General features: G+C 73.9%; 90 protein-coding genes. 45 read left to right on the plus strand and 45 right to left on the minus strand.

Annotation, left to right across the window (positions count from 1 at the left end; genetic code table 11):
* Nucleotides 1-541: 541 nt before the first annotated feature.
* The 5 genes from D7044_RS29770 to D7044_RS29790 all read left to right on the plus strand — a co-directional run bounded on the left by D7044_RS29770 (nt 542) and on the right by D7044_RS29790 (nt 7,079).
* Nucleotides 542-3,481: a M36 family metallopeptidase gene (locus D7044_RS29770; RefSeq protein ID WP_120690868.1), complete on the plus strand. Its 2,940-nt coding sequence runs from the start codon at nt 542-544 to the stop codon at nt 3,479-3,481.
* A 160-nt stretch (nt 3,482-3,641) separates the two neighbouring features.
* On the plus strand, nt 3,642-4,310 hold the full coding sequence (locus D7044_RS29775; RefSeq protein WP_120676837.1) for a class I SAM-dependent methyltransferase: 669 nt from the start codon (nt 3,642-3,644) through the stop codon (nt 4,308-4,310).
* Nucleotides 4,311-4,412: 102 nt separating this feature from the next.
* Nucleotides 4,413-5,348 carry an ABC transporter ATP-binding protein gene (locus tag D7044_RS29780; protein WP_120690869.1) on the plus strand — a complete coding sequence of 312 codons (936 nt, stop codon included), beginning with the start codon at nt 4,413-4,415 and terminating at the stop codon, nt 5,346-5,348.
* Complete coding sequence (locus D7044_RS29785) at nt 5,345-6,148, plus strand: ABC transporter permease subunit (protein ID WP_120676841.1); 804 nt, start codon at nt 5,345-5,347, stop codon at nt 6,146-6,148. The genes D7044_RS29780 and D7044_RS29785 overlap by 4 nt, the downstream gene beginning before the upstream one ends.
* Nucleotides 6,149-6,215: 67 nt before the next feature.
* Nucleotides 6,216-7,079 (plus strand): polysaccharide deacetylase family protein, encoded by an 864-nt coding sequence (locus tag D7044_RS29790; RefSeq protein ID WP_120690870.1) that lies wholly within the window; start codon nt 6,216-6,218, stop codon nt 7,077-7,079.
* Nucleotides 7,080-7,113: 34 nt separating this feature from the next.
* Here D7044_RS29790 and D7044_RS29795 read toward each other — a convergent pair whose 3' ends face one another.
* Genes D7044_RS29795 through bioD form a run of 3 tightly spaced genes read right to left on the minus strand, consistent with a single transcriptional unit; the run spans nt 7,114 to nt 10,221 of the window.
* The gene (locus D7044_RS29795) at nt 7,114-7,791 is read right to left on the minus strand and encodes a response regulator (RefSeq protein ID WP_120690871.1); all 678 of its coding nucleotides are present in this window, start codon (nt 7,789-7,791) and stop codon (nt 7,114-7,116) included.
* A complete protein-coding gene (locus D7044_RS29800; protein WP_233565169.1) occupies nt 7,788-9,461 on the minus strand; it encodes a sensor histidine kinase in 1,674 nt (557 codons plus the stop codon). Before D7044_RS29800 ends, D7044_RS29795 begins: the two co-directional genes overlap by 4 nt.
* A 55-nt stretch (nt 9,462-9,516) precedes the next feature.
* Nucleotides 9,517-10,221 carry a dethiobiotin synthase gene (bioD, locus tag D7044_RS29805; protein ID WP_120690914.1) on the minus strand — a complete coding sequence of 235 codons (705 nt, stop codon included), beginning with the start codon at nt 10,219-10,221 and terminating at the stop codon, nt 9,517-9,519.
* A gap of 247 nt (nt 10,222-10,468) precedes the next feature.
* Between bioD and D7044_RS29810 the strand changes: the two genes are divergently transcribed.
* Both D7044_RS29810 and D7044_RS29815 read left to right on the plus strand, forming a co-directional pair.
* The gene (locus D7044_RS29810; RefSeq protein WP_120676847.1) at nt 10,469-10,981 is read left to right on the plus strand and encodes a GNAT family N-acetyltransferase; all 513 of its coding nucleotides are present in this window, start codon (nt 10,469-10,471) and stop codon (nt 10,979-10,981) included.
* A gap of 183 nt (nt 10,982-11,164) precedes the next feature.
* Nucleotides 11,165-12,730 carry an aldehyde dehydrogenase family protein gene (locus D7044_RS29815; protein ID WP_120676849.1) on the plus strand — a complete coding sequence of 522 codons (1,566 nt, stop codon included), beginning with the start codon at nt 11,165-11,167 and terminating at the stop codon, nt 12,728-12,730.
* Nucleotides 12,731-12,770: 40 nt separating this feature from the next.
* Here D7044_RS29815 and D7044_RS29820 read toward each other — a convergent pair whose 3' ends face one another.
* Both D7044_RS29820 and D7044_RS29825 read right to left on the minus strand, forming a co-directional pair.
* A complete protein-coding gene (locus D7044_RS29820) occupies nt 12,771-13,811 on the minus strand; it encodes a GNAT family N-acetyltransferase (protein ID WP_120690873.1) in 1,041 nt (346 codons plus the stop codon).
* 312 nt (nt 13,812-14,123) lie between these two features.
* The gene (locus D7044_RS29825; protein WP_120676853.1) at nt 14,124-14,819 is read right to left on the minus strand and encodes an ACT domain-containing protein; all 696 of its coding nucleotides are present in this window, start codon (nt 14,817-14,819) and stop codon (nt 14,124-14,126) included.
* Between the two features lie 149 nt (nt 14,820-14,968).
* Here D7044_RS29825 and D7044_RS29830 point away from each other — a divergent pair, with 149 nt between their 5' ends.
* Nucleotides 14,969-16,027 carry a phosphotransferase family protein gene (locus D7044_RS29830; RefSeq protein WP_120676855.1) on the plus strand — a complete coding sequence of 353 codons (1,059 nt, stop codon included), beginning with the start codon at nt 14,969-14,971 and terminating at the stop codon, nt 16,025-16,027.
* Nucleotides 16,027-17,250, plus strand: a complete 1,224-nt coding sequence (locus D7044_RS29835) for an acyl-CoA dehydrogenase family protein (protein ID WP_120676857.1) — start codon at nt 16,027-16,029, stop codon at nt 17,248-17,250. Before D7044_RS29830 ends, D7044_RS29835 begins: the two co-directional genes overlap by 1 nt.
* A 10-nt stretch (nt 17,251-17,260) precedes the next feature.
* On the opposite strand, the gene D7044_RS29840 is transcribed toward D7044_RS29835, so the two are convergent.
* From D7044_RS29840 to D7044_RS29850, 3 genes are all read right to left on the minus strand, one after another.
* Entirely contained in the window at nt 17,261-18,307 is a 1,047-nt protein-coding gene (locus tag D7044_RS29840; RefSeq protein ID WP_120690874.1) for a LacI family DNA-binding transcriptional regulator, read from the minus strand.
* Nucleotides 18,308-18,467: 160 nt separating this feature from the next.
* Nucleotides 18,468-19,757, minus strand: a complete 1,290-nt coding sequence (locus D7044_RS29845) for a sugar ABC transporter substrate-binding protein (protein WP_120676861.1) — start codon at nt 19,755-19,757, stop codon at nt 18,468-18,470.
* A gap of 271 nt (nt 19,758-20,028) precedes the next feature.
* A complete protein-coding gene (locus tag D7044_RS29850) occupies nt 20,029-20,574 on the minus strand; it encodes a plasmid pRiA4b ORF-3 family protein (protein WP_120690875.1) in 546 nt (181 codons plus the stop codon).
* A 149-nt stretch (nt 20,575-20,723) separates the two neighbouring features.
* Here D7044_RS29850 and D7044_RS29855 point away from each other — a divergent pair, with 149 nt between their 5' ends.
* The 10 genes from D7044_RS29855 to D7044_RS29900 all read left to right on the plus strand — a co-directional run bounded on the left by D7044_RS29855 (nt 20,724) and on the right by D7044_RS29900 (nt 32,786).
* Entirely contained in the window at nt 20,724-21,470 is a 747-nt protein-coding gene (locus D7044_RS29855) for a pyrimidine reductase family protein (RefSeq protein WP_120690876.1), read from the plus strand.
* Between the two features lie 278 nt (nt 21,471-21,748).
* Entirely contained in the window at nt 21,749-23,500 is a 1,752-nt protein-coding gene (locus D7044_RS29860) for an ATP-binding protein (RefSeq protein WP_120690877.1), read from the plus strand.
* A 30-nt stretch (nt 23,501-23,530) separates the two neighbouring features.
* The gene (locus D7044_RS29865; RefSeq protein ID WP_120690878.1) at nt 23,531-24,679 is read left to right on the plus strand and encodes an exonuclease SbcCD subunit D; all 1,149 of its coding nucleotides are present in this window, start codon (nt 23,531-23,533) and stop codon (nt 24,677-24,679) included.
* On the plus strand, nt 24,679-27,153 hold the full coding sequence (locus D7044_RS29870; RefSeq protein ID WP_120690879.1) for an AAA family ATPase: 2,475 nt from the start codon (nt 24,679-24,681) through the stop codon (nt 27,151-27,153). Before D7044_RS29865 ends, D7044_RS29870 begins: the two co-directional genes overlap by 1 nt.
* Nucleotides 27,150-28,124, plus strand: coding sequence for a hypothetical protein (locus tag D7044_RS29875; protein WP_120690880.1), 975 nt, complete (start codon nt 27,150-27,152; stop codon nt 28,122-28,124). Before D7044_RS29870 ends, D7044_RS29875 begins: the two co-directional genes overlap by 4 nt.
* 188 nt (nt 28,125-28,312) lie before the next feature.
* Nucleotides 28,313-29,170, plus strand: coding sequence for a spermidine synthase (locus tag D7044_RS29880; protein ID WP_120690881.1), 858 nt, complete (start codon nt 28,313-28,315; stop codon nt 29,168-29,170).
* A gap of 252 nt (nt 29,171-29,422) precedes the next feature.
* On the plus strand, nt 29,423-30,109 hold the full coding sequence (locus D7044_RS29885) for a sigma-70 family RNA polymerase sigma factor (RefSeq protein ID WP_120677781.1): 687 nt from the start codon (nt 29,423-29,425) through the stop codon (nt 30,107-30,109).
* Complete coding sequence (locus D7044_RS29890) at nt 30,106-30,891, plus strand: anti-sigma factor family protein (protein ID WP_120690882.1); 786 nt, start codon at nt 30,106-30,108, stop codon at nt 30,889-30,891. The genes D7044_RS29885 and D7044_RS29890 overlap by 4 nt, the downstream gene beginning before the upstream one ends.
* 204 nt (nt 30,892-31,095) lie before the next feature.
* Nucleotides 31,096-31,743, plus strand: a complete 648-nt coding sequence (locus D7044_RS29895) for a COG4315 family predicted lipoprotein (protein WP_120690883.1) — start codon at nt 31,096-31,098, stop codon at nt 31,741-31,743.
* 125 nt (nt 31,744-31,868) lie between these two features.
* Nucleotides 31,869-32,786, plus strand: coding sequence for a DNA-3-methyladenine glycosylase family protein (locus tag D7044_RS29900; RefSeq protein WP_120690884.1), 918 nt, complete (start codon nt 31,869-31,871; stop codon nt 32,784-32,786).
* Nucleotides 32,787-32,825: 39 nt separating this feature from the next.
* Here the strand turns inward: D7044_RS29900 and D7044_RS29905 are convergent, their stop codons facing one another.
* A complete protein-coding gene (locus tag D7044_RS29905; protein ID WP_120676876.1) occupies nt 32,826-33,038 on the minus strand; it encodes a hypothetical protein in 213 nt (70 codons plus the stop codon).
* 136 nt (nt 33,039-33,174) lie between these two features.
* Between D7044_RS29905 and D7044_RS29910 the strand changes: the two genes are divergently transcribed.
* Genes D7044_RS29910 through D7044_RS29920 form a run of 3 tightly spaced genes read left to right on the plus strand, consistent with a single transcriptional unit; the run spans nt 33,175 to nt 36,419 of the window.
* Nucleotides 33,175-34,287: an ATP-dependent DNA ligase gene (locus D7044_RS29910; protein WP_120690885.1), complete on the plus strand. Its 1,113-nt coding sequence runs from the start codon at nt 33,175-33,177 to the stop codon at nt 34,285-34,287.
* Nucleotides 34,288-34,320: 33 nt separating this feature from the next.
* Nucleotides 34,321-35,916, plus strand: coding sequence for an alpha/beta hydrolase (locus tag D7044_RS29915; RefSeq protein ID WP_120676878.1), 1,596 nt, complete (start codon nt 34,321-34,323; stop codon nt 35,914-35,916).
* A gap of 50 nt (nt 35,917-35,966) precedes the next feature.
* A complete protein-coding gene (locus tag D7044_RS29920) occupies nt 35,967-36,419 on the plus strand; it encodes a GNAT family N-acetyltransferase (protein ID WP_120690886.1) in 453 nt (150 codons plus the stop codon).
* Nucleotides 36,420-36,650: 231 nt separating this feature from the next.
* On the opposite strand, the gene D7044_RS29925 is transcribed toward D7044_RS29920, so the two are convergent.
* From D7044_RS29925 to ligD, 5 genes are all read right to left on the minus strand, one after another.
* Entirely contained in the window at nt 36,651-37,430 is a 780-nt protein-coding gene (locus D7044_RS29925) for an ABC transporter ATP-binding protein (protein ID WP_233563107.1), read from the minus strand.
* On the minus strand, nt 37,427-38,422 hold the full coding sequence (locus D7044_RS29930; protein WP_120676880.1) for an ABC transporter ATP-binding protein: 996 nt from the start codon (nt 38,420-38,422) through the stop codon (nt 37,427-37,429). The genes D7044_RS29925 and D7044_RS29930 overlap by 4 nt, the downstream gene beginning before the upstream one ends.
* Before the next feature lies 1 nt (nt 38,423).
* Nucleotides 38,424-41,114: an FtsX-like permease family protein gene (locus tag D7044_RS29935; protein WP_120690887.1), complete on the minus strand. Its 2,691-nt coding sequence runs from the start codon at nt 41,112-41,114 to the stop codon at nt 38,424-38,426.
* Nucleotides 41,111-44,311 (minus strand): FtsX-like permease family protein, encoded by a 3,201-nt coding sequence (locus D7044_RS29940; protein ID WP_120690888.1) that lies wholly within the window; start codon nt 44,309-44,311, stop codon nt 41,111-41,113. The genes D7044_RS29935 and D7044_RS29940 overlap by 4 nt, the downstream gene beginning before the upstream one ends.
* 101 nt (nt 44,312-44,412) lie before the next feature.
* Nucleotides 44,413-45,441, minus strand: coding sequence for a non-homologous end-joining DNA ligase (ligD, locus tag D7044_RS29945; protein WP_120690889.1), 1,029 nt, complete (start codon nt 45,439-45,441; stop codon nt 44,413-44,415).
* 47 nt (nt 45,442-45,488) lie between these two features.
* Between ligD and msrB the strand changes: the two genes are divergently transcribed.
* The gene (gene msrB / locus D7044_RS29950; RefSeq protein WP_120676884.1) at nt 45,489-45,893 is read left to right on the plus strand and encodes a peptide-methionine (R)-S-oxide reductase MsrB; all 405 of its coding nucleotides are present in this window, start codon (nt 45,489-45,491) and stop codon (nt 45,891-45,893) included.
* Nucleotides 45,894-45,954: 61 nt separating this feature from the next.
* On the opposite strand, the gene D7044_RS29955 is transcribed toward msrB, so the two are convergent.
* The 3 genes from D7044_RS29955 to D7044_RS29965 all read right to left on the minus strand — a co-directional run bounded on the left by D7044_RS29955 (nt 45,955) and on the right by D7044_RS29965 (nt 47,720).
* Nucleotides 45,955-46,536 carry a DUF305 domain-containing protein gene (locus D7044_RS29955; RefSeq protein ID WP_120690890.1) on the minus strand — a complete coding sequence of 194 codons (582 nt, stop codon included), beginning with the start codon at nt 46,534-46,536 and terminating at the stop codon, nt 45,955-45,957.
* Nucleotides 46,537-46,609: 73 nt separating this feature from the next.
* The gene (locus D7044_RS29960; RefSeq protein ID WP_120676887.1) at nt 46,610-47,344 is read right to left on the minus strand and encodes a lytic polysaccharide monooxygenase; all 735 of its coding nucleotides are present in this window, start codon (nt 47,342-47,344) and stop codon (nt 46,610-46,612) included.
* 100 nt (nt 47,345-47,444) lie between these two features.
* The gene (locus D7044_RS29965) at nt 47,445-47,720 is read right to left on the minus strand and encodes an isoamylase early set domain-containing protein (protein ID WP_120690891.1); all 276 of its coding nucleotides are present in this window, start codon (nt 47,718-47,720) and stop codon (nt 47,445-47,447) included.
* A 158-nt stretch (nt 47,721-47,878) separates the two neighbouring features.
* Between D7044_RS29965 and D7044_RS29970 the strand changes: the two genes are divergently transcribed.
* Both D7044_RS29970 and D7044_RS29975 read left to right on the plus strand, forming a co-directional pair.
* On the plus strand, nt 47,879-48,139 hold the full coding sequence (locus D7044_RS29970; protein WP_120690892.1) for a Prokaryotic metallothionein: 261 nt from the start codon (nt 47,879-47,881) through the stop codon (nt 48,137-48,139).
* A 31-nt stretch (nt 48,140-48,170) separates the two neighbouring features.
* Nucleotides 48,171-48,623 carry a GNAT family N-acetyltransferase gene (locus D7044_RS29975; protein ID WP_120676893.1) on the plus strand — a complete coding sequence of 151 codons (453 nt, stop codon included), beginning with the start codon at nt 48,171-48,173 and terminating at the stop codon, nt 48,621-48,623.
* A gap of 213 nt (nt 48,624-48,836) precedes the next feature.
* On the opposite strand, the gene hemQ is transcribed toward D7044_RS29975, so the two are convergent.
* The 3 genes from hemQ to hemE are packed head-to-tail and all read right to left on the minus strand — an operon-like array spanning nt 48,837 to nt 52,056.
* On the minus strand, nt 48,837-49,538 hold the full coding sequence (gene hemQ, locus D7044_RS29980; protein ID WP_120676896.1) for a hydrogen peroxide-dependent heme synthase: 702 nt from the start codon (nt 49,536-49,538) through the stop codon (nt 48,837-48,839).
* The gene (hemG, locus tag D7044_RS29985) at nt 49,535-50,944 is read right to left on the minus strand and encodes a protoporphyrinogen oxidase (protein WP_120690893.1); all 1,410 of its coding nucleotides are present in this window, start codon (nt 50,942-50,944) and stop codon (nt 49,535-49,537) included. Before hemG ends, hemQ begins: the two co-directional genes overlap by 4 nt.
* A 5-nt stretch (nt 50,945-50,949) precedes the next feature.
* Nucleotides 50,950-52,056, minus strand: coding sequence for a uroporphyrinogen decarboxylase (hemE, locus tag D7044_RS29990; RefSeq protein WP_120690894.1), 1,107 nt, complete (start codon nt 52,054-52,056; stop codon nt 50,950-50,952).
* A 207-nt stretch (nt 52,057-52,263) separates the two neighbouring features.
* Between hemE and D7044_RS29995 the strand changes: the two genes are divergently transcribed.
* Complete coding sequence (locus tag D7044_RS29995) at nt 52,264-52,836, plus strand: DUF3000 domain-containing protein (protein ID WP_120676901.1); 573 nt, start codon at nt 52,264-52,266, stop codon at nt 52,834-52,836.
* Between the two features lie 15 nt (nt 52,837-52,851).
* Here D7044_RS29995 and D7044_RS30000 read toward each other — a convergent pair whose 3' ends face one another.
* Both D7044_RS30000 and D7044_RS30005 read right to left on the minus strand, forming a co-directional pair.
* Complete coding sequence (locus tag D7044_RS30000; protein WP_199716822.1) at nt 52,852-53,856, minus strand: hypothetical protein; 1,005 nt, start codon at nt 53,854-53,856, stop codon at nt 52,852-52,854.
* Nucleotides 53,857-54,042: 186 nt separating this feature from the next.
* On the minus strand, nt 54,043-55,245 hold the full coding sequence (locus D7044_RS30005) for a S1C family serine protease (RefSeq protein ID WP_411711011.1): 1,203 nt from the start codon (nt 55,243-55,245) through the stop codon (nt 54,043-54,045).
* Between the two features lie 381 nt (nt 55,246-55,626).
* On the opposite strand from D7044_RS30005, the gene D7044_RS30010 reads away from it, so the two are divergent.
* The 4 genes from D7044_RS30010 to D7044_RS33340 all read left to right on the plus strand — a co-directional run bounded on the left by D7044_RS30010 (nt 55,627) and on the right by D7044_RS33340 (nt 61,974).
* Nucleotides 55,627-56,967 carry a ribonuclease D gene (locus D7044_RS30010; RefSeq protein WP_120690895.1) on the plus strand — a complete coding sequence of 447 codons (1,341 nt, stop codon included), beginning with the start codon at nt 55,627-55,629 and terminating at the stop codon, nt 56,965-56,967.
* Between the two features lie 232 nt (nt 56,968-57,199).
* Complete coding sequence (locus tag D7044_RS30015; RefSeq protein ID WP_120690896.1) at nt 57,200-58,420, plus strand: thiolase family protein; 1,221 nt, start codon at nt 57,200-57,202, stop codon at nt 58,418-58,420.
* The gene (locus tag D7044_RS30020) at nt 58,417-60,486 is read left to right on the plus strand and encodes a 3-hydroxyacyl-CoA dehydrogenase NAD-binding domain-containing protein (RefSeq protein ID WP_120690897.1); all 2,070 of its coding nucleotides are present in this window, start codon (nt 58,417-58,419) and stop codon (nt 60,484-60,486) included. The genes D7044_RS30015 and D7044_RS30020 overlap by 4 nt, the downstream gene beginning before the upstream one ends.
* A 183-nt stretch (nt 60,487-60,669) precedes the next feature.
* A complete protein-coding gene (locus D7044_RS33340) occupies nt 60,670-61,974 on the plus strand; it encodes a hypothetical protein (RefSeq protein ID WP_158610042.1) in 1,305 nt (434 codons plus the stop codon).
* Between the two features lie 155 nt (nt 61,975-62,129).
* Here D7044_RS33340 and D7044_RS30035 read toward each other — a convergent pair whose 3' ends face one another.
* From D7044_RS30035 to D7044_RS30045, 3 genes are all read right to left on the minus strand, one after another.
* Complete coding sequence (locus tag D7044_RS30035; RefSeq protein ID WP_120690899.1) at nt 62,130-62,546, minus strand: VOC family protein; 417 nt, start codon at nt 62,544-62,546, stop codon at nt 62,130-62,132.
* 177 nt (nt 62,547-62,723) lie between these two features.
* Nucleotides 62,724-63,971 carry a sensor histidine kinase gene (locus tag D7044_RS30040; protein WP_120676915.1) on the minus strand — a complete coding sequence of 416 codons (1,248 nt, stop codon included), beginning with the start codon at nt 63,969-63,971 and terminating at the stop codon, nt 62,724-62,726.
* Nucleotides 63,968-64,636, minus strand: a complete 669-nt coding sequence (locus D7044_RS30045; protein ID WP_120676917.1) for a response regulator transcription factor — start codon at nt 64,634-64,636, stop codon at nt 63,968-63,970. Before D7044_RS30045 ends, D7044_RS30040 begins: the two co-directional genes overlap by 4 nt.
* A 217-nt stretch (nt 64,637-64,853) precedes the next feature.
* Between D7044_RS30045 and D7044_RS30050 the strand changes: the two genes are divergently transcribed.
* On the plus strand, nt 64,854-66,098 hold the full coding sequence (locus D7044_RS30050) for a peptidase C39 family protein (RefSeq protein WP_120690900.1): 1,245 nt from the start codon (nt 64,854-64,856) through the stop codon (nt 66,096-66,098).
* A 28-nt stretch (nt 66,099-66,126) separates the two neighbouring features.
* On the opposite strand, the gene D7044_RS30055 is transcribed toward D7044_RS30050, so the two are convergent.
* On the minus strand, nt 66,127-67,437 hold the full coding sequence (locus D7044_RS30055; protein WP_147434744.1) for an outer membrane protein assembly factor BamB family protein: 1,311 nt from the start codon (nt 67,435-67,437) through the stop codon (nt 66,127-66,129).
* Nucleotides 67,434-68,741 carry an outer membrane protein assembly factor BamB family protein gene (locus D7044_RS30060; RefSeq protein WP_120690902.1) on the minus strand — a complete coding sequence of 436 codons (1,308 nt, stop codon included), beginning with the start codon at nt 68,739-68,741 and terminating at the stop codon, nt 67,434-67,436. Before D7044_RS30060 ends, D7044_RS30055 begins: the two co-directional genes overlap by 4 nt.
* Nucleotides 68,742-68,820: 79 nt before the next feature.
* Between D7044_RS30060 and D7044_RS30065 the strand changes: the two genes are divergently transcribed.
* Nucleotides 68,821-70,746: a hypothetical protein gene (locus D7044_RS30065; RefSeq protein ID WP_411711012.1), complete on the plus strand. Its 1,926-nt coding sequence runs from the start codon at nt 68,821-68,823 to the stop codon at nt 70,744-70,746.
* 21 nt (nt 70,747-70,767) lie between these two features.
* Here D7044_RS30065 and D7044_RS30070 read toward each other — a convergent pair whose 3' ends face one another.
* Both D7044_RS30070 and D7044_RS30075 read right to left on the minus strand, forming a co-directional pair.
* Nucleotides 70,768-72,567, minus strand: coding sequence for a hypothetical protein (locus tag D7044_RS30070; RefSeq protein ID WP_233565172.1), 1,800 nt, complete (start codon nt 72,565-72,567; stop codon nt 70,768-70,770).
* On the minus strand, nt 72,564-74,327 hold the full coding sequence (locus tag D7044_RS30075; RefSeq protein WP_120690917.1) for a glycosyltransferase family protein: 1,764 nt from the start codon (nt 74,325-74,327) through the stop codon (nt 72,564-72,566). Before D7044_RS30075 ends, D7044_RS30070 begins: the two co-directional genes overlap by 4 nt.
* Nucleotides 74,328-74,734: 407 nt before the next feature.
* Here D7044_RS30075 and D7044_RS30080 point away from each other — a divergent pair, with 407 nt between their 5' ends.
* Complete coding sequence (locus D7044_RS30080) at nt 74,735-75,928, plus strand: hypothetical protein (RefSeq protein ID WP_120677788.1); 1,194 nt, start codon at nt 74,735-74,737, stop codon at nt 75,926-75,928.
* Nucleotides 75,929-76,165: 237 nt separating this feature from the next.
* Here D7044_RS30080 and dxs read toward each other — a convergent pair whose 3' ends face one another.
* The 4 genes from dxs to D7044_RS30100 form a co-directional block, all read right to left on the minus strand.
* Entirely contained in the window at nt 76,166-78,118 is a 1,953-nt protein-coding gene (gene dxs, locus D7044_RS30085; protein ID WP_120676929.1) for a 1-deoxy-D-xylulose-5-phosphate synthase, read from the minus strand.
* Between the two features lie 93 nt (nt 78,119-78,211).
* Entirely contained in the window at nt 78,212-79,423 is a 1,212-nt protein-coding gene (locus D7044_RS30090) for an anhydro-N-acetylmuramic acid kinase (protein WP_120690905.1), read from the minus strand.
* Nucleotides 79,424-79,521: 98 nt separating this feature from the next.
* Entirely contained in the window at nt 79,522-80,760 is a 1,239-nt protein-coding gene (locus D7044_RS30095; RefSeq protein WP_120690918.1) for a class I SAM-dependent RNA methyltransferase, read from the minus strand.
* Nucleotides 80,761-80,818: 58 nt separating this feature from the next.
* Nucleotides 80,819-82,888 (minus strand): APC family permease, encoded by a 2,070-nt coding sequence (locus D7044_RS30100; RefSeq protein WP_120677792.1) that lies wholly within the window; start codon nt 82,886-82,888, stop codon nt 80,819-80,821.
* 158 nt (nt 82,889-83,046) lie between these two features.
* On the opposite strand from D7044_RS30100, the gene D7044_RS30105 reads away from it, so the two are divergent.
* Nucleotides 83,047-83,712: a potassium channel family protein gene (locus D7044_RS30105; RefSeq protein ID WP_120676933.1), complete on the plus strand. Its 666-nt coding sequence runs from the start codon at nt 83,047-83,049 to the stop codon at nt 83,710-83,712.
* 3 nt (nt 83,713-83,715) lie between these two features.
* Nucleotides 83,716-84,405 (plus strand): potassium channel family protein, encoded by a 690-nt coding sequence (locus D7044_RS30110; RefSeq protein ID WP_120676935.1) that lies wholly within the window; start codon nt 83,716-83,718, stop codon nt 84,403-84,405.
* 52 nt (nt 84,406-84,457) lie between these two features.
* On the opposite strand, the gene D7044_RS30115 is transcribed toward D7044_RS30110, so the two are convergent.
* The 4 genes from D7044_RS30115 to dut all read right to left on the minus strand — a co-directional run bounded on the left by D7044_RS30115 (nt 84,458) and on the right by dut (nt 86,924).
* Nucleotides 84,458-85,141 (minus strand): DUF3159 domain-containing protein, encoded by a 684-nt coding sequence (locus D7044_RS30115; RefSeq protein WP_120676937.1) that lies wholly within the window; start codon nt 85,139-85,141, stop codon nt 84,458-84,460.
* A gap of 23 nt (nt 85,142-85,164) precedes the next feature.
* On the minus strand, nt 85,165-85,545 hold the full coding sequence (locus D7044_RS30120) for an OB-fold nucleic acid binding domain-containing protein (protein WP_120676939.1): 381 nt from the start codon (nt 85,543-85,545) through the stop codon (nt 85,165-85,167).
* Nucleotides 85,546-85,669: 124 nt separating this feature from the next.
* The gene (locus D7044_RS30125) at nt 85,670-86,347 is read right to left on the minus strand and encodes a DUF3710 domain-containing protein (RefSeq protein WP_120690906.1); all 678 of its coding nucleotides are present in this window, start codon (nt 86,345-86,347) and stop codon (nt 85,670-85,672) included.
* 25 nt (nt 86,348-86,372) lie between these two features.
* Nucleotides 86,373-86,924, minus strand: coding sequence for a dUTP diphosphatase (gene dut, locus D7044_RS30130; protein ID WP_120690907.1), 552 nt, complete (start codon nt 86,922-86,924; stop codon nt 86,373-86,375).
* Between the two features lie 48 nt (nt 86,925-86,972).
* Between dut and D7044_RS30135 the strand changes: the two genes are divergently transcribed.
* Nucleotides 86,973-87,467, plus strand: coding sequence for a DUF3093 domain-containing protein (locus D7044_RS30135; protein WP_120677794.1), 495 nt, complete (start codon nt 86,973-86,975; stop codon nt 87,465-87,467).
* Nucleotides 87,468-87,525: 58 nt separating this feature from the next.
* On the opposite strand, the gene D7044_RS30140 is transcribed toward D7044_RS30135, so the two are convergent.
* Both D7044_RS30140 and D7044_RS30145 read right to left on the minus strand, forming a co-directional pair.
* The gene (locus tag D7044_RS30140) at nt 87,526-88,314 is read right to left on the minus strand and encodes a hypothetical protein (protein ID WP_120690908.1); all 789 of its coding nucleotides are present in this window, start codon (nt 88,312-88,314) and stop codon (nt 87,526-87,528) included.
* Between the two features lie 130 nt (nt 88,315-88,444).
* Complete coding sequence (locus D7044_RS30145; protein WP_013284790.1) at nt 88,445-88,741, minus strand: DUF4193 domain-containing protein; 297 nt, start codon at nt 88,739-88,741, stop codon at nt 88,445-88,447.
* A gap of 433 nt (nt 88,742-89,174) precedes the next feature.
* Here D7044_RS30145 and D7044_RS30150 point away from each other — a divergent pair, with 433 nt between their 5' ends.
* Complete coding sequence (locus D7044_RS30150; protein ID WP_187398975.1) at nt 89,175-89,690, plus strand: LytR C-terminal domain-containing protein; 516 nt, start codon at nt 89,175-89,177, stop codon at nt 89,688-89,690.
* A gap of 20 nt (nt 89,691-89,710) precedes the next feature.
* Here D7044_RS30150 and D7044_RS30155 read toward each other — a convergent pair whose 3' ends face one another.
* Entirely contained in the window at nt 89,711-90,529 is an 819-nt protein-coding gene (locus D7044_RS30155; protein ID WP_120690910.1) for an inositol monophosphatase family protein, read from the minus strand.
* A gap of 289 nt (nt 90,530-90,818) precedes the next feature.
* Between D7044_RS30155 and D7044_RS30160 the strand changes: the two genes are divergently transcribed.
* On the plus strand, nt 90,819-92,414 hold the full coding sequence (locus D7044_RS30160) for an RNA polymerase sigma factor (RefSeq protein WP_120676951.1): 1,596 nt from the start codon (nt 90,819-90,821) through the stop codon (nt 92,412-92,414).
* A 245-nt stretch (nt 92,415-92,659) separates the two neighbouring features.
* Nucleotides 92,660-92,893 carry a DUF7455 domain-containing protein gene (locus D7044_RS30165; RefSeq protein ID WP_120676953.1) on the plus strand — a complete coding sequence of 78 codons (234 nt, stop codon included), beginning with the start codon at nt 92,660-92,662 and terminating at the stop codon, nt 92,891-92,893.
* 188 nt (nt 92,894-93,081) lie between these two features.
* On the opposite strand, the gene D7044_RS30170 is transcribed toward D7044_RS30165, so the two are convergent.
* From D7044_RS30170 to D7044_RS30180, 3 genes are all read right to left on the minus strand, one after another.
* Complete coding sequence (locus D7044_RS30170; protein ID WP_120690911.1) at nt 93,082-94,815, minus strand: DEAD/DEAH box helicase; 1,734 nt, start codon at nt 94,813-94,815, stop codon at nt 93,082-93,084.
* A 155-nt stretch (nt 94,816-94,970) separates the two neighbouring features.
* Nucleotides 94,971-95,624, minus strand: coding sequence for a trimeric intracellular cation channel family protein (locus D7044_RS30175; protein ID WP_120676957.1), 654 nt, complete (start codon nt 95,622-95,624; stop codon nt 94,971-94,973).
* Nucleotides 95,625-95,664: 40 nt separating this feature from the next.
* Nucleotides 95,665-95,883 (minus strand): DUF3039 domain-containing protein, encoded by a 219-nt coding sequence (locus D7044_RS30180; RefSeq protein WP_120676959.1) that lies wholly within the window; start codon nt 95,881-95,883, stop codon nt 95,665-95,667.
* An 88-nt stretch (nt 95,884-95,971) separates the two neighbouring features.
* On the opposite strand from D7044_RS30180, the gene D7044_RS30185 reads away from it, so the two are divergent.
* Nucleotides 95,972-96,907: a pseudouridine-5'-phosphate glycosidase gene (locus D7044_RS30185; RefSeq protein WP_120690919.1), complete on the plus strand. Its 936-nt coding sequence runs from the start codon at nt 95,972-95,974 to the stop codon at nt 96,905-96,907.
* Nucleotides 96,904-97,803 carry a carbohydrate kinase family protein gene (locus D7044_RS30190; protein ID WP_120676961.1) on the plus strand — a complete coding sequence of 300 codons (900 nt, stop codon included), beginning with the start codon at nt 96,904-96,906 and terminating at the stop codon, nt 97,801-97,803. The genes D7044_RS30185 and D7044_RS30190 overlap by 4 nt, the downstream gene beginning before the upstream one ends.
* Nucleotides 97,804-97,883: 80 nt before the next feature.
* On the opposite strand, the gene D7044_RS30195 is transcribed toward D7044_RS30190, so the two are convergent.
* On the minus strand, nt 97,884-98,243 hold the full coding sequence (locus D7044_RS30195; protein WP_187398972.1) for a DUF3099 domain-containing protein: 360 nt from the start codon (nt 98,241-98,243) through the stop codon (nt 97,884-97,886).
* 141 nt (nt 98,244-98,384) lie between these two features.
* On the opposite strand from D7044_RS30195, the gene D7044_RS30200 reads away from it, so the two are divergent.
* Nucleotides 98,385-98,672, plus strand: coding sequence for a hypothetical protein (locus D7044_RS30200; RefSeq protein WP_233563109.1), 288 nt, complete (start codon nt 98,385-98,387; stop codon nt 98,670-98,672).
* Nucleotides 98,673-98,684: 12 nt separating this feature from the next.
* Nucleotides 98,685-98,996: a hypothetical protein gene (locus D7044_RS30205; protein ID WP_120676965.1), complete on the plus strand. Its 312-nt coding sequence runs from the start codon at nt 98,685-98,687 to the stop codon at nt 98,994-98,996.
* A 53-nt stretch (nt 98,997-99,049) separates the two neighbouring features.
* Here D7044_RS30205 and D7044_RS30210 read toward each other — a convergent pair whose 3' ends face one another.
* The gene (locus tag D7044_RS30210; protein WP_120690912.1) at nt 99,050-99,628 is read right to left on the minus strand and encodes an HhH-GPD-type base excision DNA repair protein; all 579 of its coding nucleotides are present in this window, start codon (nt 99,626-99,628) and stop codon (nt 99,050-99,052) included.
* 219 nt (nt 99,629-99,847) lie between these two features.
* On the opposite strand from D7044_RS30210, the gene D7044_RS30215 reads away from it, so the two are divergent.
* Together D7044_RS30215 and dtd are read left to right on the plus strand one after the other, a co-directional pair.
* Nucleotides 99,848-101,332, plus strand: a complete 1,485-nt coding sequence (locus D7044_RS30215) for a DUF7782 domain-containing protein (RefSeq protein WP_199716824.1) — start codon at nt 99,848-99,850, stop codon at nt 101,330-101,332.
* Between the two features lie 100 nt (nt 101,333-101,432).
* Entirely contained in the window at nt 101,433-101,855 is a 423-nt protein-coding gene (dtd, locus tag D7044_RS30220; RefSeq protein ID WP_120676971.1) for a D-aminoacyl-tRNA deacylase, read from the plus strand.
* Nucleotides 101,856-102,065 lie beyond the last annotated feature (210 nt).

The following is a 102,065-nucleotide window of genomic DNA, read 5'->3' on the forward strand; positions in this document are numbered from 1 at the left end:
CGGGCCACCGGGCCACCGGGCCACCGGGCCACCGGGCCACCGGGCCACCGGGCCACCGGGCCACCGGGCCACCGGGCCACCGGGCCACCGGGCCACCGGGCCACCGGGCCGATTATCAGCACGAGGTTGATACCTGAGAGGCATAAATATGCCTCTCAGGTATCAACCTCGTTGCGGCGTTCGCCTCCGGCCGCCTCACCGCCACCGACTCGCCGCCGACCGGAGCCGGACCAGCCGGGACCGCGCGCGTAGTGCTCACCAGAGGACGCAGGTCGCCCGGCAGCCAGCACCGCTCACGCGACGCCGCTCGCCGCCTCCGCCGGATGCCGACCGCCAAACCCACCCACCGGCAAGCTCCCGCGCCGACGCCCAGCTGCGCCGGCCGGGAGCGCTGCCACGGCGGGGCCGGATCGGCTGAAAGGACCGACGTGCCCTTTCGGACCTTGCCGCCCGGCTCACCTCCTGGTATTTACAAATGCGCATGCATTGTCATGCTGCGCGGCCGGCGGAACGTCGGCCACCGCTCCCACGAGGAGGTCCCGTGCCACACCCCCAGTGGTCACCCTGGATGAGCCGGCGACGCCGCCGGCTCATCCCCGTCCTGGCGGCGACCGCGGTGATCGCCGCGCTGCTGCCCACCGGCGTCAGCTCCGCGGCGCCGACCGGCGGCGCGGCCGCCCCCACGGAGCGCCGCTCCGGTCCCTTCGCCGAGGGGGGACACGAGCACGCTGACGTCGACAACCGGGCCGGCAGCGCCGCGCCCGACGCCCGCCAGCGCGGGCTCGCCAGCAAGGCCGACCCGGACGTGCGGTGGAACAAGCTGGGCACCCCGCACTCGCTGGGCCCCGGCGCGACCCCGCTCGCCACCGGCCTGCCCGCCGAGCCCGAGGCCGCCGCCCGCGCCTACCTCGCCGGCAACCACGACCTGTTCGGGCTGGACGCCGACGCGGTGGCCGCGATGGAGCGGGTGCTGGTCCGCCCGATCGGCAGCGGCGCGGTGGTCACCCTCCGGCAGCGCTTCGGCGACCTGCCCGCCGGGCACGACGGCCTGGTCACGCTCGCGATCAGCGGCGGAAAGGTGCTCTCGGTCAGCTCCTCGCTGTCCCGGGACGCCGCGACGCCCGCCCCGGCCACGCTCACCCAGGAGCAGGCGTACGCCGCCGCGCTCGCCGACGCCGGCCTGGACGCCTCCGGCGTGGCCGACCACACCGTGCGCCCGGTCGCGGTGCCCACCCCGTTGGAGGGGCCGCGCAGCGCGTACGAGGTGACGCTCATCGGCTCGGACAAGGATCACCCGGCCGCCTTCACCACCTACATCGACGGCATCACCGGAAAGGTGCTGGTCCGCGAGGACCTCGTCGACTTCGACTCGGACAACCCGAGCTGGGCGGTCTTCCCGGCCAGCCCGCCGCGCAACCTCGGCCCCGGGCAGGACCCGCGGGTCCGCTGGTGCGGTGAGCCGGGGCGGGGCTGCAAGGCGTCCTACCACGATCCGGCCACCGGCAACGCGTGGGACGTCGACGCCGCCACCGACACGCCGACCTTCACCTCGCGCGGGAACTCGGCCAACACCGTGGTCTCCTGGGGCGCCGGCAGCCCGATGCTGCCCGCCACGACCAGCCCGGAGCGGCGCTACGAGTACCCGTTCACCGACCAGTGGCACCAGGCGAAGTGCAACCCGGAGGTCTTCACCTCGGCGCAGCGCAACGACGCGGACGCCGCCATCGGCAACCTCTTCGCCATGCACAACCGGATGCACGACTGGGCGTACCACCTGGGCTTCACCGAGTCCGCGTGGAACCTGCAGGCGGTCAACCTGACCCCGGAGGGGCTGGGCGGCGACGCCGAGCAGGGCCGGGCCCAGCAGGGCGCGCTGAGCGGCAACCGGAACAACGCCAACCAGGGCACGCCGCGCGACGGCCTGCCGCCGACCACCAACATGTACCTGTGGCAGCCGCAGGCCGGCGGTCCGTACCCGCCCTGCGTCGACGGCGACTACGACATGACGGTGATCGGTCACGAGTACACCCACGCCATCAGCAACCGGATGATCGCCGGCCCGGACAGCGGGATCGGCGGCCACCAGGGCGGCTCGATGGGTGAGTCGTGGAGCGACCTGCTCGCGACCGAGTACCTCTTCCAGCACGGCCTCCGGGCGCCGGGCGAGACGCCGTTCATCGTCGGCGGCTACGTCACCGGCAACCTGGTCAGCGGCATCCGGAACTACGACCTCAGCCGCAGCCCGCTCAACTACTCCGACGTCGGCTACAACACCGGCGGCCCGGCCGTGCACGCCGACGGGGAGATCTGGGGCGCCACCAACCACCGGGTCCGTTCCGCCTTCGTGAAGCGGTACGGCCTCGGCACGCCGAAGCTCCAGCTGGCGTGCGCGGAGGGCAAGGTGCCGGCGGACAAGTGCCCGGGCAACCGGCGCTGGTCGCAGCTGGTCTTCGACTCGTTCCTGCTGCAGGCGGCGAGCCAGGTGAGCATGCTCGACATGCGCGACAACATGCTCACCGCCGACCTGCTGCGCTTCGGCGGAGCGAACCAGAACCTGATCTGGACCGAGTTCGCCCGCTCCGGCATGGGCCGGGACGCCGTCACCAACGGCGCCGGCGACACCGACCCCACGCCGAGCTTCGCCTCGCCGGCCGGTGGCAACGCGACGTTCACCCTGCACGCACGCGGGGAGAGCGCCGGGGCGCCGATCCGGCTCTACGTCGGGGCGTACGAGGCGCGGGCCACGCCGATCGCGGACACCGACCCGGCGACCCCGCTGGGGGACACCGTCGAGCTCGTGGCCGGCACGTACGACCTGATCGCGGTGGCGCCCGGCTTCGGGCACCAGCGGATGAAGGTCACCGCCAAGGCCGGCCACAAGACCCAGCACCTCGACCTGAAGCTCGAGCGCAACCTCGCGTCCACGACGTCCGGCGCCACGGTCGCCGGTGACGGGGTCAACCTCGACCGGATCGCCGACGACACCGAGGCCACGAACTGGGCCTCGCTCGACGGGGTGACCGGCAAGCAGGTCACCGTGGCGCTGCCCGGCGACCGGGCGCACGTGGTGAAGCGGGTCAACGTCAGCGCGATGCTGCGCCCGGCGATCAGCGGGGACGCCGACGCCAGCAGCCAGAACGCGCTGAGCGCGCTGCGCTCGTTCGCGGTGCTGGCCTGTAACGCGCAGAAGGCCGACTGCACCGACCCGACGAAGTTCAAGCGCATCTACACGAGCAGGAGCGACGCGTTCCCGGGCGGGGCGTACCGGGCGTACACCCGGGACATCAACCTCCGCGAGTTCCGGGTGCCGACCACCCTCGCCACCCACCTGCGACTGGAGGTCCTGGACAGCCAGTGCACGGGCGGCCCGGCGTACGCCGGTGAACAGGACGCCGACCCGGCGACCACGACCGACTGCGCGACCGCCAGCCCGGCGCGCGACCAGGTCCGGATCGCCGAGTTCCAGGTGTTCTCGAAGTGATCGCCGCCGGGGCCGGCGCTCGGCGCCGGCCCCGGCCGACCGCACCACCCGTCGGCCCCGCCCGCTTTGGGCGGGGCCGATCGTGCGCGGCCCGGACCCGCCACGGGCTTCCCGGGCCGTCCCCGGCGGGCACCGGTCGCCGGTACGGCAGAATCGGCGGGTGTCCGAGCTCAACAGCACCTTCGTCCGACTGCACGCGCGGCTCGCCCCGGTGGCGTTCGTTCCCGAGGTGCGGCTGCACCAGGCGGACGAGCCGATCGGGCTCTGGGAGCTGACCGAGGGTGAGTTCCGCAGCGACCAGCCGCCACCGTTCTGGGCCTTCGCCTGGGCCGGCGGGCAGGCGCTCGCCCGCTACGTGACCGACCATCCCGAGCTGGTGGCCGACCGCCGGGTGCTCGACCTCGCCTCCGGGTCCGGGCTGGTCGCCGTCGCCGCCGCCCGAGTCGGCGCGACCTCCGTCCGCGCCGTCGAGGTGGACGAGCTGGCGGTGGCGGCGGTCGCGCTCAACGCCGAGGCGAACGGGGTGCGCGTCGACGCCGAGCTCGGCGACATCCTCGACGGCGACGCCGGAGGGGCGCAGGTGGTGCTCGCCGGGGACGTCTTCTACAGCGAGGCGATGGCCCGGCGGATGCTGCGGTTCCTGCTCCGCGCCGCCCGGGCCGGGGCGCGGGTGCTCGTCGGCGACCCCGGGCGGGCGTTCCTGCCCCGGGATCGCTTCGACGAGCTGGCCACGTACGACGTGCCGGTGCCGCCGGCGCTGGAGAGCGCCACGGTGAAGCGCACCACGGTGTGGGAGCTTCGCCCCGGCCTGCCGAAGGCCGACGCCTAGGCCGAAGCCCTCCAGGCGCGCCGTCCCGCCTGACGAAAGTCAGGTACGGGTGGTGCCGTTCGGGCGCGGTGCGACGAGCACCCGAACGCCTAGCGTCGGCGCATGATCACACTACGTGGGTTGACGAAACGGTTCGGGAGTACGACCGCCGTCGACGCCCTGACCGTCGACATCGCACCCGGCCGGGTCACCGGGTTCCTCGGCCCGAACGGCGCCGGTAAGTCCACCACCATGCGGATGATCCTCGGTCTCGACCGGCCCACCGCCGGACAGGCGCTGATCGGCGGGCGGGCGTACCGGGAGCTACGGCACCCGCTGCACGAGGTGGGCGCGCTGCTCGACGCGAAGGCCATCCACCCGGCCCGCTCCGGGCGGGCCCACCTGCTGGCCATGGCGCGCAGCAACGGCATACCGGCACGCCGGGTCGACGAGGTGCTCGCCACCGTCGGGCTGGACGACCGGGCCGCCGCGAAGCCGGGCCGCACCCTCTCGCTCGGCATGGGTCAGCGGCTCGGCATCGCCGGCGCGCTGCTCGGCGACCCGCCGGTGCTGATGTTCGACGAACCGGTCAACGGGCTCGACCCGGACGGGGTGCGCTGGGTACGGCAGCTGATGCGGCTCCTCGCCGGCGAGGGCCGGACCGTCTTCGTCTCCAGTCACCTGATGACCGAGATGCAGCTCACCGCCGACCAGTTGGTGGTCATCGGGCGCGGGCGGCTGCTCGCCGACGCACCGATCGACGAGGTCGTCGCGGGCAGCGCGGTGGCGGTGCGGGTACGCAGCCCCCACCCGGACGGGCTGGCGAAGCTCGCCGAGCGCCTCACCGCGGCCGGGGCGACCGTCGAGGCGGCCGGACCCGACGAGCTGACCGTCACCGGCGCCACCGTCGACCGGGTCGGCGACCTGGCGTACGAGTCGGGTGTGCGGTTGCACGAGCTCAGCCAGCACGGCGCCTCCCTGGAGCGCGCGTTCATGGAACTGACCGCCGGCAGCGTCGAGTACGCCGGTGTCCCCGACCCGGTAGGAGAGACCCGATGAGCAGCACTCGCACCCGCACCCGTCCCGCCGGCCGGTCGACGGGGTTCGGCGGCACCGTCGCCGCCGAGTGGACCAAGCTCTGGTCGGTACGGAGCACCTGGTGGACGCTGCTCGCCGCCGTGCTGGTGACCGCCGCCGCAGCCGGACAGTTGGCGATCTACGCGGCGAACGCGAACACCAACGACGACCCGACCGACGACCGTGGGATCGTCACGGTGGGCAGCATCCTCATCGACTCGATGGAGCTCACCCAGTACGCCGTGCTCGCCCTCGGGCTGCTCGCCGTCACCAGCGAGTTCACCAGCGGCACCATCCGTACGACGTTGCAGTGCACCCCGTCGCGCGGCCGCGTACTGCTGGCGAAGGCGGTCGTGACCGCGGCGGTGACCTTCCCGCTCGGCCTGCTGCTCGGCGGAGTCGGCGCGCTGGTGGCCGGGCCGGTGCTCGGCGAGTGGGGCACCGCCCCGGTGGCCGGCACGCTGCGTGACCTGCTGGCGGTCGCCGCCTACCTGGCGCTGGTCGGGGTGCTGGCCCTGGGGTTGGGCGCGGCGCTGCGCAGCGCGGTGCTCACCCTGATCGTGCTCCTGGCCACCCTGATGATCGTGCCGCTGTCGCTCCAGGAGCCGGACATCACCGTCCTCAACCGGATCGCGGACGGCTTCCCCGCCGTGGCGGGTGGACACTTCATGGCCGGGGACGTGGAGCCCTACCCGGCGTCGGCGGGTCTGCTGCTGCTCGTGGGCTGGGCGGTCGTCGCGCTCGGGCTCGGCCGGGTCGCGCTGCGCCGCCGCGACGCGTGAGCGACGAGCCGCGGCGCGGTCCGCGCGCTGACAGAAACCTTATGGTTCGTGAGTACCCTTCACCGGCGTGTCGTCACACCGCGCCCGTCGCGTCCGTCGCGCCCTCGCCGTCTTCCCGGCACTGATCCTCCTCGCGCTCACCGCCTGCGCTCACGAGCCTCGGCACGCCCTCGGCAGCCCGTCCGCCGGGGGCGCGCCGAGCTCGTCGGCCGCATCCTCGCCCGGCGCCGGGACGACACCGACCTCCCCGCCGTCGCCCCCTCCGGCGCCCAAGACGCTGCCGTGGTACCTCGCCCAGGTGCCGGACTTCCCACCGGCCCCGCCACCGCAGGTGGTGCGGCCGACCCCGGGCCCCACGGTCCCGCTCTGGTTCCGGGTGCCGACCGACCAGAAGGTCGCCTTCATCACCATCGACGACGGCGGGTTGGCCCGCCCGCCCGCGGTGATCGATTTCATCCGGGAGGCGCACATCCCGGTCACCATGTTCCTGAACTCCCCCGCCGCGGCCGCGCACACCGACTACTTCAAGCAGATCGAGGCGGCGGGCGGGGTCGTCGAGAACCACACGATCACGCACACGTCGCTGCCGGGCCGCTCCTACGCCTACCAGAAGCACGAGATCTGCGGAGCCGCCGACAAGCTGGAGCAGCTCTTCGGCAAGCGGCCGACGCTGTTCCGCCCGCCGTTCGGCGAACGCGACACGAACACGCTGAAGGCCGCTCGCGACTGCGGGATGATCGCGGCGCTGCACTGGCGGGAGACCGTCGACAAGGGCAAGGTGCGCTACCAGACCCCGACGAAGCTCGTGAAGCCCGGCGAGATCCTGCTGATGCACTTCCGGCCGGCCCTCATGGACGACCTGCTCGCCGCGCTGCGCGCGATCCACAAGTCCGGGCTCACCCCGGCGCTGCTGGAGGACTACATCCGGTGACGGCACCGTCCGGGCGGCGCCACCGACCGGGCGGTCACTGCGCGACCAGCCCCGCCTCGTAGGCGATGATCGCGGCCTGCACCCGGTTACGCACCTCCAGCCGGGTGAAGATGCTCGTCAGGTACGTCTTCACCGTCCCCTCGACCAGGTGCAGCCGACGGGCGATCTCGGCGTTGGAGAGCCCCGCGCCGACCAGCGCCAGCACCTCCCGTTCCCGGTCGGTGAGCGCGGCCGTCCGGTCGCGGGCCACCGGCCGCCGGGCCAGCCGCCCGCCGCCCAGCTCGATCACCCGACGCGCCACCCGCGGCGACAGGTACGCCCCGCCGTCGGCGACGGCGTGCACGCCGGCGATCAGCTCGCGCGGATCACCGGACTTCAGCAGGAAGCCGCTCGCCCCGTGGCCGAGCGCGCGGGCGATGTGGTCGTCCTCGCCGAACGTGGTGAGCATGACCGCCGCCGTCTGCGGCACCAGGCGGCGGATCTCGGCGGCGGCGCTCAACCCGTCCAGCTTCGGCATCCGGATGTCCAGCAGGGCGACCCGGGGCCGGTGCGCCCGGACCAGCTCGACGGCCGCGCGGCCGTCACCCGCCTCGGCGACCACCTCGATCCTCGGGTCGGTGGCCAGGATCGCCCGGACGCCGGCCCGGATCATCGCCTCGTCGTCGGCGAGCACCACCCGCACGGGCGTCGCGTCGGCTACGTCGGTGGTCACTGGTCGATCTTCTCCTTGCTGACCAGCCGATCCGCGGCGAAGCAGAGCCGCCAGGTCGGCTGGGCGAGTGGAAAGTTGCCGTCCGTGTAGTACTCGCACCCGCTCCGGTCGACCCCGGCGGGACGGTCGAGCTGCCGCCGGGGCAGCCCCGTCAGCTCCGCGCGCGACGCACCCACCCGCAGCCCGTCGAAGGTCGCCCGGTCGAGCACCGTGCCGGCCGTGGCCACCGGGTAGTAGACGAGCGAGAGCACCAGCGCGAAGCCGGCCGGGGCGCCCAGCGCCGCCAGCAGGCTGCGCCGGACCCGCCGGCGGGCGTCCCGGAGCCGCCGCTCCGCATCCTCCGGCTCCTCCGCCGGTCGCGCATCCTCCGGCGCGAACCCCGCGCCCGCCACGGGCTGTCCCGGCGGGAATGCCGCAGCCGGCTCGTCGACGGGGCCGCCGGCCCGCTCCGGCCGCCGCCCGTCGCCGGCGCGCAGGGGCAGCCAGGCCCGCACGGCGAAGCCGCCGCCGTCGCGGGGACCGGCGTCGAGGGCGCCACCGGCGAGACGTACCCGCTCGGCGAGCGCCAGCAGGCCGCTGCCGTGCGACGGCGGGCCGGGCAGCGGGCCGGCCGGCGGCGCGGCGTTGACCACCGACACCTCCAGCCGGTCGCCGGCCTCCGCGAGGCGAACCGTCACCGGTGCGCCGGGCGCGTACCGGGCCGCGTTGGTCAGCGCCTCCCGGACCACCCGGTGCGCGGCGTGCCCGACCACCGTCGGCAGCTCGTCCGCGTCGAGCCCGACCTCCAGCCGCACCTCAATGCCCGCCTCGCGTGCGCCGTCGACCAGCTCGGCGACGCTCTCGTCGGCCGGTCGCAGGCCGGCCTCCTCCTCCCGGAGCAGCCCGATGATCTCGTGAAGCCGCTCGGTGGCGGCGCCGACGCTGGCCCGTAGCTCACCGGCCGCGCTCCGGTGCCGGTCGTCGAGGTCGGTCGCGACCTCCAGGGCGGCGGCACGCAGCGCGATCAGGCTGAGATCGTGCCCCAACGAGTCGTGCATCTCCTGCGCGATCCGCGCCCGCTCCCGCAGCCGGATCCGCTCGGCCGCGCCGCGCTGCTCCCGGGCCGTCGCCTCCGCGTGCCGCCGACCGGCCTCCACCAGCTCCTGCTGCTGCCGCCGGTAGCGACCGAGCAGCCAGGGGAAGACCCCGGCGAAGAGCAGCACCGAGGCGAGCAGGAACCAGGTCGCCGCCGCGGTGCCGAGCACCCACAGGTTCAGCACGGTGCCACCCGCCGCGATCAGCGCGAAGACCGCGACCGCCGGTGCGGCGCCGACGCTGCGCCGGCCGACGAGATAGCTGAGCACTGGAATGGCGAAGACGAAGTTGCCGTCGACCACCGAGCCGAGCACCACCAGCAGCAGGCCGACCAGCGGCCGGCGCCGGCTCGCCACCACCGCCGCCGCGAGCACCAGCAACTTCGCCGCCAGCAGCGGCAGCGCGTACCGGGACAGGGGTGGGGTGACACCCGCGTAGCCGATCGGCGCGGCGACCACGGCGAAGAGCAGCAGGTCCCGGCCGGCGGCGGCCCTGCCGGCCAGGGCACGGGCGGCCGTACGCACCCGTCGCCGGGAGCGGTGGCCCAGCGCGCCGCGTTCCTCGCCGCCCGCTCGAACCCGCTGCCCACTCGTCACGTTCGGCCACGCTACCCACCGCCGGTCCGGGCGGGCACCGACGAAAGTCAGGTGTTCAGCCGATCTCCTCGGCCCAGGCGCGCCAGTCGTCCAGCACCCCGTGCAGCGCCGGGGTGAGCCAGCCCGGCGCCGACCGCCGGAACACGCCCGGGTCCATCGCGCCCGCACCGGCCGGCAGCGCACCGAGCAGCTTCGGCACCAGGTCCCCAAGGTTCGTCCAGTGGACCAGTTCGGGGGCGACCGGCCAGGCGCCGACGACCACCCCGGCCGGCACCGCGCGGCGGTCCAGCGCCTCCAGGGTGAGCGCCGTGTGGTTGAGCGTTCCCAGCCCCGCCCGCGCCACCACCACGGCCGGCGCGCCCAGCGAGACGGCCAGGTCGGCCACCGTCCACGGCTCGCCCGAGGGGCGCAGCCCCATCGGTACGAGCAGCCCGCCCGCGCCCTCCACGAGCACTAGGTCGTGCTTCTCGGCCTCCTCGCGGACCGCGTCGACGGCCTCGTACAGCTCCAGCGGCTCCAACTCCGCCACCCGGGCCGCGGTCAGCGGGGCGAGCGGGTCCGGGTAACTGGCCAGCGTCCGCCCGGTGAGCGGGGCGGCGAGGCGCTGCACCGCGTCCACATCGCCGGGCTCCCCGGTCGCCGTACCCGTCTGGCCCGGTTTGACGACCGCCACCCGCAGACCCGCGGCCTGGGCCGCGGCGGTGATCGCCGCGGTCACCACCGTCTTGCCCACGCCGGTGTCGGTGCCGGTCACCACCACCGGCCCCTGCCACGGCTCGGTCTCTGTGCTCACGGCGCACTCTCCACGACGCCCCCGAACCACCTCGTCCGCGGTCGCTGCCGACCGCTCCGCCGGGCGAAGTTACCACCCGCCGGATCCCGCCCCACGGATCCACTCGGCCCGCCTGCGGTCAGGTCACGCCCCGAAGCAGGCGGTGCTTCGGGCGGAAGCCTTGTAGGGTACGGGCGACCCACGTCGAGCGCGACGAGATCGGGGGCGGAGTCCGATGCCGGAGCTGCGGGGACGGGTGGTGACGCTGCGACCGGCCACGGACGCGGACGTGTCGGCGCTCGCGAAGATCCGGGCCACTGCGGAGGTCCGACGCTGGTGGCGCGGCGGCGACGACGTGGCCACCGCCGTCCGCGCCGACCTCGCCGACGAGACGACGACCGTCTACACCGTCCAGTACGACGACCGGTTGGTCGGCGCCGTCCAGTGGTACGCCGAACAGGACCCGGACTACCGGCACGCGAGCCTCGACATCTTCCTCGACCCGGAGGTGCACGGGCTCGGCCTCGGCCCGGACGCGATCCGCACGCTGGTGCGCCACCTCGTCGAGGCGTACGGCCACCACCGGTTCACCATCGATCCGGCCGCCGCGAACACCCAGGCGATCCGCAGCTACGCCAAGGTCGGCTTCCGCCCGGTCGGTCTGCTGCGCCGCTACGAGCGCGGTGAGGACGGGCGTTGGCGCGACGGCCTGCTGATGGATCTGCTCGCCGACGAACTGGTCGGCTGAGAGCCGTCTCCGCTTCGGCTGGTGACGCGCGTTCCTCGCCCGCTGGTGACGTGCGGGGGACGGGACGGGCGTCCTGACATACGAGCGTACGGTTGCTGGCCCGACACGGAACGCGCGACAGTACGCGACACCAGCGGTGCCATCGACGCCGCCGCTCCCCTGGAGAATCCTGAGGAGGACGCGATGGCTCTACGACTCGCCGAGGGCACCGGGTGGCCGGATGCGCTGGCCCGTGCGGTGGCCGCCACCCCGGAGGCGTTCAGCGCCGAGGTCGACGCTGTGCCCGCTGTGCACAACCTCATCGAGGGTGACTGGCGTGCGGTCGGTGCGCCCAGCCCCGTCCGTACCCCGGTGGACAACACCGTCCTGGTCAACCTGCTCCGGTTGGACGCGGACGCCGCCCGGGCGGCCGTCGCCCACGCGGCCGCCGCGCACCGCGCCTGGGCGGAGACCCCGCTGGCCGAGCGGAAGGCCCGGGTCGGCGAGGCCGTGGAGGCCCTCACCGCGCACCGGGACCTGCTGGCCCTGCTGCTGGTCTGGGAGATCGGCAAGCCGTGGCGGCTCGCGTGCGCCGACGTCGACCGGGCGCTGGACGGCGTCCGCTGGTACGTCGGTGAGATCGACCGGATGCTGGCCGACGGCCGGGAGCCGCTGCCCGGCCCGGTCAGCAACATCGCCTCCTGGAACTACCCGATGAGCGTGCTCGTGCACGCCGAGCTCGTGCAGCTGCTGGCCGGCAACGCGGTCATCGCCAAGACGCCGTCGCAGGGCGGCGCCGTCTGCCTGACCGTGGCGCACGCGCTGATGCGGCGGGCCGGGCTGCCCGCGACGCTGCTCTCCGGCGGCGGCGAGGAGCTCTCCGAGGTGCTGGTCCGCGCGCCGGAGATCGGCGCGGTCGCCTTCGTGGGTGGGCGCTCCAACGGCGGGAAGGTGGCCGCCGCGCTGCTCGATTCCGACAAGCGCCACTTCATCGAGCAGGAGGGGCTGAACGCCTGGGGGATCTGGAACTTCTCCCAGTGGGATCTGCTCGCCGCGCACCTGCGCAAGGGCTTCGAGTACGGCAAGCAGCGCTGCACCGCGTACCCCCGCTTCGTGGTGCAGCGGGACCTGGTCGACGAGTTCCTCGACATGTACCTGCCGGTCGTCCGCTCGATCCGATTCGGGCATCCGCTCGCGGTCGAGCAGGAGTGGCGGGCCGGCGACCCGCTGCCCGAACTGGACTTCGGTCCGTTGATCAGCGCGGCCAAGGCTGACGAGCTGCGCCGCAAGGTGGACGAGGCGGTACGCGGCGGGGCGGTTCCGCTGCACCGGGGCAAGCTGGCCGGCGCGCCGTTCCTGGCCGGGCAGGACACCTCGGCGTACGTCGCGCCGGCGGTGCTGCTGGCCCCGCCCGGCCGGTCCCGGCTCATGCACGCCGAGCCGTTCGGGCCGGTCGACACGATCGTCGTGGTCGACACCACCGACGAGCTGCTGGCCCAGATGAACGCGTCGAACGGCGCGCTGGTCGCCTCGCTCGCCTGCGACGACGAGGATCTGGCCGGCAAGCTCGCGGTCGACCTCCAGGCGTTCAAGGTGGGCATCAACAAGCCGCGCTCGCGTGGCGACCGGGAGGAGCCGTTCGGCGGCCGGGGCGCGTCCTGGAAGGGGGCGTTCGTCGGCGGTGACCTGCTCGTGCAGGCGGTGACGCAGGGCGGCGACGAGCGGCTCTACGGCAACTTCCCGGACTACAGCCGGTACCCCACCACCTGACCGGCCGGTGGCAGGGGCCCGTCGGCCGCGGGCCCCTGCCTCACCGCACCGCCGCGGACGTGCTGAGCGCCACGGTGAAGGTGCGCATGCCGCCGTCGGTCTCGATCCGGGTGGACCGCCCCAGCCGTCGCACGGTGCGCAGCATCGGGCCGTTCTCGGCTGGTACGTGCAGCACCAGCGCGGCGTACCCGGCCCGGTCGGCGTGGTGCACCAGGCGGCGCAGCAGCGCCGAACCCAGCCCGCGGCGCTGCCAGTCGTCGCGTACCAGCAGGGTCGCCTCGGCCTCGTCCCCCTCGCCGAGCAGGTTCGCCATGGCGACCACCGGCTCCGCCGCCCCGTCGTTGGTCACCGCGACCAGGGTCATTCCCCGGGCCGGCGCCAGCAGCCGACGCATCCGCTCCGGCGCGGGCACCGACCCGCCGCCCGGGTAACGCCGGTGCCGGCTGCGCGGCGAGCAGGCGAGGTGCAGCTCGCGTACGCCGGGCAGGTCGTCGGCGACCGACGGTCGTACGGACACCTCGGCGCCGTCGGGCAGCACCAGGGTGACCTGTTCGGCGGCCCGGCGCGCGACGGTGGCCGCCAGCTCGACCAGCGCCTGGGCACGGGCGTACTCGGCGGGCGTGAACTCCGGCACCGCCCGGCCCAGCGTGTAGGAGCCGCCTCCCGGGTCGGCGATCAGCATCGTGCCGCCCGCGATGCCGGCGTCGGCGCCCGCCGGCTCCGGCCGCCACGTCACGGTGTCCGCGGTGAACAGCGCGCGCAGCGCCTCACCGGTCGCGTCCGGGTCACGGACCAGCCGGTTGGCCAGCGCGAGCACTCGGGTGGGCTGGTCGGCCAGGCCGCGCGCCTCGCTGCGCGCCACCCAGCAGTCCCGCCCCCGGCCACGCTCGACGGCCGCGATCAGATCGGCCTCGCCGAGCGCGTCCGGCGCGTCGACGAGGAAGTCGTCGACCGCGCCCCGCTCGGTGGTGTGCACCTGCACGGCGAGGATGTTGACCCCGCGCAGGGCGAGGCTCGCCGTGAGGACCGACAGGTAACCCGGCCGGTCGTCCACGGTGGCTCGGATCCGCCACAACGTCATGGTTGGCTCCCTTCCCCGGGTACCACCCTCACCGGCGCCTGTTGCCGGCCGATTGCTCCGCCATGACGTGTCGGCGACCTGGGGTGACGTGCGCCACGCGCCGGCTCGGCCACGGGTCGTCGGGGACCTAGCGCTGGTGCCCTTCAGAGCCGGCGGGGACCTACAACTGGTGCCCTTTGGAGCTGATGTCGCGAACGCATCAGGGTCTCGCGGCCTTCGCGCCGGCGCCTGATGTCGCTGACGATTCAGCTCCAAAGCCTCTGGAAGCCAACAGTCGCCCCGGGGCGACGAGCAAGCGCGGCCGGCGGCGGCTCAGGCGGTCACCGCGGGCGGGCCGACCAGGTCGAGCCGGTCGCCGAGGATCACGGCGCCGGCGCGTACCAGCTGCGCCAGCCGGTCGACCTCGGTGGCGTGGAACGCGGCGGCGGTGAACGGCGAGGCGTGCTGACGCGCCACCACCAGCACCAGACCGGCCCGACCGAACGGCGCGACGGCGTGGTGGGTGCCCTCGGGTGTGGAGACCGCGCGGGCCCGCAACGGGGTCACCTCCGGCAGGGCCGGTGGTGCGGGGGCCCGCCAACTCGCCTGCGCCACCGCGGCCGCGCCGCCTCCCGAGCGGGACGCCCAGTCCAGCGGCACCATCACGGCCACCGCCCAGTCGGCGGCGAGCAGACCGGGCGCCGCGTCGACCAGGGTGGCGAGACCGTCGGCCGGGTTCGCGGCGACCTGGGCCAGCAGCTCGGCGTCCTGGCCGGTCGTGGTGGGCGTACCGATCGCCCGCCACACCCCGTCCACCCGTACGCCGGGAATCGCGGCCAGCCCGGCCAGCAGCCGCTCGACGCGGGGCGCGCCCGGCCAGACGACGGTGAAGTCGTCGACGGCCCGCCCACCGAACCGTTCGAGCACCATCACCTGGACGATGTCCGCACCGGAGACGCCCAGGGTGCGGGCGACCTGGCCGAGGGTGCCGGGACGGTCCGGCAGGGTGACCCGTACTCGCAGCAACATGCGCGTCCCTCCGCTCGGCGGCCGGCGGGAAACGGCCGGCAGGCTGGTCCCCAGCCTGCGCGTTGCCCGTTTCGTCCCTGTTGCCGCGGCATGTCCCCGACGCAAAACCCGACCTTGACAACGTGAGTGGGCTGCCATCAACTAATCGGATGACCGATCCGACCGGCACCGGCCCCGCGCCCGCCGGGCTCGACCTCGATCGGCTCGCCGACCACCTGGCCCGGCACCGCCCCGACCTCGCCGTCGGGCCGCTGCGTGCCCGGCTGATCGCCGGCGGGAAGTCGAACCTCACCTACCTGCTGCACGTCGGCGACCACGAGCTGGTGCTGCGCCGCCCGCCGCTCGGGCACGTGCTGGCCACCGCACACGACATGACCCGGGAGTTCCGGGTGATCTCCGCGCTGGCGCCGACGGAGGTGCCGGTGCCGGGCGCGCTGCTGCTCTGCGCCGACCCGGAGGTGATCGGCGCGCCGTTCTACCTGATGGAGCGGGTCACCGGTGAGGTCCTCCGGACCCGGGCGCAGACCGACCCGCTCGGCACGCGGGTCCGCCACGACCTCGCCATGGCCATGATGGACACCCTCGCCGCGCTGCACCGGGTCGAGCCGGCGGCGGTCGGCCTGGCCGACTTCGGCCGGCCCGAGGGCTACCTGGAACGGCAGGTACGCCGCTGGGCCGGGCAGCTGGAGCGTTCCCGCAGCCGGCCGCTGCCCGGGATCGACGAGCTGCGCGACCGGCTGGCGGCGACGGTGCCCGCCGGCGCCAACGCCGGACGAATCGTGCACGGCGACTACCGGCTGGACAATCTCCTCGCCACCGTCGACCCGGTGGCGGTCCGCGCGGTGCTCGACTGGGAGATGGCCACCCTCGGCGACCCGCTCGCCGACCTGGGCCTGCTGCTGACGTACTGGGACGTGCTCGGTGGCAGTGAGACGGCCGAGGGCAACCCGGTCGCCGACGGGCTCGGGCCCCGGGCCGGTTTCCCCACCGGCGCCGAACTCATCGCCCGGTACGCGGACCGCAGCGGGGTCGACGTCGGTCCGCTGCACTGGCACGTCGCGCTGGGCTGCTTCAAGCTCGCGGTGATCTGCGAGGGGATCCACTACCGGCACACGCTCGGGCAGACGCTCGGCGAGGGATTCGACCGGATCGGCGAGATGGTGGCGCCGCTGATCGCGTACGGGTTGACCGCCGCCGGGGAGCGCTGATGGATTTCGCGTACGACAGCCGCACCGAAGAGCTGCGGGTCGAGCTGACCGCGTTTCTCGAGCAGCACGTGTACCCGGCCGAGGCGGTGCACGCCGCGCAGGTGGCCGAGGCGGGCGACCCGTGGGCACGTCCGCCGGTGATGGCCGAGCTGAAGGCCGAGGCGCGCAAGCGCGGGCTGTGGAACCTCTTCCTGCCCGACCGGCGTTACGGCGCCGGGCTGACCAACCTCCAGTACGCGCCGCTGGCCGAGCTGACCGGCCGCAGCCCGCAGCTGGCTCCCGAGGCGCTCAACTGCGCCGCCCCCGACACCGGCAACATGGAGCTGCTGGCCGAGTTCGGCTCCGAGCACCAGCAGGAGCGGTGGCTCGGTCCGCTGCTGGCGGGGGAGATCCGCTCGGCGTTCTGCATGACCGAGCCGGAGGTCGCCTCGTCCGACGCCACCAACATCGCCACCCGGATCGTCCGCGACGGGGACCACTACGTGGTCAACGGCCGCAAGTGGTGGTCGTCCGGGGCGATGGACCCGCGCTGCGAGATCTTCATCGTGATGGGCAAGACCGACCCGGGAGCCGACCGACACCGCCAGCAGAGCATGGTGCTGGTGCCGCGGGACACCCCGGGCGTCTCCGTCCGGCGGGGCATGACGGTCTTCGGCTACAGCGACGCGGCGCACGGCGGGCACGCCGAGATCGAGTTCACCGACGTACGGGTGCCGGTGGCGAACCTGGTCGGCGCGGAGGGCGGCGGCTTCGCCATCGCCCAGGCCCGGCTCGGCCCGGGGCGGATCCACCACTGCATGCGGCTGATCGGCATGGCGGAGCGGGCCCTCGAACTGCTCTGCCGGCGGGTCAGCGAGCGGGTCGCGTTCGGTCGGCCCCTCGCCGAGCAGGGCGTGGTGCGGGAGTGGATCGCCGAGTCCCGGGTCCGCATCGAGCAGGCCCGCCTGCTCGTGTTGAAGACCGCGTGGCTGATGGACACCGTCGGCAACAAGGGCGCGCACACCGAGATCCAGGCCATCAAGATCGCCACGCCGGCGATGGCCGAGTGGGTGATCGACAAGGCGATCCAGGCGTACGGGGGCGCCGGCGTCAGCCAGGACACCCCGCTGGCCGCGCTCTGGGCCGGCACCCGCACCCTGCGCCTCGCCGACGGCCCCGACGAGGTGCACCGCGCCTCGCTGGCCAGGCGCGAACTCCGCCGCTGGTCCGCCACCCCCGCCTGAGCCTCCGGGGTCAGGCGGAGGCGCGTTCCACCAGCTCGGTGTCGAGCAGGATGGCCGGGGTGCTGATCTCGTCGCCGCGGATGCGGGAGACCAGCAGCCGGGCCATCTGCCGCCCCATCTCCTCCACCGGCTGGAAGACCGTGGTCAACGGCGGGTCGGCCTGCCGGGCGATCGGGGCGTCGTCGAAGCCGACGACCGCCACGTCGTCCGGCACCCGACGGCCCGCCTCGCGCAGCGCGCGCAGCGCGCCGAACGCCATCAGGTCGGAGGCGACGAAGACCGCGTCGAGGTCCGGCCGGACCTCCAGCAGCCGGCGCATGCAGGCTGCCCCGCTCTCCTCGCTGAAGTCGCCGTACGCGACGAGGTCGGCGTCGACGCCGCCGAGGGCGGCGGTGACCGCCTCGGTGTAGCCGGTCAGGCGGGCCAGGCCGGCGCCCATGTCCTGCGGGCCGGCGATGGTGGCGATGCGCCGCCGGCCCCGGCCGGACAGGTACCGCACGGCCTGCCGCGCGCCGCCCACGTTGTCCACGTCGACGAACCAGGCCGGCCGCGCTCCCGGCCGCAGCATCTGGGCCGGCCGGCCGCCGAGCACGCTGGGCAGGCCCCGCTCCTCCAGCAGGCCGGGCAGCGGGTCCGCGTCGTGCAGGGAGAGCAGCAGTACGCCGTCGACGTGCTGGCTGGTGAGGTGGTGCTCGACCCGCTCCCGCTCGACCGGCGACTGCGCCATGGCCAGCCAGAGCTGCATCGGCGTCTGGAGCAGCGCGGAGCTGATGCCACGGACGATCGCCGCGAAGAACGGCTCGGTGAAGATGCGCTCGCCGGACTCGGAGACGATCAGCGCCACGGAGTCCGTACGCCGGGTGACCAGCGCCCGGGCGGCACGGTTCGGCACGTACCCCAGCTCGGCGATGGCCTGCTGCACAGCGGCCCGCGCCCCCGGACTGACCTGGGGCGAGCCGTTGACCACGCGGGAGACCGTCCCGCGGCCGACGCCGGCGCGAGCGGCGACCGCGTCCAGGGTCGGACGTCCGAGGGACCGGGTGCGCTGCGTTGTCATCCTCTGCTCCTCCGGCGTAGGGCGGAGCCGGTGCCCACCCGGGGTGGGGTGGACGCCGAACCGCCCGTTGGTGGCTGACCCTCGCCTATTGTGCGGCCAGATCGACGCGCCGGATGAACACGGTGTCGGCCCGGCCGCTGTCGGTAGCCGGCGGAGAGCGTCACCAACCCCGGAAGGAGCCCTCCATCCTGGCCTCGTTCACGAACTGCTTCCAGGCCGCCTGCTTGCCGAGCTCACCGCTCTCGTAGGCGCGCAACGCCGGTTCGAGGGCGTTCTCCTTGACGGCCTGGTGCTTCGGGCCGAGGTGCAGGGGCTTGATCCGCCGGACGCTCTCACCGAAGATCTTGCCGGTCGGCGCGTTGTTGAAGTACTTGTTGGTGTAGCCGGTGAACTCCGGCTTCTGCAGCGCGTCCAGGTTGGTGGGCAGGGGGCCCTTCAGTTTGAAGGCCGCGATCTGGCTCTGCGCGTTGGTCAGGTACTCGGCGAGCTTCGCGGCCTCGCTCGGGTACTTGCTCTGCGTCGGCACGCCCAGCCAGGAGCCGCCCCAGTTGCCGGCGCCGCCGGGCACCGGGGCCACGTCCCACTTGCCCGCGTTCTTCGGTCCGGAGTTCTCCGCCACCACGCCGAGCATCCAGGAGGGGCAGAGCGTCGCCGCGAAGGTGCCGGTCTTGAAGCCGGCGGACCACTCCGGGGACCAGGTGGCCGCCGCGGCGCTGATCCTCGCGTCCGCCATGGCGATCGCGGTGTTCCAGGCGGCCTTCACCGACGCGCTGGTGTCGGCGACGATGTTGTCGCCGTCGTCGTAGAAGAGGTCTCCGCCCTTCTGGAACATCACCGCGCTCGCCGCGGTGGTGATCGAGTCGAGCATCCCCTTACCGGTCGCCTCGCGGTACTTCTCGCCGGCCTCGATGAAGCCGTCCCAGTCGCGCCAGAGCGCCGCCACCTTGTCCCGCCTGGTCGGCAGCCCGGCCGCCGCGAAGAGGTCCCGGCGGTAGCAGACCGCGAGGCTGCCCACGTCGGTCGGCAGGCCCATCAGGCGGCCGTTCGGCGCCCGGCCCAGCTCGTACTTCCAGGCCAGGTAGTCGTTGGTGTGGTCGGCGACCAGCGGCCGGAGGTCGACGAAGTTGTCCGGGTTGACCTTGAACTCGCTGAGGATGCCCTCCTCCAGCGCGACGACGTCGCCCGCGCCCGTGCCGGTGGCGATCGCCTGTACGAGCTTCGGCCGGTAGTCGTTGAGCTGGGCGGCCTTGCGCAGCTCGACCTTGATGCCGGTGTCCTTCTCGTACTGCTTGACGATCTCGTCGTACCCGAACTCACCGAAGGTCTCCACGACCAGCTTGGCGGGCTTGCCGGCGGCGGCGTCCCCGCCGCACGCCACGAGGCCGCCGAGCGCGGTGATCGCGGCCAGGACGGCCGCCGTCAACCGGGCGCGGCGCGTGGTGAGGCTCATCGTGACCCCTCTTTCGGTGGTGGAGCTGGGTGCGCGGACTGCGGAACACCGTCCCCGGCGTCGCGCCGGTGTCACCACCGACGACGGTCACGAGAGGACCGGGCCACCCTAGTGGAGCGCTCCCAGCGAGCGTGCCGACACACCCCTCGCCTGTCAATGTTCGTTTGGGAGCGTTCCAACAAACGTTACCGCGCGCTCGCCTCGCCATCGCACGCCCACCGACGGGCGAGATCCGGCACACCGGCGCCAGGCCCCTCGGGCGAATCGGCGTTCAGCAGAAGCGACGCAGCAGGGTGCCGGCCCGGCCGGCGTCGAAGGCCAGCGGGTCGAACGCCTCCCCCGCCCACTCCCGCATCGACAGGTGCTCGGGGTGCGCCGGATCGGCGAGCGCCACGAGCAGCAGGTGGTAGCCGGCGACCCCGCCGACCCCCTCCGGTGGGCACGCCCGCTCCCCGTCGACGCAGGCCGGGTAGCGCTCCTCCGGGTCGGCCGTCAGCGCGTCCTCGACGACGAGATCGTGCTCCCACCAGTCGCCGAAGTCGTAGGTGTACTGGAACCGGCTGCCCTTGCCGAGCACCTCGTCCAGCCGCACGTCCAGCTCGTCGTTGAGCGCCAGCTCGCCGTCCGGGTCGGGCTCGCCGTACTGGAGGCCGTCGATCTCGAACGAGTGCAGCCGACAGTCACGCCAACCCATCGAGTGCTGCACCACCCGGTGCAGCCGGTCGAGGGTGTAGCCGGCCGGCACGAGCACCCGGCGCCAGACCGGCGGACGGACCCCGGCCAGAGAAATCCTCAGCTGGAAGATCTGCCGCGACATGCTGTCCCCTCCTCCTCGGCATAGGCTGCGAGCATGATCTGCCGAGCGTGCCGAGCGAGACGGCACGACGACTGTCCGGGGCGGAACTGGTGCGACTGCCAGCACCGTACCCCCCGACCGACCCCTCCGGTCAGCGGTCCGGCCAGCGAATGAGCGTCGGGATCCCGATCGGTCGAATCTGGCCGGTACCGCCGGCGCAGGCCCTCGACGACGCCACGCTGACCGCGCTCTACGGCCGCGCCGACCGGCCACACCTGCGGGTGAACTTCGTCTCGAGCCTCGACGGCGCGGTGAGCGTCGACGGCTACTCGGCCGGCCTCTCCGGCGAGCCGGACAAGCGGGTCTTCGGCCTGCTCCGGATGCTCTGCGACGGGCTGGTGGTGGCCGCCGGCACGCTGCGGCACGAGGGCTACCGGGCGCTGCGCCTGGCCGAGCATCGCCGCGCCTGGCGACGGGAGCACGGCCTGCCCGAGCACCCGAGGCTGGTGGTCGTCTCCGGCTCGCTCAAGCTCGACCCGGCGCAGGCCGCGTTCGCCGACGCGCCGGTACGACCGCTGGTGCTCACCCACGCCGAGGCCACGCCCCCACCGGGGCTGACCGAGGTGGCCGACCTGGTGCGCTGCGGCACCGACCGGGTGGACCTCGCCGCGGGCCTCGCCGAGCTGCGCCGGCGCGGACTCGACCAGCTGCTCTGCGAGGGCGGCCCGCACCTCTTCGGTGCACTCACCGCCGCCGACCTGGTCGACGAGCTCTGCCTCACCGTCTCGCCGCTGCTGGCCGGCGGGGGGCCGGGCCGGATCAGCGCCGGCCCGCCCAGCCCGCCCCGGCGGCTGCCGCTGCGCCACACCCTCGTCACCGAGGACGGCACCCTCCTGCTCCGCTACGCCCGCCCCTGACCCCCACCCCGCCGACCCCCGGTTGACGGTGATCATGAGGTTGACGGGGCTTCCGGGGCACGAAGCGGCCGGCAACCTCATGATCCTCGGGCGGTGCCGGGAGGAGGGCCCGGGCCGGGCCCGGGCGGCCACGGATGGTGGTTCCGGGGTGACGCTCCGAAAGGTGGGGCACGGACCGGCGTGGCGTCCGCCGCGTCGCGTGGCAACCTGTCGTACTCCTCGGGCAGGATGCACCACGTGTGCGCCGACCGCGATGACCGACCCACCGGAGTTGCCCGATGACCGATGACGGCTTCGACGCCCCGGTCGAGGGGGTCGGGCGGGTGCTCGGCACCGCCGACGCCACCCCGCTGCAGTTCTGGGCGGCCGTCTCCCCCGGCAGCTACCTCCAGCTCGACGACGTGGTGGTGACCCGGCGGGAGCTGCCCGACCGCGAGCCGGTGACCATCGCCGGCGTGGTCACCCAGGTGCGCGCCCGCCACGAGGGCGCCCAGTTCGACTCCGACGTCTTCGCCATCGCCGACGGCACCCTCCCCGCGCAGGTGCAGGAGGCCGCCGAGGTGACCACCACCCGGGTCGATCCGGAGTTCTACGTGCCACCGACCCCGGGCGCGGTGGTGCACCGGGCCGAGGGCGACGCCCGGGCCCGGGCGCTGCACTTCGACCGGATGGAGCGGCGCATCCCGATGGGGATGGGCCGCGACGGCGTGCCCGTCTACCTCAACGCCGACTTCCTCGACGGCACCCGCGGCGCGCACGTCTCCATCTCCGGCATCTCCGGCGTGGCCACCAAGACGAGCTTCGCCACCTTCCTGCTCTACTCGGTCTTCCGCTCCGGGGTGCTGGGCGGCGACGCGGTCAACGCCAAGGCGCTCATCTTCAACGTCAAGGGCGAGGACCTGCTCTTCCTCGACCACCCCAACGCCCGGCTGGACGACGCCACCCGGGCGGGCTACGCGAAGCTCGGCCTCGACGCCGGCGCCTTCCCCGACGTGCGCGTCTACGCCCCACCCCGGGTCGGCGACTCCTCCGGCACACCGGACGTGAGCAGCCGGCTCACCGGGGTCGACAGCTTCTACTGGACGCTGGCCGAGTTCTGCGCCGACCGGCTCCTGCCGTACGTCTTCGCCGACGCCGACGACGAACGCCAGCAGTACACGATGGTGGTCCACTCGGTCACCGCCCACCTGGCCCGCTACGCCCAGCCCGCCGACGGCGGGGTGAGCATCGACGGGGTCCGCCTCGGCGGCTACGCCGAGCTGGTCGACCACATCGTCGAGCAGCTCAACGACGACGAGACCCGGTCGGAGTGGGCCGGCAGCGCCGTCGGCCTGGGCACCGTGAACGCCTTCGCGCGCCGCCTGATCGGCAGCAAGAAGGACCTCGGCCGGCTGATCCGGGGCGACCTCGCCACCCGCCGCCCGCACAGCATCAACACCGCGGAGAGCGCCCAGGTCACCGTCGTCGACCTGCACAACCTGCCCGATCGGGCGCAACGCTTCGTCGTCGGCGTCACGCTCAGGAGCGAGTTCGAGCGCAAGGAGAAGGCCGGCACCGCCAAGCCGTTGCTCTTCGTGGTGCTCGACGAGCTGAACAAGTACGCCCCCCGGGAGGGCTCGTCACCGATCAAGGAGGTGCTGCTCGACATCGCCGAGCGGGGCCGATCGCTCGGCGTGGTCCTGGTCGGCGCGCAGCAGACGGCGAGCGAGGTGGAGCGGCGGATCGTCACCAACTCGGCGATCCGGGTGGTCGGCCGGCTGGACCCGGCCGAGGCCTCCCGCCCCGAGTACGGTTTCCTCCCCCCGGCGCAGCGGCAGCGCGCGCTGCTCGCCAAGCCCGGCACCATGTTCGTCAACCAGCCGGACATCCCGGTGCCGCTCTGCCTGGAGTTCCCCTTCCCGGCCTGGGCGACCCGGGTCAGCGAGGCGGGTCACCCGCCGTCGCAGACGCTGCGCTCGATCACCCAGACGGCGGACCCGTTCGCCGTGGTGGGTTCGGCCGGCGGCACCGACGACGACATCCCGTTCTAGGGGGCCGAACGTGAGCGCGAGGAGCGAGCGGTGAAGATCCTGCACACCTCGGACTGGCACGTCGGCAAGGTGCTCAAGGGGCGGTCGCGGTCCGACGAGCACAAGGCGGTGCTCGCGGGCGTCATCGACATCGCCCGCGCCGAGCAGCCCGACCTCGTCATCGTCGCCGGCGACCTCTACGACACCGCGGCGCCGACCCCGGAGGCCACCCGCCTGGTGACCCGGGCGTTGACCGCGCTGCGCCGCACCGGCGCGGACGTCGTCGCCGTCGGCGGCAACCACGACAACGGCGCCGCGCTCGACGCGCTGCGCCCGTGGGCCGAGGCCGCCGGCATCACACTGCGCGGCAGCGTCCGGGAGAACCCCGACGAGCACGTCATCGACGGCACCACCGCCGGCGGGGAGCGCTGGAGGCTGGCCGCACTGCCGTTCCTCTCGCAGCGCTACGCGGTCCGCGCCGTCGAGATGTACGAGCTCACCGCCGCCGAGGCGAACCAGACGTACGCCGACCACCTGCGGCGGGTGCTCGGCCGGCTCACCGAGAGCTTCACCGAGCCGGGCCGGGTGCACCTGGTCACCGCGCACCTGACGGTCACCGGCGCCGCCGCCGGGGGTGGCGAGCGCGACGCGCACACCGTGCTCGGCTACGCGGTCCCCGCGACGGTCTTCCCGGCGACCGCGCACTACGTCGCGCTGGGTCACCTGCACCGGGCCCAGCGGGTCGACGCGCCGTGCCCGGTGCGCTACTGCGGCAGCCCGCTGGCGGTGGACTTCGGCGAACAGGAGAACGTCCCCTCCGTGACGATCGTCGAGGTCACCGCCGACACGGCCGCCCGCGTACGCGAGGTGCCGGTCACGGCGGCGGCGGCGCTGCGCACCGTACGGGGCACCCTCGCCCAGCTCGCCGAGTTGGAGCAGCCGGACGCCTGGCTGCGGGTGTTCGTACGCGAGCAGCCCCGGGCCGGTCTGCGCGAGGAGGTGCAGGAGCTGCTGCCGCAGGCGCTGGAGATCCGGATCGACCCCGAGCTGGTGCCGGCGCCGGGCAGCGGCGCCCGGATCGCCCAACGGTCCGGGCGCTCCCCGCGCGAGCTCTTCGGCGACTACCTGACCAGCCGCGGGCACGCCGACGACGGCGTGCAGGAGCTCTTCGACGAGCTGATCGAGGAGGTCGACCACTGATGCGACCGATCCGGCTGGACATGGCGGGCTTCACCGTCTTCCGGGACGAGACCACCGTCGACTTCACCGACGCGGACTTCTTCGCGCTCGTCGGCCCGACCGGCTCCGGCAAGTCGACGGTGCTGGACGCGATCTGCTTCGCGCTCTACGGCACGGTGCCGCGCTGGGGTGGCACCCGTGGCCTCACCAACGCGCTCGCCCCGTCGGCGACCGAGGCCCGCGTCCGCTTGGTCTTCGAGTCCGCCGGGGCCCGTTACGTGGCCACCCGGGTGGTCCGGCGGGACAGCCGGGGCAATGTGAAGACGGCGAACGCCGGGCTGCAGCTGATGCCGTCCGGGTTCGACGTGACGAAGCTGGACACCGGGCTCGCCCCGGAGGATCTGGGCGAGGTCGTGGCCGGCACACCGGCCGAGATGGACGAGGCGGTGCTGGAGGCGGTCGGGCTGCCGTACGAGCAGTTCACCAGCTGCGTGGTGCTGCCGCAGGGGCAGTTCGCGGACTTCCTGCACGCCCGGCCGGCCACCCGCCAGCAGATCCTGGTGAACCTGCTCGACCTCGGCGTCTACGAGGAGGTGCAGAAACGGGCCACCGCCCGGGCCGCCCAGGCCGAGGCGAAGCTGGAGGCGGTGGACCAGCTGCTGGCCGGGCTCACCGACGTGGACGACGACACGCTCGACCGGGCCACCACCCAGGTCGACCGGATGCGCGAGCTGGCCGAGGCGGTGGGCGCCGCCGTACCGGAGTTGGAAGCGGCCCGGACGTCGGCGCGGGAGGCGACGGCGGCCCTCGACGCGCTCGACGGGGAGCTGGCCGTGCTCGGCGCGGTCCAGGCACCGGACGGGGTGGCCGAGGTGGCCCGGGCGGTGACGGCTGCGCGCGCCGACGCCGAGGCCGCCGCCGGCGCGGTGTCGCTCGCCGAGGAGCGCGAGGAGAAGCTCCGCGGGGAGCTGGCCGCCGCCGGCGACGAGAGCGCGCTGCGGCTGCGGCTGACCGCGTACGCGGAGCGGGAGAAGCTGACCGATCAGGCTGAGACGGTACGCGCGGCGCTGGTGGCGGCCGACGCCGAACACGGCGCGGCGACGCGGGCGCTGGCCGAGGCCCGGGCGGCCGCCCAGCGGGCGGAGGAGGAGCTGGCCGCGGCGTTCCTGGCCCACGAGGAGGCGAAGGCGACCGACCAGGCGATGGCGCTGCGGGCGCACCTGGTCGACGGGGCCGCCTGCCCGGTCTGCGCGCAGGTGGTCGACGGTGTGCCGGCGGTGCCCGCGGGTTCCGCGGTGGCCCGCGCGGTGGAGGCGGGCAAGGCCGCCCGGTCGGCGAGCGAGGCGGCCAAGCAGGTCGTGCAGGAGCGCGACACGGCCGCGCGCGAGCTGGATCGCGTGCTGGTGCAGGCTCGGGCCCGGCAGGAGCACCTGGCGGCCCGGCTCGCCGAGCTGGACGGTCAGCTCGCCGGGGCCGCCACGGCGGAGGCGCTGCGGGAGCAGCTGGCCGAGCACGCCCGGCTGCGACGGGCGCTGGACGAGGCGGCCGGGGCGGTCCGCGCCGGCCGGGAGGCGGCTCGCCGGGCCCGGGCCACTGTGGACTCCGCCGAGGAGCGGCTGCGGGCCGCCTGGCGTGGCTTCGACGGCACGCGCGACGGGCTGGCCCGTTTCGGCCCGCCGGCCGCCGACCGGGACGACGTGGCCGGGGCGTGGGCGTCGTTGACCGACTGGGCCGGCACCGAGACCCGGCGCCGCGAGGCGGAGCGGGCGGGGCGCGAGGCGGCGGTCACCGAGGCGGAGGCGGCGGCCACCACGGTGACCCGACGCATCGCCGGGATCCTCGCCGACGCCGGGCTGCCCGCCGCCGATGATCCGGTGCACGCCGCCACGGTCGCCGTGGAGCGGGCCGAGGCGGAGCGACGTCGGCTGCTGGAGCGCCGCGAGCAGGCCGCCGAGCTTCACGAGCAGCGGTCCGGGCACGAGCGCCGGGCACAGGTGGCGCGGGCCCTGGCGGGGCACCTGCGGGCCAACAACTTCGAGCGGTGGCTGCTGGCCGAGGCGCTGGACCTGCTGGTCGACGGCGCGTCGCGAATCCTGCGGGAGCTCTCCGGCGGGCAGTACGACCTGGTCCACGACAAGGGCGAGTTCTTCGTCGTCGACCACTACGACGCCGGGCTGCGCCGGGGCGTACGCACCCTCTCCGGCGGCGAGACGTTCCAGACCTCCCTGGCGCTGGCGCTCGCCCTCTCCGAGCAGCTCGCCGGCCTCTCCACCACCGCCGCGAGCCTGGAGTCGATCGTGCTGGACGAGGGCTTCGGCACCCTGGACGCGGCGACCCTCGACACGGTCGCCGCCACCTTGGAAAATCTGGCCGCCCGGGGTGACCGGATGGTCGGGGTGGTCACTCACGTGCCGGCGCTGGCCGAGCGGATTCCGGTCCGGTTCGAGGTCCGCAAGGATGCCCGCTCCGCCCGGGTGGAACGGACCGGCCGGTGACGACCCCGGGTGCCCGGTTCTACGTCGACGGGTGGGATCCGTCGTACGGCGCCTCGTTCGAGGCCGCGGCGACGGGCCCGGCCGCACCGAGCAGCGCCCAGGTCGAGACGGACGCCGAGCTGCCGGCGGTGGACTGGCGGGCGATCGACGTGCGCCCCGGGGTGCGCGCGCCCAACGTGGTGCTGCTCGTCGACGGGGTACGCCGGATCGACGCCAGCATCTGGACGGCCGAGGAGGACGGCGGTTCCTTCCCGGGGGTGGCGGCGTCGTACGCGGCCGGCGTGGTCCGCTGCGACCTGGAGCGGGGGGCGGCGCAGCTGGCCGGCGCCCGGGTCGGCCGTGGACTGTTCACGGCGAGCCCGTCGGCGCAGGAGGTGGTGGCCGGCTCGATCCGTTATCCGGTGCACCGGGTCAGCGGCACCGGGGAGCTGGCCAAGCTGCCGACCGCGGTGCAGGCGCCGCTGACCGCGCTGGAGGTGGCGGTCTCCGACGCGGCCCGCACCGACGGGGATCTGCTGGTGGTCGACGGCCCGTTGCGCAGTCGCCGTAACCTGCCCCGCACCCTCGGCTACATCAAGACGCAGCACAGCCAGTACCTGGATGCCCGGCTGACCGCGGTGGTGACGGGGCTGGCCTCCGGGCAGCGGTCGCCGGTGTTCCGCGTCGGCACCGCCTGGGGTGGCTGGTCCTGGTACCTGCGGCTGCCCGTGCTGGCCGGCGCGCCGTGGGCGGGCATCGTCCGCGTCGAGTGCTCGCCCGACCTGGACATCTCCGAGGCGGTCGAGCTCGCCGACCTCTCCCTGGTCACGCTTCCCCGGTTCGCCTCGACCCCGTACAAGGATCCGCGGGCCCCGCAGAACCTGATCCCGATCGCGGGCCTGGAGCGTCGGCTGCGCGCGCTGCTCGGCGACTCGCGGCTGCTGCATCGGGCGCTCACCGCGGCGGCCCGCACCGGCACCACCCGCCGCTGACCCGTCGCCGGCTCGCCGCCGACCCGCCGCTGACCCGCGCTGACCCCGCCGCTCGCCCGCCGCCGGCGTGGCGCGTAGCGCCGCGTCGAGGAAGCCGGCGACCAGCCCGCCCGCCGACGAGCGCAGCCCCGCGAACGGTGGCGGGCGGCGGGGAGTGCGGGCACGCAGGCGGCGGGGATACTGGTCGGATGGGGCGGAAGCGGGCCGACGGCCGGATGATCGAGCAGGTGGCGACCGGCCGGGCGGAGCTGGTCCCGGACCGGGACCGCGACGGCTCGTGGACCCTGCTGCTGGACGGGGCTCCGCAGTCGCACGTCGACCTGACCGACCCCACTCACCTGGAGTTCGAGTACGTCCGCCGCCTGGCCATCGCGATCGACCTGATCGCGCCCGCCGGTGCGCCGCTGCGGGTGCTCCACCTCGGCGGCGGGGCGCTCAGCGTGCCCCGGTACGTCTCCGCGACCCGCCCCGGCTCGACCCAGCGCGTCGCCGAGGTGGACGGCGCCCTGGTGGAGCTGGTCCGTCGGGCGCTGCCCCTGCCGGCCGACGCCCGGTTGAAGGTGCGGGTGGCCGACGCGCGGGAGGTGCTCGCCGGCAGCCGGGACGGCAGCTACGACGTGATCGTCGCCGACGTCTTCGCCGGCGCTCGCACCCCGGCGCACCTGACCTCGGTCGAGTACGCCGCCGAGGTGGCCCGGGTGCTCGACCCGGCCGGCTGGTACCTGGCCAACCTCGCCGACGGCCCGCCGCTGCGGCACGCCCGCCGGCAGGTCGCCACGGTCCGCACCGTGCTCCCCCACGCCGCCCTGGTCGGCGACGCCGCGGTGCTGCGGGGCCGCCGGTACGGCAATCTGGTGCTGATGGCCGGGCGCACCGAGCCGCCGGTGCCGGAGCTGACCCGGCGGGCGGCCGGCGACTGGTTCCCGGGTCGCGTCGTCGCCGGTGACGACCTCGACCGGTTCGCAGGCGGGGCGGGTGTCGTGCACGACGTCGACGCGACGGACTCGACCCCGCCGCCGCCGGGGCTCTTCTCCACCGGCGGCTGACCAGCGGCCGACACGATCGACGCCGCGCTGCCCCCGCGACCGACACGATCGACGCACTGACCAGGGACGTCACGGCCACCGCGCGGACCGGGCGACGGTCGCTGCGGGCGCCCGGATCGACAGTCGGTCCACACCGGACCGCCGCGAGGAAAAATACTTCGCCCGACGTTGATCCGCTCGCATCGCCGGCTCGTATCACCGGGCGGCCCGCCTGGTGGGCCGTTGTGGTCGATGGACTCCTCGGAGGTCTGCATGCACGCGGTGGCGGCCGGTTGGCACGGCGACGCGGTCCGGACGGACTGGATGTCCGCGCGGTCCCAGCCGCGGCCGGCGAAGCGGGGGGTCGACTCCCGCCCGGCCCCTCGCCACAATGGCCCGGTGACGCCGCGACCGGCGCCCGGACGCCACCAGGCGGCGTCCACCGAGGCCGACCACTCCGACCAGCTGGTTCGCCTGCTCTACGCCGAGCACGCCGGCCCGCTGCTGGCCTTCGTCATGCGGCTCACCGGCGGGGACCGGCAGCGCGCGGAGGACATCGTCCAGGAGACCCTGTTGCGGGCCTGGCGCAACGCGCACCGGTTGGGCGCGCAGGGGCAGACCTCGCTGCGGCCCTGGCTGGTCACCGTCGCCCGCCGGATCGCCATCGACGAGCACCGCAGCGTGCAGGCCCGGCCGGCGGAGACGTACGACCGGGACCTCACGGCGTTCGCCGAGGCGGACAGCACCGACCAGGTGCTGCGCACGATGACGGTGGCGGATGCGCTGCGTACGCTGAGCCAGTCGCACCGGGAGATCCTGGTCGCCACGTACTTCCGGGGGCGGACCGTGCCCGAGGCGGCCGAGGAGTTGGGGCTTCCGCTCGGCACCGCCAAGTCCCGGGTGTACTACGCGCTGCGCGCGCTGCGCACGGCTCTGCAGGAACGGGGGGTGACGGAATGAGCCGAGCTGACCACATGGACGTCGCCGCGTACGCGCTCGGCGTGCTGGACGAGCAGGACACGGAGCGGTTCGAGGAGCACCTCGCCGCCTGCTGGGCCTGCGCCGCCGAGCTGGAGACGATGGTGCCGGTGGTGGGGATGCTCTCCGGCATCGACGGCGAGACGATGACCGCGCTGGAGCAGACGGCGACGGATCCGCGGCTGTTGGACCGTACGCTCGGCGCCGTCCGCGCCGACCGGCGGCGGACCCGGTTCCGGCAGCTGCTCGCCACCGCAGCGGCGGTCGTGGTGCTCGGCGGCCTCACCGCGGTCGGCTTCCACACCGTCCTGGAGGACGCGGGCACCCGCGACGTGGTCGCGGAGCCCACGTTCAGCGCGCCCGTCGACGGACCGCCCGCGCCGAGGCCGACGAAGTCCGACCTGGGGGGCATCGGCGGTCCGGAGGAGCTGGAGGGCGACCCGGTGGAGGCCACCGACCCCACCACGGGTGTGGGCGCCAGGATTTTCCTCGTCGAACGGGACTACGGCACACAGGTCAACTTCAACCTGACCCGGCTGCCCGGCCCCCGCGTCTGCCGGCTCGTGGTGGTGCGGAAGAACGCCACCACGGAGGTGATCTCCACCTGGTCGGTCCCCGCCTCCGGATATGGCACGAACGAGCGGGCCGAGGACTTGCGGCTCAGCGCGTCGACCGCCGCCCGACCGGGCGAGATCAAGCAGATCCAGGTGCAGTCGGTGGACCCGAAGGGTGTGGCGAGTCCCCTGGTCACGGTCGAACCCTAGCGTCCACGAAGCTCGTCGACACCGGCCTTTCCACAAAGGCCGGTGTCGATCTGTTTTCGGCGGCTGACCGCCAGTCCACGGCACACGAATCGGCGGCGAAAACGGTTCAACGAATCCCTATGAAATTGACCACTGCCGACGCTTCAACCTTGCCGCCCCGCGCTCCGTACTCAGGGGTGAACTGCCGAGAATCGAGGAGGGCACGTGGCAAAGATCAAGCGGACCGTCGTCGCCGCCGTAGGCGCGCTGGTCGCCCTGACGGCCTGTGCGCCCGCCGGCTACGAGCCGGCGAACCCGGCCGCCGCCAAGCCAGTCGCGGTGGCCGCGGCCGAACCCAGCGTGTCGGCCGAGCCCGACGCCTCGGCCGAGGCCCCCGCGGCCGACGCCCCACCGGCCGACGTGAAGCTGACCGAGAAGCTCGTCGGCAAGACGGTGCCGAAGATGGGCAAGGTCGTCACCGACGAGAAGGGCTGGGTCCTCTACCGGTTCGACAACGACAGCGCCGACCCGCCCTCGTCGAACTGCGTCGACAAGTGCGCGCAGGTGTGGCCGCCCGCGCTGACCGACGGCGATCCGCAGCTCAGCGGCGTCGCGGCGGACGATGTCGGCACCATCACCCGGCAGGACGGCACCCGGCAGCTCACCCTGGCCGGCTGGCCGGTGTACCGCTACATCGGCGACAAGAAGCCCGGCCAGTGGAAGGGCCAGGGCGTCGGGGGCACCTGGTTCGTCGTCGCTCCGGACGGCAAGAAGAACCTCAGCTGCCTGCCGAAGGGGACGCCGAAGGCGGTCGCGCCGCCCTCGGACAGCGGCGGCGGCTCGGACTACGGCGACTCCGGCTACTCGTACTGACCCACGGTCACGGTGGCCGGTCGTAGCCGGGGAGGGCGCGACCGGTCACCGTCACGCAGGGCGACGCCGGACACACCCGCAGCCCGCGCGACCGCGACGGGTCCGCGCTCTGGCACAGTGGCGGGATGACCGGGACCGAGCCGAGCGCACGCCGGGTGCTACGCCCCCCGGCGGAGTACCGGCTCGCCGGTTCGGTACGCCCGCTGACCTTCACCCCGTACGACCCGTGCGCCCGGATCGTCGACGGCGCGCTCTGGTGGGCCACCCGCACGCCGGCCGGCCCGGCCACGCTCACCCTCCGTCCGGTCGCCGGCGAGCTGGCGGCCGAGGGGTACGGGCCGGGCGCCGAGTGGGTGGTGGAGCGGGCGGACGCCCTCGCCGGTCTCCGCGACGACCTGACCGGTTTCGCCGAACTCGCGGCGACGCACCCGGTGGTGGCCCGGCTCGCCCGCGAGTACCGCGGAGTGCGGATGCCTACCACCGGGCTGGTCTTTCCTCAGGTGCTCCGGGCGGTCTACGCGCAGAAGGTCACCGGCAAGGAGGCGTACCGGGCCTACTCCGCGACGGTCCGGCACTTCCGCGAACCCGCGCCCGGCCCGGTGCCCCTGCTGCTCCCGCCGGAGCCGGCGACGATCGCCGCCGCCCCCTACTGGGTCTTCCACCCGTTCGGCGTCGAGCAGCGCCGGGCCGAGACGCTGCGCCGCGCGGCCGCCGTCGCCGACCGGCTGGAACGGTGCGCGGACTCCACCGAGGCGACCCGCCTGCTGACCGCCGTTCCCGGGATCGGCCCCTGGACGGCCGCCGAGGTGGTCCGGGTGGCGTTCGGCGACCCGGACGCGGTGAGCGTCGGCGACTACCACGTGCCGAACACGGTGGCCTGGGCCCTCGCCGGCGAGCCCCGAGCCGACGACGCCCGGATGCTCGCCCTGCTGGAGCCGTTCCGCGGGCACCGGGGCCGGGTCTGCGTACTGCTGGAGTCGGCCGGCGTCCGGGCGCCGAAGTACGGTCCGCGGGCGCCCCTGCGCTCCTTCGCCCGGTACTGAGGCGTCCGGGCCACACCCCGGGGCCGGCGCCGGCTCGGCTCAGGCGGCCTCGCGCAGGTCGGCGAGGGTGAGGGAGGTACGTCGGCGCAGCAGCTCCTCCAGCTCGGTGACCGAGCCGACCTCGCCGAGCACGTTCTTGCCGCCGCCGAACTGTCGCGGGTAGCGGTGCACCAGCCGGTAGCGGTAGCGGCCACGGACCAGCTCGACGCTGACCCGGTACCGCCCGCAGCAGGCGCAGCTCCACTCCGGCACCTCGCGAAACTAGCTCTGAGCTGCGGTTATACGATTCGCCCGGGGCGTGACGAGGAGGACGGCGCGGGACGCCACACGCACCGCCCGGCGGTGATGTGCCTCACGGTTGTCGGTGCCTTCTGGTTGACTGGTCGCCGTGGAGCTGCCCATCAACCCACCGGTCGAGCCGATGCTGGCCAAGAGCGTCCCGCGGATCCCCACCGCGCCCGGGATGACGTACGAGCCGAAGTGGGACGGCTTCCGGTGCATCGTCTTCCGCGACGGCGACGAGGTGGAGCTGGCCAGCCGGGGCGGCAAGTCGATGACCCGCTACTTCCCGGAGGTGGTCGAGCAGGCCCGGCGGCAGTTGCCGGAGCGCTGCGCCGTCGACGGGGAGCTCATCGTGATCCGCCGGGACGGCCCGGGCGGGCAGCCGCGGCTCGACTTCGAGCTGCTGGGCCAGCGCATCCACCCGGCCGCGTCGCGGGTGAAGCTGCTGGCCGAGACGACCCCCGCCGACTTCGTCGCCTTCGACCTGCTGGCCATCGGCGACGAGGCGCTGCTCGACCAGCCCTACCGGCAGCGCCGGGCCCGGCTGAAGGAGGCGCTGGCCGGCGTACGCCCACCGATGCACGTCACCCCGGTCACCACCGACCCGGAGACGGCGCAGCAGTGGTTCGACGTCTTCGAGGGCGCCGGGCTGGACGGGCTGATCGTGAAGCCGGCCGACCTGCCGTACGAGCCGGGCAAGCGACTCATGTTCAAGGTCAAACACGCCCGCACGGCCGACGTGGTGGTGGCCGGCTTCCGCTGGCACAAGTCCGGCCCGGTGGTCGGCTCGCTGCTGCTCGGCCTCTACGACGACGGGATGCTGCACCACGTCGGGGTCAGCGCGTCGTTCAGCATGGCCCGCCGCAAGGAGCTGCTCGACGAGCTGGCCCCCTACCGGGACACCGGTGGCGAGCACCCCTGGGTGCACGGCGACCACGAGCGCGGGCAGCGCATCCCGGGCGGGGTGAGCCGGTGGACCGGCACCAAGAACCTCGAGTGGGAGCCGCTGCGGCCGGAGCTGGTGCTCGAGGTCGGCTACGACGCGATGGAGGGCGACCGGTTCCGGCACACCGCCCAGTTCGTCCGCTGGCGGCCCGACCGCGATCCCCGGTCCTGCCGCTACGACCAGCTCGACCGGCCGATCCGGTTCGACGTCGACCAGGTGCTGCGCGGCGACCCGACGGCCACCGTGACGCCGGCCCCCGCCGGCCCGGCGTAGCCTGGCCGCGAGACGACCACGGAGGGCCCACTCGTGTCCCGCACCACCGACCGGCTCCGCCGAGTCCGCCTGCTCCTCGCCGGCTTCGCCGTTGCCGCGCTGCTCACCGCCGGCTGCACGTTGCCGACGTTCGCGCCCCGCGTCGAATCCGCCGGGGAACCCGCCGCCCCGGCCGCCTCCCCCGGCACCGCGCCGACCTGGCGGGCCTGTCCCGAGGTCGCCGACGACCTGGTCGGGCGGGGCGCGCCCGACATGCGCTACGAGTGCGCGCGGATCGCGGTACCCCGCAACTGGGGCACCGGCACCGGGGCCACCGCGGGCCCCGGCACCGGCGAGACGTTCGAGATCGCCCTGCTGCGGGCCCGCTCCACCAAGCAGCACGACCGGATCGGCTCGCTGGTGCTCAATCCGGGCGGCCCGGGTGGGTCCGGGGTGGACACCGCGGTCTTCCTCTCCTTCGGGCCGGCGTTCGGCGGGCTCCCCCCGGCGGTGACCGAGCGCTTCGACATCGTCGGGTTCGATCCGCGCGGGGTGCAGCGCTCCAGCCCCATCGAGTGCATCTCCGACGGCGACCTGGATGCGAGCTTCGGCTACGACCCCGATCCGCGCAGCCAGGAGGCGTTCGACGGCTTCGCGGCGTTGAACCGGAAGATCGGTCAGGGCTGCGGCGCGAAGTACGGCGACCAGTTGCCGCTCTACGGCACCGAGCAGGCGGCCCGGGACATGGACGCGGTACGCGCCGCCGTCGGCGACGACAAACTCACCTACCTCGGCTACTCGTACGGCACGCTGCTCGGCGCCACGTACGCCCAGCTCTATCCGCAGCGGATTCGGGCGCTCGTGCTCGACGGGGCGGTCGACCCGCGGCAGGGGCTGGTGGCCGGCTCGGAGAGCCAGGCGAAGGGCTTCGAGCGGGCGTTCACGAACTTCACCCGCTGGTGCGCGGCGAACGCCGGGCGCTGCCCGATCGCCCCGGACGCCCGGGCCGCCGTGACCTCGGCGATCGAGAAGGCGCGAGTCTCCCCGGTACGCGGCGACGACGGGCGGGAGGCGACCGCGGGTTGGGTCTTCTACGCGATCATCTCCTCCCTCTACACCGAGACGGGCTGGCAGGAGCTGGCCCGCGCCATCGACAGGTTGGAGGGCGGGGACCCCAAGGACGTGTTCCGCCTCGCCGACGCGTACGCCGGGCGCGGCAGCGACGGTCACTACTCGAACCTGTTCGACGCCAACCTGGCGGTCAACTGCGCCGACGAGGACGAGAAGCCGAGCCTGACGCAGATCCGCGAGCTGCAGTCGAAGTGGCGGGCGCAGTACCCACTCTTCGGTCCGGCGCTGGCGGTGGGTCTGCTCGCCTGCGCCGAGTGGCCGGGCGGGCGGGACCCGTACCCGACCGGCGCGGCGGCGGGCGCACCGCCGATCGTGGTGGTGGGCACCACGGGCGACCCCGCCACCCCCTACGAGCAGACCGGGGCGCTCGCCTCGATGCTCGGGGTGGGCCGGGTGCTCACCTGGGAGGGTGAGGGGCACACCGCCTACCCGCAGACCGTCTGCGTCACCGACGCGGTGGACGCCTACCTGATCGACCTCACGGTGCCCCGCGAAGGGCTGCGCTGCCCGGCCCGCTGACCGCACGCATGCCGGCGGATCAGCCGTGATCGCTGTGAGAGGCTCGCCGCATGGCTGATGTGATCTTCCGGGAGGCGGTCCGGGCGGACCTGCCCGCCGTGGTCGCCCTGCTCGCCGACGACGTGCTCGGCAGGGCGCGCGACTTCACCGTGGTCGACGCCGCGTACGAGAAGGCGTTCGCCGACATCACGGCCGACCCGCGCAACCAGTTGATCGTCGCCGAGGCCGGCGACGAGCTGCTCGGCTGCTACCAGGTCACCTACGTCCCCGGCCTGGGGCGGCACGGCACCGAACGGGCGCTGATCGAGGCGGTCCGGGTCCGGTCGGACCAGCGTGGCCAGGGGCTGGGCCGGCAGATGATGACCTTTGCGATCGACCGGGCGCGCGAGCACGGCTGCGGCCTGGTGCAGCTCACCACCGACAAGTCCCGCCAGGACGCGCACCGCTTCTACCAGGCCCTCGGCTTCGTGCCGAGCCACGAGGGCATGAAGCTACCCCTCTGATCGGCCGCCGCGTCCCACCACGGGTCGGCCCACCCCCGGTCGGCCGTCCACCGGAGACCGGACCAGCCGGCCGACCTGACGCGCTCACCCGGCCGGCCCGTCGGCCCACCGCCATTATCGGCAGGGCGCTGCGCACGCCATGGTGGCCGCCGGGCCGACGGCCCGGTCGTGGCGGCCGCCCTGCGGCGAAGCCGAGCCCCACGACCGCGCCGTCGACGCGGGCCCGGCGGGTCAGCCGTCGACCAGGCGGCCGTCGCGCAGGGTGAGCGCGCGGTCGGCGAGTTCGATCAAATTGGGGTCGTGGGTGGCGACCAGGATGGTGGTGCCGCGCGCCTGCACCACCGCCCGCAGCAGGTCCATGATCGACCGGCCGGTCTCCGAGTCCAGCTGGCCGGTCGGCTCGTCGGCGATCAGCAGGTCCGGGTCGTTGGCGAGGGCACGGGCCACGGCCACCCGCTGCTGCTGCCCGCCGGAGAGCTCGTACGGCCGCTGCGCGGCGTGCCCACCGAGCCCGACCAGCTCGAGCAGCATGGCCACCCGCTCCTCCCGCTCGGCCGCCGGCACCTTGGCCAGCCGCAGCGGCACGCCGACGTTCTCGGCGGCGGAGAGGATCGGCACCAGACCGAACGTCTGGAAGATGAAGCCAACCGTGCCGCGCCGCAGCCGGAGCAGCTCCTTCTCCCCCGCGGCCGTCACGTCGTGCCCGGCCACCACCACCCGGCCGCTGTCCGGTCGGTCCAGGCCACCGATCAGGTTGAGCAGCGTGGTCTTGCCGGCACCGGAGCGACCCCGGACGGCGAGCAGCTCGCCCCGCACCGCGGTGAACGACACGTCGCGGACCGCGTGCACGGCGTGCTCGCCACGGCCGAAGGTGCGGCTGACGCCCTCGACCCGGACCACCTCCTCGACGGGCCGCGTGGCGGTCGCGCCGACCAGCGCACTCACCGCCGTGCCGTCCCGGCCGCCTGCCGAGCCGTCGACCCGGCCGCCCGTCCCGTTCCACCCGTTCATGCCTCTGCCTTCCCCTCGGTGCGGGACTGGTCGCCCGGCCGCACCTCCACGTGGTCCGGTTCCAGGTTCAGCCGGACCCGGTCGCGCAACTCCAGCGCCTCCACGAACGCGGCCGGCAGCTGCATCCGGCCGGTCCGGTCGAGCACCGCGTACTCCTCGCTCACCAGCTCGGTGCTGCCGTCCGCCCCGATGCGAGCGGTCCGGCGTACCTCGGAGGCGGTCCGGCCGTCGCGGATCGCGACGGTCCGCCGGACCTGGGTGGCGACCGCCTGGTCGTGGGTGACCACGACGACGGTGACGCCCAGCTCGGCGTTGATGGTGCGCAGCGCCCCGAAGACCTCCGCGCCGGTGGCCTCGTCCAGCTCGCCCGTCGGCTCGTCGGCGAAGAGCACCTCCGGGTCGTTCGCCACGGCCACCGCGACCGCGCAGCGCTGCTGTTCGCCGCCGCTGAGCTGGCCCGGCCGCCGATCCGCGCAGTAGCCGACGCCGACCATCTCCAGCAGCTCCCGGGCCCGCTCACGTCGAGCCCGGCCGCCACGACGGCCGGCCAGCTGCATCGGCAGCTCCACGTTCTCCAACGCGGTCAGGTACGGCATCAGGTTGCGTCCGGTCTGCTGCCAGACGAAGCCGACGGTCTTGCGCCGGTAGCTCAGCCGCCGCTTCGTGGAGAGGTTGAGCAGGTCGTACCCGGCGACCCGGGCGATACCGGCGGTCGGGGTGTCCAGACCGGAGAGGATGTTGAGCAGGGTGGACTTGCCGGAGCCGGAGGCGCCGACGATCGCCACCAGCTCACCCCGGTCGATGACCAGGTCGAGGCCCTGGAGGGCGACCACCTCCACCCCCTCGGTCTTGAAGATGCGGACCAGCCCGTCGCAGACGATGTGTCCGCGCAGGCGGTCCCGGCCGCCGGCCCGCTCGGCCGCGCGCTGCGCGGCCCGCTTCTGAAGGTCGGCCAGGTCCGGCACGACAGGTGTCGCCGCGATAGCGGTCATCTCAGCTCTCCTCTCCGAGCCGGAGCACCTCACCGAGGCGCAGCCGGCGGTTGTTCAAGGCCTCTATGGCGACCGCGAAGCCCAGGGCGAGCGCCCCGAGCGCGACGACCGCCGCCACCAGGCCGGGTTCGAACGCCACCTGGACCGGCACGCCGCTGGTGAAGGCGGAGAGGCCGAGCAGCGGCGTGAGCAGCAGCGGCAGCAGCGCGCCCACGAAGGCGCCGGTGAAGACCGCGACGCAGACCAGCGGGGCCAGCTCGAGCAGGAGCATCCCCCGCCACTGCCGGCGAGACAGGCCGAGCGTACGCAGCCGCGACAGCACCTGGCCGCGGGAGCGAGCCCCGGCCAGCACGGTGAACGCGATGGCGAGCAGACCGAGCAGGGTTCCGCCGGTCGCTCCGGAGACGAAGCCGAAGGCCAGCAGCCCGTTGGCCCCGCCCTCGCCCACCAGTCGGCGGGTCCCCGCCCAGGTCTGCACCTCGACGCCGAGCGGTCGCGCGCCGCCCGACACCACGCCACCGCTCTGGTAGCGCTGCTGTCCCTCGTCGCCGGTCCGACGCAGCGCCTCGCTCGCCACTGCGTCGCCGGCGACCACGAATCCGGTGGGCACCGTGTCCGTGGGCCGCTGCGGCAACGCCTGCAACGGCAGCACGACGAACCGTTCGGCTCCCGGCGTCACCAGCGGGAAGCTCTCCACCGTGCCGGCGACGCGGAACTCGTACCGCTGGCCCTGGACGGGGATGAACGCGGACCCGTTCAGGCCGGCCCGGGCGAGGTCGGCCGCGACCGCCGGAGAGACCAGCGCGGGCAGCGGACCCGCGCTCGCCCCGGTGTTCAACACCGGCGGTACGGAGACGTGGCGTCCGGCTTCCCGGCCGACCCGGGCCAGCGCCGGGCCGTCGACCGCCAGGACATCCACCTGGCCGATGCCGGCGTCGAGGCCGGCGGCGCTGCGCGCCGGTCGGCCCGAATCGTCGATCAGCGCCGCCACCGCCCGCACGCCGGGCAGGCCACTCAGTGCCGCCGCCGTGTCGGGGGCCAGCCGATCCCCGGTGACCAGGGCGTCGCCGGGAACCCGCTCGGCCGCCGCCCGGTCCCGGCTGGACTCGATCCCGGAGGAGACGACCGCGCAGAATCCGGCGGTGGCGATCGCCAGCACCACCACGACCAGCGGGGTGGCCACCATGGAGCGGCCGGCGCGGGCGGTGCCGAGGAAGGCGACGCTGCCCCGGGCCCGCGCCGCGAGCCGGCCGACCAGCCGAAGCGGCCACGGGTAGAGGCGCAGCACCAGCACCGCCACCGCCATCGCGAGCAGGACCGGCACCGCCACCAGCAGTGGATCCACCTCGCCGAGGGTCAGGCCACGTCGGCGCAGCAGCACCACGGCGAGCCCGGCCAGCACCAGCAGAGAACCCTCCACGGTGAGCCGCCGCGCGGACGGACGCAGCCGGACCAGGTCGCGGCGGTCGGCACCGCCCGAGGTGCCGAGCGCGGCGACGGGCAGGGTCAGGGCGACCAGCACGGTCGCCAGCACCGCGTACGGGCCGGTGGGGTCGGGGGCGCCGGGGACGAGCGTCCCCAGCAGCCAGCCGACGGCCGCGGCCGGGGCGGTCACCAGCAGCGATTCGGCGAGGGTGCGGCGGGCCACCGTGGTCGACCCGCCACCGCGCGCCCGCACCAGGGCGAACTCGGCCCGGCGCCGGCGCGCCGCCAGTCCGGCCGCGAGGATCACCAGACCGGCCAGGGTGGCGAGCACCCCGGCGGCGATCACCGCGAGCAGCGTACGGGCCGAGGCGAGTCCGTCGCGGAACTCCCGCAGCGGCACGTCCACCCCCTGCACGACCTTCATCCCGGCCGGCAGCGTTCGCTCCAGGCGTTGCAGCTCGTCGATGGTGGCGTCCAGCCGTTTGGCGTCGACGGCGTCGGGGCTCACCCGGTACCGCCAGCTGTATGCGAGCGGCCAACCGTCGGCCGCTCGGTGGTCCAACGCGCCGATGGTGGTCAGGCCGACGGCGATGAACGGCTCACCGTCGCCCAGTGGCTCGGCCGCCCGCTGCAGCTGCGGCAGGCTGTCCCAGACCCCGCCGGCTCTGTCGTTCGGGGTGAAGATCCCCACCACGACCACCGAGGCGGTGGGGAGGCCGCTGCCCGGCAGGGCGAGCCGCAGCTCACTGCCGACCCGCAGGTCCAGCTTTCGAGCCGTCTCCTCGCTGAGCGCGATCTGCGTCGGCGCGTCGCGTGGCACGTCCTCCGCCGGCCAGCTCCCGTCGACCAGCGTGGCCGCGTCCGGCACCGTGGGCATGGCCCGCAGGCCGAGGTCGACCAGGAGGTTGTTCCGCTTCAGGTCCGGCCCGGTCAACCGGCCGCTCGGCGTGTCGGCGACGTACCAGCGCTCCGCCACCGTCTCCCGGACCTCGACCGGCATGGACTCCTGGAGGACGTCCAGCCGGCTCTGCCCGGCGCGCGCGCTGGACGGGATCGAGCCCGTCGCGGACTGCCCGATGGTGTACGTGATGTCGCGCTGCGCCGGCAGCTGCTGGGCCATGTGCTCCCGCAGCCCCTGCTCGGTGAGCCGGTTGGCGACCCGGGGCACGCCGCTGACCAGCAGCGTGATGACCAGGGTCAGGACGCCGAGGAGCAGGAACTGCCCCCCGTACGCCCGGACCCGGCGGACGACCGCGCCGATGCTCACCGTTCTCCCCCGAACCGAAGCTGCGCCGCGGACACCCGCTGCCGGATGCCGACGGCGATGAAGGTGCTGGCGGCGAGCGCCGCCAACAACAGGCCGACCGCGGTCAGCCCGATCGGCGCCCACGGCAGCGTGAAGACCGCCTCGGGCACCGGCCGGCCGGCGGCCGGCGTGAGGATGACCAGGGGCGCCATGGTGGCGCCGACGGCCGCGCCGAGCAGCAGCCCCACTCCGACGCCGATACCGGCGAGGAAGGTCTGTTCGGCGAGCAGCGCCCGGGCCAGTAGCCGGGGGGTCGCGCCGAGCGTGTTCAGCACCGTGAACTCGGGCAGCCGGCGCCGGGCGGTGGCCCAGACGTCGACCAGGAGACCGACCAGTGCGAGCAGCACCGAGCCGAGCGCGGCGGCGACCAGTCCGACGTGGGCGCCCCGCCAGTACGGGTCCTTCTCCGCCGCCGCCGCCACCTCTCGACGGTCGAGGACGGTGACTCCGGCGAGCCCGGCGGCCGCCTGAGCCGTGGCGGTCTCCTCGCCGGTGGCGGAGCCGACCCACCACTCCGATGTCGGCCGGATGGCCCCGCCGTCGCGGATCAGCCAGTCGACCGCCGCCGGAAGATCCAGCAGCACGCCGTCACCGGCCGCACCGGGGATCGCGTCCGCCTCGCCGACGAGCTTCACCGGCAGCGTGGTGCCGGAGAGCGCCAGGTCCACCGTGTCGCCGATGTTCAAACTCAGCTCTTCCCGGACCCGCGGGGTCATGACGGCCGCCACCGGCTTCTGCTCGCAGTCGGGTACGACGACGAACCGCGACGTGGTCTGGAAGGCGAACTGTCCACCCGGGACGATGATCGCCGACCGGTCGGCGGCGACGCTGCCGCCTGTCGCGTCGGCCCGTTGCGGCAGGTCGCTCTCCGGGACGCGGAGCACCCAGCTGTTGTCGAGGGCGAGCGGCCGCGCTGCCCCGTCCGCTCCGGCCAGCCGCAGGTCGGTGATCCGCAACCGGTAGAGGGTTCCGGCCGTCTCGCCACCGTCGGCCTCGAAGCCGGCCAGCCGCAGCGGTGCGTCGCCGACGGCCGGCAGTTCGACGGTGAACCGGACGGCGCGGCCGTCGCTGCCGGCGGTCGCCGCCGGCAGCCGCCAGGCGTGTCCGTTCGCGCTGGTCACCAGCAGCGACACGGTGACCTGGACGGGACGCTCCGCGCGTTCGACGGGGGTGCGGACGACGCCGCTGATCTTCCTGGTGCCGGCGGGCAGGTCCAGCCCGGCCGCGGTGCCGCGCGTCTCGACCATCCGTTGGTACAGCTGCGACACCGGTTCGTCCGTCAACTGGTCGTTGAAGCGCACCGTTTCGGCAGCGTTGGCCGCGTCGAGACTGAGCACGGTGACCGGGAGGTTGGCCCGACCGATGCGCACCTCGTCCCGCCAGGCCGGCAGGGCCTGCTCGACGCCGGGCAGCGCGGCGAGTTGACCGGCCCGGTCGACCGGGGCGGCGCCGCTGCGCTCGGTCAGTCGCAGGTCGGCGCCGACCGTGTGGTCGGCCTGGTCGACCTGGGAGCGCTCGCCGGTGGCGACCAACGACCAGGCGAGCGTGCTGCCGCCGACGGCGAGGGCGAGCAGCAGCACCGGACCGGCGTGCGGACGCCGGCCGGCCTGCCACATGCCGAACATGGTGGCGGTCCACGGCCGCCGGTCGACGAACCGTTCGGCGAAGCGGGTGGCCGGGGGCAGCAGTCGCAGCGCCACGACCGCCCCGGCGAGCACGCCCAGCGTCGGCGCGGCGACCAGCAGCGGGTCGATACCGAGCTGGCCGCCGCTGCCGGCCAGCGGCGAGGCGTACTGGTGCAGCTGCACCCAGGCGAGCACGGCGAGGCCGACCAGCACCAGGTCGAGGCTGGCGCGCTGGACCGCGACGCCGCGCCGCGGCCGTGAGCGGGCGGCCATGTCGGCCACGTACGTACCGGCGCCGCGCAGCGTGGGGGCGACCATCGCCACCAGGCAGCCCGCGGCGGTCGCCGCCGCGGCCGCCCAGAGCAGGGCGCTGGCGCCGGCGGCGGGTCCGGTCGTGCCCTCGGGGCGCAGGTGACGCAGCGCCTCCCCGGCGGCCAGCGGGCCAAGCAGCGCGGCCGGGGCGACCACCAGGGTGGCTTCCCGGGCGGCGAGCCCGGCGAGTTGCCGGCGTGCGGCGCCTCGGGCGCGCAGCAGCGCGTTCTGCGCGCGGCGGTCCTCGTGCAGCAGCGCGGCGACGAGCACCAACGCGTACCCACCGAGCACCATGATCAGCAGCAACGGGGTGGTGAGCGCGGATCGGCCGACCAGGTCGGCTCGAGCCATCCGGTCCAGTAGTTGGTCGACCCGGGTCACGATCTGCGCGGACGCGCCGAGGTCGGCGGCGGCCGGCAGGTCAGCCGCCGCGTCGACGGCGGCCTGCCGGACCGCGTCCACCCGGGAAGGCTCCACGGTCGTGAGGTCCGGCTCGACCATCCAGGAGGCGGAGACGGAGCCCGGGAAGGTGGCGACGAAGTCCGCGGGGTCGAGCACGAACGGTCCGTACGACGTGCCCGAGGTGGCCGCCGCGTCGCCGCTGCCCGTACCGACGCCGGGCGCGAGCCGCCAGTACGGGTCTGCGGGGTCGTGGGGCCGCCAGGTGCCGGCGAGCACCACCGGCTCGCTCCGATCCGTGCGGCGGTCCCGCAGCGGCACCTGCTCACCCGGTTCGAGTCCGAGCGCCGCGGCCACCTTCTCCGGCAGCGTCACCTGCGCGGGCCGCGCGCCCGCCACCGGCCACGCGCCGGCGGTCAGGTCGGCGCGCCCGGCCAGGTTCTCCATGGTCACCAGGTTGGCGAAGACCGCCTCGCCGCCGGGGCGCGCCGCCGGGCCGAGGTCACCGGTCAGTTCCCTGCCGGTGCCGTAGCGGGCGGCGACGACGGTGGCTCGGGCACCTCCGAGACCGCGGGCGAACTCGTTCCGGACGGCCCGGTCGCGGGTCGCGAACTCGTCGGCGTCCGCGCCGGCCGACCCGCTCACCAGCAGGCTCCGCTCCTCGGCCGAGGCGGCCGCCACCAGCGCCCGCTGGCCGGCGTCCACCGCCCGGCGGTTGTACTCGGAGAGGCCGGTCACCAGCGCCACCGCGACCAGCGCGGCGATCACGGCGGCCGCCAGCAGGCCTCGCGCCTCGCGGGCCCGCCTCCACACCAACTTCATCCGATGCCCTCCCCTGGCCCAGCGGGCCGAATCGACCAGGGAGAGCGGTCACGGCACGGAAAAGGTTCCGCCCGTTACATGATCGTTACCCTCGGCATCCGCTAACGGGGCCGGTCGCGGTCCCGCGAGGGCTGCACCCGCTTCGGCTCGCCCGGCATCTTCGGATGGTCCGGCGGGTAGGGGAGGTCACCCTGACCGGCCGCCGCGTCGCGGTCGGCCCAGTCGAGCAGCGGGGAGATGTCCCACGGGGCGTCGTCGATGCCGGCGTGCGGATCGCCGTGCTCGGCGAGCCGGGGCGGGACGGTCGCCAGGTCGAAGTCGTCCGGCTCGACGTCGGGCAGTTCTTCCCAGGTGACCGGCGTGGAGACGGTGGCGCGGGCGTTGGCCCGCAGCGAGTACGCGCAGGCGATGGTGCGGTCGCGGGCCATCTGGTTGTAGTCGACGAAGACCCGGCTGCCGCGCTCCTCCTTCCACCAGGAGGTGGTGACCAGTTCGGGGCGGCGCCGCTCCAGCTCCCGGGCCAGCGCGATGGTGGCCCGGCGCACCTCGACGAACGTCCAGCGGGGCTGGATGCGCAGGTAGACGTGCACGCCCCGGCCGCCGGAGGTCTTCGGCCAGCCGGGCACGCCCAGCTCGTCGAGGAGGGCGCGCAGCTCACCGGCGGCCTGAGCCGCGTGGGTGAAGTCGGTGCCCGGCTGCGGGTCGAGGTCGACGCGCAGCTCGTCGGGGTGGTCGACGGCGGCGGAGCGCACCGGCCACGGATGGAACACCACGGTGCCCATCTGCGCGGCCCACGCCACGTGAGCCAGGTCGGCGGGGCAGAGCTCGGCGGCCGTTCGCCCACTCGGGAAGGTGATCTCGGCGGTCTCCACCCACGGCGGCACGCCCCGGGTCGGTATCCGCTTCTGGAAGAACATCTCCCCCTCGACGCCCTCGGGGAAGCGCTGCAGCGTCGTGGGCCGGTCGCGCAGGGCCCGCAGGATGCCGTCGCCCACCGAGAGGTAGTAACGGAAGACGTCGGCCTTGGTGAAGCCCCGCTGCGGAAAGATCACGCGGTCCGGGCTGGTGAGCCGTACGGTGTGCCCGGCCACCTCGATCTCGGTGACCGCTGCCTTCGTGGTGCCACCCATCAGGCGACCATATGCGAAGCCTCCGACATCCGGCGTACGGTTGCCGGGTGAGTCTGGAAGACACCGAACTGCCCCGCACCGAGGACGAGTGGCGGGTCCGGCTGACCCCGGAGGAGTTCCGGGTGCTGCGCGAGGCCGGCACCGAGCGCGCCTTCACCGGCGAGTACGTCGACACGAAGACCCAGGGGGTCTACCACTGCCGCGCCTGCGGGCTGGAACTCTTTTCCAGCGACACGAAGTTCGACTCGCACTGCGGGTGGCCCAGCTTCGACGACGCCATCCCCGGTCGGGTGAAGGAGATCGAGGACCGCAGCCTCGGCATGTCCCGTACGGAGATCCGCTGTGCGCGCTGCGACAGCCACCTGGGTCACGTGTTCCGGGGTGAGGGCTTCACCGCGAACGACACCCGGCACTGCGTCAACTCGCTCTCCATCCGCCTCGAACCCCGCTGACCGAGCCTCGCTGAGGCGACCCCGCTGACGGAGCCCGGCGGCCGGCCCCGGCTCGCCGGGCTCAGTCGACGGCGGCCGGCGTACCCGTGATGAGCGGCACCTGCGCGGTACGCGACTGCTCGATCCGCCGGGCGAGGTCGCGCACCCGCTCGTCGGTGCCGGCGGCCAGCTGGGCACGGGCCAGGTCGGCCGCCGCCTGCTGATGCTCGGCGAGCACCTCGCGCAGCACGGCGTCGACCTCGGCGCCGGTGGCCTCCCGCAACCGCGCCAGGTCGGTGGCGGAGACTCCGTGCCCCGAGTGGTCGTGCCGGCGCGGGTCCGGTCCGGGGCCGGCGGCGGCCAGCCAGGCGCGCATGGTGGCCAGTTCGTCGGTCTCGGTCGCACCGATCGCGGCGACCAGCGTCCGCAGCTCCTGGTCGGCGATCCGGTCCCGGGTCGACCGGACGATGTCCAGGGTCTGCTCGGTGTGCGCGGCCATCATGTTCAGGAAGATCAGATCGATGCCGCTCGGCGACGGCAGGGCGGCGTCCGCGCTCGGCGCGGTGGCCACCGGCGGTACGGGGGTCCCCGTCGGGGTCGGGCCGGCCGCGCAGCCGGCCAGCAGCACGGCGGCGAGCGGGACCACCACGCGCAGCCGGGTCATGTCGATCTCCCGCCCCCGGCCGGCGGGGACGGGGGCGCGGCCCGGTGCTGGGACACCGGCCGCGCCCGTAGGGTCAGATCCGGCTCCACAGCGCGGGCACGTTCGGCGGTTCCCAGCCGGCGATGGCGGTGTGCGCCTGCCGGCAGCGGTAGGTCGCGCCGCCGTAGGTGACCTGGTCGTTGGCCTGGTAGGCGCGGCCCGCCGTCCAGGTGCCACCCGAGGCGGGCGGCGGAGTGGGCGGGGTCGGCGTCGGAGTCGGGGTCGGCGTCGGCGTGGGCGTGGGTCCGGGGCCGCCACCGCCGCCGATCTGGAGATCCACACAGGAGTAGAACGCGTTGGCGGTGTCGGCGATGTTCCAGATGGCGAGGAGCTTCTGCCGGCCGGAGAAGCCGTTCAGGTTGACGGTGTGCGAGACCGTCGCCCCGGGCTGCTGGCCGTTGCCGTTGACGACGGCCACCCGGGTGTTCCCGATGTAGTACTCCCAGTTGCTGGTGGCGTGCCGGGCCGTGTTGATCCAGGTGAACGTCACCGTGTTGCCGACCGAGGTGGCCGGCCAGCCCCGGCTGTCGTCGTTGAGGACGGCGAAGTGGGCGATGTTGGCGTGGCAGTTGCGCAGCCCCTTCGGCCCCTCGACGCTCTGCGGCTCGTACTTGATCTGCCCGCAGTCGGGGACCCGGTTCTGCGCGCAGAGCGCCTGCCGGCTCGGTGGCGAGGAGATGTAGCCGTGGGCCTGGGCGGGGGCCGCGACGGCGAGCGAGGAGAGGACGGCGCCCGCCGCCACGACCGGGAGGGTGATCCTTCGACGCATGTGGCACCTCCGCGGGGTGGTGAAGATGCCACCAACATAAATTAAACTTTGTTAACCGTAAAGACCTTCATCGATAAATGGGGGTACGTTTTCCGAGGTCTCAGATCACCAACGTGCAGCCCTGCCCGTCCACCCGGTCGGCACTGTCGTCGTCGAGCCACACCCCGCCGGTGGCCAGGTAGCGGAACCGGTACTCCCCCGGGCGCAGCCGCACGGTCACCGTCCGGGTGCCGTCCCGACGCGGGACCAGTTCGTGTCGGCCGGGCTCCCAGCCGTTGAAGGAGCCGACCACGCTCACCACGCCGGGCGGCGCGTCCCGGGGCAGGCAGAAGGTGACCCGGGTCTGGTTGCCGAAGAGCCTGCTGCGCTTGATCACGAGGGTGCCTCCAGGGGCTCAGGGCGGTCTACCAGGCACAACGGGCGACACGCCGGAGCCGACACGCCGCCGGAGCCGGCGCGGATGCGGCATTCCTCCTGCTCCTGCCGCGACGCTGCCGCACCCTGTAGGCAAATGTCACAATTCGGGGGGTTCTGATGGCGACCTGCGAGGTCTGCGGCAACGACTACTGGATGGCGTTCGAGGTGCGGACGGTCAGCGGCGACACCCACACCTTCGACAGCTTCGAGTGCGCGATCCACCGGCTGGCGCCGATCTGCGAGCACTGCCAGATCAAGATCGTGGGGCACGGGGTCGAGGTCAACGGCCGCTTCTTCTGCAGCGGGCACTGCGCCCGGGCGGTCGAGGGCGCACAGGGCGCCGAGATCCGCGACGCGGTCGGGGTACGCCCCTCCTGAGCTCCGCAGGATCGCGGCCTACCATCGCGGGATGCCGCAGCAGACGATCGAGGTGCACACCGCCACCTTCGCCGACCTGGACACCCGTACCTTCCACGACCTGCTGAAGCTGCGGATCGACGTGTTCGTGGTCGAGCAGGAGTGTCCCTATCCGGAGCTGGACGGCCGGGACCTCGAACCGGACACCCGGCACCTCTGGCTCACCGACGGCACGGCGCCGCTCGCGTACCTGCGGATCCTCGCCGACCCGGGCGGCGTGGCCCGGATCGGCCGGGTGCTGGTGGCCCCGTACGCCCGCGGCGGCGGTCACGCCGGCCGGTTGATGACCGAGGCGCTGGCCCTCGTCGGCGACCGGCCCTGCGTGCTGGAGGCGCAGTCGTACCTGGTCGACTTCTACGCTCGGCACGGCTTCACCGTCAGCGGCCCCGAGTACGTCGAGGACGGCATCCCGCACACCCCGATGCGCCGCGATCCCGTCCGCTGACCAGCGGCCAGCCGGGCGGCGCGGGCCCGCCGCGGTGTCCACGGCACCACAGCGCCTCGGGACCTTCGGAGCTGATGTCGTGCCCAACTCGGGCACGATGTCGTGGACGACTCAGCTCCAAAGGCTGCCCGAGGCAGTGCTACGCCGGTCGGGCCGGCACGGCGCCGCGACCCACCCGGCACCGCTCTCCGGCGAACGGCGCGACCGGTCTGCTCAGACCAGGCAGTTGACGATCTCGGCGACCGACCGGCGGCGCCCGGTGTAGAAGGGCACCTCCTCGCGCACGTGCCGCCGGGCGGTGGAGGCCCGCAGGTCGCGCATCAGGTCCACGATCCGGTGCAGCTCGTCGGCCTCGAAGGCGAGCATCCACTCGTAGTCGCCGAGGGCGAACGAGGCGACCGTGTTGGCCCGCACGTCCGGGTAGCCGCGGGCCAACCGGCCGTGCTCGGCGAGCATCTCCCGCCGCTCGGCGTCCGGCAGCAGGTACCACTCGTACGAGCGCACGAACGGGTAGACGCAGAGGTAGGCGCGGGCCTCCTCGCCGGCCAGGAACGCCGGGATGTGGCTCTTGTTGAACTCCGCCGGCCGGTGCAGGGCCATCTGCGACCAGACCGGCGTCATCGACCGGCCGAGGGTGGTACGGCGGAAGCGCAGATAGGCGTCCTGCAGCGCGTCGCTGGAGGAGGAGTGCCACCAGATCATCAGATCCGCGTCGGCGCGCAGCCCGGAGACGTCGTACGTGCCGCGGATCGTCACGTCCTTACCGGCCAGCTCCTCGAAGAGCGCCTCGATCTCGGCTGTGACGTTGTCCCGCAGGGACGGCAGGGGGCTGCTGGCCCGGAACACCGACCACATCGTGTAGCGGATGGTGTCGTTCAGCTCCCGCAGCCGAGCCGCGTTGGTCTGCTCGGTCATGTCCCCGATCCTCCCAGTGCAGTGATGATCTCGTCGGCCGCCGTCTCGCCCGAGCGGACGCAGACCGGGATGCCGACCCCGTCATAGCCGGCCCCCGCCAGGGCCAGCGTGGGATGGCCGGCGCGCAGCGCGGTCCGCACCGCCGCCACCCGATCGGTGTGCCCCGGGGCGTACTGCGGCAGCGCCCCGCCCCAGCGCTGCACGTGCCCGTCGATCGCGGCGGGCAGCGGCGTGCCGAGCACCGCGGAGAGCTCCCGGTGCACGGTCGCGGCCAGGTCCTCGTCCGAGCGCTGGAGCTGCGTCTCCTCGCCGTAGCGGCCCACCGAGGCGCGCACCAGCGCCAGCCCGTCCGGGCGGCGCAGGTGCCCCCACTTGGTGGTGAAGAAGGTGGACGCCTTGATCAGCAGTCCCTCGGTGCCGGGCACCAGCAGACCGGAGAGTTCCGGCAGCTGCGGCCGCGGCAGGGCCAGGGTGACCAGCGCGACGCTGGCGTAGTCCAGTCGACCGACGACGTCGGCCAGCTCCGGCGCCGGCCCGGCGAGCAGCCGCGCGGCCGGACGCGCCGGCACGGCGAGCACCACGGCGTCGACCTCGACGTGTTCCGGGTCGCGGGTCGGGCCGACGGTCAGCCGCCATCCGGTCGGCGTCGGCGAGAGTTCGCGGATGGTCGCGTCCCGGCGGATCGTCGCGCCGCTCTCCCGGGCCGCCGCCTCGATCAGGGTGCCGAGCCCGCCGGCCAGCGTGCCGAAGACCGGCACGCCCGGAGCGCGGGGCGCGGCCGCCTGCGCGGCGCGTACCGCACCGGCCAGGGTGTGCTCGACCCGGGCCGTCCGGGCCAGCGCGGGCATCGTGGTGACCAGCGACAGGTCGTCGGCCCGGCCGGCGTAGACCCCGCCGAGCATCGGGTCCACCAGCCGGTCGACCACCTCGTCGCCGTAGCGCCGGCGGACCAGCGCGCCGACGGCGACGTCCTCCCCGGGGCCGAGCAGCGGACGGCCCTCGTCGCGGTCCGCCGCCGCGGTCGGCCGCGCCACCGTCGTCACCGCGCCCAGATCCCCCGGTACGCCGACCAGGGTGCCGCCCGGGACCGGGCGCAGCCGGCCGTCGACGACGAGCGCGGCCTGCCCGACGCTCGGGTGGACGATCCGGTCGGCCAGCCCGAGCCGGCGGACCAGGGCCACCGCGGCGGACTCCCCGCCCGCCGGGTCCCGCATCAGGAACGACTCGGCGCCGAACTCGACCTGCTGGCCGGCCAGCTCGCCGGTACGCAGCTTGCCGCCGAGCGTGCCGGACTGCTCGTAGACCGTGATCTCGGTGCCCTCGGGTGCGCGGTCGCGCAGCCGCACGGCGGCGGAGAGCCCGGCGATCCCGCCACCGATCACCGCCACCCGCGCCGGACGCCGCATGTCGCTCAGCTCCGCTCGGCCGGGCCGGAAGTCAGCTCGTGCACCAGCGCGACCACCCGCGTCAGCACCTCCGGGTCGGTCTCCGGCGGCACCCCGTGACCGAGGTTGAAAACGTGCCCCGGGGCGGCCCGGCCCTGCTCCAACACCCGGCGCACCTCGGCCTCGATCACCGGCCACGGAGCAAAGAGCACCGCCGGATCGAGGTTGCCCTGCACGGCGCGCTCCGGCCCGATCCGGACGGTCGCCACATCCAGCGGCGTACGCCAGTCGACGCCCACGACGTCGGCGCCGGCCTCACCCATCGCGTGGAGCAGCTCGCCGGTGCCCACCCCGAAGTGGATCCGCGGCACTCCCGCGTCGGCGAGCCCGGTGAGCACGGCCTTCGAGTGCGGCAGCACGTAGCGGCGGTAGTCCGCCTCGGAGAGCGCGCCCGCCCAGGAGTCGAAGAGCTGCAGCGCGGAGACGCCGGCCGCCACCTGGACCCGCAGGAACGCCAGCGTGATCTCGGCCAGCCGGTCGCAGAGCGCGTGCCACAGCTGCGGGTCGCCGTACATCAGCGCCTTGGTCTTCGCGTGCGTACGCGACGGCCCGCCCTCGACCAGGTAGCTGGCGAGGGTGAACGGCGCGCCCGCGAAGCCGATCAACGGGGTGTCGCCCAGCTCGGCGACGAGCATCCGGACCGCCTCGTCCACGTACGGGACGTCGTCGCGGCTGATCGGGCGGATCCGCTCCACGTCCGCGACGGCGCGTACCGGCTCGGCCACCACCGGCCCGGTCCCCGGCACGATGTCGAGGTCGACCCCGGCCGCGGCGAGGGGCACCACGATGTCGCTGTACAGGATCGCCGCGTCGACGCCGTGCCGGCGTACCGGCTGGAGAGTGATCTCGGTGACCAGCTCGGGGCGGCGGCAGGACTCCAGCATCCCCACGTTCGCGCGGATCTCCCGGTACTCCGGCAGCGAGCGGCCGGCCTGGCGCATGAACCAGACGGGGGTGTGCGGCCCCGCCTGCCGGCGGCACGCCCGGACGAAGGGCGAGTCGCCCGGTCCGGCAGGGGCGGGATCTCCGTCTCGGGCGGCAGTGCCCGTGCTCTCCGTGCTCATCGCGGCCATCGTGCCACGCGCCACGACGCCACCGTCGGGCCCGCCCCCACTTTGTGACCCGCCCCGCCCACCGGCGAACCAGCGGCCGGCGTCAACGCCTCCGGTACCGCCCGGGTCCCGGACGACGACTTGGCCGCCCGGCTTCCGGCGCCGTGCGCGGCCTCGTGTCGGCGTGCCGTCGCGGCGGGCGGAGGCGTGGCGGCATAGGCTGCCGACATGGCCCCCCCGATCGCGCTCCCGGAGACCTTCGCCCGCGCGGTCGCCGGGCTGCGGTCCACGGCCCCCCGCCCGGAGATCGTGCTGGAGGAGGTCGGCGCGCCGCAGCGGCTCGCGCCGTACGCCTTCGCCCTCTCCGCCGGTGTGCTGCGCGGCGGGGACGAGGTGGCCACCGGCCGCCTGATCCTGCTGCACGATCCGGCCGGGCACGAGGCGTGGCAGGGCACTCTGCGCCTGGTCACGTACGTGACCGCCGAGCTGGAGGTCGACCTGGCCGCCGATCCGCTGTTGCCGGGGGTGGGCTGGACGTGGCTCACCGACGCGCTCGACGCCCAGGACGCCGGTCACCGCGCGATCGGCGGGACGATCACCCAGACCATGTCGACCCGCTTCGGCGAGCTGGCCGGGCCGCCCGCCGTCGGCGACATCGAGATCCGCGCCTCGTGGACGCCGATCGACGACGAGCTCGCCCCGCACCTGCTGGCCTGGTGCGCGCTGCTGGCCTCGACGGCGGGGCTGCCGCCGCCCGGGGTGACCGCGCTGCCGGAGCGTCGCCCCGCCGGCGCGGCCTGACCCCCACGGGCAGCGTCAGAGGTAGTTCTCGGCCTCGTCGCAGACCTTGTCGAGGCCGCTCGTGGCCTTCTCGTAGGCGCTCTTGTCGTTGGCCGCCGACGCGGCGAGCGCGGTGGTCAGCTTGTCCAGGCAGCTGGCGATGACCTTCTTCTGCCGGGCCTGCTCGTCCCGGTCGTTGCGGGTTCCGGTGAGGTCCTGCTCGGTGTCGGCGAGCTTGTCCTGCACACCCTGCAGATCGGTCTTCAGCTTCTGGATCTCCTGTGCGTTCGCGGCGATGGTGCCGTCACGCTCGCTGACCTGGGCAGAGAGACGCCGTTCGGTCTTGTCCAGCTCGCTGTTCTTGGTGACGTAGAGGCCGGTCATCACCCCGCCGAGGACGAAGAACAGGCCGGCCACCATGGCCAGGATCAGCACCGCGCGCCCCTTGCCGGCACCCGCGGCGGGCGGCCCGTACGGGGGCACGAAGCCGGGCGGCGCGGACATCGGGGCGCCGTAGTAGGGACCGGAGACCGGCGGCACCGACATCGGCTGGTCGGCAGCCGGACCGGAGACCGGCGGCGCGGAGACCTGACCCGCGTACGGCGGCACGCCGGCCGGCGACGGGTAGCCGGCAGCCGGACCGGAGACCGGCGGCGCGGAGACCTGACCCGCGTACGGCGGCACGCCGGCCGGCGACGGGTAGCCGGCAGCCGGACCGGAGACCGGCGGCGCGGAGACCTGACCCGCGTACGGCGGCACGCCGGCCGGCGACGGGTAGCCGGCCGGGGCCGGTGGCGCGGAGAAGGGCTGCGCCGGGAAGGGCTGGGTCGGTGCCCCGGGCTGAGCGTTCGGCATGGGCTGGGCGGGCGGCATGGGCTGGGCGGGCGGCATGGGCTGGGTCGGCTGCCCGGGACCGTACGGCGTCGGCTGCTGCGGGAACTGGGTGGTGGTGCCGTCGTACGGCGGCTGACCGGGCACGGCCGGGGGCTGCGCCGGGTCCGGCGGGGGGTAGCCCTGCGGCCCGGTCGGTGGTTGGGTCATCTCTTCCTCCAGGTGAACCGGTCCGGTGCGGCGGATGCCACCGAACCTCCAGTGGTACGACGGCCGGTCGACGCGACCCGGCCGGTTGTCAGGGTCGGGCGGCCGAGGTGTCCGCAGCGGGACACTGCTCGGCCCGACCTCGGGCGTGGGTGTGGGTGTGGGTGTACGCGGAGGGGTCTGCCGCGGTCAGCAGATCTTGAAGCCGTCGCAGGCGATCTCGATCGGCACCGCGAGCCCGATCCCCTCGGCGTCCCGAGCCTTGGCGGTGGCGATCCCGACGACCTGCTTGCTGCCGTTGACGACCGGGCCACCCGAGTTGCCGGGGTTGATCGGCGCGTCGAACTGGATGACCGGCCCCGAGCCGTCCCGGGCGTCGCGGAACGCGCTCACCACACCGGTGGTGACGCTGTCCTCGAGCCCGAGCGGGGCGCCGACCACGACGATCTGCTGGCCGGACTTCACCGCCTCCGACGCGGCGGTCAGGCCGGTGAACCGCCCGGTGGTGCGCAGGTGCGCGACGTCGTTGGTCTTGTCGACCTTCACGATGGTGGCCGGGAACCGCTGGTCGGTGCGCTCCAGGAAGACCTCCCGGTCGCCGGCCTCCCAGACCGCCTCGACCACGTGGAAGTTGGTGAACAGGTTCGTCCCGCCACCGGCGGCCGGCTCGCCGATGGCGAACGCCGTACCGGTGAACTGCCCGGCACGGACCCGGAAGACGCTGGGCAGCACGGCGCCGGCCACCGCCTCCGGATTGAAGGTGGCCCCGGCCTGCTTCTCCAGCGCCTCCGCCCGCTGCTCCAGACCGTCGAGGCGGGCGCGGTCGTCGCCCTGAGCCTCGGCCAGCTGCCGCTCGGTGCCCGCGAGCCGGCCGGTGAGCCGGTCGATCTGGTACGCCTGGAAGCCGGCCAGCCCGGCCAGTGCCAGGACGACCAGCGCCGCGACCACGCTCGGCCAGCGCCGACGGCGCGGCCCGGTCGGGGGCGGCACCGGCTGGCCCGGGTACGCCCCGACGCCGCCCGCCCACGTCGGCCCGGCGGGCGGCAGCGACCCGTTCGGCGCGTACGGGCCGGCGGCCCCGGAGGCGGGCGCTCCGGCCGGGCCGTAGTGCGTCGCTCCGACGGGATCCGCGGCGGCCGGCACGGCGGACGCCGGGGCACCGGGCTGCGCCGGAACGGGTCCGGCCGAGTGGAACGGACCGGCAGCCTGCGCCGGTCCGCCCGGCGGGAACGCAGCACCGGGCTGAGCCTGCGCGGGCCCGCCGGGCTGGAACGGCACGCCGGGCCGCGCCGGAACGGGTCCGGCGGGCGGGAACGGACCGGCGGGCTGCACGCCGGGCTGAGCCTGCGCCGGTGCGCCCGGCGGGAACGGCACGCCGGGCTGAGTCGGCACGGGTCCGCCGGGGTGCGGCGGCGCGGACGCAGCGGACCAGACGGGCGCGGCGGCGTGTGTCGGCTCGATTCTCGGCGGCAACGGTCCGGGGCGATTCGTGGTCGGGTTCCCGGTCACCTCGTCGGGGCCGTGCCCCGCCGCCGGATCGTGGCCGCCTGGACCGTAGCCCTCCGTCATGATCGCCATGCCTCCCCGTTGACCCTGGTGCCGCCACCCGCGCCGTACTCCATCGACCCGCCCGGCGGCTCGATGGACCGTACCGGCGCGGTCGGGGTTTGTCTCCCCCGTTGTCCGTACTCGGACCGCCCTCCGGGCCATCCGACGGACGCACACGCCGACCGGCTGCACCCGCAGGTTCACGGCGCGCACTAGGGTTGTCAGGTGACCGACGAACCACCCCTGCGCCGTCGGGCCGCCGAGAGCCGTTCGGGCGACGCATCGCACGACCCGTCCTCAGCTCAGCCGGAGCCGGCGGACGCGGGGAACGAACCGACCGGCGACGGGCCCGAGCTGCTGACCTCTCCCCGTGAGGGCACCCCGCAACCGGTGGCCACCGCGGACGAGCTCGCCGAGGTCGTTGCCCGTTTCGCTGCGGGCAGCGGCCCGGTCGCCCTGGACGCCGAGCGCGCCTCGGGCTATCGCTACAGCCAGCGGGCGTACCTCGTCCAGCTGCGCCGCGCCGGCGCCGGCACCGCGCTGATCGATCCCCTGCCCCTCTCCGATCTGACCCCGCTCGACGAGGTGATCGGCGAGGCGGAGTGGGTGCTCCACGCGGCCAGCCAGGACCTGCCCTGCCTCGCCGAGGTGGGGTTGCGCCCGCGCCGGTTGTTCGACACGGAGCTGGCCGGTCGGCTGGCGGGATTCGAACGGGTCGGCCTGGCCGCGCTGACCGAGCAGCTGCTGGGGTTCAGCCTGGAGAAGCATCACTCGGCCGCCGACTGGTCGAACCGGCCGCTGCCCGACTCCTGGCTGACCTACGCGGCGCTCGACGTGGAGCTGCTCGTCGACCTGCGGGACGCGCTCGACGCGGAGCTGGCCCGGCAGGGCAAGTCGGAGTGGGCGGCCGAGGAGTTCGCGGCGCTGGTCCGCACCGGCGCCCGGCCGCCGCGGGTCCGCGCCGAGCCGTGGCGGCGTACCTCCGGCATCCACCGGGTGCGTGGGGCGCGGGCGCAGGCCCGGGTCCGTTCGATGTGGTACGCGAGGGACCAGATCGCCGCACGTCGGGACGCCGCGCCGGGGCGGGTACTGCCCGACTCGGCGATCATCGCGGCTGCCGAGCTGGATCCGAAGGACGAGCGGACCCTGCTCACCCTCCCCGGCTTCGGTGGCCGCTCGGTGCGCCGGCTGGCCCGGACCTGGCTGGCCGCGCTGGACGACGCGCGGAACCTGCCCGACGACGCGCTTCCGGTCGCCCCGGTGGTCGAGGGGCCGCCGCCACCGCACCGGTGGGCGGAGCGGGATCCGGTGGCCGCGGCTCGGCTGGTCCGGTGCCGGGAGGTGGTGCTGCGGATCTCCGGGGCTCACCAGCTGCCGGCCGAGAACCTGATCGCCCCGGATTCGATTCGCCGGCTGGCCTGGGTGCCGCCCGAGGAGATCACCGAGACGACGGTGGCCGAGACGCTGCGCGGCTTCGGCGCGCGCGAGTGGCAGATCGGCCTGCTCGCCGCCGACCTGACCGACGCCCTCACCGGCCCCGACGCCACCCTCACCGCGACCGAGTAGGAACACCGACGCGTCGATCATGAGGTTGACGGGGAAGTTCGCGCCGACCTCCCCCGTCAACCTCATGATCGACTGGAGGCGCTCGGGTGTGGGGTGCGCCACACGGGGGGCGGTGTCGGGCTTGGTTACTGACAAGTAGCATCCGAGGAACACGCCCGTGCCGGCGACCCTCGTTTCGGTCCGTGCCGCCGCTGGGCGGCGAGGCCGAATCACGGTCGAAAAGGAGGCTCCAGTGCCCCGTGAAGTTCGGGATGTCGTCTTCGTCGACGGCGTCCGCACCCCGTTCGGCAAGGCGGGTGGCATGTACGCCAACACCCGCGCCGACGATCTCGTGATCCGCTGCATCCGAGAACTCCTGCGCCGCAACCCGCAGCTGCCTCCGGAGCGGGTCGAGGAGGTCGCGATCGCCGCCACCACCCAGATCGGCGACCAGGGCCTCACCATCGGCCGGACCGCCGCCCTGCTCGCCGGTCTGCCCAAGACGGTCCCCGGCCTCGCCATCGACCGGATGTGCGCCGGCGCGATGACCGCGGTGACCACTGTGGCCGGCGGCATCGCGATGGGCGCGTACGACGTGGCCATCGCCGGCGGCGTCGAGCACATGGGACGCCACCCGATGGGCGAGGGCGTCGACCCGAACCCCCGGATCCTCGCGGAGAAGCTGGTCGACCCGTCCGCGCTGGTCATGGGCGCCACCGCGGAGAACCTGCACGACCGGCTGCCGCACATCGGCAAGGAGCGCGTCGACGCCTTCGCGCTCGCCTCGCAGCAGAAGACCGCCAAGGCGTACGCCAACGGCAAGCTCCAGGACGACCTGGTGACCGTCGCGGTGCGCGACCCGGAGACCGGCTGGGGCCTGGCCACCGTCGACGAGGCTCCCCGGGAGACGTCGATGGAGAAGCTCGCCACGCTCAAGACCCCGTTCCGCCCGCACGGCAAGGTGACCGCCGGCAACGCGGCCGGTCTGAACGACGGGGCGACCGCAAGCCTGATCGCCGCCGAGGAGACGGCCCGTGAGCTGGGTCTGCCGATCGCCATGCGGCTCGTGTCGTACGGCTTCGTCGGGGTGGAGCCCGAGGTGATGGGGTACGGCCCGATCCCGTCGACCGAGAAGGCGCTGCGCATCGCGGGCCTGACCATCGACGACATCGGCCTCTTCGAGCTGAACGAGGCCTTCGCCGTACAGGTGCTCGCGTTCCTCGACCACTACGGCATCGCCGACGACGACCCCCGGGTCAACCAGTGGGGCGGCGCCATCGCCGTCGGCCACCCGCTCGCCTCCTCGGGTATCCGCCTGATGACCCAGCTCGCCCGGCAGTTCGCCGAGCACCCCGAGGTCCGCTACGGCCTCACCGCGATGTGCGTCGGCATCGGCATGGGCGGCACGGTGATCTGGGAGAACCCGCACTGGACGGAGTCCGGCAAGCCGGCTCAGGGGGAGGGCAACAAGTGAGCGCGCTCGCCGCACCGAACGAGGTCGTCACCCGGGCGCTGCTGCGGGAGGTGGCCGTACCGGGGCTGGACCGCCCGGCTGCCCTGATCACCCTCGACAACGGCTTCGACCACACCAAGCCGAACACGTTCGGCCCGGGCGGGCTGACCAGCCTGGACGAGGCGATCACCGCGGCGCTCGCCGCCGACCCGGCGTTTCTCGCGGTCACCGGCAAGCCGTACGTCTTCAGCGTCGGCGCGGACCTCACCGGCCTGCCGCTGCTCGCCGACCGGGAGCAGGCCCTGGAGATCGGCCGGCTCGGCCACCGGGTCTTCGCCCGGCTCAAGGAGAGCAGCGTGCCCACGTTCGCGTTCGTCAACGGCGCGGCGATGGGCGGCGGCCTGGAGCTGGCGCTGCACTGCCACTACCGGACGCTCTCCGGCGGCGCGGCGGCGCTCGCCCTGCCCGAGGTCTCGCTCGGCCTGGTACCCGGCTGGGGCGGCACCCAGCTGCTGCCGAACCTGATCGGTATTCCGGCGGCGACCCAGGTGATCATCCAGAACCCGCTGATGCAGAACCGGATGCTGAAGCCGAAGCAGGCCGCGGAGATGGGCATCGCGGACGTCCTGCTGGAGCCGGCCGACTTCCTGGAGCGCTCGCTGGAGTGGGCCGCCGGGGTGGTTAACGGGCAGGTCAGCGTCGTCCGGCCCGAGGTGGACCGGGACATGTGGGCCGGGGTGCTCTACTTCGCCCGGCAGACCCTCGACCAGCGGCTGCACAACGCGGTTCCCGCCGCGTACAAGGCGCTGGACCTGCTCGACACGGCGAAGGACGCCGACTTCGCCACCGGCACCGCCGCCGAGGACGAGGCGCTGGCCGACCTCATCTTCTCCGAGGAGCTGCGCAGCGGCCTGTACGCGTTCGACCTGGTGCAGCGGCGGGCCAAGCGCCCGGCCGGCGCGCCGGACAAGAGCCTGGCCCGTCCGGTCACGAAGGTCGGCATCGTCGGCGCCGGCCTGATGGCGAGCCAGCTCGCGCTGCTCTTCGCCCGCCGGCTGCAGGTGCCGGTGGTGATGACCGACCTCGACCAGGCCCGGGTCGACAAGGGCGTCGGCTACGTCCACACCCAGATCGAGCAGCAGGTCACCAAGGGCCGGATGGACAAGGGCACCGCCGCCAAGCTGTACGGCCTGGTCAGCGGCTCGGTCGACAAGAGCGTCTTCGCCGACGCGGACTTCGTGATCGAGGCGGTCTTCGAGGACCTGGCCGTCAAGAAGCAGGTCTGGGCCGAGCTCGAGAAGATCGTCAAGCCGGAGGCGGTGCTGGCGACGAACACCTCGTCGCTCTCGGTCACCGCGATGGCCGAGGAGCTGGAGCACCCGGAGCGGGTGGTCGGTTTCCACTTCTTCAATCCGGTCGCGGTGCTGCCGCTGCTGGAGATCGTCCGTGGCGGGCGCACCGACGACGCCACGCTGGCCACCGCGTTCGCGGTCGGCAAGCAGCTGAGGAAGTCGTCGGTGCTGGTGAAGGACGCCCCGGCGTTCGTCGTCAATCGCCTGCTCACCCGCTTCCTCGGCACCGTCTTCGCCGCCGTGGACGCCGGCACCCCGCTGGACGTAGCGAACAGCGCGCTGGACCCGCTCGGCCTGCCGATGCGCCCCCTCGCCCTGCTCCAGCTGGTCGGCCCGGCGGTCGCGTACCACGTGGGCGGAACGCTGCACGCCGCGTTCCCGGAGCGGTTCGGGGTCAGCGAGAACCTGAGGCGGATCGCCGACTCCGGCCAGCCGATCGTCGTCGACGACGAGGTGAACCCGGAGGTGGCGAAGCTGCTGGTGGTCGGCGACGCGCCGCTGACCGAGGAGCAGGTACGCCAGAACGCGCTGGACGCGCTGGCCCAGGAGATCCGGCAGATGCTCGACGAGGGCGTGGTGGCCGAGGCGCAGGACATCGACCTGTGCATGATCCTCGGTGCCGGCTGGCCGTTCCACCTGGGCGGCGTCACGCCGTACCTCGACCGGACCGGAACGTCCGAGCGGGTCACCGGCCGGCGCTTCCTGCCGCGTGGAGCAGCCGGCCTGCCCGCCTGATCCCGCCGCTCCCCCCGCAGAGCGCGGTGGCCGTGACCGTCCGATCCGGACGCCGGCCACCGCGCTCTGTCGTATCGAGTGAGGGAACCATTGCGGCAGGTGACGGTCGGCCGTCCGGGGCAGCGACGGCGCGCGGGCGGTGGTTAACATCACCCGTCCGGCTCACTCACCTGGAGCTGCCCGATGTCGTATCCGCCGGCCGATCCGTACCCGCCACCGCCGGGGCGCGATCCCTACCCGCCGCCGGGTCCGCGTTCCGCTCGGCGGCAGGGTGGCCGCCCCGGCGATCAGCCGGGTCACCCGAGTGGCCGCCCAGCTCAGCAGGCCGGCGGTCAGCCGGGACGGGGCGGCTACCCGGGCGGCCCGCAGCGCGGCGGTCATCCGGAGACACCGCAGCGCGGCTACCCGCCGTCGCGGCCCGGCGAACAGTTCGCGGCACCGGGCGGCGGCTACCCGGAGAGTTACGCCGGCCCGCCGGCGGACGGTTACCGGCGGCAGCCGCAGCGGGCCCCCTACCCGGGCACTCCGCCGCCGGGCGACCGCCCGCCCCCGCGGCACGGCGACCACTCCGGACCGCCGGGCGGATACCCGGGCCGTCGCCCGGGCCCCCACACCGCCGACCACCCACCATCGGCCGGCTACCCAGAGCAGAGCGGCCACCCCCAGCAAAGCGGCCACCCCCAGCAGAGCGGCCACCCCCAGCAGAGCGGCCACCCCCAGCAGAGCGGCCACCCCCAGCAGAGCGGCCACCCCCAGCAGAGCGGCCACCCCCAGCAGAGCGGCTACCCGCAGCGGGGTGGTTACGCCGAGACGCAGGCGGGCCCGCACCCGTCGCAGCGCAGCGAACCCGTCGCGCCCCGGACCGGTCCCCCGCCCGGGGATCCGGAGCCCGCCGCGCCCGGGCCGAAGAAGTCCCGCCCCCGCAAGGGCCTCACCGTCGCCGCCGCGGTGCTGGTGTTCTGCCTCGGCGGCGGGGCCGCCACCTGGTTCGTCGTCAAGGACGACGCGGGCGGGAACGTCGAGGCGACCCGCACCCGGGTGATCGCGCCGGAGACGCTCGCCGGCCGACCCCGGATCGCCGACAAGGAGCTGCAGAGCGTCGCCGACCAGCTGGTCGCCGACATGAACAAACGGGCGCCGGACCAGATCACGGGCACCGTCGGTGCCTTCTACGGCGACCCCGCGAAGCGGGAGCTGGCGATGATCGCGAGCGCGTCCGGGCTGATACCCGACCCGAAGCGGACGCTCGATGACGCGATCGCCGAGATCTCCCCGGAGCTCACCGTCACCGAGACGGCGCCGGTGGATCCCGGCCCCCTCGGCGGTGCGGCCCGCTGCGGCGACGGCAAGGTCGACACCACACCGCTGGGCGTCTGTTTCTGGGCCGACCGGGGCAGCGTCGGTGCGGTCGTGATCTATTTCAAGTCCGCCGAGCAGATCACGGCCGAGTTCGTCACGATGCGCGGCGAGATCGAGCAGCGCTCCTGACCCGCCGACCGGCTGGCCCCGACCACCGTGGTGGCCGGGGCCAGCCGGATCAGGGCAGGCCAGCCGGACCGGCCGGGCCCGCCGGATCAGGCCGGGCCCGCCGGATCAGGCCGGGACGAAGCCCGTGGTGCCCCGCGCCGACGACCGGGAGGGCGTCACGCCGGAATGGGCCCGGGCTCAGCCCCCGCAGCCGCCGAGGCGACGCGTTCGGCGGCGCTGCGCACCACGCAGAACTCGTTCTCCTCCGGGTCGGCGAGCAGCACCCAGCCGGAGCCGTCGGGCCGCCGGTGGTCGGCGACCTGGGTCGCGCCGAGGCCGAGCAGCCGCTCGACCTCCTCGTCCCGGGTCCGGTCGGCCGGCTCCAGGTCGAGGTGGAGGCGGTTCTTCACCACCTTGCCCTCGGGTACGGCCAGGAAGAGCACCTCCGGGCCGCCGGGCGGCAGCAGCATGGCCTCCGGGTCGCCCGGGAAGTCGTCGGGCTGGCGGGGGCAGTCGAAGACCTGGGCCCAGAACCCGGCCAGGGCGTAGGTGTCGCGGCAGTCGATGCTGATGTTGTGGATCCGTGCGCTCACGGTCGCTCCTTCGAGCTGGATGAACGCGCTCCGCGGTGCCGGAACAGTCAGCGGTGACCGGGGCGGGGCGCGGGACTGGTGATGGTGGACATCGAACGCACCCCCTCTCAACCGTCGGGCTGACGTCGACGACGACCTTTTCAGATCCGACGACGGCCGGCAACCCCCGACGGGCGGTCAGCGTCCGCTACCGGCGTCCGCCCCGCCCCGGCCGTCGCCGGACGCGGGGGTCGCCGGTACGGCGTCGGCCGATGGCAGCCGTACCGTCACCTCAAGGCCACCGCCGGGCTGGGCGATCGCCTGCACGGTTCCGCCGTGCGCGTCGCAGACCGCCCGGACGATCGACAGTCCCAGCCCGGACCCGCGCGCGCCGGTACGCTCCCGCCCGCCGCGCCGGAACGGCTCGAAGAGCCCGGGCACGTCCGCCGGATCCACCTCGAACCCGGTGTTGCCGACCACGAGCCAGGAGTTCTGCCCGTCCGTGCCGGTACGCACCCAGAGCCGCCCGTGCAGATGGTTGTAGCGGACCGCGTTCTCGATCAGGTTGCCGGCCAGCCGGTCGAGCAGGCCCGGATCACCGGCGACGGAGGCGGGCTCCAGCGACGTCTGCACGCGCAGCCCGATCCGCTCCATCTCCCGGCGCATCGCCGAGAGCGCGTTGGCGGTCCCGCTCGCCAGGTCACACTCGGTACGCCGGCCGAGCCGACGGCCGGCCTGGGCCTCGCTGCGGGCCAGTACCAGCAGCGCGTCGACCAGCCCGTTCGCCCGCTCCGAGGCGTCCCGCACGACGGTCGCCATCCGGCGGTACTCGGCGATGTCCGCCTCGTCGTCGCTGAGCGTGACGTCGATCTCGGTACGCATCACCGCGAGCGGCGTACGCAGCTCGTGTGAGGCGTTCGCCACGAAGCGTTTCTGTGTCTCGAACGAGGCGGCTATCCGGTCCAGCATCGCGTCGAACGTCTTCGCCAGCTCGGCCACCTCGTCGTCGGCGCCCGAGTAGCCGATGCGCTGGTCGAGGGTGGCCTCGCCGAGCCGCTGGGCGGTCGCGGTTACCTGGTGCAGCGGGCGCAGCGTACGGCCGGCCACGGCGTACGCGCCGGCCACGCCGATCACGCTGATGGCCAGCAGCGCCACCAGACCCTTGACCAGCAGCTCGCCGGAGGAGACGTCGACCAGTTGGCGCTGCCACTCACCGGCGTCCAGGGTCCGGCCGTCGGCGAGCACCACGGTGCTGCCGGGCAGCGGCTGGTCGGTCGGTCGCAGCGCGTCGCGGACCAGCAGCCAGGCGAGCAGCACGAGGATCGCCCCCGCGCCGACCAGCAGCACGCCGTTGAGCAGGGTGAGCCGCAGCCGCAGGGTCGGTCGCGGTCGCAGCCGTCGGCCCGCGCCGGCGCTGCCCGTCGCGGTGGCGGCGAGCCCGGTCATGCGACCCCCTCTGCGGTCCGGTAGCCGGCGCCCACCACCGTCTCGATGAGCGGCGGGTCGCCGAGCTTCTTGCGCAGGGTCATCACGGTGACCCGGACGATCGTGGTGAACGGGTCGGTGTTGGCGTCCCAGACCCGCTCCAGCAGCTCCTCGCTGGAGACCACCGCGCCGCGGGCCTTCAGCAGCTCGCGGAGCACACCGAACTCCTTGTTGGTCAGGTCGACGGGCACGCCGGCCCGGGTGGCGACGCGCCGGGCCGGGTCGAGCACCAGGTCGGCCAGGGCGAGCACCGGCGGGGCGGCCGGGGTGGCCCGCCGTCCCAGCGCCTGTACCCGGGCGACCAGTTCGTCGAAGGCGAACGGCTTCGGCAGGTAGTCGTCGGCGCCGAGTTGCAGGCCCTCCACCCGGTCCGCCACCGTTCCGCTGGCGGTGAGCATCAGCACCCGGGTCAGCGTGTCGGAGGCGGCCAGTTCGGCGCAGATCTGGTCGCCGTGCACCCCGGGCAGGTCCCGGTCGAGGACCACCACGTCGTAGCGGGTGACGAAGGCCAGTTCGTGCCCGGTGTCACCGTCGTAGGCGACGTCGACCGCCATGCCCCGTTTGCGCAACCCGCGCGCGATCGCGTCGGCGAGGTTGCGCTCGTCCTCCACCACCAGTACCCGCATGCCGCTCTCCTCGCTGCTGACCTCCCGACAATCTAGGGCCTGGCGCAAAAGGCAGGCCCGAGCGCCGCAGCTCCGGTGGCGGCAGGGCCCGGTGGCGCGGGGCGGGCGTCGACGATCGACCCGTCGCCCCGCACCGCCCGCCCGGGCCGCCGTTGCCGGGCGCCCTCGGCGTACGCGATGCTTCCGGCATGCGGCCACAGCGACGGACGGACGCGCCATGACCAGAGCAATCCCGCCCCGGCTCCGCGACATCGCCTACCGGGGGTTCCGCCTCCCCGCCGACGAGGCGGCCGGGGTCGCCGTGGGGCTGCGCGGCGACGCGGGCGGGCTGCGGATCGCCGAGCCGGCCGGCGTCCGGCCCGGTCCGGCGGGCGACGGGCGGCGGTACGAGTGGGGCAGCTGGACCGCGCCGCCGGTGCCCGTCGGCTTCCCCGTCGTCGAGGTCGTCCCGTCGTGGACCGCGCAGACCCCGGACGGCTGCTGGATCGAGGTGGAGCTGCGCGGCTGGCACGGGGACGGCCCGGCCACCGGCTGGTACGTACTGGGCCGCTGGGCGGCCGACGACCGGACGGTGCGCCGCGGCTCGGTGCCCGGCCAGCGCGACGGGGCCGCCCGGGTGGAGACCGACACGCTGGCCATCGGCGAGGCGACGGTGACCGGGTGGCAGCTGCGGGTGACGCTGCTGCGCCCGGCCGGCGGTGGATCCAGCCCGGTGTTGCGTACGGTCGGCGCCGTCGCCACCGGCCGGGCGGGGACGGCCGCACCGGCGGCGGAGACCTCACCCGGGGCCACCGGGAACGCTGCCGGCGGTCCGGGCTCGGGTGCGCGCGATGCGGACCGGCCCGGCGACGCCCGGGGCGTCGTGCTGGACGTGCCCCGGTACGCGCAGCGGCTGCACGGCACGTACCCGCGGTGGGGTGGTGGGGGCGACTCCTGGTGCAGCCCCACCTGCACCTCGATGGTGCTCGCCTTCTGGGGCGTCGCCCCGCCCGCGCAGCGGTACGCCTGGGTCGACCCGCCCGGTCCCCGGCCGGTGGTGGTGCACGCCGCCCGACACTGCTACGACCACGCCTACGGCGGGGCCGGCAACTGGGCCTTCAACACCGCGTACGCCGGACTGCACGGGGTCGACGCCTTCGTCACCCGGCTGCGGTCGCTGGCCGAGGCGGAGGCGTTCATCGCGGCCGGTATCCCGCTGGTGGTCTCCGCCGCGTTCCGCGCGGGCGAGGTGCCGGGGTTGGCGTACGACACCCGCGGTCACCTGATCGTGCTGGTCGGCTTCACCTCGGACGGGGATCCGGTGCTCAACGACCCGTACGCCGAGAACGACGAGGCGGTGCGCCGGATCGTGCCGCGGGACCGGTTCGAGGCCGTCTGGCAGCGCGGCAGCGGCGGAATGGCCTACGTCATCCGCCCCGCGGAGGTGACGCTGCCGCCGCCACCCGCCCAGGCCAACTGGTGAGCGGCGCGCGGGTGACCGGCGGCGGGGGTCATGGCCTGAGCTGCCACAACCCGTACCCGCCGGTGGGCTTGCGGCACGCCAGCTGATAGCCGATGCTCTGGCACTCTCCGGTGGCCTCGCGCAGCACGTCGAGCGGTCGGGCCGTGCCGGTGGTGAGGTTCAGCTCGGCGACGAGGAGCCCACCACCCGGCTGCGGCCGGATGCCGATGACCGGGCCGTCGAGCCCGCTCGGCGGGACCATCTCCCAACGGCCCAGCTCGCCGCGGACCGCACCGGTGACCGGGTCGAGGACGTCGAGCTGCATCGCTCCGCCACTGTTCGCCCTGGTGGCCACCAACCCGTCGCGGCTCGACCAGGCGATCCAGCCGCGACCCGTCCAGAGTCGCCGCCCGGTGGCCGGATCGATCGCCTGAAGCTCCTCGGAGCGGCCCTGGAAGCAGAGGACCGGCCCGCACTCCGACGCGTAGAAGGCCTCGCCCAGTTCGGTCCGCCAGCGCCGCCGCAATCCGTCCAGGTCGTACGCGGTGACCGTCGCGGGCCGGCCGGCGAGGGTGAGCAGCAGGTCCCCGATCACCTGCACGCCAAACTCAGGGCCGTCGGTCGGCGCGCCCGTCTCGCGGCGGTCGGTGGGGTTCCACAGGTCCGCCTCCGCCCGCACCGCTCCGGTGCTCGCGTCGCGCACCTCGACCCGACCGTCGGCGGTGCTCTGCACCAGCCGGTCGATCCCGGATTCGGTGGCCCGGAAGGTGAACTGCCCGCCCGGTGTCTGCGCCTGCCAGCGCACCCGGCCGCAGCAGCTGTCCACCACGCGCAGCGTCCGGCCCTGCTCCTCGTCGCCCGTCTCCAGCAGCAGACCGCCGCCACTGACCGGCAGCGGCGACCCCGGCTGCTGCCACCGGAACTTCCCGGTGGCGGGGTCCAGTGCGATGGTCACCGTGCCCGGCGGGTCGCCCGCGGTGGCCTCGTAGCCGGCGATCAGCAGCATCCCGTCCTGCATCGACATTCCCCAGTACCGGCCCTGCACCGGCAGCGGCACCTGCCAGAGCAGCTCGCCCCCGGGCAGCCGGTACGCGTCCAGCCGGCGCTGCGAACCGTTCAGGCCGGTAGGTTCGACCACCAGGTAGAGATCGTCGGCGATCCTCGCCTCGGCGCCGAGGGCCGCCGGCAGGGCGACCATCTCGCGGCGCGGCAGCGGCGCCGCGGAGACCACTGTGGCCAGCACTACCAGGAAAACCAGCGCGACGCGGAGCGGCCGGCCGACGGAGCGCGGCGGTCGGGGCAACTCCTCCGGATCCCGCTCGTGCCGCAGCTCACCGAGATCGATGACGCGTTCGCTCACTCCGACCACCGCCAGATGCCATAGGACGTGCCGTGTGTGCGCTGGCAGACCAGGGTCAGGCCCGAGCCGACTACACAGCCGCCGGCAGCACCGGTGATCACGTCGACGGTCCGGACGCGCGTGGCGGCCAGGTCCAATCCGACGACGACGGAACGGCCGCCGGGACGGCGTCGGATGCCGACCAGCGGCCCGTCCGCGTCGTCGCTCGCGAGCAGTTCGTTGGCGTTCAGCACGACGAGCTGCCGGCCGGTGGCGGCGTCCAGCACGGCGTACCTGGTGACGGCTCTCCGGTCGGGCAGGATGAGCAGCCGATCGCCCCGCTCGGCGATCAGCGTCGCCGGGCCCGGCGTGCTCCACCGTACGGCGCCCGTCATCGGGTCGAGCGCGCGAAGCCCGCCGTTCACCCCGAGGGCGCAGAGCAGCCCTGCGCAGCTCTCCAGGTACGACGCCAACGGCAGGAACACCCGCCACCGTCTTCGCAGCCCGTCCAGGTCGTAGGCGGTCACCGCGGATGTCGGGCCCTCGATGTTCAGCAGCAGGTCACCGACGACCTCGACGCGCTGCTCGTCGTTCGACACGTCGTAACCGAGGTTTGCGCGATGCGTGATCGCACCGCTCGCCGGGTCGCGCACCTCGACCATGCCGTCGTTCGAGAGCAGCACGAGACGGTCGATCACCCCGTCGCGCACCTGGTACCGCACTCCGTAGTTCGGGGCGGGCGTCGACCAGAGCGCCCGGCCGGTGGCGAGGTTCACCGCCCCCACCGTCGGGGCGGCGACGCTGAACTGAAGCAGCAGCAGCCGCCCGCTGGCGTCGAGCTCGACGACACCGGGCTGCCGCCACCCGACTCGGCCGGTACGGGCGTCTAACTTCACCGTCTCCGGGCCAGGCTGCCGCCCGCCCAAGCTGGTCAGCAGCAACGCGCCCGCAGCCGCCTGGACACGTGCCAGATCACCCAGGGCCGGTAGCAGGGTCCGCCACTCCGGCTCGGGCCGTTGGACGGCACGGTCCGCCCGCTCCGGCAGCGGGTAGGCGGCGACCTCAACGTTGCCCTCCGTGCTCCCTGCCACCAGTTGCGCGACGAGGAGCAGGTCGCCCACGAGGAACACCCGGGCGATGGGCGCTGCGGGCACCACGGCGGCGATCCGGCCCGGTCGGGTCTGATCGGCGGCGAGCAGCGTCAGCACGAGCAGCGAGGCGAGGGCCGTCCAGAGCGGACGCCGGGTCACCGGCGGCCGGGAACGGGTCGGGCGGACGTCCAGGACGGGGCTCTCGCGCAGCTCACCGAGGTCGATGATCCCCATCCGCTCTCCCGTCTCCCCCGCCTGGCAGCGCACGTCCGACAAACCGACCGCCGACGTGCCGGCCCGGCAAATACCCCAGATGCGGCCTGTACGATGGCGCGTCGTGGCCGTGCCGGTGATAGATCCCTCGCTGAAACCCCTAGCCGACAACGACCAGGCCGAGGTCGGCCAGTCGCGACCGAGCCGGCGTCGACCGGCGCGAGCCGACCTGATGGCCCTCGGAGCCTATGTGTTGCTCGGGGTTCTCGTCTGCCTCAACTACTGGGGGGACGTGCAGGGTCGGGTCTCCTCGCACCTGCCCACCGACCACAGCTGGTTCGAGTGGCTCTTCGCGCACGGCGCGTACTCGGTGCGGCACCTGGAGAACCCGCTCTTCACCATGCGGCAGAACGCCCCACTCGGGGTGAACATGATGGCGAACACCTCGCTGCTCGGGGTGACGTTGCCGTTGGCGCCGCTGACCATGCTGTTCGGCCCGCAGGTGATGTACGCCCTCTACCTCGGCGGGGCTCTCGCCGCCACCGCCGCGACGAGCTACTGGATGCTCTCCCGGCACCTGGTGCGTTCCCGCGCGGCGGCCTTCGCGGGTGGCGCCTTCCTCGGCTTCGCGCCCGGCATCGTGCACCACGCCAACGGTCAGCCCAACTTCGTCTCCAATTTCCTGCTCCCGCTGATCGTGTCGCGGGTGCTGCGGCTCGGCGAGCCGGGGCGGTGGCGGCGCAACGGTCTCGTGCTCGGCCTGCTGGTCGCGTACCAGATCTTCATCAACGAGGAGATGCTGCTGCTCACCGCGTTGGCGTGCCTGGTCGTCGTGGCCGCGTACGCGGTGCAGCGGCCGGCCGCCACCCGGGCCGTGGCCGGCACGTTCAGCGCGGCGCTCGGCGTCGCCGGCGGGGTGGCGCTGCTGCTCACCGCGTACCCGATCTGGTTCCAGTTCAACGGGCCGCAGTCCTACCGGGGCCTGCAGGGCGGGGTGTTCCACAACTGGGGCGAGGACCTGGCGGCGTTCGTCACCTTCCCCCGGGACACCCTGGCCGGCGATCCCGCCGTCGAGCAGACCATCGGGTTGACCGAGCAGAACTCCTGGTTCGGTTGGCCACTGGTGCTGGTCGCCGTCGTGGCCCTCGTGCTGTTGGTCCGCCGGTCGCTGGCGGCGCGGATCACGGCGGTGTTGGTGGTGCTCTTCACCGTCGCGGCGCTCGGCCCACGGATCCGGCTCGGCGGCGAGGAGACCACTGTCAACGGTCCGTGGGCCTACATCTCCGACGACCTGCCGCTGGTCGAGATGATGATGCCGACCCGGCTCGCCCTGGTGGTGACCGCCGCGGTCGGCGTGCTGATCGCGCTGGCCTGGGACGCGCTCACGCCGCGGCGCCGTCCGGTCGGCGCGCGGGTCCCGGCGCAGCGCACCGGCGAGCCCGAGACGGCGGAGGCGGCGGCCGGGCCGGCCCGGCCGGCCGGCCCGCGGGCCACCGCGCGGCGCTGGCTGCGCCCGGTGGGCTACGCCGCCATCACGCTCGCCCTGCTGCCGCTCGTCCCGCGCCCGCTGCCCGCCCAACCGGTGGAGCCGCCGCCGCGCTTCGTCACCGCGGGCGGTTGGCGGCCGTACGTACCGGCCGGGCGGACCCTGGTCCCGGTGCCGATCCCCAGCAACGTGCACGGCCTGCCGACGCTGCGCTGGAGCGTCCTCACCGGGCAGGAGTTCCCGATCCCGGCGGGCTACTTCATCGGGCCGAACGAGAAGGGTGAGGGCGTCTTCGGCGCACCCAACCGCCCCACCAGCACGCTCATCTACTCCACCATGGACGCCGGCAAGGCGCCCGTGCTCACCGAGGAGAACCGTCGGCAGGCCGTCGAGGATCTGCGCTGGTGGCGGGCCTCGGTGGTGGTGCTCGGCGCGCAGCCGAAGGAGGCCGTGCTGCGGGAGCTGATGACCGGCCTGCTCGGGCCGCCGCAGCGGGTCGACGACGTCTGGCTCTGGGACGTACGCCCGCTGGTGGACTGAGCACGGGGACGACGGGGCAGGTCAGCGCAGCCGGTCCCGGACGTCCCACACCCAGGCGCCGTCGAACGACCGCCCGGGGCCGAGCAGCGCCTCGACCGTACGCCGCACCGCCTCGCCGTGGCGCAGCTCGCCCTGCACCACTATCGCGGCCCGCCAGTGGCGCAGGTCCTCGACGGCCTGCCGGCGGTCGGCGTCGGTGACCACGGGCGTCTGACCGGTCTCCGCCGCCCGCCGTAGCAGCGCCGCGGTGGGCCGGTCCGGGGCGCCCCACCGCGCCGCCGGGTCGTCCGGCCCGCTCGGGCCGATGAAGTACCCGCCGGGGGCCCGGAAGGCGAGCCCGGTCCGGGCCGACCAGAGCATCCCCGGGCTGACCGCCGCGCCGGTGACCGGTGGCACCGGGACCACTGTCGTGCCGGCCGGCACCTGCCCCCGCCACCGCTGCTCGGTGAGGAAGACCGGCACGGCGGGGGCCGCCACGGTGCGGATCGGCGTCGGGAAGAGCGGCAGCAGCGCCGCGGCCACCGCGCCGGTCCAGAGCAGCCGCACCGGCACGCCCGGCCCGGCCGGGGCGTCGGTGGGTGCGGTGCGAGGCGGACGCGCCCGGTCCAGCGAGAGGGCCAGCAGGACGCCCAGCACCGGTACGCAGATCAGCGCGAACCGGGCCGGCACCGCCAGCTCCAGCAGGGGCAGCCCGGCCACCAGCCGGTACGGGCCGGGAATGCCGGTGCCCGTGCCGTGCACCCGGATCTCGGCGCCGAGCGAGAGCAACGCGAAGAGCAGGCCGCAACCGGCGAGCGCCCGCACCAGCGGACGCCGCCCGAGCCAGATCACGATCACGGTGCCGAGCACCAGCAGCCCGGCGCCGAAGAACGAGCTCTCCTCGGTGGGGTTCGGCGCCAGCAGCCCGGGCGGGTGCTCGCCGCCGACCACGGTCTGCCGGGCGGCGGCGATGAACGAGACCGCGTCGAGCTGGTAGCTGTACGTGTCGAACGCCATCCCCCGGTAGTGCTGCGGGCCGGCGAACTGGAACCAGAGCGGGTACGCCAGGAGCAGTCCCGCCACGACCGCGCCGACCCCGGCCCGGCCGAGCAGCGCCGGTGCCGCACGGCGGGCCGCCGCCGGGTCGGCGAGCGCGTACCCGACGGCGAACACGGCCACGGCCAACGCCAGGAAGGCCAGCGTCTCCTCGCCGATGAAGGCCTGCCAGGTGACCAGCAGCCCGAGCCACACTCCGGGCCAAATCACCCGGTCGGGTTCCGGCCGGAACAGCCACGCCAGGATCACCGGCACCAGGAACTGGGCCGCGATGTGCAGGTGCGCGCCCGCCTGGGAGACCATCCCCGGTGCGAAGCCGCAGAAGAGCCCGCCCACCACCGCGGCGGTACGGGAGGTGACCAGCCGGCGGCGCAGCAGCACGTACCAGGCGGTGGCGGTGCCCGCCAGGCAGCAGACGACCGCCGTGAGGAACGCGGCCTGCGAGCCGAAGAGCAGGGTGACCGGGGTCAGCGGCAGCCCGAGGCCGAGGACGGAGGTGTTCGCCATCAGGTTGATCCCGTCCGGCGCGTTCAGGGCGGTGCTGTGCAGCGGGTTCTGCCCGGTGACCACCGACCGGGCCGCGTGGGCCAGCATCCACTCGAAGAGGATCTGGTCGCCTGCCTGGTGGAACAACCGCTCGGGCCGGCCCCACTGGCCGCCGGTGAGCAGCACGGCCAGGCCGAGGTAGCCGACCACCACCAGCGCATCGGCCGTCCACAGGGGACGGTGCGGCCGGCGCGCCTGCATGCTGGCCGGGGTGGACGCCGTCGTCCCGGTGGAGATCAAGGTTCGCGGCTGGTCAGCGCCCGCACGTCCCAGACCCAGACGTCGAGTTCCCGGCGGCCGGGCCCGACCAGCTGCTCGACGGTACGCCGCAGCGGCTCCACGTTCTGCTGGTCGAAGGGGAGCACCAGGACCGCCGCCCGCCAGTGCCGCAGCTCGTCCAGGGATCGGCGGCGTTGCCGGTCGTCCAGTTTCGGGGTACGGCCGGTCGTGGCCACCTCCTGCAGCAGCTCCCCCACGCCGCTGGGCCGACCGCCGAAGCGACCCGGGTCACCGGTGTTGCCGTTGCGCGGCGCGAGGAAGTACCCGCCCGGAATCTTGAAGTCGAGGTTGGTGGCGGCGGCCCAGCGCATGCCGTTGGTGTTGCCCATGCTGGGCACCGGGATCGGCACCAGCGTCTGGTCGGGTGCCACGTAGGCCCGCCACCGGTCGGCGGTGATGAACTTCGGCACCGGCGGGCGGGAGACCACGCTCAGCGGCATGGGCGCGATGGGCAGCAGCGCGAGCACCAGGCCCGCGACGGTGAGCGTCCGGGCAGTACGCCGGTCCGGCAGCCGCAGCGACCAGGCCCGCTCCACGGCGATCGCCAGCAGCACGGCGACCACCACCGAGGTGATCAGGCCGAACCGGGTCGGTACCACCGCGTCGAGCAGCGGCAACCGGACCAGCCACTCCCACGGCCCGGTGAGCAGCTCCCGATGCCACCAGGAGATGCGCTCGCCGAGGGAGAGCACAGCGAACACGGCGCCGGTGGCGGCGAGCGCCCGGACGATCACCTCCCGGCGCAGCCAGAGCACGATGCCGACGGTGAGCAGCGTGAGGCTCCACCCGAGGAACGCGTTCTCCTCCGAGTAGTTCGGGGCCAGGCCGACGTTCGCCCGCTCGTTGCCGCCGAGCGTCGGCGAGCCGGGGGCGAAGAAGGCGGCGATGTCGTTGCCGTAGTCGCGCACCGCGTCGCTGAGCCCGTGGTACGCCATCGGCCCCGCGAACTGGATGTAGAGCGGGTACGCCAGCAGCGCGCCGGCCAGCGCCGCGCACGCGCCGAGCCCCACGGCCAGCGGCCGCCACGCCGCCGCCCAGCGGTGCGGCTCCTGCACGACCATCGCGATCAGGAACATCCCGCAGGTCAGCGCGGTGAAGAGGAGGATCTCCTCGTTGATGAACGCCTGCGCGGTGACCAGGAGGGCGAGCAGCAGTCCGTCCCGGACCGGCCGCCGGGTGCGGGTGAGCACGAGCACCCGCCAGACGATGAACGGCAACAGGTACTGGCTGATGATGTTCGGGTGCCAGTTGGCGTGCGAGAGCATCGCCGGGGAGAAGCCGCAGAGCCACCCGCCGACCGCCGCGGCCAGCCGGTTGCGCACCAGGTGCCGGGAGAGCACGTGGTACCAGGCGGCGGCGGTGCCGGCGAGGCCGAGCGTGACCAGCAGCACGAAGGAGACCGCGGGACCGAAGAGGAGGGTCACCGGCACCATCGGGATGCCCAACGCCAGGATGGCGGTGTTGGCCATCAGGTTGACGCCGTCGGGGTAGTTGAACTGTTCGGTGTAGAACGGGAACTCGCCGTGCAGCACCACCCGTACGGAGTGCGCGAGGAAGAACTGCACCTGGGCCGGGTCGCTGCTGTAGAGCGACGCGACCCGGCCGGCCGGGTCCATCCAGATCCGACTGGTCACCCAGAGCGCGGCGAGCAGGAAGGCGGCGTACACGGCGAGGTTCTGCCGGCGGGGACTCCACCGCCACCGTCGGGCGGGCACCGGCACGGGCGCCGCGACGTCGGCGCGGGTCGCACCGGTGGCGCGGTCGGCCTCCTCGGCCGGCGGCCGGCCGGCCTCCGTAACGGGTGGCGCATCGATGGTGGCGACCGCCGTCGCGCCGTCGCGCACTCCGCCGCCGACGCCGTCCACGCCGGCGCAGGCGAGGCTCCGATCGGGTCGGACGCCCGCGGCGGCGTCGTTATCCAGGGCGGATGCGGCGCGGGGCTCGACAGACGTCACAGTCGGCGGAGTCTACCCGAGCGGCGAAAAGGTGGAAAAACCGTGGTGTCGGTCCTTTGTGGTGTGCCGTCCGGTGCGCACGGCTGGTCCGGCACGAGGTGCTGCGTCATGTTGGTCGGACATCTCGTACTATGGCGCTTCCGACGTGAGGGCGAGTGATCGGGGGCGTACAGGTGGCTCCAGTCCGCCGACGCGGCACGACGGCCACCGCGCTGCTGGCCGTGCTGCTGGCCGTGACCGCCTGCGGTCCGGTCGCCGACCGTCGCCCCGGCGATCTGCGGGTCGGCTACGACAGTCTGGACGGCACGCTCGCGAGCTGGCCGCCGCAGGGCGACCTCGCCGGCGACGCTTCGGCGACCGCCGCGGTGACCGACGCGGTACGCGACTGGCGGTCACCGGCCGACGACCGGGTGCACCTGGCCTCCTCCGGCATCCTCTTCTCCGGCCGGGTCGACGGCGCGCCGCTGGCCCTGGTCGCAGCCGACGTGCCCGGCCACAGCGCCTCGTGGCTGCTGCAGCTCACCCGCGACGGCGACCGTTACGTCGTCGCGCGGGCCGCCGAGTACACCGACCCCGGCTACCTCGTCTACTCCGACGTGTTGCCGGTGCTGACCGCGGCCGGGCGCCGCTACCTGGTCTCCGACCGGGTGCGACGCCTCCTGGGGCCGGACGGGAAGGCGTTGGCGACCAAGGACGGCATCAGCGCGCCCGCCGAGGTGCCGGCCTGCCGCGCGGTGCCGGTGACGGCCAGCCTGCGGAGCACCGAGTCGTTGCCCCGGGGCCGGGAGGCGCAGCGCCTGCTCGACCTCGGCACGGGCCTCGACGACCCGCGCTACCCGCTGGTCGACGACGCGACCGGCTCCGGTCGGCGGGCACTGACCGGGCTCGACACCTGTGCGCTCGCCGGGGAGCGGGGGCCGTTCGGCAGTATCCCGCGCCGGATCGGCGACCGGGACGCGCCGGGCTCGGTGCCGGAGTCGTGGCCGATGGTGAAGGTGGCGGTCCGGTCGCTCGGCGAGCTGACCCTCGGCCGGGGTGAGCCGGGCGAGCTGGAGCAGCTCACCTGGCAGAGCGCCACCGACACGATGACCGCCGTGGTGTACCGGCCGCCCGGTGGCGGCCCCCCGGTGCTCTCCCCCGCCGATCGGGTCGGCCCGCTGCAGGCCTACCGGCTGCCCGTGCCCGACCAGCCGCTGACGGTGCTGAGCTGGCGTTCGACGCGGGACAGCTCCCTGTCGGTGGCACCGGGCACGCCCCTGCTGGTGGAGCGACCGGGGCTGGTGGTGATGTCGGAGCCGGAGCGGCCCGAGACGGTGAGCCTGGCGGGCACGGAGAAGACCCACTACCGGTCGGTCGGCGGTCGCTGACCCGCGCTGCGGAGCCCGTGCCCCGTCCCGGCCGATAAGCCGTCGCCCGACCGCGCGCCCGTCCCCTGTGGCGCGTACCGGCCCGTCGGCCGTCGCCGACGGCTCGCGTGCCAGGGAGCCCGCAGCACGTCCCGGCCCACCGGCCGCCGCTGACGGCCTGTCGCGGGCCCGGGGGGCCGTCCGCACCGGAACGTGCGACGGCGGGCGCCCCGTCCGGGGCGCCCGCCGTCGTCGGACTCAGTTCTGCGCGGCCTTGTCGCCGGCGGGGACGCGCACCTGATCGACCGACGCGCCGTCGAGCCCCGAGATCCAACCGGTGACGTCCCGGGCCACGTCCTGCGCGGTGAGCCGCAGGTCGGCGAGGATCTGGGCCCGGGTGCCGTGCGGATGCCAGTCCGCCGGCACGCCGAGGTCGCGCAGCGGCACCCGGACGTCCGCGTCCCGCATCGCCTGGGCGAGCGCGTCACCGACGCCGCCGATCCGCACGCCGTCCTCGACGGTGACCACGAGCCGGTGCGCGGCGGCCAGCTCGACCAGTTCGGTCGGGACCGGTCGGACCCAGCGCGGGTCGACCACCGTCACGCCGTAGCCCTGCTCGGCGACCCGGGCGGCGACCTCCATGCCGAGGTGGCCGAAGGCGCCCACCGCGACCAGCAGGACGTCGGTGCGCGCCGACTCGGTCAGCACGTCGACCGTGCCGACCCGGCGCACGGCGGGCAGGTCGCCGGCGACCGCGCCGGTCGGGAAACGGAGCAGAGTGGGGCCGTCGTCGACGGCCGTCGCCTCGCGCAGCTCCTCGCGGAGCGTGGCGGCGTCCCGGGGAGCGGCGATGCGCAGGCCGGGCACGACGCCGAAGACCGACATGTCCCAGATGCCGTAGTGGCTCGGCCCGTCCGGGCCGGTGACGCCGGCGCGGTCGAGGACGAAGGTCACCGGGAGCTTGTGCATCGCCACGTCCAGCAGGACCTGGTCGAAGGCCCGGTTGAGGAAGGTCGCGTAGACCGCCACGACCGGGTGCAGCCCGCCGAGCGCGAGGCCGGCCGCCGAGGTGACGGCGTGCTGCTCGGCGATGCCGACGTCGTACACCCGCTCCGGGTACTTGCGGGCGAGGGTGGCGATGCCGGTCGGCTCGGCCATGGCGGCGGTGATGCCCACCACGTCGGGCCGCTCGTCGGCGATCGCGACCAGCTCGTCGGCGAAGACGTGGGTCCACTTCACCGACGGGGCGGCCGTCGCCTTGCCGGTGGCGATGTCGAAGGCGCCGGGGCCGTGGAAGCAGTCCGCCTCGTCCTCCTCGGCCGGGCGGTAGCCGTACCCCTTCCGGGTGACGGCGTGCACGATCACCGGCCCACCGAAGTTCTTCGCCGCCCGCAGCGCGCCCTCGACGGCGGCGACGTCGTGCCCGTCGACCGGGCCGACGTACTTGATGCCGAGGTCCTCGAACATCGCCTGCGGGGCGACCGCGTCCTTGATGCCCTTCTTGACCGCGTGCAGCACCTCGTACATCGGCTTGCCGACCAGCGGGGTCGAACCGAGGGCGTCCTTGACCGTGTCGAGGACCTTCTCGTAGCCGGGGTTGAGGCGCAGCGAGGAGAGGTGGTCGGCGAGACCACCGATGGTCGGCGAGTAGGAGCGGCCGTTGTCGTTGACCACGATGACGAGGGGGTTGCGGGCGGTGGCGATGTTGTTGAGCGCCTCCCAGCACATGCCGCCGGTGAGCGCCCCGTCGCCGACCACGGCGACCACCGAGCGCGATTCGCCGCGCAGCGCGTACGCCTTGGCCAGGCCGTCGGCGTACGACAGGGCGGTCGAGGCGTGCGAGTTCTCGATCAGGTCGTGCTCGCTCTCCGCCTGGCTGGGGTAGCCGGAGAGACCGCCACGCTGGCGCAGTTTGTCGAACCCGGCCTGCCGACCGGTGAGGATCTTGTGCACGTACGCCTGGTGGCCGGTGTCGAACAGGAGCCGGTCCCGGGGGGAGTCGAAGACCCGGTGCATGGCGAGGGTCAGCTCCACCACGCCGAGGTTGGGCCCGATGTGCCCGCCGGTGCGGGACACCTTCGCGATGAGGAAGTCACGGATCTCGGCGGCGAGGAGCTCCAACTGCTCGGCGGACATCCGCTTGACGTCCTGCGGACCGCGCACCTTCGCCAGCAGTTGGCTGTGGTTGGCCGTGTCCTGTTCAACACTCATGACCGCAGAGTCTATCGGCCATCCGTCACTTCGCAGCCGGGCCCGACCGACGCCCGTCCCGGCGCCCGGGCGGCGGGCCCACCGAACAGCTGGTCAGGTGACGATCCGCAGCCGACGGGGGGAAATCGCCGGGGTGGCGCGCGGCCCGGGCCCGGAGGGGGTCCAGGAGCCGAGGACGGCCGCCCGGGCCGCGCCGGTCACCGACCGGATCGAACCGGGCAGACCATGCCAGGAGAGCCAGCCCAGCAGGGCGAAGGCGTACGCCTCCTTCGCCTGCGCCGGCACGCCCAGCTCGTCGGTCGTACGCAGCCGCCAGCGTCCCGCCCCCAGCTCGGTGAGCCGGGCCCGCAGCGTCGGATTGCGCACTCCACCGCCGGAGGCGATGACCTCGGTCACCCGGTGCCGGTCGCACTCGGCGGCCACCACCCGGGCGGTCAACTCGGTGAGCGTGGCCAGTACGTCGTCGGCCGCGACGGGTTCGCCGAGCGCGGCGAGCTTCTCGTCCAGGTAGCCGGCGTGGAACAGCTCCTTGCCTGTCGATTTCGGCGGCGGTGCGGCGTAGTACGGCTCGGCGAGGAGCTCGTCAAGCAGGCCCGGATGCACCCGGCCGGCCGCCGCCCGAACGCCGTCGAGATCACAGGGCCGGTCGAGGAGCCGACGGGCGGCGGCGTCGAGCAGCGCGTTCGCCGGCCCGATGTCGTACCCGAGCACGGGCGCGCCCGGGGCGACCACGGTGAGGTTGGCGATTCCGCCGAGGTTCAGGGCGGCCCGGGGCGCGTTCGCGGCGGGCCCGGCGCTGCCCGACGGCTCGGTCGCCGGTCCGGCCGAGGCGTCGGGGGCGAGCAGCAGGGCGTCGAAGGCCGGTACCAGCGGCGCGCCCTGCCCGCCGGCCGCGATGTCCGCCGAGCGCAGGTCGCTGAGCACCGGTACGCCCACCCGGGCGGCGACCCGGGCCACCGCGCCGAGCTGGAGGGTGCCCCGGGCCACGCCGTCCTGCACCCAGTGGAAGACGGTCTGCCCCGGTGACACCACGAGGTCGGCGTGGCCACCGGCCAGCTCCGTGCCGAGCGCCGCCGCCTCGGCGAAGACGTCCCCGAGCAGGTTGTCCAGCCGGCAGACCGCCTCGATCGTGGTGGCCGCCGGCGGCAGCAGCGCGCCGATGCGGGCGCGCAGCTCGTCGTCGTAGTCGAGGCCCCGGTGCCCGAGCGGCCGCAGCCGGAGCGTCTCCCCGTCGACGGTGAACTCCGCCGCCGCCACGTCCACCCCGTCGTACGAGGTCCCCGACATCAACCCGACGATCTTCACGCCCGCAGGCTAACCCCCCGTACCACCCGCCGGGAGCCACCGGTCGATCATGAGGTTGCCGGGGCGGATCGGTGCGCGATCCCCCGCCAACCTCATGATCAGCGGGACGAGGGGGGCAGCAGCAGGCCGACCAGCTCGACGTGCTGGGTCATCGGGAACAGGTCGAACCCGCGCAGCGCGGCCAGCCGCCAGCCCGACTCGGCGAACGTGCGTACGTCCCGGGCGAAGGCGGCCGGGTCGCAGGCCACGTACCCGACCGCGCGCGGCCCGGCGGCGACCAGTTCGCGCACCACCCGGGAGCCGGCCCCGGTACGCGGCGGATCGAGCACCACCACGTCGACCGGGCCGGTGATCCGCCGGCGGGCCAGCGCGGTCTCCACCCGGGCCGCGACCACCTCGACGCGGGGCAGGTCGGAGAGGTTCTGCCGGGCCGCGGCGACGCCCTGCTCGGCCGCCTCGACCAGGGTGACCCGGCCGGTGTCGCCGACCCGGCCGGCCAGCGCGGCGGCGAAGAGTCCCGCACCGCCGTACAGGTCCCACGCCCGCTCACCGGGCTGCGGGTCGACCAGCTCCAGCACCGCGCCGACCAGGGCGTCGGTCGCGGCGGGGTGCACCTGCCAGAAGGCGGTCGCCGGGAGCGTCCACTCCCGTCCGGCGGCCACCTCGCGGACCGTCGCCGGCCCCTCGACGGTGCTGGCGACCCCGTCGACCACCGTCGCGACGGCCACGTCGCCCCCGGTGGAGGCGACCGTCTCGACCGCGTCGGCGTCCGGCCAGCGGGCGCCGCTCGCGCTCAGCACCGGCAGGCTCTGGATCGCCGGGTGGGCGATCAGGCAACGGTCGATCGGCACCACCTCGTGCGAGCGGTGCTTGAGCAGACCCGCCCGGTCAGCCGCGTCCACCGCGTAGCGGACCCGGGAGCGCCAGCCCAGCGAGCCGCCGGGCAGCGCCTCGACCCGTACGCCGAGGCCGTCGAGCTCGGTCTCCGTCAACCCGCCCAGGCGGCTCAGCTGCTCCCGCACCACGGCGGCCTTCCACTCGAGCTGCGCCGCGGGTGCCACGTGTTGCAGGTCACAGCCACCGCACTGGCCCGGCCGGGCGTACGGGCAGGGGGCCGGCACCCGGTCGGGCGAGGCGTCCAGCACCGTGACCGCGTCGGCCCGGACGAACCCCCGGTGCACCTCGGTCACCTCGGCGACGACCCGCTCCCCGGGCAGGGCGTGCCGGACGAAGACCACCTGCCCGTCCACGCGGGCCACGCAGTGCCCGCCGGGGGCCACCGGGCCGACGGTGAGCTCGACCCGCTCCGCCTCGGCGAGACCACGCTCCCCGGCCACCTCGCGGTCCGGGGCCGAACCGGGGTCGCGTCCCACAGTGCCGGGGTCCTGGTGCGGCTCAGCCACGGTCACTCCCGCCCGGCTCACCGGAGGGTACGGAGACCACCGGCGGGGCGTCCGAGGGCGGCGCGCTGCGCGGCACCACGCGCGGGCCGCGGGCGGGGCCCCGCGAGAGCGTGGCGTCCAGCCGGGAGAGGTTCTTGTTCGCGGTCGAGGCGAGCTGCCACGGCACGCTGGTGACCATCACACCCGGCTCGAAGAGCAGCCGGGTCTTGAGCCGCAGGGCGCTCTGGTTGTGCAGCAGGTTCTCCCACCAGCGCCCGACCACGTACTCCGGGATGAAGACAGTGACGACGTCGCGGGGCGACTCCCGGCGGGTGTTGGCGACGAACCCGATGATCGGCCGGGTGATCTCCCGGTACGGCGAGTCGATCACGGTGAGCGGTACGGGCAGCTCCCGCCGCTCCCACTCCTCCTGAAGGTCGCGGGTGTCCTTCTCGTCCACGTTCACCGTCACCGCGGTGAGGGTGTCCGGCCGGGTGGCCCGGGCGTACGCGATGGCCCGCAGCGTCGGCTGGTGCAGCTTGCTGACCAGGACGATCGCGTGGTTGCGGGCGGGCAGCACGGCGCGTCCCTCGTCCGGCGGCGTGAGCTCCTCCGCGACCCGGTCGTAGTGCCGTCGGATCGCCAGCATCAGCCCGTAGATCACCGCCATCGCGGCGATCGCGATCCAGGCGCCGAGCAGGAACTTGGTGAGCAGCACGATCACCAGGACGGTGCCGGTCAGGCCCATGCCGAAGGCGTTGATGGCCCGGGAGCGGTGCATCCGGCGGCGCGCCTCCGGGTCCCGTTCGGTCTTCAGGTGTCGGTTCCAGTGCCGGATCATGCCGGCCTGGGAGACGGTGAACGAGACGAAGACCCCGACGATGTAGAGCTGGATCAGTCGGGTCACCTCGGCCTGGAAGCCGACGATCAGCACGATCGCGAAGGCGGCGAGGAAGAGGATGCCGTTGGAGAAGGCCAGCCGGTCGCCCCGGGTGTGGAACTGCCGGGGCAGGAAGCGGTCCTGGGCGAGGATCGAGCCGAGCACCGGGAAGCCGTTGAACGCGGTGTTCGCGGCCAGGAAGAGGATCAGGGCGGTCACCCCGGCCACCACGTAGAGCAGGATCGACCCCGAGCCGAAGACCGCCTCGCCGAGCTGGGTGGTGACCGTCTTCTGCACGTAGCCGTCCGGGCCGGAGACGATCTGCTTCACCGGATCCTCCACGAACTGGAGGTGGGTGAGCCGGGCCAGCCAGATGATTCCCACCAGCATGCTCACGGCGATTCCGCCGAGCAGCAGCAGGGTGGTGGCCGCGTTGCGGCTCTTCGGCGGCTTGAACGCGGGCACCCCGTTGGAGATCGCCTCGACACCGGTGAGCGCGGCCGCACCCGAGCTGAACGTCCGGAGCAGCAGGAAGATCAGAGCGAAGCCGGTCACGCTGTGCTCGGCCTGGATGACCAGGTCGGCGCTGGGCGCGCGCAGGTCGTCGCCGAGCACGAAGACCCGGATCAGGCCGGTGAGCAGCATCCCGCCGATCACGATCACGAAGCCGTAGGTGGGGATCGCGAACGCCGTGCCCGACTCGCGCAGCCCGCGCAGGTTGACAGCGGTCAGCAGCACCACCGCGATCACCGCGATCATGACCTTGTGGGTGGCCACGAAGGGCACCACCGAACCGAGGTTCGCCACCCCGGAGGAGACCGACACGGCCACCGTCAGCACGTAGTCGACGAGCAGCGCGCTGGCCACCCCGAGGCCGAACTTCGGCCCGAGGTTCACGGTGGCCACCTCGTAGTCCCCGCCGCCGGAGGGGTAGGCGTGCACGTTCTGCCGGTAGCTCGCCACCACCGTCAACATCACCACGACCACGGCGAGCGCGATCCACGGCGAGAAGACGTAGGCCGAGGCGCCGGCGATCGACAGGGTCAGCAGGATCTCGTCAGGCGCGTACGCGACGCTGGAGAGCGCATCGGACGCGAAGACGGGCAGCGCGATGCGCTTCGGCAGGAGGGTGTGCTGGAGCCGGTCGGACCGGAACGGTCGACCGACGAGCAGCCGCTTCAGCAGCGAGGTGGGACTGGCCACGAACGCCAAGGGTACGTCCACCGCGGCGGCGGCGTGGGGGTGGGCGATCGGCGCTGGTGCACGTGGGCGCGGTACCGTCGGTCCCCGTTCCCGGCCGGGACATGGCAGGCTCGCACTCGACGGGCCCGGGCGGACGGGCGCGCAGCTTGGGAGGAAGCGTGCATGTCGTGATCATGGGATGTGGGCGGGTCGGCTCGACCCTCGCCCACAGCCTGGAGTCCCGTGGGCACTCGATCGCCGTGATCGACCAGGACGCGGACGCCTTCCGCCGGCTGGGCCCGGACTTCGCCGGAGTCACGGTGACCGGCGCCGGTTTCGACGGGGACGTGCTGCGGCAGGCCGGCATCGAGCGGGCCGACGCGTTCGCGGCGGTCTCCAGCGGCGACAACTCCAACATCATCTCCGCCCGGCTGGCCCGGGAGACCTTCGGTGTGTCCCGGGTCGTGGCACGCATCTACGACCAGCGGCGGGCGCAGGTCTACGAGCGGCTCGGTATCCCCACCGTGGCGACCGTGCGGTGGACCGCCGACCGGATGCTGCGGCACCTCGTACCCGAGGGGAACGTCGAGATCTTCCGCGATCCCACCAGCACCGTCTCGATCGTCGAGGTGCCGGTGCACAAGGACTGGGTCGGCCGACCGGTGCGCGCCATCGAGGAGGCGGTCGGGGCGCGGGTGGCGTACCTGACCCGGTTCGGTATCGGCACGCTTCCCACGACGTCCACCGTGGTGCAGGAGGGTGACCAGATCTTCATGCTGGTCACCGACGACATTGTGGCGACGGTCACGTCGGCGGCGTCGCGGCCGCCGGAAGGAGGGCACTGAGCCATGCGGGTCGCCATCGCCGGCGCCGGCAACGTGGGGCGGTCGATCGCCCAGGAGTTGATCGACAACGGCCACCAGGTGATGCTCATCGAGCGGCAGCCCAAGATGCTGCGACCGGAGCGGGTGCCCACCGCCGAGTGGGTCCTCGCCGACGCGTGCGAGCTGACCAGCCTGGAGGAGGCGGACATCGCCGGCTGCGACGTGGTGGTCGCGGCCACCGGCGACGACAAGGTCAACCTGGTGGTGTCGCTGCTGGCCAAGACCGAGTTCGCGGTGCCCCGGGTGGTCGCCCGGGTGAACCGGGCCGAGAACGAGTGGCTCTTCACCGAGCAGTGGGGCGTCGACGTGGCGGTGAGCAAGCCCCGCGTGATGGCCGCGCTGGTCGAGGAGGCCGTCACCGTCGGCGACCTGGTCCGGCTGATGACCTTCCGGCAGGGCGAGGCGAACCTGGTGGAGATCACCCTGCCACCGACCGCGCCCTACGTCGGCCAGCCGATCCACGCGGTGCCGCTGCCTCGCGACGCGGCGCTGGTGGCGATCGTGCGCGGCAAGCGGGTGCTGGTGCCCAGCCCGGACGACCCGATCGAGGCCGGCGACGAGCTGATCTTCGTGTGCACCGCCGAGGTGGAGGACGACGTCCGCGCGGTGATCCTCGGACCGGACAGCGTGCAGCGCACCCGCGGGGGCAGCTGACCCGGATCGCTCGCGCCGCCTCGACTCGGGGCGGCGCGGGCCACGGGGCCGGTCAGCTACCGGGCAGCGGCTCCGGAGTCGCCTCCCGGGTCACCCGCCGGACCGTCCAGACGGTGATGAGCAGCAGGAGCGCGTACGGCGGGTAGCCCAGCAGCAGCCGGGCCACGCCGAGCGCGGTGTCCTGGTGGGCGAGGTAGAGCCCCGCCTGCACGCCGACCTTCGCCAGCCACACCACTCCCCAGAGCACGGTCAGCCCGGTGAAGGTGCGGACCAGCCGTGGGTCGTCCCGCCACTCGGAGCGTCCCTTGGCGACCAGCACCGACCAGATCCAGCCCACCAGCGGCTGGCGGATGGCGGCGGAGAGCAGCAGGGCGAGCCCGTAGCCGACGCCGTAGAGGATGCCGGGCAGGTAGAAGTCCCGCTCGTCACCGGTGCGCCAGGCGATGGCCGCGCCGATGGCGATGCCGAAGAGCCCGTTGACGGCGTGCCGGATCGGGCGACGCTGGGCCAGCCGGAGCCCGGCGATCAACAGCGCCACCGCCACCGAGGCGATCACCGCGGGGCGCAGCTCGCCGATGACGTTGGCGATCACGAAGACCACCACGGGGATGCTGGATTCGACCAGCCCCCGCCAGCCGCCGAGCTGGTCGGCCATCTGCTCGGCGATGGTGGGCAGCCGCTCCTCGTCCGGCGAACCGGTCTCCGACGAAACGGCGCGGTCCTGTCCGGTGGTCATCGGCTCCCCTGGCGTCCGCGCGGTCACTTCGGCAGGTCCAGCTCGTAGTACGGGTTGTAGATGACCTTGCGGTCGTCGCGTACGGCGACTCGGCCCCGCGCGGTCAGGTGCCGCCCCGGCTCGATGCCGGCGATGTGCCGGCGTCCCAGCCAGACCAGTGTCACCACGTCGCTGCCGTCGTAGAGGTCCGCCTCGAGCGTGGGCAGGTTGGTCCGCGGCGTGTAGACCACGGTGCGCAGCCGACCGCTGACCGAGACCACCTGGCCCCGGGAGCACTGCAGGGCCGGCACACCGCCGCACTCCGCGCTCTCCCGCTGCAACTCCTGCGCCTCGATCTCGGCCTCGCTGGCGGTGAGCCGGTGCAGGATGCGCCGCAGCGACCCTCGGCTCTCGTCGGTGGTCATGGACCCCGCGTCACCCTCTCAATGCTGGCCGGCCGCGCCGACACCGGTCCGGTCCCGGCGTCGCCGGGACCGTCCCGCCAGCGTACGCCGATCCGCTCGGTTCCGGCGGGTCGGCGATGCCCGGTCAGACCTGTCGCGGCTGCTCGGTCGGGCGTCCGCCGTCCGGGTTGGCGGCCGCCGACTCGTCGGTGGCCTCGCGCGGCAACCGCAGCGGCAGCGGCTCACGCACCGGCTTGGCCTCCTGCCCCCGGTCCACCACCAGCCCCTCCAGGCAGACGGCCAGCGGGCCGGCAGCCACCGGATCCACCGCCGCCGCGCCCTGGAAGACGCCGCGCACCATCCACCGCGGGCCGTCGATGCCCACGAACCGCAGGTCGGTCGGGCCGTCCGGGGTCCGCACCTGGGCCCGCAGCTCGGGGCCGTACTCGCCCTCGACCTCCTGGGTCGCGGCGCCGTCGGCGAGCAGCGACTGGCGGATCTCCTCCCGCACCTCGTCCCAGATCCCCTCGGACCGGGGCGCGGCGAAGACACCGAGCTGCAGCGCGTTCTGCCCGTGCACCAGCACGACCTGCTGGACCACGCCCTGCTGGTCGGCCTGCACCCGCACCTCGACGTCGGCGATGGCGGGGATGTGCAGGCTGCCCAGGTCCAGCCGCGCCACGTCGGACGGCGCCTCGGAGATGTCGTAGGGGCCGCGGCCGGAGACCGGCGAGGCGGTCTCCTCGGCCTGGAGGTCCTCGAGGACCTCGGTGCTCCGCTCGTCACCGGCGTGCCGCTCGGCACGCTTCCGGGAGAAGATCACTGCGCCCGCCCTCCGCTGTTCGCCTTCAACCTGTCACTTCCTCGCTGCGCCGCTCGTCCCCGGACGGGTCGGTCGGCGCCGGCACCAGGCCGGCGTGCCCGCCGGTGGAGCCGTGCCCGCCCGTCCCGCGCGGGGAGGGGGCCAGCTCCGCCACCGGCTGGAACTCCGCCCGCGCCACCCGCTGCAGAACGAGCTGGGCGATCCGGTCGCCCCGGGAGATCTTCGCCGAAGCGAGCCGATCATGGTTGATCAGGTTCACCATGATCTCCCCCCGGTAACCGGCGTCGACCGTACCGGGCGCGTTGAGCACCGTCACACCGAGCCTGGCCGCGAGCCCCGACCGGGGGTGGACCAGGCCCACGTACCCCTCCGGCAGGGCGATCGCCACGCCGGTCGGGACCAGGGCACGGCCGCTGGGCGGCAGCTCCACGTCGACGGCGGCCAGCAGGTCGGCCCCGGCGTCGCCGGGATGGGCGTACGCCGGCAGCGGCAGCTCCGGGTCGAGCTGCCGTACGGGCACGGGTACGACGTCGGTCACGGTTCCCTCTTCCGTCGGGTACGGCGGTGACCCTGCCATCCTGCCGGGTGGCGCGGCCTCCGTCCGCCGTACCCTCGGACTGTGAGCCTGTCGCCGTCCTCATCCTCCTCGGCGCCGCCCGCCGTGCGCCGCGCCGAGCACTCCGAGCGGCTCTTCCTGCCCTGGTGGCTGTGGCTGGGCGGGCTGACGGCCGCCGGTCTGCTCGCCGTCGAGGTCTGGATGGGCGCGCCCGGGGTGCGGGCCTGGCTTCCGTTCGTGGTGCTGCTGCCCGTCACCGCGCTGGGCCTCTGGTGGCTCGGCCGGATCCGGGTCGCGGTCCACGCCGGCGAGCTCCTCGTCGACGACGCCCGCCTTCCGGTGCGGTACGTCGCGGACGTGGTGCCGCTCGACGCCGCGGGCCGTCGGGAGGTGCTCGGCGTGGGCGCCGACCCGCTGGCGTTCGTGGTGCAGCGTCCCTGGCTCGGCAGCGCCGTCCAGGTGGTGCTGGACGACCCGGACGACCCCACCCCGTTCTGGGTGGTGAGCACCCGACGCCCGGTGGAGCTGGCCGAGGCGATCCTGGCCGCCCGCGACGCCGGCTGAACGCGCGGCGCACCGGCCGGCGAGGTCGGTGGGCGGCCCGCTGCGCCGGCCCGGTGGATCAGGGGGCACCGGGCAGCGAACGCGGCGGAACGGAGAGCTCCCGGCGCCTGCGCCGGAGGTCGTCGCGGACCTGGTCGCCGAGCCCCCTGGTGGCCCGACGGTTGAGGTAGCTGGCCACGGCCGCCCCGGTCAGGAACGGTCCCAGCGTGGTGAGGTTGCGCCCGAAGCGCCGCAGCAGGGTGTCGCGCAGCTCCCGGCGGGCCGCGGTGCCGAGCACCGCGCCGACGCCGGCGCCGGGCATCATCGGGTTGATTCCGCGTTGGGCGGCCCACGCCTGCACCAGGGCGAGCGCGCGCTGACCCCGTGCGGCGGGGAGGACGACGCCGTACACCTCGTGCAGCTCGCCGATGAGCTTCAGTTCGATCGCCACCACGGCGACCGTCTCGGCCGCCAGCAGCACCGGGGCGGAGAGCAGGGTGGGCGTGACCGTCCACTCCACGGCGGCCACCCCGCCGCCGGCGGCGCCCACTCCGGCGGTCGCGCGGGCGGCGTTGCGTACCAGACGATCGGCGATGGCCTCGTCGTCCAGGCCCTCGAAGTGCCGTCGCAGGGTGGCCAGATCCCGGATCGGCACGTGCGGGGCGACCTCGGTGACGGTGTCGACCATCCAGCGGACGGCGGCCCGGGGCTTGAAGAGGTCACCCAGTCCGCGGCGCCGGGCCTGGCCGATCAGCCGGCCGAGCAGCTGCCGCCGTCGGGCGGGCTCGATGTCGTCGGCGGTCAACGCCGCGACGGTGGCGCCCAGCTCGGCCGGATCGCGCTCCGGGGCGTCGCCTCGCTCGCTCATCGACCTCGACCTCCCGGATCGCTGGTTCGGCTACCCGTTCCGAGTCAAGCAGGTCCCCACCCGTGGCGCATGACGACGCCGACAGCGGCGGCCTCGATCGGGAGGCCGCCGCCGATTGAAATGATGAAGGTCAGACGCACTCGCGGCAGATGAGGTCGCCGTTGCGCTCGACCGCCAGCTGGCTGCGGTGGTGCACCAGAAAGCAGCGGGCACAGCGGAACTCGTCCTGCTGCATCGGCAGCACCTTGACCGTGAGCTCCTCGTCGGCCAGATCGGCTCCGGGCAGCTCGAAGCTCTCGGCCACCTCGGCCTCGTCGACGTCCACGGCGCCCGACTGTGAGTCGACGCGCCGGGCCTTGAGCTCTTCCAGGCTGTCCTCGCCGAGGTCGACCTCGTCGCGACGCGGGGCGTCGTAGTCGGTGGCCATCGGTTTCACTCTCCCATATCGATGTGGTCGTACGGTTGTAACGCCGGACGACGCTGTTCCGGTTCCGCTGGCCGGCCACCCGTTGTGTCGGTCACCCGACCCGACGACCAGTAGTCGGTCGAGGCCGCCAGAGAAACTCCCCCAGCGAGCGCGGTACCTTACCCCCCGTTCGGGCGAGGCATGTATACCGCCCTCGTGGCAGAGATGTACGCCCCCGCACGGGAAGTTGTTCCCAATGTGACTCAGGCGACACGAAGATAGGGGTAGTAGTACCTGGTTCATGGGCGGCGCGCCGCCATGTCCGGCTGTTTCCACGCGACGGTCGGACAACCGTTAACCTCAGCGGCGTACCCGACGGCCGGGGCGGCACTTTCGCCGTCGGCCGCCGCCACCCATGTGAAGTCCGGGGAGCGCCCAGATGAGTTTTGCGCGAGTGCGGGCACTCGTTGTCGTCGGCCTGTTGGCGATCCTCGCCCTGGTCTTCGTGGTCGTCGCGGTGGTTCGCGACAGCCAGGGTAACGCGGGCACCGCCAAGAGCTGCCCGGACGGCTGGCCCCTCGCCGACGTGACCCTGCGCGAGACCAAGGACGTCAAGATCAACGTGCTGAACGCGACCGACGAGGTGGGTCGGGCGGGCAGCGTGGCGGACGACTTCCGCAACCGCAAGTTCCAGGTGAAGAAGGTGGGCAACGCCCCCAAGGGGGTCGACGACGTGGCCGTGCTGCGATTCGGCCCGAAGGGCGTCGGTTCGGCGCACCTGCTCCGCGCCTACTTCCTCGACAACGCCGAGCTGGACTACGACGCCAAGCGCACCGACGACACCGTGGACGTGGTGCTGGGCAGCGCCTTCCAGCAGTTGGCCACCACCACCGAGGTGAACCAGTCCCTCGGTGACCTCGGTTCGCCGGCCGCTCCCCCCGGTTCCTGCCCCGCGCCCGTCAAGAAGTGACAGTCGCCTCCGGTGGCCCGTCACGGGCCGCCGGAGGCGTCCAGGTCGGCGAGCCGGTCGTGCAGCGGCGTGAAGAGCGCCGGAGGCGCGGCGATCACCAGGTCCGGCCCGGCCGGCCGGCCGGCCAGGCCCGCGACCCGCAGACCCGCCTCGGTGGCCACCAGGCCCCCGGCCGCCTGGTCCCACGCGGCGAGCCCCTTCTCGTAGTAGGCGTCCAACCGCCCCTCGGCCGCCAGGCAGAGGTCCAGCGCCGCCGCACCGAGGCGGCGGATGTCGCGTACGTGCGGAATCAGCTCGGCCACCACGCGGGCCTGGTGCGCGCGTCGTTTCGGGTCGTAGCCGAATCCGGTGCCGACGAGCGCCTGACCCAGATCGGTCTCGGTCGAGCAGCGCAGCCGCTCCCCGTCGCGCCACGCGCCGCCGCCGGCGGTGGCGGTCCACTCCTCGCCGGTGGTCACGTTGCGCACCACCCCGGCGACCACCTCGCCGTCGACCTCGGCGGCGAGCGACACGGCGTAGTGCGGCAGCCCGTAGAGGTAGTTGACGGTGCCGTCGATCGGGTCGAGGATCCAGCGCACCCCGCCCAGGGCGACCTCGGTGCCGCCCGTCCCGTACTCCTCACCGAGCACCGCGTCCGCGGGGCGGAGCCGGCGCAGCGCGTCGAGGACCTGGGTCTCGACCGCCCGATCGGCCGCGGTCACCACGTCGGTGGCCGTGCTCTTGGTGGCGGCCACCGAGACACCCTCGACCCGCATCCGGTACGCCGTCGCGGCGGCGGCCCGGGTCAGCTCGACCGCGATCTCCAGCAGCTCGCCCGATGACAGCGCCGTACGCTCCATGCCTCGTCCCCTTCCCGCACGATCGGGGTGTACCGCCTCGCGCGCGGGTACCATCCTTACAAACTCCACATCTGCGCCGTTTCGACGGTCTCGACAACCCGATACGCCGTGCGGCGCAGGATGATCGCCGCAGACGGCGTTACAATTCACCCCTGCCCACGCGCCACGGACGGCCGACGACCGGCCCACCCGGGACACGGGGGTTCTCCAAACACATCGCCCGGCGCGGTGGCCCCTGCTGCGCCGGACGACCCGGCCGTGCTCGCTCTTCGCCTCCGGAAGGTCATTCGTGACAGAACCCCGCCAGACCGGCGCCGACGTTCGCTCGCTCACCGACACTCTGATCGCCCACGCCCAGAGCGCCGGCGGTCAGCTGACGTCGGCCCAGCTCGCGCGCACCGTCGAGTCCGCCGAGGTGACGCCGGCCCAGGCCAAGAAGATCCTGCGGGCGCTCTCCGAGGCGGGAGTGACCGTGGTCGTGGACGGGTCGGCCAGCACCCGCCGCCGAGTGGCCGCGGCCCGGTCCGCCACTCCGGCGTCGCGCGCCACCACCGCCAAGACCACCAAGAAGGCCGCTCCGGCCCCGCAGCAGGCGCCCTCCGCCGAGGCCCCGGCGCCCGCCCCACGGAAGGCGACCGCGCGCGGGAGCGCCGGCACCACGGCCGACGTGGCCAAGGCCGCGGCGCCGGCCAAGGCCGCCAGGCCGACCCGGGCCACCAAGACGACCGTCGCCGCGGCCGGCAAGGCCAAGGCCGCCCCCGGCAAGGCCAAGGACGGGGCCGACGGCGACATCTCCCCCGAGGAGCTGGCCGCCGAGATCGAGGACGTGGTCGTCGACGAGCCGGCCGAGCTGACCCAGGCGGCCGAGGCCGACGCGGCGAACTCCGCCAGCGACAACGACTTCGAGTGGGACGACGAGGAGTCCGAGGCGCTCAAGCAGGCCCGGCGGGACGCCGAGCTGACCGCGTCCGCCGACTCCGTCCGGGCCTACCTCAAGCAGATCGGCAAGGTGCCGCTGCTCAACGCCGAGCAGGAGGTGGAGCTCGCCAAGCGGATCGAGGCGGGCCTCTACGCCGCGGAGCGGCTGCGCGCCGCCGAGGAGGGCGAGGAGAAGCTCACCCGCGAGATGCAGCGGGACCTGATGTGGATCTCTCGGGACGGCGAGCGGGCCAAGAACCACCTGCTCGAGGCGAACCTGCGACTGGTCGTCTCGCTGGCCAAGCGCTACACGGGTCGCGGCATGGCCTTCCTCGACCTCATCCAGGAAGGCAACCTCGGCCTCATCCGCGCCGTCGAGAAGTTCGACTACACCAAGGGCTACAAGTTCTCCACCTACGCCACCTGGTGGATCCGCCAGGCCATCACCCGCGCCATGGCCGACCAGGCCCGCACCATCCGCATCCCGGTGCACATGGTCGAAGTGATCAACAAGCTCGGCCGCATACAGCGTGAGCTGCTCCAGGACCTGGGCCGCGAGCCCACTCCGGAGGAGTTGGCCAAGGAGATGGACATCACACCGGAGAAGGTGCTGGAGATCCAGCAGTACGCCCGGGAGCCCATCTCGCTGGACCAGACCATCGGTGACGAGGGTGACAGCCAGCTCGGTGACTTCATCGAGGATTCGGAGGCCGTGGTCGCGGTCGACGCGGTCTCGTTCTCGCTGCTGCAGGACCAGCTCCAGCAGGTGCTGCAGACGCTCTCCGAGCGTGAGGCGGGCGTGGTACGACTGCGCTTCGGCCTGACCGACGGTCAGCCGCGCACGCTGGACGAGATCGGTCAGGTCTACGGGGTGACCCGGGAGCGGATCCGGCAGATCGAGTCGAAGACCATGTCGAAGCTGCGCCACCCGTCGCGGTCACAGGTTCTTCGGGATTACCTGGACTGAGCCGCAATCGTCAACCCGGCGTGTCGTTTTGATCACCTGGCGTGCAACGCCGGATGGTGATCCGCCGGTTGCACGATTGTGATCGTTGACGTGGCACCCTTGGTGCACGGCACACTGTGCCTGTCATGTGTGACCTCGGTCCCCCGCGGGCACACAGGGAAGGCCCGGAGCCACATGGATGTTGCAGGATAGGTGAGCAACGACCGAAGAGATTGTTCATCGGTGACGACCAGAGGAGGAAGGCGATGACCCCGACCCTCACGCCGCCGCCCGAGACGGTGAGCCCCCCGGCCGCCGATGAACGGTGCGACCGCTGCAATGCTGCCGGCAAGCTCCGTATCACGCTCGCCGGTGGGAGTGAACTGGTGTTCTGCGGGCACCACGCGAACAAGTACGCGGAAGATCTCGTGAAGATCACCGTTCGTTACGCGGCGGACCCGGAGTTCAGCTGGCGCGGCGTCGACTTGATGGCGAACTGAATCCGCAAGCCGACATAAAGGCCGGCCGGAGGCACCGAGAGGTGCCCCCGGCCGGTCTCTTTTTGCCCCCACCCCACCCGACCCGCAGGGTCGGTCATGAGGTTGGCGGTGGAGTTGATCGCGAGAACACCCGCAAACCTCATGATTGACGCGTCGGTGACCGGGGGCGGCGTTCCGGGACGCGGGGGTCAGAGGGTCTGGACGGTGGCGATGCGCTCCTCGAGCTGCTCGATCGTCGCCTGAGCGCTCGGCGGGCCGCCGCAGAGCCGGCGCAGCTCGGCGTGGATCTTGCCGTGCGGCTGACCCGTACGGTGGTGCCGCGCGGCCACCAGGGCGTTGAGCTGACGGCGCAGCGCCACGCGACGCTGGGCGGCACTCATCGGTGCCGGCGGAGCCGTGGGCGCGTCAGCGGCCGGCTCAGCGGTCCGTACGGCCGCCTTGCGGCGCTGGGCGGCGAGCTGCTCGGCCTGCCGCTTCGACAGCAACACGGCGACCTGGTCGGCGGTGAGCAGACCCGGCAGCCCGAGGTACTCCTCCTCCTCGGGGGTGCCCGCCTGGGCGGCGGTGCCGAAGGACGCGCCGTCGAAGATCACCTGATCCAGCTCGGCGGTGGCGGAGAGCGCGGCGAACCGCTTCTCCAGCTCGCCGCTGGCCTGGTCGTCACGCTGGGCCCGCTCGAGCAGGTCGTCGTCGAAGCCCTCGCGGTCCTTCGGCTTGCCCAGCACGTGGTCGCGGGCGGCCTCCATCTCGCTGGCGAGCCCGAGCAGGTGCGGCACGCTGGGGAGGAAGACCGAGGCGGTCTCCCCCGGACGCCGGGCCCGGACGAAACGGCCGATCGCCTGGGCGAAGTAGAGCGGTGTGCTCGCGCTGGTGGCGTAGACCCCGACCGCGAGACGCGGAATGTCGACGCCTTCGGAGACCATCCGTACGGCGACCAGCCACCGCTGCTCGGACGCCGCGAACGTCGCGATCCGGGCCGACGCTCCCGCGTCGTCGGAGAGCACCACCGCCGCCTTCTCGCCGGTGAGCTGCTCGATGAGCTTGGCGTACGACCGGGCGGTCTGCTGGTCACTGGCGATCACCAGCCCGCCGGCGTCCGGCATGCCCGCGTTGCGCAGCACGCTGAGCCGGGCGTCGGCGGCGCGCAGCACCTGTGGCATCCAGTCGCCGGCCGGATCCAGCGCGGTCCGCCAGGCCTGGGCGATGAGGTCCTGGGTCATCGGCTCGCCGAGCCGTGCCGCCAGCTCCTCCCCCGCGTTGGTCCGCCACCGGGTCTCCCCGGAGTACGCGAGGAAGAGCACCGGCCGCACCACGCTGTCGCGGAGCGCGTCCGAGTAGCCGTAGACCGAGTCGGCGCGGGACCGCAGCAGCCCGTCCCCGCCCCGCTCGTACGTGACGAACGGGATCGGGTTGTCGTCGGAGCGGAACGGCGTACCGGTGAGCATGAGGCGGCGTACGGCCGGCTCGAAGGCCGCCTTGACCCCGTCGCCCCACGTCCGGGAGTCACCGGCATGGTGGATCTCGTCGAGGATGACCAGGGTTCGGCGGGTCATGGTGCGCCGCCGGTGCACCTGCGGCGCCATGCCGACCTGGGCGTACGTGACCACGGCACCGTGGAAGTCGGCCGAGGAGTGCACGTCGGCGTTACGGAACGCGGAGTCCAGCTGGATGCCGACCCGGGCCGCGGCCTGTGCCCACTGCGTCTTCAGGTGCTCGGTCGGGGCGACCACGGTGACCGCCTCCACCGTGCCGTCCACGAGCAGCTCGGCGGCGATCCGCAGGGCGAACGTGGTCTTACCGGCGCCGGGCGTGGCGACCGCCGTGAAATCGTCGGAGCGCCGTCGCAGGTACTCCACCAGCGCCTTGCGCTGCCATGCGCGTAGTGCCGGAAACGTCTCGATCGCCGGCGACGGGGCTGCCACGCGAAGGCTCCTCTCCGACCGCGTCAAGGCGGACCTGGGTCAGGGCCACGGTCCGCAGCGCCCATGAAAACGCCTCCGCGCAGTAGCTGCCGCGAAGGCCGACTCAGCATAACCAGCGGGCGTCCCTGCGCCCAGGCGACGCCACGCTGGTCACATCAGCGCGGATCCGGACCGGGGTCTTGGGTACGCGGCGGCCGCAGCGTCGCCACCGGCACCGCCCAGCGTCGCCGCAACGCCACCACCCGCACCACGAAGATCAGCACTGCCGCCGCGGCGATCGGCGCCGGGCCGGCCTGTCCCACCCGTTGCAGCACCGCCACGACGACCGCCCCGGCCAGGGCGGCGACCGCGTAGATCTCCCGGCGCAGCACCACCGGGATCTCGCCGGTGAGCAGGTCCCGGCCCAGCCCGCCGCCGATCCCGCTGAGCATGCCGATCACGCAGGCCCCGACCGCGGGTACCTGCGCGTCGAGCGCCTTGAGCGTGCCGGTGACGGTGAAGAGCGCGAGCCCGGCCGCGTCCAGCAGCAGCACGGTGGTCCGCAGCCGGGCCAACTGGGGGTGCAGCCAGAACACGGCACCTGCGGTGATCGCGGCGGTGGCGGCGTACCGCCAGTCGCCGAAGGCGAGCGGCGGTACCTCGCCGATGGCCAGGTCGCGGAAGATCCCACCGCCCAGGGCGGCCACGAAACCGACGAAGGCGACACCGAACAGGTCGAGCCGTTTGGCCACCGCCGCGGAGGCACCGGAGGCGGCGAACACCGCGACGCCGACGAGGTCGGCGATGAGCAGACCGGTGGAGGTGGTCACCGCCGAAGGCTACGCGCGGGATCGCGGCGGCAGCCTCCGATCAGCGGCTGAAGGAGTCGTAGATCTCCTTGCACTTCGGGCAGACCGGCGACCCCGGCTTCGCGGCCTTGGTCACCGGGAAGGTCTCCCCGCAGAGCGCGATGACGAACGTGCCCATGACGGCACTCTCGGCGATCTTTTCCTTACGGACGTAGTGGAACATCTCGGGGCCGGTGTCGGCGTCCTTCAGCTCCGGACGCTCGAGAACCTCTGTGCTCACGTCTGCACCTCCAACCGTCAAGTTTGGCAGCTCCGGACGGCCCGGTCCAATTCACGTCCGGCCTGGAGCGGGCCGTACGGTGATCACTGTGACCAACTTTCACATCCGTTTCGGCGCCGAGGTGTCCGACGCCCTGCGGGACGGGCGCCCGGTCGTCGCTCTGGAGAGCACCATCGTCTCGCACGGCCTCCCCCGGCCGGAGAACCTGCGGGTCGCCCGGCAGATCGAGGCGACCGTACGGGACGCCGGGGCGGTCCCGGCCACCATCGGGATGGTCGGCGGCGAACTCGTGGTCGGTCTCGACGACGCCCAGCTGACCCGCCTCGCCACCGTCGACGGTGTGGCCAAGCTCTCCGTCCGTGATCTGGCGGTGGCCGCGGCGACCGGCGCGGACGGCGCCACGACCGTCGCGGCGACCAGCGCGGTGGCCGCCGCGGCGGGGATCGGCGTCTTCGCCACCGGTGGCCTCGGCGGGGTGCACCGGGAGGCGGCGCAGAGCTTCGACGAGTCGGCTGACCTGGTCACCCTCTCCCGGACTCCGATCGCGGTGGTCTGCGCCGGGGTCAAGTCGATCCTCGACGTGGGGGCGACGCTGGAGCGGCTGGAGACGCTGGGGGTCGGTGTGGTGGGGTACCGCACTCAGCGTTTCCCCGGCTTCTACCTGACCGACGGCGGCTTCGACCTCGACTGGTCGGTGGACTCGCCGGAGCAGATCGCCGACGTGCTCGCCGCCCGGACGCAGCACGGCCTGACCAACGGCGGCCTCGTGGTGGCCAACCCGCTCCCCGTCGACGAGCAGCTCGATCCGGTGCTGCACGACCGGACGCTCACCGAGGGCCTGGCCCGGCTGGAGCGCGACGGGGCGACCGGCAAGGCCGTGACCCCCTACCTGCTGGCCCACTTCCACTCCGCCACCGAGGGCGCCAGCCTCGCGGTGAACGTACGGATCATCCTGCGCAACGCCGACCTGGCCGCGCGGATCGCGGTGGCCTCGGCAGCCCGGCGCGCCGACACCGGAGCATGAGCCCGAACCGACGGGTCGTCGTCGTCGGCGACGTGATCACCGACGTGGTCGCGGCGCTGCGCGGGCCACTCGCCTCCGGCTCGGACACGGCTGCCGAGATCCGGTTCAGCGGCGGCGGCCAGGCGGCGAACACGGCCGCCTGGCTCGCCGCGCAGGGCACCCCCGTGACGCTGGTCGCGGCGGTCGGTGGGGACGCCGAGGGGCGCGACCGGGTGGTCGAACTGGGCGCCGCCGGCGTCGCCTGCGCCATCGAGACCGTCGAGGACGCCGTGACCGGCACCGTCATCGTGCTGGCCACCGCGGGCGAGCGGACGATGGTGAGCCAGCGAGGGGCGAACCTGCGGTTGACGGCAGCGCACGTCGATCAGGCCCTCGCCGGGGTGCCCGACGCGGGGCATCTGCACCTGTCCGCGTACACCCTGTTGGACGCCGAGTCGCGCGCGGCCGGGCTGAGGGCGCTGGCCGCCGCCCGCGAGCGGGGGCTCAGCACCAGCGTCGACGCGGCCTCCGCGGCGCCGCTGCGGCGCGTCGGCGTGCCCGCCTTCCTGGCCTGGGTACGCGACGTCGACCTGCTGTTGGTCAACGCGGACGAGGCCACCGTGCTGGCCGGTGGGCTGGAGCCGGCCGCCCAGGCGCGGGCGTTGTCGGCGACCGCGCGCCGGGTCGTGGTCAAGCGAGGCGCGGCCGGCGCGGTCTGGGCGGATCGGACGGGGACGCTCTGTTCGGCGCCGGCCCGCCGGGTGGCCGTGGTGGACGTCACCGGGGCCGGGGACGCGTTCGCCGCGGGGCTGCTGACCGCCTGGCTGGCCGGCGCGGATCCGGCTACGGCGCTGGCTCGGGCGGGCGACCTTGGCGCGGTGGCGGTCTCCACCCTCGGTGCCCGTCCGAAGCCCTGAACCTGGCCGGGGCGGCACCCGCGAGCCGGGCCGGCGACAGCGCGGCGTCCGTTCGGCGGCCCGGTGAACCCGGGCCGCCGTCAGAGGTCGGCGTCGATGACCTTGTGCGGGCGCTCCTCGGCGGTGACGCTCATCGGCGGTGCGGCGTCGCGCTGCTCGTGCCGGAAGCGGTTGGAGAGCCGGTGCTCCTCCTTCGGCGGACGGTCGTTGGCCAGCAGCACGGCGAGCCACGGGATGAGCACCATGCCGAGGCCGCAGAGCGGCAGCCAGAGCCAGAGCAGGGGAGCCTGCGCGCCGACCAGGATCGCACCCACGACCAGACAGGCCACCCGGATGCTCATCATCAGCACATACCGCCGCTGCCGGCTGGTGAGCTGGTCGTCCTGGCTGCGTGAGGCGTCGGTGATCAGGATCGGCTGGTACGCCTGACGCTTCACCACGGACCTCCTCGAGGGGTTACGCCCCATCCTGTCACTCGGTGGCCGTGATCAGCGAAGTTCGACGTGACGGACGGCCCCAGGAGTGACCGGTGGCACCGCGAGAGGAGGTGCTTCGTGTTACGCCCGTGGTACGCTCCGCCCGTGGGCAGCAGGTTCAGCTTCACCGAAGAGGCGCTGGCCAACCTGAAGGTCTACGACGTCACGCCGGGGGAAGTCTGGGAGGCGCTGCACAGCGTCCGGCGGGTGATCCGCCACCTGGGCGACGACGTGATGGTCGTCTACGCCGCCGCCAGGCGGGGCCGTCGGCTGGCTGTGCTGCTCGCGGAGGCCGACGGCACCGACAACGACTGGGACATCCTCTCCGCCCGTGAGCTCAGCGACGCCGAGTCGAAGCGCTACGACGAGGCGGTGCGGAGAGATCGCCGATGAGGAGGCGGTGACATGCACCGTGACGACGCGACCAAGCAGTTCCACAGCGGCGACGACCGGCTCGCGGAGTTGATCGACGAGAGTCAGCCGGCGGAGCTGCCCGTTCCGGACACCGATGTGCCGATGGTCAGCCGGTCGGTGCGGCTGCCGCTGGAGACGTACGAACGCGTGCGGGCGGCGGCCGAGGCGCGGGGCATCGGGGTCACCACCCTGATGCGGCAGTGGATCGAGGCGGGCCTGGCCGACCTCGACGACTCGACCACCGTCTCCCTCGCCGACGTCCGGCGGGCGCTCGCCTCGCTCGCCCACCCCACCGCCGCCTGAGTCCACGCGGCGGTCAGCCGGCAACCGCCGCCCGGTGCAGGTCAGGCGGCGGTTCAGCCGGCCGCCTTCGCCTTGGCCGCCGCCTTCATCTGCTGCTTGTACTCCCGTACCCGACGCAGCGACTCACCGTCGGTGACGTCGGCGACCGACCGGTACGCGTCCGGGTCGCCGTACCCGCCGGCCGCCTCCTGCCAGCCCTGCGGGCGCACGTCGAAGCGCTTGCCGAGCAGGGCGAGGAAGATCTGCGCCTTCTGCTTGCCGAAGCCGGGCAGCCCGGCGATCCGGTCGAACAGCTCCCGACCGTCGGTCACGCCGGTCCAGAGCCCGGCGGCGTCGCCGTCGTACCGGTCGACGATCACCTGGCACACCTCCTGCACCCGGGCCGCCATCGCCTTCGGGAACCGGTGCAGCGCGGGCGGCTGGGCGAAGACGGCGATCAGCTGTGCCGGGTCGTACCCGGCCAGCTCGCCCGCGTCGAGGTCGTGCCCGAGCCGCTGCGCCAGCATGTACGGCGAGGAGAACGCCTTCTCCATCGGAATCTGCTGATCAAGGACCATGCCGAGGATGCGGGCCAGCGGATCCCGGTTGAGGAGATCGTTCGCCGCGGAATCGATCGGAAGTGCCAACGCCATGACCCAATGCTGCCAGACCCCGCTCGACTGCCGGCGGACACACGCGCGACCAGCACCTCCCCGCCGTACGACGACGCGGGCGCGCCCGCGCGCGCAGCCCCCGGACGGTGGCCGTCGTGCCGGTCTCCTCGGCCCGGAGATCGGTCGATCGCGCCTGCTCACGGCGCGGATGTCCCGGGTGGGCCCGCCCGGGACAACGGCAGCAGGCAGGATGGCGAGGTGGCCGAACAAGACATGCTGCTCTCCCCCGCCGGCGTCGAGGCGTTGCGTACCGCGCTGACCCGGGCCCGCTTCACCTCGAACGGCATCGCCGACCGGCTCGGTCCGCAGGCGACCGGCGGGGTGGCGCGCAACGACTTCCGCGCCGCGCTGAAAGCGACCGAGGACCGCGACCCGCTCGCCACGCTGATCCGGGTCTTCATCTGTGACCAGACCGAGCCGGAGGCGGTGGTGGCCGCCGCGCTCGCGCCGCTCGACCTCGCCGAGGCGGTCGAGGGCGGGCTGCTCGAACGGCACGGCGACGGTGTGCGCGCCGGCGTCGACCTGGAGCCGTACGGGGACGAGTGGTGGGTACTCGCCGACGTGCCGGCCAGTGCCCGCCCCGGTCGGCCGCTGCACTCCGAGCACGTGCTCGGCATCGGCGGCGCGACCCAGACGTTGATCGGCGCGACCGTCCGCCGACCGGTCGGCACCGCGCTCGACCTGGGGACCGGCTCGGGCGTACAAGCACTGCACCTCTCCACCCATGCGCGCTCGGTCACCGCCACCGACGTCTCCCCCCGGGCCCTGCGTTTCGCCGCCACCACCGCCGCTCTCAACGGCCAGGACTGGGAGCTGCTCCGTGGCGACATGGTGGCCCCGGTGGCGGGACGCCGGTTCGACCTGGTGGTGAGCAACCCACCGTTCGTGGTCGGGCCGGGCACCACCACGCACGTCTACCGGGACTCCGGCCGGGTCGGCGACGCGATCGGGAGCGAACTGGCCGCAGCCGCGCCCGCCCTGCTCACCGAGGGCGGCACGATGCAGTACCTGGCGAACTGGGTGCACGTCGCCGGTGAGCAGTGGGACGAGCGGGTCGCGGACTGGTTCGCCGGCACCGGCCTGGACGCCTGGGTCATCCAGCGTGAGGTGGCCGACCCCATGGCGTACGTCAACCTGTGGCTGACCGACGTCGGCGAGGCGGCCGACCCGCAGCGGATGGCCGCCTGGCTGGACTGGTTCGACGCGCACAAGGTGGAGGCGATCGGCTTCGGCATCATCTCGCTGCGCCGCGGCGGGCACGCCGACCCCGTGGTCCGCGTGGAGGATCTCCGGCAGCGGGTCGAGCCGCCGATGGGCGACCAGATCGGCGCCTGGTTCGACCGCCAGGACTTCCTTCAGGTACGCGACCCCGAGGCGCTGCTCGCCGAGCGCTACCGGGCCGCCGAGGGGCTCCAACTTCGGCAGGAGGCGACGCTGGGCGACGAGGGCTGGGCGGTGGACCGGCAGGTGCTGGCCATGCCGCACGGGCTGCGCTGGACCGAGGAGATCGATCCGCTGGTGTTGGCGCTGGTCGGTGGAGCCGACGGCCGCCTGCCGCTGCGCGACCAGCTCGCCCTGCTCGCGGTGGCGCACGACGTGGCGCCCGACGAGCTCGCCGAGGCGGCCGGTCCGATCGTGGCGCACCTGGTCGAGCGGGGCATCATCGAGCCGGTGGCGGACTGATGCTGGCGACGACGCCGGCCGGCGTCGGCCAGATCGTCGAGGTCCTCGTTGCCCGGCACGCCCGGGTGGTCGGGCGGAGCGGCGGACGGGGAGCCTGCTGATGCGGGCGGTGGTGCAGACGGTCGGCCGGGCCAGCGTCACGGTCGACGGCGACGTGGTCGGCGCGATCGACGACGGGCTGCTGGTGCTGCTCGGCGTGACCCACACCGACACCGGGGAGACCGCCCGGACGATGGCCCGCAAGGTGCACGAGCTGCGGATCCTCGACGAGGAGCGCTCCGCCGCCGACACCGGCGCACCGATCCTCGTGGTCAGTCAGTTCACCCTCTACGGCGACGCCCGCAAGGGCCGCCGTCCGAGCTGGACGGCCGCGGCGCCCGCGGAGGTCGCCGAACCGCTGGTGACGGCCGTGGTCGAGGCGCTGCGTGAGCGCGGCGCCAAGGTGGAGACCGGCCGTTTCCGCGCTCACATGCTGGTCGAGAGCGTCAACGTCGGCCCCCGCACCATCCTCCTGGACCTCTAACCCCCCTCCCCCACCCCCACCCCCACCCCCACCCCCTCCCCGCCTCGCCCTGTTGATCAAGAGGTATGCGTCAGGATCCTGGCGGCGGCGTCAAGGGGTGAGTGCAATCGTTAGGGCGCGATGAGTTGCGCGAGTCGCTGGGCTGGTGTGTTCCAGCCCAGTGTCTCGCGGGGGCGGGTGTTGAGTTCGTGGGCGACTTCGTCGAGGCCG

It is taken from the genome of Micromonospora musae (assembly GCF_003626635.1).
GTDB lineage: Bacteria > Actinomycetota > Actinomycetes > Mycobacteriales > Micromonosporaceae > Micromonospora > Micromonospora musae.

Excerpts from the sequence above, each read along its gene's own strand:
- D7044_RS29780 (WP_120690869.1), top strand. The coding sequence starts at position 4,413 with ATGATCACACTACGTGGGTTGACGAAACGGTTCGGGAGTACGACCGCC.
- D7044_RS29785 (WP_120676841.1), top strand. The coding sequence starts at position 5,345 with ATGAGCAGCACTCGCACCCGCACCCGTCCCGCCGGCCGGTCGACGGGG.
- D7044_RS29810 (WP_120676847.1), top strand. The coding sequence starts at position 10,469 with ATGCCGGAGCTGCGGGGACGGGTGGTGACGCTGCGACCGGCCACGGAC.
- D7044_RS29815 (WP_120676849.1), top strand. The coding sequence starts at position 11,165 with ATGGCTCTACGACTCGCCGAGGGCACCGGGTGGCCGGATGCGCTGGCC.
- D7044_RS29820 (WP_120690873.1), bottom strand. The coding sequence starts at position 13,811 with ATGACGTTGTGGCGGATCCGAGCCACCGTGGACGACCGGCCGGGTTAC.
- D7044_RS29825 (WP_120676853.1), bottom strand. The coding sequence starts at position 14,819 with ATGTTGCTGCGAGTACGGGTCACCCTGCCGGACCGTCCCGGCACCCTC.
- D7044_RS29830 (WP_120676855.1), top strand. The coding sequence starts at position 14,969 with ATGACCGATCCGACCGGCACCGGCCCCGCGCCCGCCGGGCTCGACCTC.
- D7044_RS29835 (WP_120676857.1), top strand. The coding sequence starts at position 16,027 with ATGGATTTCGCGTACGACAGCCGCACCGAAGAGCTGCGGGTCGAGCTG.
- D7044_RS29840 (WP_120690874.1), bottom strand. The coding sequence starts at position 18,307 with ATGACAACGCAGCGCACCCGGTCCCTCGGACGTCCGACCCTGGACGCG.
- D7044_RS29845 (WP_120676861.1), bottom strand. The coding sequence starts at position 19,757 with ATGAGCCTCACCACGCGCCGCGCCCGGTTGACGGCGGCCGTCCTGGCC.
- D7044_RS29850 (WP_120690875.1), bottom strand. The coding sequence starts at position 20,574 with ATGTCGCGGCAGATCTTCCAGCTGAGGATTTCTCTGGCCGGGGTCCGT.
- D7044_RS29855 (WP_120690876.1), top strand. The coding sequence starts at position 20,724 with ATGAGCGTCGGGATCCCGATCGGTCGAATCTGGCCGGTACCGCCGGCG.
- D7044_RS29860 (WP_120690877.1), top strand. The coding sequence starts at position 21,749 with ATGACCGATGACGGCTTCGACGCCCCGGTCGAGGGGGTCGGGCGGGTG.
- D7044_RS29870 (WP_120690879.1), top strand. The coding sequence starts at position 24,679 with ATGCGACCGATCCGGCTGGACATGGCGGGCTTCACCGTCTTCCGGGAC.
- D7044_RS29880 (WP_120690881.1), top strand. The coding sequence starts at position 28,313 with ATGGGGCGGAAGCGGGCCGACGGCCGGATGATCGAGCAGGTGGCGACC.
- D7044_RS29885 (WP_120677781.1), top strand. The coding sequence starts at position 29,423 with ATGCACGCGGTGGCGGCCGGTTGGCACGGCGACGCGGTCCGGACGGAC.
- D7044_RS29890 (WP_120690882.1), top strand. The coding sequence starts at position 30,106 with ATGAGCCGAGCTGACCACATGGACGTCGCCGCGTACGCGCTCGGCGTG.
- D7044_RS29900 (WP_120690884.1), top strand. The coding sequence starts at position 31,869 with ATGACCGGGACCGAGCCGAGCGCACGCCGGGTGCTACGCCCCCCGGCG.
- D7044_RS29920 (WP_120690886.1), top strand. The coding sequence starts at position 35,967 with ATGGCTGATGTGATCTTCCGGGAGGCGGTCCGGGCGGACCTGCCCGCC.
- D7044_RS29925 (WP_233563107.1), bottom strand. The coding sequence starts at position 37,430 with ATGAACGGGTGGAACGGGACGGGCGGCCGGGTCGACGGCTCGGCAGGC.
- D7044_RS29930 (WP_120676880.1), bottom strand. The coding sequence starts at position 38,422 with ATGACCGCTATCGCGGCGACACCTGTCGTGCCGGACCTGGCCGACCTT.
- D7044_RS29940 (WP_120690888.1), bottom strand. The coding sequence starts at position 44,311 with ATGAAGTTGGTGTGGAGGCGGGCCCGCGAGGCGCGAGGCCTGCTGGCG.
- ligD (WP_120690889.1), bottom strand. The coding sequence starts at position 45,441 with ATGGGTGGCACCACGAAGGCAGCGGTCACCGAGATCGAGGTGGCCGGG.
- D7044_RS29955 (WP_120690890.1), bottom strand. The coding sequence starts at position 46,536 with ATGACCCGGCTGCGCGTGGTGGTCCCGCTCGCCGCCGTGCTGCTGGCC.
- D7044_RS29960 (WP_120676887.1), bottom strand. The coding sequence starts at position 47,344 with ATGCGTCGAAGGATCACCCTCCCGGTCGTGGCGGCGGGCGCCGTCCTC.
- D7044_RS29970 (WP_120690892.1), top strand. The coding sequence starts at position 47,879 with ATGGCGACCTGCGAGGTCTGCGGCAACGACTACTGGATGGCGTTCGAG.
- D7044_RS29975 (WP_120676893.1), top strand. The coding sequence starts at position 48,171 with ATGCCGCAGCAGACGATCGAGGTGCACACCGCCACCTTCGCCGACCTG.
- hemQ (WP_120676896.1), bottom strand. The coding sequence starts at position 49,538 with ATGACCGAGCAGACCAACGCGGCTCGGCTGCGGGAGCTGAACGACACC.
- hemG (WP_120690893.1), bottom strand. The coding sequence starts at position 50,944 with ATGCGGCGTCCGGCGCGGGTGGCGGTGATCGGTGGCGGGATCGCCGGG.
- hemE (WP_120690894.1), bottom strand. The coding sequence starts at position 52,056 with ATGGCCGCGATGAGCACGGAGAGCACGGGCACTGCCGCCCGAGACGGA.
- D7044_RS29995 (WP_120676901.1), top strand. The coding sequence starts at position 52,264 with ATGGCCCCCCCGATCGCGCTCCCGGAGACCTTCGCCCGCGCGGTCGCC.
- D7044_RS30000 (WP_199716822.1), bottom strand. The coding sequence starts at position 53,856 with ATGACCCAACCACCGACCGGGCCGCAGGGCTACCCCCCGCCGGACCCG.
- D7044_RS33340 (WP_158610042.1), top strand. The coding sequence starts at position 60,670 with ATGTCGTATCCGCCGGCCGATCCGTACCCGCCACCGCCGGGGCGCGAT.
- D7044_RS30040 (WP_120676915.1), bottom strand. The coding sequence starts at position 63,971 with ATGACCGGGCTCGCCGCCACCGCGACGGGCAGCGCCGGCGCGGGCCGA.
- D7044_RS30045 (WP_120676917.1), bottom strand. The coding sequence starts at position 64,636 with ATGCGGGTACTGGTGGTGGAGGACGAGCGCAACCTCGCCGACGCGATC.
- D7044_RS30050 (WP_120690900.1), top strand. The coding sequence starts at position 64,854 with ATGACCAGAGCAATCCCGCCCCGGCTCCGCGACATCGCCTACCGGGGG.
- D7044_RS30060 (WP_120690902.1), bottom strand. The coding sequence starts at position 68,741 with ATGGGGATCATCGACCTCGGTGAGCTGCGCGAGAGCCCCGTCCTGGAC.
- D7044_RS30065 (WP_411711012.1), top strand. The coding sequence starts at position 68,821 with ATGCGGCCTGTACGATGGCGCGTCGTGGCCGTGCCGGTGATAGATCCC.
- dxs (WP_120676929.1), bottom strand. The coding sequence starts at position 78,118 with ATGAGTGTTGAACAGGACACGGCCAACCACAGCCAACTGCTGGCGAAG.
- D7044_RS30110 (WP_120676935.1), top strand. The coding sequence starts at position 83,716 with ATGCGGGTCGCCATCGCCGGCGCCGGCAACGTGGGGCGGTCGATCGCC.
- D7044_RS30115 (WP_120676937.1), bottom strand. The coding sequence starts at position 85,141 with ATGACCACCGGACAGGACCGCGCCGTTTCGTCGGAGACCGGTTCGCCG.
- D7044_RS30120 (WP_120676939.1), bottom strand. The coding sequence starts at position 85,545 with ATGACCACCGACGAGAGCCGAGGGTCGCTGCGGCGCATCCTGCACCGG.
- dut (WP_120690907.1), bottom strand. The coding sequence starts at position 86,924 with ATGGCAGGGTCACCGCCGTACCCGACGGAAGAGGGAACCGTGACCGAC.
- D7044_RS30140 (WP_120690908.1), bottom strand. The coding sequence starts at position 88,314 with ATGAGCGAGCGAGGCGACGCCCCGGAGCGCGATCCGGCCGAGCTGGGC.
- D7044_RS30145 (WP_013284790.1), bottom strand. The coding sequence starts at position 88,741 with ATGGCCACCGACTACGACGCCCCGCGTCGCGACGAGGTCGACCTCGGC.
- D7044_RS30155 (WP_120690910.1), bottom strand. The coding sequence starts at position 90,529 with ATGGAGCGTACGGCGCTGTCATCGGGCGAGCTGCTGGAGATCGCGGTC.
- D7044_RS30165 (WP_120676953.1), top strand. The coding sequence starts at position 92,660 with ATGACCCCGACCCTCACGCCGCCGCCCGAGACGGTGAGCCCCCCGGCC.
- D7044_RS30190 (WP_120676961.1), top strand. The coding sequence starts at position 96,904 with ATGAGCCCGAACCGACGGGTCGTCGTCGTCGGCGACGTGATCACCGAC.
- D7044_RS30205 (WP_120676965.1), top strand. The coding sequence starts at position 98,685 with ATGCACCGTGACGACGCGACCAAGCAGTTCCACAGCGGCGACGACCGG.
- D7044_RS30210 (WP_120690912.1), bottom strand. The coding sequence starts at position 99,628 with ATGGCGTTGGCACTTCCGATCGATTCCGCGGCGAACGATCTCCTCAAC.
- dtd (WP_120676971.1), top strand. The coding sequence starts at position 101,433 with ATGCGGGCGGTGGTGCAGACGGTCGGCCGGGCCAGCGTCACGGTCGAC.